The following is a 112,767-nucleotide window of genomic DNA, read 5'->3' on the forward strand; positions in this document are numbered from 1 at the left end:
TGGCGACGACCGACTATCCGGCGTTCGACGTCACGGTGGTGGACAACGGCGGCGAGACCGAGGAGAACGAGGCCTGGTACGCGTCGTTCGACGCCGGCGTACCGATCCGTCATGTGTGGTGGACCGAGGAGCCGTTCAACTACTCCCGCGTCAATACGGTGACGGCGCGCTCCACCTCCGGCGAGGTGCTGGTCTTCCTCAACGACGACACCGAGATCGTCGACGCCGGCTGGCTGCGTGAGCTGGTCGGGATGCTGCACCGCGAGGGCGTCGGGACGGTCGGCTTCCAGCTCCGCACCGGTGACGGCCTGGTTCAGCACGGCGGCGTCATGCTCGGCCCGGGCGGCTTCGCGGCCAACCTGTTCGCCGGGATGCGGCCAGAGGAGGACTCGCTGATCGGCCCGGTGCGCTGGTACCGCGACACGCTCGCGGTCACGGCGGCGTGCGTCGGCATCCGCCGGGAGCTGTTCGAGGAGGTCGGCGGATTCGACGAGCGCTTCCAGCTCACCGGAAGCGACGTGGTGCTCGGGCTCGACCAGATCATCCGCGGTCGCCGGAACGTCGTCATCCCCTTCGACGCCGTGCGGCACTTCGAGTCGCTGACGCGCGGGGCGCACGCCCCGCGCGCCGATTCCTTCGCCAGCTACTGGCGTTACCAGCCGTGGCTGGCGGCGGGCGACCCCTACATCTCCCCGAACGTCTGCCGGCTGGTCGAGGTGCCGCGTTTCGCGTCAGTGGACGATCCGCCGCCGCTGAAGCTCACCATGGCCGGACTCGGCCGTCCCTGGAAGTCGGACGCCCAGCAGTCCACCATCTCGGAGGACGCGACGGCGCTGCTGCCGCTCGCGACCATCACCGCCGAGGAGGTGGAGCGCGTCGTCGAGACGCACGCCGCGACCGTCGGGCGCCGCGAGGTCCGCACCATCAACTGGCTGCTGCCCGGTTTCGACCTGCCGTTCTTCGGCGGAGTGAACACGACCCTGCGCATCGCCGACAAGCTCGCGCGCGAGCACGGCGTGCTGAACCGGTTCCTGATCAACGGCCACCCGGCGAACGAGTTCTACGAGTCGGCGATCGTCGCCGCGTTCCCGGGGCTCGCCGGCTCCGAGGTGGGCAACTACTACGGCACCGACGAAGGCCTCGCCGCCGTGCCCCCGGCGGACGCCGCCATCGCGACGTTCTGGCTCACGGCCCGGGATGTGGCCAAGCTGTCGAGCACGCCGCGCAAGTTCTACCTCATCCAGGACTACGAGCCCTCGTTCTATCCGGCGAGCACCATGTTCGCGATGACGGAGCAGACGTACCGGCTCGGCCTGTACGGCATCTGCAACACGCGCAGCATGCACGACATCTACGCCGGCGGCTACGGCGGGACGGCCACCTATTTCGAACCGGCCGTCGACCGTGGGATCTTCCACGCCGAGGGCCGCACCGAACCCGCCCCCGGCGACCCGGTGACGATCTTCGCCTACGCCCGCGACCACTTCCGCAACTGCTGGGAGCTCGTCTACGCGGCGCTCAGCGAGATCAAGCGCCGCCACGGCGACCGCGTGCGGATCGTCGCGGCGGGAGCCAAGTACCTCCCGCCCAGCGCCGACTTCATCGACCTCGGGCTGCTCGACTACCGGGCGACCGGACGCCTCTACCGCGAGACGGACATCGGCATCACCCTGCAGATCTCACGCCACCCGTCGTACCTGCCGCTCGAGCTGATGGCCAGCGGCGCGGCGATGGTGGTGCCGGACTCGCCGTGGTTCCGCTGGTTGTTCGAGCCGGGCGTCAACGCGCGCACGTCGATGATGACCTACGAGGAGGTCGTGGCCGCGCTCGACGAGCTCGTCCGGGACGCGGAGACCCGCAAGCGCATCGCCGCGGCGGGCGTGGCGACCATCGACGAGCGGCACTCCGACTGGGATGCGGCCCTCGACGGGCTCTACGAGTTCCTGTCCGACCCCGAGGCGAACGCCGTGCCGACGGCGGCTCCGCCGTGGGTCGCGCCCTGATCGGGCAGGGGCAGGGCGAGCCGCGGTAGCGCGCGCCAGGCGGCGACCACGGCGTACACGAGGGCGGCGATGACGACCAGCGTGAGCACGATCGTGCCCGCGGGCGGCTGCCACTGCGGATCGAGGAGGAACTGCGGCCACGAGCCGTTCGTCACGGCGTAGCGGCGCAGGGCGAACGCGAACGCGGCGAACTGACCGACGGCGACCAGCACCAGGAGCGTTCGCAGCACCGCGAGCGAGCCGCGGCCGGGGCGGAGTCCTGCCGCGTCGAGGGCGAGGCCGCCCGCGATGGCGGCGAGGAGCAGCAGGGCCAGCACGTAGCGGCCCTGCCAGACGTCGCCGACCTGTCGCCACAGTGCGACCTGCGTGATGACGGGCACGATGAGCAGCGCGGCGGTGAAGCCGGCGGCCACCCACCGCTCGCGGCCGCGGCCCAGCACGAGGGGCAGGACGAGGATCGTGAGGAAGAGCGCGGTCCACAGCGTCTGGACGCCCTCCGGCGCGGGCACGTCGACGGTCCCGAACAGGCCGGTGAGCTGGCGCCAGTAGACGAAGGTGTTCTCGAACATGTTCTGCGCGACGGTGAACAGGCTCCCGGGGACCGGCTCCGCCAGCGCCTGCACGGCGTTGCCCGGCCGGGTGAACCAGATCAGCTGGCCCAGGCACACCAGCACGATGGCGCCGAGCACGATCCACGTCGAGACGCGCCGCGTGAGCGCACGCCAGTCGTCCCGGCGCAGGAGCGCGATGACGCCGAGGCCGGCGAAGACGACCCAGAGCAGCCCGAGGCTCCGGCCGCCGGTCACGAGAGCGGTGGAGGCGACGGCGGTCGCGGCGGCGAACCCGAAGGCCCAGCCGGTCGGACGGACCCGGGCCAGGACGAGCAGCGAGGCGAACAAGCCGCCCGCGGCCGCCATCTCGATCGCGTTCGGATTGATCGCGCCGCCCAGGAAGACGACCTCCGGGGTGATGGCCGCGATCGGGAGCAGGAGGCCCCAGCGCACGCCCGGAATCCGTCTCAGCAGGACGGCCGTGGCGGCGAATACGGCGGCGACGAGCGCGGCCGACAGCATGCGCATCCCGAAGATGGCGGCCGTTCCGGACAGCACCAGCGAGGGGAGTCCGACGATCGCGTAGTAGACCGGCGAGTTGGTCTGCGCGGTCGAGATCGTGTCGCGCAGCTCGGCGCCGTAGGGCGACGTGCCGACGCACGCGGGAGTCTTGTCCGGCCGCCCGGCGAAGCACGCGCCCGCTCCGGGGATGTACAGGTACCCGGGCGCCTGGAAGTGCCTCCCGTCCCCGACGAGCTGACCCCGCGCCGCCGCCGTTGCGCGCACGGTGTGGGAGGCCTCGTCCGGCACCGCGTAGATCGGGGTCGCGAGGGACCAGGCGGCCATCAGCGCGAAGAGCACCGCGAACACCGAGACGAAGAGGCGCCCCGGGAATCGCGGATCGGTCGTCGCCGCGTCCATCGTCATCCCTGAGGGAGGAAGAGGCTGGCCAGGAACGTCACGGCGCCGACACCGAGCAGGATCCAGCGCGGCACGGGACGCCGCCCCGGCACGAGCAGCGCGGCGCAGGCGAGGAACAGCGGGACGAGCGAGATGCCGTACCGGGCGGGCGGCGGGTCGGGATACGTGCCGAGGGTCACATAGGTCACCGCCGAGAGCAACGGCGCCGAGACGACGGCAGCGGCGAAGGTGGCGAGTGCGATCGCGTTGCGCTTGCGACCCCACCGGGCCACGATCAGCAGGCCGATCACGCCCGCGACGGCGATCCAGGAGACCGCGTAGTTGACGATCAGACCCGGTCCCTTGAGGAAGGTCGTGATGTCGCCGACGCCCTTCGTCGCGCCGTCGATGAAGAGACCCGACTGCAGGATGATCGACGTGATCCCGAGCGGACGGACCTTGCCCATGTCGGGGGCGGGGCCCACCGCCGTGGCGGTCGAGTAGGCGAGCCAGGCGACCTGCGCGATGACCGCGACCAGCACGGCGACGATGGAGGTGATGGTCCGGCTGTCACGGAACAGGGCGCCCACCCACCCCCAGCGGGACCCGCGCTCGCGGTAGGCGGCGATGCCGGCGCGCAGCACGATGTAGAGCACGGCCGCGGCGACCGCGGCGAGGTTCTGCACCTTGAGCAGTGTGACGAAGGCGGCCCCCACGACGAACAGCACGCGGGCCCGGCGCTCGACGACGAATGTGGCCAGGTAGAGCATCAGACCGCCGGCGAAGAGCGCGGTGGCATCCGTGCTGATGTACGTATTGGACCAGTACGCGGGCAGCGAGCCGATCATCAGCAGGCCGACGGCGGTGGCGGTGACCGGATGCACGCGCAGCCGGCGCAGCGCGAGGTAGAGCAGCAGGGCCGCGGCGGCGAGCCAGATGGCGCCGACGAAGCGACCCGCATCCACGAGACCGACGCCGGCCCACACCAGCGGCTCGGCGAGCACGCGGGTGATCGCGAAGTAGAGCGGCGTGTAGATGTAGGCCGAGGTGGCGCCGTGGAACGGGAAGAGCTCCTTGTTCTCGGCGTTCTTCAGCTCGCAGCGCGCGTCCGGAGCCGGCTGGAGCAGGCGCAGGCCGCGGCAGCCGAGTTCCTGGCGGGCGAAGGTGCCGGTCTGCTCGCCGCGATGGACGGTGCCCTGCGTCGCGACCTTGGCGAAGTAGTCGATGTAGACGTACTCGTCGACCGGGGAGACGCCCTTGTGTCCGGGAACCTGGACGATCCCGACGAGGAGGGCGGCGAGCACGAGGAGGATGGGCCCGATCGACGCCCGCGAGAACACCCGCTCACGGAAGCCCCGGCGTCGGGGCGTCATGGCGGTGTCGGTGCTCATGCGGTGGCGGCCTCATATCCGTTCGCGGTCCGGGCGGGTCGCCAGAGAGCTTAGCAAGTCCCTGTCGCCGCGCCCCGGTGCGCCCCAGGGTGCCTTGGTAGGCTGGCGGGCGCATCCGCCAGCGAAAGGACCGCATGCCCACCACGCGCCCGGGAGTCGTCTCCGTCGTCCTCGTGAACTTCCGGGGAACCGACGACACGCTCACCGCCATCGAGCACCTCGGCCGTCTCGACTGGCCCGCCGACCGGCTCGAGATCGTCGTGGTCGAGAACGCCTCCGGCGACGACAGCGCGGAGCGCATCCGCCGCGAGGCGCCGCACGTCGTCCTCATCGAGTCCAAGGCCAACCTCGGCTTCGCCGGCGGCTGCAATCTCGGTGTGCGAGGGGCCTCCGGCGAGTACGTCGCGTTCCTCAACAACGACGCCAAGCCCGACACCGCGTGGGTGCGTGCCGCCGTCGAGCGCTTCGAGTCCAGCTCCCGCGTCGGCGCGGTCGCCAGCCGGGTGCTCGACTGGGACGGCGAGAAGGTCGACTACATCGGCTCGGCGATGACCTGGTTCGGCCAGGGCTACAAGCCGCTGACGGCGCAGCCCGTCCCGTCCACACCGGAGGTGCCGAAGGACGTGCTGTTCGGCACCGGCTCGGCGATGTTCGTGCGCCGCTCGGTCTACGAGGAGCTGGGCGGTTTCGACGAGCGCTTCTTCATGTTCTTCGAGGACGTCGACCTCGGCTGGCGGCTCAACCTCGCCGGCCACCGGTTCGTCTACGAGCCGGCATCGCTCGCCTTCCACAAGCACCACGCCTCCATGTCGTCGTTCGGCGCGTTCAAGGAGAGTTACCTCCTCGAGCGCAACGCACTCTTCACCCAGTACAAGAACCTGGGGGAGGAGGCGCTGGCGACGGCGCTCCCCGCGACGCTGGCGCTCACGGTCCGCCGCGGCGTGGCCAAGGGCGGCCTCGACTCCACGGAGTTCGACCTGCGGAAGGGCGGCTCGAACGACCCGACGATGGAGATCGACAAGGAGACGGTCGCGGCCGTCTACGCGATCGACCAGTTCGTGGAGCACCTGCCCGGCCTCACCGCCGACCGCGAGCGCATCCAGAGCAGCCGCGTCGTCGCCGACAGCCGCATCTGGGCGCTGTTCGGCGAGACCGACGCGCCGTCGTACACCGACGAGCACTACCTCGAGGGCTACGACAAGCTGGCCACGGCGTTCCCGGTCACCGAGAGCCCGGCGGTCACCCGCGTGCTCATCATCACCGGCGACCCCATCGGCGCGAAGATGGCCGGGCCCGCGATCCGCGCGTGGAGCATGGCCGAGGCGCTGGCGAAGGACAACCTGGTGACACTGGTGTCGCTCGCCGGCCTCGAGCCGGTGTCGGCGCCGTTCGACGTGGTCCACGTCCGCCCGGGCGACGACCGCTCGATGAAGGCGCTCGAACGCGAGAGCGACGTCATCGTCTTCCAGGGCCTCGCGATGGCGCTGTTCGAGAGCCTTCGCAAGACCGACAAGATCATCGTCGCCGACGTCTACGACCCGATGCACCTGGAGCAGCTGGAGCAGGGCAAGGAGCTCGGCCGGGCGCAGTGGGACAAGCAGGTCCTGGATGCGACCGACGTGCTCAATGAGCAGCTGGAGCGCGGCGACTTCTTCCTGTGCGCCTCCGAGCGGCAGCGGCACTTCTACCTCGGCCAGCTCGCGGCGCTCGGCCGTATCAACCCCGCCAACTACGACGACGACCCCGACCTCGACCACCTCATCGACGTCGTCCCCTTCGGGCTGTCGGAGACCCCGCCGGCGCACGAGCGCGATGTGCTGAAGGGCGTGCTGCCCGGCATCGGCCGCGACGACAAGCTCCTGCTCTGGAGCGGCGGCCTCTACAACTGGTTCGACCCGAAGTCGCTCATCGAGGCGGTCGCCCGCCTCTCGGAGACCCACGACGACGTGCGGCTGTTCTTCCAGGGCACGAAGCACCCGCATCCCGGCGTCCCGGAGATGGGCATCGTCGCGGAGTCCCGCCAACTCGCCCGCGACCTGGGCGTGCTCGACAGCGCGGTGTTCTTCAACAGCTCCTGGGTGGACTACGCCGACCGGCAGAACTATCTGACCGAGTCGGACGCGGGCGTGAGCACGCATTTCTCGCACGTGGAGACGACCTTCTCGTTCCGCACGCGCATCCTCGACTACCTCTGGGCGGGCCTGCCCATGGTGGTCACCGAGGGCGACCACTTCGCCCAGCTGGTCGAGGAGGAGAAGCTGGGCGTGGTCGTGCCGTCCGGCGATGTGGCGGCGCTCGCCGCGGCGCTCGAGAAGGTGCTGTACGACGAGAAGTTCATCGCGGCCGCGAAGCGCAACGTCGCCCGCGTGCGGCAGCGCTACTTCTGGAGCGTGGTCCTGGCACCGCTGGTGGACTTCGTCGCCGACCCGCGGCACGCGGCCGATCTGGTCGCTCGCGGTGTCGTCGGCTCCGGCGCTCCGGTCAAGCGGGCGACGACCCGCCGCAAGAAGCACGGCGTCCGCCACGACGTGGGTCTGTTCTTCCACTACATGCGCAACGGCGGCCCCGCCGTCGTGGCGAAGAAGATCCGGAGCCGGCTGGGGCGGCGATGACCGACGCGGCCGCGGCCCCGGCGATCTCGGTCGCCCTGTGCACCTACAACGGCGCGCGGTTCGTCCGGAGGCAGCTCGCGGGCATCCTGGCCCAGACGCTGCCGCCGGCGCAGCTGGTGGTCTCCGACGACGCGTCCGCGGATGACACGGTCGCGATCGTCGAGCAGGAGATCGCCGCGCATCGCGCCTCCGGCGCGCCGACGCCCGAGCTGCTGTTGCTGCGCAACGAGACCCCGCTCGGCGTCACGGCGAACTTCGAGCAGGCGCTGCGGGCGTGCACGGGCGGACTGATCGCCCTGAGCGACCAGGACGACGAGTGGGAGCCCGACAAGCTGGAGCGGATGGCGGCGTACTTCGCGCAGCGCCTCGGCTTGGGCTTCCTGCACACCGACGCGACGCTCATCGACGACGACGGCCTCCCGGCCGGCGGCACACTGTTCGGTGTGCTGGAGGTGACGGACGAGGAGCGCGCGGCGGTGCACTCCGGCCACGCGTTCGACGTGTTCGTGCGCCGCAACCTGGCCACCGGCGCGACCGCGATGGTGACCGCCGACCTGCTGCGGATCGCCCTGCCGTTCCCGGCCGAGTGGGTGCACGACGAGTGGCTGGCCGTCCAGGCGGCGGCGCGCGACCGGCTCGATCTGAGCGAGCGTCCGCTCACCCGCTACCGGCGACACGATGAGAACCAGATCGGGGCGGGCGACCCCACTCTCCGCCACAAGGTCGGTCGCGTCCTCGGTCGCCGCGGTGATCGCAACCGGATGCTGGCGGTGCGCTCGCGCATCCTGTCCGAGCGCCTGGCGGCAGCAGCGGACGTGTCGTGGGAGAACCGTACCCTCGCCGAGGAGAAGGCCGTGTTCGAGGCGGAACGAGCCGCCCTGCCGGTCAGCCGGCCGGCGCGCGTGGCCCGCGTGATCCGCCTGGCCCGCGGAGGCCGCTACGCCCGCCTGGCGAGCCGAGGGCGGCTGGACGTGCTGCGGGACCTGCTGCAACCGGCGTGAACCGGCGGCCGCCGCTGTCGCCGGAGGCGCGGAACAGCAGCACCGCCGCGACGCCGAAGGCTGCAGCGGCGACGATCAGCACCGCGGGCGCTCCGCCGAGGGGCGCCCAGTCCGGCGAGCCGAACAGCAGCGTCTTGACCGATCCGTTCGAGCCGACCGCGTAGCGGCGCAGCGCCGCCTCGAACGCCCACAGCTGCCCGACCGCCGCGGCCGTCACGACGAGGATGCGCAGCCGCCGGCGACTGTGCCGTGCCCGGAAGACGGAGTCGCCGAGCAGAGCCGCCAGCCCGACCACGAGGCACAGGAACAGGGGCAGGTTGTACCGGCCCTGCCAGATCAGGCCCCCGCCGTGGATGTAGACCGCCTGTACGAGGGCGGGCAGCAGCAGGAAGGCGCCGACGAGCACCGACGCGACGAGCAGACGCCGGCCGCGGAGCACGAGCAGCGCGCCGACGCAGAGGGCTCCGATGGCGAGGCCCCAGGCGTACAGCACCGGATCCGGCGCCGGGGTGTCCATCCAGCCGAACAGGCCGACCAGGCCCTGGGAGTATCCGATGGTGCCGAGGAACACCTTCTGGAACCCGGTCACCGGCGATGCGCCGACGCCCGGGAACTGCAGCGCGTCCTCGGGGTGGGCGATCGCGTTGGCCAGGGAGTTCGTGCCGAGCGTCCAGCCGACCGCGGCGAGCGTGCCGACGGCGACCACCCCGATGGTGACCAGCACAGCCGGGCGTCGCAGCAGCTGCGCCAGTCCGCGACCGCTGGTCAGCAGCAGCGGGACGGCCAGGGCGGCGAGCACCCAGAGCGGTGAGAGGCCGCGCGCGTTCACGGCGATCACGGCCGACACCGCGACGATGACGGCACGCCCGCGCAGACGGTCCGCATCGGGGGAGAGCGTCACACCCAGCATCCCGCAGAACACTGCGAGGGTCGCGGTCGCCTCGATGGCGCTCGGGTTCACCGTGCCGCTCAGGAAGAGCAGCATCGGAGTGACCGCCACGGCGAACGCGAGCACGGGCATCCGGCGCTCGCGGAACGTCATCACCACGGCGAAGGCGAGTGCGGCGAAAAGGGCGGAGAGCACGGCGCTCGCCACGCGCATGGCCGTCAGTCCGTCAGCGTCGCCGAACAGCAGCGACGGCCAGCCGACGAGGGCGTAGTACAGCGGGTTGTAGAGACCCGCCGAGGTCGGCGCCTCCACGAGCGCGGCCGGATCGGCCTCGGTCGGAAGCGGGCAGTTCGCCGGGACCGTCGGCTGGAACGCGTAGCAGGTCTCCCGGTGCGCATCCGCGACGTACTGCGGCACGTGGACGATGTTGCCCCACGCGGACGGCTCGCCGAACAGTTCGCCGCGCACCACGCTGGCGGCGCGGATGATGTGCGCGGGCTCGTCCGGGGAGGCGGAGGGCGGTGTCGCCCAGGCCCAGATCGAACCGAGGACGGCCAGCACGGCCCACGCCGCGAAGAAGGCAGCGATGGGGCGGCGGGCAGGCGTGCGGGTGACGGCGACGAGCCGGGAAAACTGCTCCGGGCGCGTGCGCGGCACCGTCGTCACCGCGTCGGTGCGGGCGTCTTCGCCCGCCGGGCGGCATCGGTCTGAGGAGGCACGGTTGCACCCTAGCGGACCGATGCGGCTCGCGGGGCTCGGTTCTTCCGGCGCGCCTAGACCGTCGAGTGCACCGCGTGGTCGGCCGGCAGCCCGGCCGCAAGGGGGAGCCTGCGCGAGGCGCGATCGCCCAGCCAGACGCCCGCCGCCAGCAGCGCGGCGGTCAGCAGGAGCCAGAGCAGCACGCCGCCCGGCGGGCTCCACGGCGGTGAGCCGATCAGCATCACCTTGAGCGAGCCGGTCGGCCCCACGGTGTAGCGGCGCAGCGTGCTCTCGAAGGCGTAGAAGTGGGCCGCTGCCAGCGTCACCAGGCTGATCAGGGTGAGCCGTCGCAGCCATCGGGTCGCGGGAGCGATGTCGAGCGTCCGGTCGAGGGCCACGGCGAGTCCCACGCAGAGACAGACCAGGAGCGGCAGCGCATAGCGGCCCTGCCAGATGATGCCTCCGCCGGTGATGTACGCGGCCTGCACGATCGGAGGCAGCAGCACGTAGGCGCCGAGCAGGGCGACGGCGAACACCAGGAACCGGCCGCGAAGCAGACAGACGGCCGCGAGGAGCAGCGCGCCGATCAGCGCCGCCCAGACGAAGAACACCTCCGGCGGGGCCGGCGTGTCGAGCCAGCCGAACAGCCCGATCGCGCCGTGGGCGTACTCGATTGTGCATACGAGGGTGATCCAGAAGCCGCTGAGCGGGTTCGTCCCCTGGCCGGGGAAATGCTGCGGGGTGGAGTCCGGGTTCTCGACCGCGTTGTAGAGCGAGTTGCTGCCGAGCGTCCATCCCACGGCGAAGAGCGCTCCCGCGGCGACGACGCCGGCCGCGATCCACACCGCACGGCGGCGGAGCAGGTCACGGATCAGCGGAAGCGGCGCCAGGATCAGCGGCGCGGCGATCGCCAGCAGCACCCAGAGCGGGGAGAGACCGCGGGCGTTGACCGCGAACGCTCCCGATACGGCGACCACCGCGGCGCGCCCGGCGAGCCGATCGGACCGGGGATCGAGGACCACCGCCAGCATCGCGGCGAACAGCGACAGCGTCGCGGTCGCCTCGACGGCCGTCGGGTTCACCGAGCCGCCGAGGAAGAGCAGGGCGGGTGTCGTCGCGAGGGCGAAGCCGAGCAGCGTGAGCGCGCGGCGTGGCAGCGTCCACAGCACGGCGAAGGCGAGGGCGGCGAACAGCGAGGCGAGGATGCCGCTGACCACGCGCATGGCGTAGATCCCGCCGTCGTCGTGGAAGATCTGCGACGGCCAGCCGACCACGAGGTAGTAGAGCGGGTTGTACAGGCCCGCCGTCGTCGGGGCGGTGGTGGGCGCAGCCGGGTCGGAAGGCGCCGGAGCGGCGTCCGGACCATCGGTGACGCAGTCGGCGGTCCGCTCGTAATGGAACGCGAAGCAGGTCAGCTGCTGCGTGCGGGCGATGTAGCCCGGAACCGTCACCAGGTGGCCGTCCGGCGACGGCGTGCCCACCCACTCGCCGCGGGCGACGCTGGCGGCCCGGACGAGGTGGGCCGGCTCATCCGGCGACGCCGAGATCGGGGTCGCCAGGGCCCAGCAGGCGCACAGCGCCGACAGGAGGGACCACACCACGAGGAGCGGTCGCCACATTCCGCGCAACCCGCTACTCCTGCTCGCGGCTGAGCTGGGCGACGCGCTCTTCGAGCTGCGTGATCCGCAGCTCCTGGAGGGCGCTCCGCTCAGCCAGGGTGCGCGACTTGCTCTCGAGCGTGGTCAGTTCCGAGCTGTGCTGGATGCAGACCAGGAACAGCACCGCGATGCTGACGAAGAAGACGAGGTTGACCGGCTGGCCGACCCCGATCAGTCCGGCGGCCCAATCCAGGATGGCCGGGAAGACGCCGATCAGCAGCGCGAGGCTGCCGGCGACGATCCACCAGATGGCGTGACGCTCGCGCATCCGGCCGCGCCGGAGCATTTCGATGACCACCGCGAGCGTGAGCAGCGCGGCGAGGATTCCGAAGATATAGCTGGTGATCGACATCAGGCCGTCGCCGTCTCCTTCAGGGCTGTGCGCGGGCGCATGAGGGCCACCAGCAGGGCGACGAACGCACGCCCGAGATAGACCGCGGACTTGACGAAGTTGTGGGAGGGCTGGCCGCCGGCGCGCGGACGCATCGCGACGGGGACCTGGCGGACGCGGAGCCCGGCGCGCCCGGCGATGACCAGCGCTTCGATGGTGTCGCCCAGGTACTCGGCGGGGAAGGAGTGGGCGAAGAGCGCGATCGCCCGCGGCCCGTTCGCCTTGAAGCCGCTGGTCGTGTCCTTGAGCGGGGTGCGCACGACGCGGCTGAGCACCGTCGAGAGCACGCTCATGGCCCACTTGCGCGGCCCGCGGACGGTGTAGTCGCCCTCTCCGGAGAACCGGGCGCCGATCACGAGGTCGGCGTCGTCCAGGCCGGCGAGCAGCGCAGGGACCAGGCCCGGATCGTGCTGGCCGTCGGCGTCGATCTGAACTGCGACCTGGTATCCGTTCTCCACCGCGTACTGGAACCCGAGTCGCAGCGCGCCGCCGACGCCCATGTTGAACGGCATGGAGGCGACCTGCGCGCCCGCCTCCCGGGCGACCTCCGCCGTGGCGTCCAGAGATCCGTCGTCGACGACCAGCACGGCCGCGCCCGGAAGCTTGGCGTGCACCTCGGCGATCACCGCCGCGACCGACTCCTCTTCATTGAAGGCGGGCATGACGATGAGCGTTTCGGAGAGGGCGTAGGGCATGGCAGTCACGGTACTAGATGGGTGGCGGAGGGAGACGGCACGGAGAGGGGCGTCGCAGTCATTCTCGCACGGAGACCCGGGTGGTCACCGTGCGGATGGTCAGCCAGGCTCCGGCCGCGGCGGCGAGGGTCAGCACCAGGACGAGGAGGATCCAGCCGCCCGGCGGCTGCCACACGGGGTGCCGCAGGAGGTCGAGCCAGGTGCCCGTGCTGGTGAGACCCGTCACGTAGCGCCGCACCATCCACAGGAACGCCGCGGCCTGGCCGATCGCCAGCAGCACGATCGACACGCGGACCAGGGGCCGCAGCCGCCCGGCCGGGTCGAGCGCAGGGAGGGCGCGGTCGAGCCCCATCCCGGCGAGCACGAGCAGCATGACGGCGGGAGCCAGCGTGTAGCGGCCCTGCCAGATGTAGCCGGCGACGCCGATCACGGCGGCCTGGGAGAGCGGAGGGACGAGCACCAGAGCGAGTCCGAGGAGAAGCGCCGCGAGCTGCGTTCGGCGTCCGCCGAACACGATCCCGCTGATCAGGATGCCGCCCCCGACGACAGCCCAGATCACGAGCGCGATCGCGGGAGCCGGGATCTCGAGCCAGCCGAACTGCGCGATCCACCCGGTCATGAAGGAGAACGTCTGGTCGATGGTCCAGGAGAAGCCCTGTCCCCAGCTGCTGCCCGCACCGACCGGCTGGTAGGCGGGGGTGAGGGGGCGCGGGCGCAGGTAGAACACGGCGACGGTGAGCGTGACCGCGGCGACGACGCCGACGGCGACCCAGGTCGCCCACCAGCGCAGCACCGTGCGGAGGACAGACCGGTCCGAGAGGATGAGCGCCGCGACCAGCGCGAGGAGCAGCCAGAGCAGTGCGATGCTGCGCGTGTTCACCAGGAGGAGCGACACGACCGTCACCCCGGCGAGCCGCCAGGCGAGCGTCCGCCGGGACGCCGGTGCGCCGAACGTCGCGATCAGCAGGGCGAACACGGCCGCCGTCGCTGCGACCTCCAGGCCGTTCGGATTGACCGTCCCCGAGAGGAAGAGCGTCATGGGGGTCGCACCCGCTGCGAGGGCCAGCGTCGCCCAGCGGGAGCGGGGGAGCGACCGCACCGCGACGAAGGCGAGCGCCAGCAGGGCGGCGCACAGCGCGGCACTCACGAGCCGCATGGCGTAGAGCCCCTTCGCGCCGTCGAGCACCGCGGTCGGCCAGCCGACGGCCACGTAGAACACCGGCGTGCTCACCCCGGTCGACGAGTGACCGGTGGCGGACGCGTCCGGATTCGCGATCGGCGTGACGCACGCCGGAGTCTGGGTGACGTCCCGCTTGAAGCACGGCATGTGCTTCTCGAGCTGGGCGAAGTACTCGGAGACCCTGAGGTCGAGGGTCCCTGTGACGGTCTTCGACTCCGGCCCGGACAGCTGGCCGTGCGCGGCCGCGTAGGCGCGCATGGCGTGGGCCGGCTCGTCGGGGCTGGCGCCCTGCGGCACAGCCAGCGAGTAGGAGCCCATCATCAGGAACAGCACGCCGAAGGCCAGCCAGAACGTGGTCCACCCTCCGCGGACGCCTCTCCGGGGTGGCGCAGAGGTCATCGCGGCATCCTGTCGGTCTCGGAGCACCTGCTCGAACACCGTGAGGTAGGTTCGGATGCTGGGCGGAGGCCGCCCAGGCAGGCTGACGAAAAGGGGACAGGTGGACGATACCATCCGAGCTTCGCGCGCCCGGTGGTGGTCCGCCGCGGTCCTCTTTCTCGTCGCGGCGGCCGGTGTCGTCCTCGCGGCCGCAGGCGTGACGATCTGGGTCCTCGGTGCCGCGGCCGCGCTGTCCGTCGCCGCGGCCTTCCGCTCGAGGGCGGTCGGGATCGCCGCCGGAGTCGTCGTCCCGCTCGTGGTGGCGGCGTTCGCCGTCCGCGTGTTCCACAAGGTCGGACTGAGTCTGGCGGCCGGCAACATCCTCGTGCTGAGTGCGATCGTGCTCCTCGCTCTCGCGGCCGTCGTCTTCGGTTCCGGGTTCCGCCTGCCGTCCGCCCGCACGTGGTGGCTGGCGCTCGCCGCGGGAGCGCTGCCCGCCCTCGTCGCCGCGCTGTTCTGCGGCCTGCCCCTGCTGCGCGACGGTCACGCGCTCTCCTGGGCGATGCAGAACGACGCCGTGTGGAACCTCGTCCTTTCGCGCTTCCTCATCACCGACGCGGGCCTCATCCCGTCGCTGCACCCGAACGTGTCGCCCCTTGTCTCGGTGCTGCTGGCGGCCGCCATGGCCACCGGGCGACCGGGGACCGCAGCCCCGGGGCTCCTGCAGCACGACATCGCCGCGTTGGCCGGCGTCTTCGCCGCGACCACCGTCGTGACCGCGTTCCTCGCCGGGCTCGTCGCCGGGCAGCTTGTGCGCGGTCGGCACCCCGTGGTCCGTTCGATCGCCGCGGTGCTGGGCTCCGCGCTGATCCTCTCCTGGTTCGTCGCCGGGTTCTCGATCCAGTTCGGCTTCTACAACGTGATGCCGACGCTCGCCTGCCTGTTCGCCGCCTGGCTCGCGTGGCGGGGAGCCGGGCGCACACCGGTCGCCGCACTCTGCATCCTGCTGCTGGCCGCGACCGCGCTGCTCGCGCTGTGGGCGTTCCTCGCGATCATCCCGCTGGCGCTCGCCGCGGTGGTCGCCGTCCCCTGGCTTCTGACGCGTCCGTGGCGCGCGGGACTCCACTGGGCGGCGTGGGCGGCGGTCGGCGTATCCGCGCTGCAGCTCGTCGTGTACGCCCTGCTGTTCTCGGTGCCGGATCTCCGCCGCGAGCAGGGCGCGCTGGCGCAGGGCGGTTCCATGGCGCCGGTCACGCCCGCGCTGCTGTTCGTGCTCGCGGGGATCGCCGTCGCCATCTCGGCGATGACAGTGACGACTCCCGCGCGCCGCACCGACCTGTACGGCGTGCTCGCGATCGTGGTCCCGTCGATCGGCGTCTACGTCTTCCTGGCGAGCAGCGTCGGCGCGGACCAGTACGCCTGGGGCTACTACCCGGCGAAGCTCGTCTGGTTCATCGGGATCCTGTTGCTCGTGCTGCTGCTCGGGATGGCGCTCGACCCGCTCACGACGGCCCCGCTCCGGGCGTGGCGGCGCGCGACCGCGGTCGTGGGCGTCCTGCTGGCCGTCGTCTCGACGGCCGCGGGCGTCCTTCCGAAGCCGCCGACCTTCGGCGCACTGGTGCCGTACGCGGACATCCTGCACGGCCAGGGGGTCGCCAGCGGCGACGCGGTGCTCCCGACCCTCTTCGCGCTCAAGGACCCGTCGCAAGCGCACACGATGCTCGCCGGCTACTTCGACTGGCGCGCGGACGGCTTCGCGAATCTCTGGCTGCTCGGTGCATCGGCCACCAGCACCTCGGACCCGATCCGGCCGTTCGGCTACTCGCTCCGCGTGGACGACCCGGAGCAGGTCTGCTCCGCGCTCGACGCCTGGGGACCGGGTGCCGAGATCCGCACGCACGACGCCGGGCTCGAGGCGCGGCTGCGGGAGCTGTGCCCGGACGCCGACCCGCGGGTGGTCGTCGGCACCGTCCGCTAGCGGCCGCTCACCAGCCGCGGAGAATGTGGCGACTCAGAGCGCGCAGTCCGGCGCCGTCGCGCTTCGCGATCGCGCCGGGCAGCTTGGTCGCCGCGTTGAGCCGGGACGACCAGTGCCGTCCGGCGACGCGGGCCGCGCGCCGCCACCCGCGTGCACGGAGGCGGGCCTTCGCGTCCAGGAAGAAGGCCCGCTCCTCGTCGAAGCGGGTGCCGTCCTGCGCCCTCCACGACGAGACGCTGCCCGCGTGGCGGCGGTAGCGGAAGGTGTGGTCGGGAAGCAGCACGAGGCTCCCGCCGTCCAGGACGATGTCGAGCTGCAGCGCGAGGTCGAGCACGACGTCGAAGGCGGCGTCGAAGCCGTGACGCCGCACGGCCGCGGTGTTCCAGCAGATGGAGGGGAAATACGTCCAGTTGCCGCGCAGCAGGCTCACGGCGAGCTCCTGACCGGACAGGACGGCCGTCTCGGTCTTCTTCGGCCGGTACCAGGACTTCACACGGTCGGCGAGCGGGAGCGAGGGTCGCCCGTCGTCGCCGATCACGGTCACGGCGGGCTGGAAGTACGAGCCGTCCGGGTGGTGGGCGATGGCGTCGCGCATCGTCGCGATGTAGCCGGGCTCCATCAGGTCGTCGCAGCCCATGAGCACGAAATGCTCCGCCTCGACCAGCTCGACGGACTTGGTGAAGTTGCCGCTGACGCCGAGGTTCACCTCGTTGCGCACGTAGTGGATGCGGGCGTCTCCGAGCGAGGACACCCACTCGCCGGGGGCGCGGTCCGGGTACACGTCGTCGATCACGACCAGGCGCCAGTCGCCGTCCTCCTGCGCCCGCACGCTCTCCACGGCGTCGCGGAACAGGCCGGGGTCGCCGTAGAACGGCATCATGATGTCGATCGTCACTGCGTCCAGACTTTCGTCGTAGGGTTGGCGTGCCGCGATCGCGGCCGCCGACCATCCTTTCACGCGCTTCCGGGGAGAGACCCATCACCGCCTTCGAACCGCTCAACGAGCCCATCCCGGACTACGAGGAGGCATCGGCACCGCGGTCGGCCCGGTCGTCGGTCGTGCTGATCCTCGCGGCGACGGCCGTCTCGGGGATCGCCGGCTATGTGGTGACCTGGCGGGTGTACACCGAGGTCGGTGCCGCCGGGTACGGGGTCTTCTCGGTGTTCTGGTCCGCACTGTTCCTCGTGGTGGGCGTCCTGTTCGGATTGCAGCAGGAGTCGACGCGCGGGACGGCCCAGACCGTGCGGGAGAGGCAGCAGGCGGCCGAGCAGGACGCGCAGCCCGCCGGACGCCGCACCTCGCTCTGGGCGTTCGCCGCGGTCGCCGCGGTGGTCGTCGCGCTCGCGGTGCTGCTGACGAGCCTGCTGTGGGCGGTGCCCAGCCTCGGCGCGGCGAACGCTGGCCTCGCCTGGTTCGTCGCCGTCGGCGCGGGCCTCAACTGCCTGGTCGCCGCGGCGTCCGGCGTCATGGCCGGAGCTGGGATGTGGCGGCAGCTGGCGACGATCGTCGCTCTGGACGGCATCCTCCGCGTCATCGGCGTGGTGGCGGTCCTCAGCGTGACGCACGACATCGTGCCCCTCGCGATCGCGGTGATCCTCCCGTTCCCGCTCTCCTTGGCGATCGTCTTCCTCACCGCCCCGCGGGCCCTCGTCCAGAATGCGCGCGTCGCGCTCGGCGTGCGGGCCCTGGTGGCGAACACCGGCCGGACGATGCTGGCCGCGTCGGCGACCGCTGTGCTGATCAACGGCTTCCCGCTCGTGCTCTCGTTCTTCGCGGGCCCCGAGAACCACTCCGACCTCGGGTCGCTCGTGCTCGCGGTCACGCTGACGCGCGCGCCGATCCTGGTGCCTCTGACCGCGCTCTCGAGTTTCCTGGTCAGCCGGTTCTCCCACCATCCGGATCGGACCGCGCGGACGATCGCCCTGCTGTTCGCGGGAATCGCCGTCGTCATCCTGGTGCTCTGCGGCGCGGCCTGGCTGTGGGGCGAGCCGGTCATGCACCTCGTCTTCGGGTCGCAGTTCGACCTCTCCGCCGGCGTCCTGGTCGCGCTGATCGCCTCGTCCGGGCTCATCGGCGCGCTGTTCGTGAGCGGGTCCGCCGTGCTCGCGCGCAACCTGCACGGTCTGTACGCCGCCGGCTGGGTGGCCGCCTCGATCGTCACCCTGGCCCTGCTCTTCGTGCCGCTGCCGCTCGCCGGTCGCGCGGCCCTCGCGCTGGCGGCAGGGCCGGCGGTCGGCCTCGCCGTGCATCTGGTGGGGATGAAACTCTCAGGCGGCTCGTTCAGCTCGCGTCGCGATGCGGCAGCCGCAGGCGCCAGCTCATCCCCTGCGAGGCCTTGACGGTGCAGATGACGAGCAGCATCCATCCCGACTCCACCAGGATGGAGCTCTCGAAGACGCTCGTCACGAGCAGCGCGACCAGCACCAGCGGCGCCCACGCGTAGACCGTGCTGCGGCGGTTGGAGGCGAGCAGCCACGACCGGCCGAAGGCGAGCGCGATGAGGGCGACGAACAGCAGGAGGCCGATGATGCCGACCTGCAGGTAGACGTCCAGATACGCATTCAGACCGTTCGCGTGGTAGACGCCGGTGTTCGCCTGGATGGCGGTGAACGGGTAGAGGTCTGTCGGCCAGGAACCGACCCAGCCCCAGCCGACGATCTGCTGCACCGGGATGAGCTGCCAGATCTGGATCCACAGCTGGTAGCGCACCTGGAAGTCGGCGCGGGCGTTGAGGAGGTCGATCACGCGGGTCCGGTAGATGTACGCCACGACCAGGACGGCCACCGTGAGGAGCGCGAGCCCCCACTGGAAGTAGACCCGCTGCGAGGCCGGCGCCTTACGGATGAGGAACAGCGCGAGCGTCGCCAGTCCCACCACGACCGACACGGCGGCGATGACGGGGGAGTGGGCGAGCAGGATGCAGAGCGCCGCGAGCGTGATCGAGTACGCGGCGATCGGGGGCCGGACGGACCGGGTCCGGAGCTCGACGAGGAAGGTCACGAACGCGATCAGCGCGACGATGCTCAGCTGGTTGCGCGTGCCGAACAGGCCCTGGATCGGTCCGCCCGCCGCGATGTTGCCCTGGATCGCGAGGAACTTCAGCGGCGCGTCGATCAGCAGTCCGCTCAGCACCTCGAGGGCGAGGGACAGGGTCAGCAGGAACCGCAGCGCGTCGCCGACCACGCGCACGATCTGGATGGCGTCCCGGACCAGTGCGATGTACACGGCGAGGAACGCGAAGATCAGCTGGTAGATCACGGCGCCGAACGTCGCCCACTGGTACTGGCTCCACAGGACCGACAGCGCGCACCAGCCGACGAACAGCAGCGCCGAGATCGGCAGCAGCCCGTGCCATTCGATCAGCTTCCACTGCGCGGCGAACGACACCGCGGCCAGCACGACCAGGACCGCCAGCGCCCCGATCAGACCCGGCCAGCCGATCAGCGCCCGGATGGCGTGCGTCGAGAACCCGGTGATCACCGCGAGCAGGGCGAGCGTCGAGGTGAAGCGGGCGGAGCCCAGGAACTCGGTCACCGCGGGCGGCACCAGGGTCCGTCGGGGCGTTGCCATGCTCACAGACTACGGGTCGCCGGGTCAGCGGGCGTCGGGGACTGACCGCTTCGTGGACACCGCGATCGCGACGAGGAGGGCCCAGCCGCCCTCGATGAGCATCCGGCTCTCGGCGAAGCTCTGCGCGATCAGTGCGGCCATGAGCAGCAGCGGGAGCAGCGTCGTCGCGGTGTAGGGCTGGTCGTCGGCGACGGTCCAGCGCGGGCGGTCGACGGCGAGGAACCAGCTTCGCCCGAAGGTGGTGAGTACCAGGAGGATGAAGACGACGAGTCCGACGATCCCGAGCTGCAGCCAGACGTCGAGCCACGCGTTGTGCGCCTGCAGGTACTCGACGCCGTTGCGGGTCGCCAGCCCGTCGAAGGGCTTCACCCACGGCGCCCAGTAGCTCACCCAGCCCCAGCCGAAGACAGGACGCTGCTGCGCCAGCCGGATCACCGCGTCCCAGATGTCGATCCGGCCGGTGAGGTCTTCGCTCTTGCCGAACAGCGCCGGGAGGCGGGATCCGAACACCGACACCACCACGATGGTCGCCGCCACGAGCGCTGCGGCGACGACGTACACGGGCGTCCGCCGCTCGGGGCCGACGCGACGCGCCCACAGTGCGAAGCCGAGGACGACGGCCGTCGCGAGGGCCGCCGCGATGACGGTCGCGGAGCGGGTCAGCGCGAGCATCAGCACGGCGACGACGAGCCAGCTCGTCGCCGAGCCGCGGCGGAGCGTCCGGTCGGCCCGCTGGATGGCGAACACGACGATCGCGAGCAGTGCGATCATCGCCAGCAGGTTGCTGTTCCCGACGATCCCCTGGATGGGGCCGCCGTGGAACAGCAGGTCGCGGCTCCAGTAGAAGGCAGAGGGCAGCTTGCCCGCCGGTACGGCCTGCACCGGAGTGAGCGGGAGGACCGGCTGCCGGACGAACACCGCCACGACGAACTCGAACAGCAGTGAGAGGCCGAGGATCCAGCGGAACGCGTTGCCCAGCGCGTTCAGCAGGCCGGCGGTCGACAGCCGCAGGCCGAGGAACAGCCCGCCGATCGTCGTGAGCAGCTGTGCCAGCACCCCGAGCGCACTCGCGCCGGGATACGCCGACCAGGCGATCGACAGCACGGCCAGCGCCAGGAACACCAGCAGCGTCTTCGGGAACGTACGCCAGCGGAACACCGGGCGGGAGCGCACCACGAGGATCGCGCTGCCGACCGCGAGCGCCGCGGCGAGCACGAAGTACCCCGGCCAGCTGATCAGATTGCGCCAGAACTCGCCGGCGAACAGCGTGAACAGGAGGACGGCCGCGAAGACCGACTCGCCCGTCCCCGTGACCGCCCGGGCGGCGCGGATGCGGGCGCCTAGCGCGGGGGTCGGGCTCGTCACCCCCGAAGGATAGCTCACCGGTTCGGGGTGGCGACGAACACGGTGCCCGGGCCGTCCGCGACCGAGACGGCGCCCTCGTCCGCGGTGACGACGGTCGCCTCACCGCGGCGGAGCGTCGTGCTCCCGGAGGCGCCGGTGAGCGTGACCGTCCCATCCGTGCAGAGCGCGATCGCCGTGCCAGGGAGCTCCAGCCGCGCCTGGGCGACATCGGCGTCGAGCACCACGCGCGCGAGCTGGAAGTCGGGGACGTCCGGACGGAACATCTCGACGCCGCGCGCGGGGTGCTCCGGCGCCAGCGGGGTGGCCCGGATGGGCGAGAAGTCGAGCACCGAGACGAGCTCGGGAACGTCGATCCGCTTGCGTGTGAGCCCGCCACGCAGCACGTTGTCGGAGGCCGCCATCAGTTCGATGCCGAGTCCCTTCAGGTACGCGTGGATGTTGCCCGCCGGGAGGTAGAGCACCTCGCCGGGCCGCAAGGTCGCCCGGTTGAGGAGGAGGGCGAGCACGATCCCGGGATCGCCCGGGAACGCCGCGTCGAGCATCCGGACGGTGTCCGCGTCCCGGTCGTCGGGCAACGCCCGGGCGGCCGCGACGACCTCGGCGACGAGCAGATCGACGTCGGTGTCGCCGCCGAGCAGCCACTCGGTCGACCTACGCAGCACCGCGCCCGGCTCGCCGTCGAGGGTGCGGGCGAAGCCCGAGATCACCGCGCCGCCCGTGCTCGCGGCCGCAAGGCGCTCGAGCGCGGCCCGGCTCTCGGCGGGGTCGCGGAAGCCGCACAGCGCTTCGAACGGATCGCTCAGCGCGAAGATCAGCTCCGGCTTGTGGAACGGGTCCTTGTAGTTGCGGTCGGCGGAGTCCGGCGCCAGCCCTGCGGCGTTCTCGCGCTCGAAGCCGGCGCGCGCCTGCTCGGGCGAGGGATGCGCCTGCAGCGACAGCGGCCCGTCGGCCGCGAGCACCTTGAGCAGGTACGGGAGGTCGCTGGTCCGCTCCCACTCGGCCAGGTCGGCCGCGCCGTCGGCGGTGGCCGGGTCGAGCACGCGGGCCGGGGAGCCGGGATGCGCGCCCAGCCACAGCTCCGCCTCCGGGCCGCCGCTCGGCTCGGTTCCGAGCAGGCCGGCGATCGCCGTGGTGGAGCCCCACGCGTAGTCGCGTGGAGTGTTGCCGATGCGCACAAACATGCGTCCTCATCCCTTTCGTCGCGTTGGACCAAACTACCAATCGCTTTGTCCGCCCGGCGTCCCGTCCGTAGGCTGACGACCGCCCGACCATCCCTGTGGACGCAATGGAGCAGACATGCCCTTCGAGACCATCGCCGGCGACTTCTACGGCTTCGAGAACCAGCTGACCGACCGCGAGAAGGAGTTCATCGCGACCCTCCGCGCGCAGCTGGAGTCCGAGGTCAAGCCGATCGTCAACGAGTTCTGGGAGAAGGCGGAGTTCCCGCACCAGATCATCGACGTCCTGCACCGCAACGGCGCGATCGGCCTGGGCTTCCCCGAGACCGCGCCGTTCGAGAACTCCGCGGTGTTCCGCGGCTGGGTCGCGCTGGAGCTCGCCCGCATCGACGCGTCGGTGAGCACCTACGTCGGCGTGCAGAACGGCCTGGCGCTCGGCGCCATCGGCGTCTGCGGGTCGGATGAGCAGAAGGCCGAGTGGTTGCCGAAGCTGGCGAGCGGCGAGGTGCTGGGCGCCTTCGGCCTGACCGAGCCGACCTCAGGCTCCGACTCGGCCCAGGGCCTCAAGACGGTGGCGACGCGCGACGGCGACGACTGGATCCTGAACGGCTCCAAGCGCTGGATCGGCAACGCGACCTTCAGCGACATCACCGTGATCTGGGCGAAGAGCGCCGAGGACGGTCAGGTGAAGGGCTTCATCGTCCCGAACTCGACCCCCGGCTTCACCGCCACCAAGATCGAGGGCAAGCAGTCGCTGCGCATCGTGCAGAACGCCGACATCACGCTCGAGGACGTCCGCGTCCCCGAATCGCTGCGGCTGCAGAACGCCAACAGCTTCAAGGACACCGCCGCCGTGCTGCGCCTCACCCGCGCCGAGGTCGCCTGGGCGGCCGTCGGCGTCGCGGTGGGCGCGTACGAGGCGGCGCTCCGCTACACCAAGGAGCGGGTCCAGTTCGGGAAGCCGATCGCGTCGCACCAGCTCATCCAAGACCTCCTGGTGAAGTCCGTCGGCAACATCACCGCCTCCATCGGCCTGTGCACCCGCGTCTCCGAGATGCTGGACGCCGGCGAACAGCGCGACGAGCACTCGGCCCTCGCCAAGGCGTTCGCCACGTCCAAGATGCGGGAGACGGTGGCGTGGTGCCGCGAAGCCCTGGGCGGCAACGGCATCGTGCTCGACTACGACGTCGCGCGGTTCTTCGCCGACGCGGAGGCGCTGTACTCCTACGAGGGGACGCGCGAGATGAACACGCTCATCGTCGGGCGCGCGGTGACGGGGCAGGCCGCGTTCGTCTGAGTTGAGCGGCTGTCGCCGGCATCCCGCGTCTGCCCGAGGCTCACCTCACCAGTTCTCCGGTCGCCGAGGATCGTCCGGGTCGATGGGCGCGCATCGGCTGTTGCCGTCGAAGTCGGAGTAATTCTCCCCGATGGTGAACAGGAGGCCGAAACCGTCTTTCCGGACCCCGGTGAGGTAGGGCGGGTAGGAGACGACCTTCCGCGGCGGGAACATCCTGTTGTCTTCGACGACTTCGGTGGGGAATCCGTGCTCGGTCCAGAGGTCGGCGACGCGTTGTGCGGTCTCCTCGGGGCTGGATTTGGTTGGCCCCTTGTATTGGCTGGATCTCTTTCGCGGTCTTGGGTTGGGGTGCGCACCCGGTGAGCGCGCCCGCTGCGAGCACCGCTAGCAGCGCCACGATACGAAGTGCGGGGTGGTGGCGGCGCGTGGGTGTCGTGCTCATCGTCCCGATCCCGAAGGTGTCACCAGTTCTGCGGCAGGACCGGGTCGTCGGGGTCGATGGGGGCGCATCGACTGCTTCCGTCGAAGTCGGCGTAGTTCTCACCGATACTGAACTGGATTCCAAAGCCGTCCTCACGCACGCCGGTGAGGTAGGGCGGGTAGGAGACAACCTTGCGCGCCGGGTAGATGTTGTCGTCTTGGACGACCGTGGTCGGGAACCCGTGCTCGGTCCAGAGATCGGCGACCCGCTGCGCTGTCGCTTCCGGGCTGGACTTGGTTGGGCCCTTGTACTGGTTGAACAGGTTCCAGCTTTCCGATTCGGTGCCGTCGGCGTAGTTACCGCATCCCGGCTGCCAGGTCATGGTGTCTGGTTTGGGCCAGGTGTCGGCGACGAGTGCCGTGGCCTCGTCGTACAGGTGCTGGATTTCTTGCTGGACGGCGGCGCGGTCGGCTTTGTCTTGGTCTTTCACGTGCTGAATCTCTTTCGCGGTCTTGGGCTGGGGTGCGCACCCGGTGAGGACGCCGGTGGAGAGGAGCGCCAGGAGCGCCACGGCGCGCAGGATGGCGCGATGGCGTGTGCGTGCGATGGTCATCGTCCTGCCGTGAATACCTCACCAGTTCTCTGGCCGTCGAGGGTCGTCTGGGTCGATGGGCGCGCATCGGCTGTTCCCAACGAAGTCGGAGTAGTTTTCGCCGATCGTGAACTGGATTCCGAAGCCGTCTTGCCGGACGCCAGTGAGGTAGGGCGGGTAGGAGACGACCTTGCGTGGGGGGTTGATCTTGGTGTCTTCGACGACTTTGGTGGGGTATCCGTGTTCGGTCCAGAGGTCGGCGACCCGTTGTGCGGTCTCTTCCGGGCTCGATTTTGTTGGGCCGAAGTATTGGTTGGCGATGTTCCAGCTCTCGGACTCGGTACCGTCGGCATAGTTGCCGCACCCGGTCCCCCAACTCTTGTCGGGCACGGTCGGCCAGGAGTCGGCGACGAGGGCGGTGGCTTCGTCGTAGAGGTTTTGGATTTCTTGTTGGACTTCGGCGCGGTCGGCTTTGTCTTGGTCTTTCACGTGCTGGATCTCTTTCGCGGTCTTGGGTTGGGGTGCGCACCCGGTGAGGACGCTGGTGGTGAGCACCGCCAGGAGGGCTACGGTCCGCAGGATGGTGCGTCGGCGATGTGCAGGTGCGGTGGTCATCGTCCCGGTTTCGAGGGGGGCGGGGCAGGGAGGGGAGGGGTGGGGAAGGCGCGCGCCCGGTCTTGAGGTGTACCGCCGACAGGAATCTCTTGTCCGCGTCCCATGGTGGCCATGGCGGTGGCGTATTGGGCGGTGGTGCGGTTGTCGAGGTAGCTGTACGAGTCTGGTCTCTCTTTGCTGTTCGCCAAGGGCCCATGTTGGGTGATCCCCTTCAGATCTGTGCCGTCGAGTGTGGTGGCGTCGGCGGTGAAGGTGTGTGCGCCGAAGCCGGGACGGGTGGGATCTTGGCGGCCGGACCAGCCTTGTCCGATCACGGCCCATCCGTCCCAGATTCCCTGGGCGGCGTAGACCTCTCCGGAGGGGACGTGCAAGGCGGCGGCGGTGGGCACGCTGGAGGCGATGCCCGCCGATCCGAGGAGGACGACATGTCCTGCCGTCACACCTTTCCGCGCCAAAGCGAGTGTTGCGACGTTGGTTCCGTAGGAGTGGGCCACCACCGAGAGCCCGGCCGCGTTCGCCGGCCACTCCTTGACCGCGGTCAAACCGCGCAGCGCGTTCCCCAGCCGCTCGGCGCCGGCCTTGGCCAGATCGTCGTGCTTGACACCCAACGCATTCATCCCACCGGGTGGGTCGTAGTCCAGCCATGCCAACACCGCGATCTTGTCACGGGGAACGCCGGACGCCAGCCATTGTTGCTGCTGCATGTCTTTTGCCGCGTTGGTGTATTGGCCGATGTCGTTGGCGGTGGTTCCCATGCCGGGGATGAGGAGGCTGATGTGTTCGGCGGTTTCCAGCAGTCCGGTGCTGATGGCCACTTTGATGCGTTCGCCGGGCTTGAAGACATACAACTCGTGCGGCGGGTTGCCGCTCGGTCCGCCGCCGTAGGCGATGTCGATCCGTGACAGCGTGTCGGCCAGTTTCTGTGCCACGGCGAGCCGGTTCAGCGCTTGTTGGCGGATCCCGTCGACCGGAGACACGAGCCCGGGGTCCGCCTTGGCGTCCTTCAGGCGTTTCTTCGCGTCGGCGAGGTCGGCGAGCAAGCACACCCGGTTCGCGTCCGAGCGCACGCGCGGCGGAACGCCGTCGAGGTTGCCGACGAGCCTCGGAATGGCTTTCGCCCACTCCTTCCGCTGTGCCGCGTCGAGCGTCTTCCACCAGGCGGCGGTGTTCTCTGGCGCCGGTGGATGATCCCAGAACCGCTGCAGCAGCTCAGGATGCGCCGCCAACATCGTCTTCATCTGCGCGGGAGAGAGGGACGTGAGGAGAGACGACAGCTCGGCCGGTGTCGCGGTCGACCAGTCCGTCTCGGATCCGAGGCCGGCGAGGAACGTCACAAGCTGTTTCCTCGCCGCCGAACCGCCGCCGCCAGCGCCGGCGAGACGATTCAGCAGCGCGACGGTGTCAGCGATCGCATGCTCCAGTTTCGCCAGGCCGTCATGGAACAGCCCGCGCGTTGCAGACGAGAAGGCCTGCAGCACGGTGAGCCGTTCTTCCAGGCTGCGGACGTCCGCCTGGAGCTGGCCGAGCACCATCTCCAGCTGGCGGTTCTTCGCCTCCAGCGTTTCGCCGATGCCCGGTACCGTGGCCAACGAATTCGCGGCAGCCGTGTTGGTCTCGATGAGGCGCTCGGTCGCGTCCCGGTGCCTGATGGTCGCCGCAAGCTGGGCGGTCAGCTCGTCTTCGCTCAGCACCCTGTACCGGCTGATCTTCGAATCCTCGAAGCTGTACCGTTCGAGCGTGGCCCGGAGACCGTGGATCTCCTGTTTCGCCCGTGCGACGCACGGAGCGACAAGGTGAGCGAACAGCGCCTGGACCGCCGAATACCCCTTCCCGGACAGCTCACCCCGACCCAAGGCGTCGATGAGGCGGTTCGAGGCGCGCCCCACGTCGTCCAATCTCGACGAGGCGACCGTCAGGTTGTGCGTCATCGCGGTCATCAGGTTCTGCGAGTCACCCGAGTCGTACCTCAAGCCCACGGTGCACCGCCCCGCTCTCGCCGCAGCCGTTCCAGCTCTGCCTCCGACTCCGAACGGACTCCGCGGGCGAACTCCTCCAGCACCTCGGACTGCTCACCGGCGAGTCGGGCGATGTGGTTGTCCACTTCGCGTCGCGCCGACAGGTCTCTCTGAACGAAGTAGTTCTTCGTCCCCATCGCGACACCGGCCTGCTCGAACACGGCTGCGCTTTCTTGCGCCACCTGGCGGTACTCCGCCCACTGCTCTTCCAGAAGGCGGATTCCATCAAGCGCCTCAACAGCCTCGGTTTCTAAGGCGTCGATCTTCCGAGCGAGCTCCCCGGGCTGATCTGACACTGAACCGCTCATCGTTTCTCACCCAAGCCCCGGGAGTCGCGCTTGTCGCGCTCCTCGATCTCCACCGCAAGGGCGGTGACGCGATCGGCCTGACCCTTCGCCGCCGAAAGCAGTCTGGCGACGCAGTTCACGATCCCGTTCGCGACCCTCGCCCCGTCGTGCATGCCCGAGACGTTGCTTGCAGTGAGCGTCGCCTGCTGACCCCGCTCGCCGCGGCCGAGTGCGGCAAATCCCGCGACCGCCTCCTTCGCGGCAGCGATATTCGAAGAAACCTTCATGCCTTACCTCTCGTACTCCTCATAGAGAAATACCGTAGCAATACATGCAAACTTGTGGCCGGCACTTGGTTCTCACCGGCCATCCAGCGGTCAGTGCGGCGACAGGGCCTCTCGGTCGAAGATGCATCGACGGGGTCCGATCGGCGGGTTTTGGCCAGGCTCCGTGGGAAGGAGGTGACGGGTGAGGCCGCGTTCGTCTGACCGCCCGCCCCTCCCGATAGGGTTGAAGCTCCGTCGAACACAGGAGGTTCGCCCGTGGCGTGGTTGGTGACCGGAGGAGCAGGCTACATCGGGGCGCACGTGGTGCGTGCGTTCCGCCAGGAGGGCATCGACGTCGTCGTGGTCGACGACCTGTCGAGCGGGCACGAGGAGTTCGTGCCGGCGGGCGTCCCCTTCTACCGGGGCACCATCCTGGACGGCGAGCTGCTGTCGCGGATCTTCGCCGAGAACCCCATCACCGGCGTCGTGCACGTCGCGGGCTTCAAGTACGCGGGGGTCTCGGTCCAGCGGCCGCTGCACACCTACGAGCAGAACGTCACCGCCACCGCCGTCCTGCTGGCCGCGATGGAGGATGCCGGGGTCGACGCGATCGTGTTCTCCTCGTCGGCCGCGGTGTACGGCACGCCGGACGTCGACGTCGTCACCGAGTCCACCCCGAAGAGCCCGGAGTCGCCCTATGGCGAGTCCAAGCTGATCGGGGAGTGGCTGCTCCGTGACCAGGGTGTGGCGGCCGGGCTGCGCCACACCTCCCTCCGCTACTTCAACGTCGTCGGCTCCGGCGACGTGAGCCTGCGCGACACCAGCCCGCACAACCTCTTCCCGCTCGTGTTCGACGCGCTCGCCGAGGGGCGCACCCCTCGTATCAACGGCACCGACTACCCGACGCCGGACGGCACGTGCGTGCGCGACTACATCCACGTCACCGATCTGGCCGTGTCGCACGTCGCGGCGGCCAAGCGTCTGGACGCGCACCAGCCGATCGAGCCCGTGTACAACCTGGGCAGCGGTGACGGGGTCAGCGTCCGCCAGATCATGGACACGGTCGCCGAGGTGACCGGAATCCCCTTCACCCCAGAAGTGGGGCCTCGACGGCCGGGGGACCCGGCGAGGATCGTGGCCTCAGGAGAGCTCGCCGCGCGCGATCTCGACTGGAAGATGCGTCACACCCTCGACGAGATGGTGCGCAGCGCCTGGGAAGCGCGCCAGGCGGCGTCCTGACACCCCTCCGGCCGAGCGGTTCCGGTTCGGGCGTGTCGCGATTGTTGTCGTTCTCCGGCGCGTCGCGAACTCTCGACCAGCGGTCAAGGCTTTACGATTCGCGACTTGACGTGAGCGAATGACAACGGTGTAATTAGGGCACACGGGAATCTCGTGTTTCAGCAGTTCATGGGTGGGGAGACCGATATGCCAGTTCCCGAATATCGTGCGGGTGTTCCCGACGACTGGTTCGTCGACCCGATCACGCTCGGAGTCCCCGGAGTCCGGTCAGCCGACGTCGATGACGACAACCCGCTGTCCTGGCAGTCCGACGCGCTGTGCGCGCAGACCGACCCGGAGGCCTTCTTCCCGGAGAAGGGCGGATCGACGCGCGACGCCAAACGCATCTGCACCTCGTGCGAGGTGCGCGCCCAGTGCCTGGAGTACGCGCTCGCCAACGACGAGCGCTTCGGGATCTGGGGCGGCCTCTCCGAGCGCGAGCGCCGCAAGCTCCGCAAGCGCGCCGGCTGACCGCGACCGATCGACCGCAATGGCGCGCCGCGCCCGGTGCAAAGACGCGATCGGCGCGACCCCGACCTAGGCTGACTCCCGATGTATCCGAGAGTCACCGCCATCGTCGTCGCCCAGAGCGGCGGCGCCCACCTGCAGCGCACTCTCGACGCCCTCGCGGAGCAGACCCGACGACCGGACGCCGTGATCGCCGTCGACTGCGCCTCCACCGACGACGCCGCCCGGCTGCTGGCCGAAGCCCAGCCCACGCAGCTGATCTCCCTCCCCGAGAAGCTGCCGTTCGGCGCCTCCGTCGCCGCGGCCGTCCGCGTCCTCCCACCCGTCGACGGCTCCGAGCAGCTGCTGTGGCTTCTGGCGCAGGACACCGCGCCCGAACCGCAGGCGCTCGAGTCGCTGCTCGCCGCGCTGGAGGTGTCGCCGTCCGTCGCCATCGTCGGGCCGAAGCTCGTCGACTGGGACGACCCCGCATTCATCCGCGAATTCGGCGAGGCGATGACGCCGTTCGGCGCCTCCGTGCCACTGGTCGAGAACGAGCTCGATCAGGCGCAGCACGACGGTCTGAGCGACGTGCTCGCGGTCTCCAGCGCGGGGATGCTCGTGCGCCAGGCGCTCTGGGAACGGCTGGACGGCTTCGACCCAGCCCTCCCGACCGTCGACGACGGCCTGGACTTCTGCACCCGTGCGCGCCTCGCCGGCTTCCGCGTCACCCTCGTCGCGGCGGCCCGGGTCGCACTCGCCGGCGACGGGCTCGCCGGACCGAACCTCAGCCCGAAGTGGACCGTGCGCCGCCGGATCTCCGGGGAGCGGCGCCGCGCCCAGCTGCATCGCCGCATGGTCTACGCGCCGGGATGGGCGGTGCCGCTGCACTGGCTCACGCTCGTGCCGCTCGGCATCCTCCGCGGCCTGCTGCGGCTGCTGCGCAAGGAGCCGGGCTCCATCGGCGGCGAGCTGGGGGCGGCGTTCCGGGTCGCGTTCTCCGGGATGGCGGTGGGCAATGCCCGGCGCAGGCTGGCGTCCGCGCGCGAAGTCGGCTGGGCCGCCGTGGCGCCGCTGCGCATCCCCTTCGCCGAGGTGCGCCGCGCTCGTGCGCTGAAGCGCGAGGCGGCGACAGTCCAGCTGCAGGGCGAACGGCAGGACCTCGACTTCTTCGGCACCGGCGGGGGATGGGCGGTGCTCGCCGCCCTGGTGGTCGGCGTCGCCCTGTTCTTCCCGCTCATCGGCTCCGGCGCGCTGAGCGGCGGGGGGCTGCTGCCGCTCGACGCCTCGGTCGGCCAGCTCTGGGCGAACCTCGGCTACGGCTGGCGCGACGTGAGCCTCGGGTTCACGGGCGCCGCCGATCCGTTCTCTGCCGTGCTCGCGGTACTCGGCACGCTCACGTTCTGGCAGCCGTCGCTGTCGCTCGTGCTGCTCTGGCTGCTGGCGCTGCCGCTCGCGGCGCTGGGCGCCTGGCTGGCGGCCGCGCGCCTGACCAACCGCGGTGTGCTCCGGACCGTCGGCGCGCTCGCATACGCCCTCGCGCCGATGCTGCTCGTCGCCCTGCAGGGCGGCCGCCCGGCGGCGGTGCTCGCGCACATCCTGCTGCCGTGGCTGTTCTTCGCAGGGCTCGCCGCGCGACGGTCGTGGGCCGCCAGTGCGACCACCGCCCTGCTCGCCGCCGCCACGGTGGCCTGTGCGCCCATCCTCATCCCGGCCCTCGTGGTCGCGTGGATCGCCGCCATCGCGTTCGCCGGTCGACGGGTCGCCCGCATCGCCCTGATCCCGCTGCCCGCGGTGGTCCTGTTCGCTCCGCTGGCCTGGCAGCAGATCTCGCGCGGCGCGTGGCTGTCCATCCTCGCCGATCCCGGCGTCCCCCTGGACGCGCGGCAGACGCCCGCCTGGCAGCTCGCGCTGGGCTTCCCGGACGGGATGCTCGGCGGCTGGCACGCGGTCGCCCAGTCCCTCCACCTGTCGACGGCGTCGGCGAACATCCTGGTGCCGATCCTGCTCGCGCCGCTCGGCATCCTGGCGATCCTCGCCCTGTTCCTGCGTGGGACGGTGCGCGCCATCATCGCCCTGCTCGTAGCCCTCGCCGGCTTCCTGACCGCTGTGGCGGCGCTGCACCTCCAGCTGGCCGTCGCCGGCGGCACGGCGGTGGCGATCTGGCCGGGCAGCGCGCTCAGCCTGTACTGGCTCGGACTCGTGGGCGCCGCCGTGCTCGCCCTCTCGGCGCTCGGTCGCGCGGCCGTATACCCGGCCTGGGTGGCGATCGTGACGCTCGTCGTCGCCTCGGTGCCGATCGGCATCGCGACGCTGACCGGCCACGCTCAGGTCGCCGAAAGCGACGGGCGCACGCTGCCGGCCGTGGTCACGGCCAAGGCGGCCACCGCACCGCGCACCGGGACGCTGCGGATCGTCCCGCAGCCCGACGGCGGCATCCGCGCCGACGTCGTCCGCGGGAGCGGTCAGACGCTCGACGACCAGTCCACCCTCGCGGACACCGAGCGCGGCCTCTCGACGGCGCAGCAGAACCTGGCGACCCTGGCCGGCAACCTCTCCTCGCGCAGCGGCTACGACGCCTCCGGCGAGCTGAAGCGGCTCGGCATCGACTTCGTCCTGCTGGCGCCGTCGGCGACGGCCATCGACGCGAAGGACACGACGGCCGCCGACGCGACACGAAGCCGCGCATCGGTGGCGATGGACGCCAACCCGCTGCTCGCGCCCGTCGGCTCGACCGGCACCGGGCGGCTGTGGGCGTTCGACCGCGGCACCGGTGACGTGCCCGCGGCCGCGCAGGTCCCCGCGGATGCCGGCGGATGGTGGCGCGTCCTCATCCTCATCGTGCAGGGTCTGGTCATCGGCGTGACGCTGCTGCTCGCCATCCCGACCACGCGGTCGGCCGACCGGGTGTCGGAGCTGTCGGCACGCCGTCCGCGCCGGACGGTGAGGGAGCGCGCGGTCGAGCCCGACGACGAGCCCGACCGACCGGACACCGGAGCCGACGGCGTCGCGGCGGAAACGCTCGACGAGTACGAGGCGGAGCCGGAAGGCGAGGCCGTCGTCGAGTCGGCGGAAGAGGAGGACGTGCCCGCCGCGGAGCCGTCCCCGGATCCCGCCGCTGAGCCGAAACCGGAGGCGCCGGCGCCGGACCACGACGCGCCGCCCGCGTCCACACAGCGGTACGCCTACGAAGCCGACCCGGACCTCGACCGCCCCCACGACCGCCAGGAGGAGCGCGTGACCACCCCGCCCGGCCCGACCACGCTCGAGGAGGGCCTGGAGGAGACCATCATCCGCCCCCGCGCTCGTTTCGAGGGAGGCGACCGTGGCTGACCGCACCGGACTCGCGCGCATCGGCATGCGCGCCGTCGGCGGCCTCGTCGGCGTCGCCGTCGCCGTGGTGGTCATTGCCGGGACCACGCTCCTCCCGCTGCAGGACGTCGCCGTCGGTGTGCCGTCGAAGACCGTCACCCCCGTCGCCGCCGACCAGCAGCGCGTCTGCCCGGGGCCGCTGCTCGCACTGGCCGCCGACGCCGGCGCGGCCACCCGGCCCAGCGCCGTGGGGACGCCCGTGTACGCCGCCAGCAGCCAGGACGCCGAGGTGCGGGGTCTCAAGCCCGACGCCGACAGCGACTCCGCCGATCAGGCGCCGCAGCTCGTCTCGATGCGCACTCCGCAGGGGGCTACCGCGCCTCCGCTGTTCGCCGCCGCCCAGACCCAGACGGCGTCGACCGAAGACCTCGCCGGACTCGCCGCCGCGGCGTGCGCCGAGCCGAGCGCCGACACCTGGCTGGTCGCCGGCTCCACCTCCCTCGGCCAGACCAGTCTCGTGCTCCTGTCCAACGCGAGCGAGGTGGACGCCACCGTCGATCTGACGATCTACACCGAGTCCGGTGTCGTCAGCGCCCCGGGCGCGACGGGCATCGTCGTTCCCGCCGGGTCGCAGAAGGTGGTCCCGCTCGCCGGGCTCGCGCCGTCCGCGTCCGCCCCGGTCGTCCGCGTCACGACGAGCGGCGGCGAGGTCGTCGCGTCGATGCAGCAGAGCTACGAGCAGGGCATCCAGCCGCGCGGCGCCGAGCTGGCCGGAGCGACCGGTCTGCCCGGCCGCCAGCAGATCATCCCCGGCGTCACCATCGCGTCCATGAACGCCGTCCAGAGCGCGCAATCGGCGGAGGGCGTGAGCGTCGACTTCCCCGTCGTCCGGCTCCTCGTGCCCGGTGCTGCCGACGCGAAGGTCACCGTCGGCGCCGTCGGAGAGGCGGGCACGGCCGCGGGGAACTCGTACGCGACCACCCTCAAGGCAGGGACGGTCGCCGAGCTGCCGCTCGAGAATCTCAAGGACGGTGATTACACCGTCACCGTGAACTCCGACGTTCCCGTGGTCGCCGCCGTGCGTACGACGGTGATCGGCTCGAAGACCCGCGACTTCAGCTGGTTCTCCTCAGCGCGTCCGCTGCAGAAGGAGCTGGCCGCCGCGGTGCCCTCCGGAGCCTCCGCGACCCTGCACTTCGCCAACCCGGGCGACGGCGACCAGACCGTCACCATCCAGGGGGCGCGGGGAGGCGGTTCGCCGACCAAGCTCACGATCCCCGCCGAGGGAGGCGCCCAGGTGAAGGTCGCCCCCGGCACCTATACGGTGACCGGCGCGGCGGGCCTCACCGGCAGCGTCAGCCTCTCGGCCGACGGGCGCGCGAGCAGCTTCGTGCTGGCGCCGCCCGGCCCGCTCGCGGCGCCCATCACGGTCTACCCGAACTGACGCCGGGGCGACGCCGGCGTCAGAAGTGGCGGTAGCGGTCCGGCGCCAGGTCCCACGGGTCCTTGCCGAGCAGTTCGGCGACCGCGCGGAAGACGCATCCCTCGATGTACATCCGCCGGTGCAGCTCGTCGTCGCGGTGCAGCTTGGTCAGGCGCTGGATCGGGACGCGGTACAGCACGATGCGGCGACGGGACGCGTCCACCCGCCAGCGGTCGACGCCGTCGGCGCCCGAGTTGCCGATCGGCGTCGCCGCGACCTCGAAGTGCACGTTCGACAGCTCCTCCGGCCAGATCCCCTTGAGGTAGTCGGCGGTGGAGGCGACGGTCATGTCGAAGAAATCGATCCGGTTCTGCAGCATGGGCAGGTGCGGCCCGGTCACGGGACCGCGAGCGCCGCGGCCGTGTCTGCTCCGCCAGCGGCTGGTCGCCGGGGTCTGACTGCTGGTGCGGCGGTTGCGGGGCATGTCGCCATCCTACGTCCGCCGCGAACCGCTATTCTGTCCCCGATGTTGAGCCGTCCGTGTTCCCGTGTCGCCTGCCCGCGCGACGCCGTGCAGACCCTCACGTACGTCTACGCCGACTCCATGGCCGTCATCGGGCCGCTGAGCCTGTCGCACGAGCCCCACTCGTACGACCTGTGCGCCATCCACGCGGAACGGCTGTCGGCGCCGCAGGGCTGGCAGATCGTCCGCCACGTCGGCGTGACCGACTGAAGCCCGCACGTCGCGATAGGTTAGGGCCATGAGCACGCCCAGCGATCCGCGCCTGCAGTCCGTCGTCAAGACCTACGACATCCGCGGATTGGTCGGCAAGGACCTGACTGAGGACGTGGTCGAGGCCATCGCCGCCGCCTTCGTGGACGAGGTGGAGGCCGCCGGAAGCGACGTCATCGTCGGCCACGACATGCGCGACTCGTCCCCGTCCTTCGCGGCGGCGTTCGCGCGAGGTGCGCAGGCACGCGGCGCCGACGTCGTCTCCATCGGCCTGTGCTCGACCGATGAGTCGTACTTCGCCTCCGGCTACCTGGAGGCGCCCGCGGCGATGTTCACCGCGAGCCACAACCCCCCGACCTACAACGGCATCAAGCTCTCCCGCGCCGGCGCACAGGGCCTCAGCATGGACACCGGGCTGCGTGCCGTCCGCGATCGCGCCGACGCGTACCTGCGCGACGGCATCCCGGCCGTGGAGAGTCCCGGCACGTTCCGCGAGGAGGACGTCCTCGACCGCTATGCGGCCTATTTGCGATCGCTGGTGGATCTGAGCGGGATCCGGCCGATCACGATCGTGGTGGACGCAGGCAACGGCATGGGCGGCCTGACGGTCCCGGCCGTGCTGGAGGAGGCGGCAGGGCTTCCCGCGCTGCCGATCACGGTCATCCCGCTCTACTTCGAGCTCGACGGCACCTTCCCGAACCACGAGGCCAACCCGCTGGAGCCCAAGAACCTCGTCGACCTCCAGCGCGCGGTCGTCGAGCACGGCGCCGACCTCGGGCTCGCCTTCGACGGCGACGCCGACCGCTGCTTCGTCGTCGACGAGCGCGGCTCGGCGGTCACCCCGTCGGCCGTCGCCGCGATCGTCGCCCTGCGCGAGATCGCGCGGGCGCGGGCAGAGGATCCGGACGCCGAGATCACGGTCATCCACAACCTGATCACGTCCAACATCGTCCCGGAGACCATCGAGGCCGCGGGCGCGGTGCCGCTGCGCACCCGCGTCGGCCACACCCTCATCAAGGACGCCATGCGCCGGTCCGGCGCGGTGTTCGGCGGCGAGCACTCCGCGCACTACTACTTCCGCGACTTCTGGAGCGCCGACAACGGGATGCTGGCGGCCATGCACCTGCTCGCCGAGTTCGGCTCGCAGGAGCGCCCGCTGTCCGAACTGGCCGCCCGGTACACGCCGTACGCGATGTCGGGGGAGATCAACTCGACCGTCGACGACGTGCCCGCGGCGTTCACCCGCGTGGTCGAGGCGTTCACGAACCGCGCCGACTTCGACGAGCTGGACGGCCTCACGGTCACCGGCCGGGTCGGGCAGGACGAGACGTTCTGGTGGTTCTCCGTGCGCCCGTCCAACACCGAGCCGCTGCTCCGGCTGAACGTCGAGGCGGGCGACCAGGCGACGATGGCGCGCATCCGGGACGAGGTGCTGGCGCTCATCCGCGCCTGACTGAGGTACGGGTGCCATGACACAATGGGACCCATGCCAGCTCCCACTTCGACCGCACTGCCCTTCAAGGTCGCCGACCTGTCCCTCGCCGAAGCGGGACGTCACCAGATCCGCCTCGCCGAGAACGAGATGCCCGGCCTGATGGCCCTGCGCGCCGAGTTCGGCGACGCGAAGCCGCTCGCCGGCGCCCGCATCGCCGGCTCCCTGCACATGACCGTGCAGACCGCCGTCCTGATCGAGACGCTGGTCGCGCTCGGCGCGCGCGTCCGCTGGGCCAGCTGCAACATCTTCTCCACGCAGGACGAGGCGGCCGCGGCGATCGCGGTCGGCCCGACCGGCACCCCCGACGCCCCCGCCGGCGTCCCGGTCTTCGCCTGGAAGGGCGAGACGCTCGAGGAGTACTGGTGGTGCACCCAGCAGATCTTCGACTGGTCGGCGGAGGCCGCGGCCGACGGCGCCGACTACCTCGGCCCGAACCTGATCCTCGACGACGGCGGCGACGCCACCCTCCTCGTCCACAAGGGCCGCGAGTTCGAGCTCGCCGGTGCCGTGCCGGACGACGCCCCCGGCGACAGCCACGAGTACCGCGTCATCCTCGCCGCGCTCCGCGCCTCCCTCGCCGAGTCGAAGGACCGGTGGACGCGCATCTCCGACGACATCCTCGGCGTCACGGAGGAGACCACCACGGGTGTCCACCGCCTGTACGAGCTGGCCAAGGCCGGACAGCTGCTGTTCCCGGCGATCAACGTCAACGACTCGGTCACCAAGAGCAAGTTCGACAACAAGTACGGCATCCGCCACTCGCTGCCGGACGGCCTCAACCGCGCGACGGACGTCCTCATGGGTGGCAAGGTCGCCTTCGTGGCCGGCTACGGCGACGTCGGCAAGGGCGCGGCGGAGGCGCTGCGCGGCCAGGGTGCTCGGGTCATCGTCAGCGAGGTCGACCCGATCAACGCGCTGCAGGCCGCGATGGACGGCTACCAGGTCACGCGCCTGGAGTCGGTCATCGACCAGATCGACATCCTCATCACGGGAACCGGCAATCTCAACGTCGTCACCCTCGACCACCTGCTCGGGCTCAAGCACCTCGCCATCGTCGCCAACGTCGGCCACTTCGACAACGAGATCGACATGGCGTCGCTCGAGGCGCTGGAGGGTGCGGAGAAGGTCGAGATCAAGCCGCAGGTCCACGAGTGGCGTCTGCCGACCGGCCGCAGCATCCTGGTGCTCTCCGAGGGCCGCCTCATGAACCTGGGCAACGCCACCGGCCACCCCAGCTTCGTCATGAGCAATTCGTTCACCAACCAGGTGCTCGCGCAGCTGGAGCTGTACGTCTCGACGGAGAACTACCCCGTCGGCGTCTACGTGCTGCCCAAGCACCTCGACGAGAAGGTCGCGCGGCTGCATCTCGACGCTCTCGGTGTCGAGCTGACCACGCTGACGGAGGAGCAGGCCGCCTACATCGGCGTGCCGGTCGACGGCCCCTACAAGGTCGACCACTACCGCTACTGATGGTGCTCGAGTTCGCCGACCGGGAGCTGCCCGGCGGCCTGATCTTCCGGGTCCGGAAGGAGCAGGACGCCGCGGCGCTCGCCGCCGCCTACCAGCGCAACCGCGGGCACCTCGCGCCGTGGGATCCGACCCGCACCGAGGACTTCTTCACCGAGGGCGGTCAGCTCGCGCAGACGCGCGAGCTGCTGGCGCTCCGCGAGATGGATGCCACGCTCCCGCTCGTGCTGGTCGACGGCGGCGAGATCGCTGGGGGCATGACGCTCAGCGGCATCGTCCGCGGCGCCTTCCAGTCGGCGACCGTCGGCTACTGGCTCGACCGCGACCACACCGGCCGCGGGCTGGCCTCGGCGGCGCTGGGCGCGGTGATCGAGGCCTCCCGCGACCAGTACGGGCTGCACCGCATCCAGGCGGCGACGCTGCTCGCGAACCACGCCTCGCAGTCGGTGCTGACCCGCGCCGGTTTCGAGCGCATCGGCGTCGCCCCGAAGTACCTGCAGATCGCGGGACGCTGGCAGGACCATGTCCTGTTCCAGCGCATCCTCCACGACTGAGTCAGTCGGGCAGCTCCGCGAACGCGCGCACCGGGAACGTGCCGAAGCCCTCGATCGCCGGGGGAGCGGCGGTGAAGCGCGCTCCGCGCTCCGGCAGCTGGTCGAGCCGGGTCAGGTGCTCGACGACGTGTATGCCGGCGGCGAGCAGGATGCTGTGCGCCGGGCGGCTGCCGCCGCCTTCGGTGTCGTCGATGTTGAGCGAGTCGATTCCGACCAGGGCGACGCCCGCGTCCACCAAGGCCTTCGCGCCCTCCTCGGTGAGGAACGGCGCACCGCCGGCGTACTCCGGGGTGCCGAAGTGCGCATCCCATCCCGTGCGCAGCAGGACCGCGCCGCCGGGGTCGCCGACACCGGCGACGGCTGAGGCGGGGACGCCGCGCGCATCCCGCACGCCGTCGCTCCAGTCGACCACGCGGACCGGCAAGCCGACCAGCGTCGCCAGGTCGAGCCCGGAGAGGTCGCGCCCGTCCGCGTAGCGGTGGAACGGGCTGTCGAGGTAGGTGCCCGTGTTGCCGATCATCGTGATGACGTCCATCGCGAACTCGGTGCCCGGCGCGTAGACGCCGCGCGACGCCTCCCGGGTCAGGTGCGGCGTGATCACCGGGGTGGGGAGCCCGGGATACGTCACCAGACCGGCCCGGATCGGGTGGCTGAGGTCGACGATGCGGCGTGCGGTCATGGTGCTCCTTCGTTCGGGCGGTCGGCGGGCGGCTCAGCGCTCGGGGAAGCCGTGCGGCAGCGCGCGGAGCACCGGCTCCAGTCGCTCCAGCCGTTGCTGCTCGAGCGCCAGCCCGCGGGCGTCCCGCTCGCGCCGCAGCACCGCGACGGCGACGAGGAACGTCTCGGCGTCGACCGGCGGCACGGGGGAGACGTAGGGCGCCGCCTCGCGGGCCAGCTCGCTGCTCAGTCCCAGGCGCGCGGCGGCCGTCAGGTCCGGCGCCTGCCGGATGAACTGGGCGATGCGGCGCGAGAGCCGGTCCGGGAGGCGGGCGACGTCCGCGGTCGCCGCCCACGTCGTCAGGTGCGGCGCGAGGTAGAGCGGCAGCGGTGTGGGTTTCGGGACGCGCACGAGTTGGCTGTACGTGCCCGCGAGCAGGTCGCCGAGCCGCTTGGACCGGGTGTTGAGCAGGCCGGTCAGCGCAGCGATCGCGCCGATCGTCATGAAGATCTCGAGCACGCCGACGAGGGCGCGGATGAACGAGTGGCGGAACCCGATGGCGCCGCCGTCGTCGCGCACGATGCGCGCACCCACGGCGAGCTTGCCGAGCGACCGCCCTCGGGAGGCGAGTTCGACCGTCGTCGGCAGCACCACCATCCCGAACACCAGGATCAGCACCACCAGCGCCCGTGCGAGCGCTTGATCCAGCCCGCCGCCCGTGGCAGCCAGCAGCAGGATGCAGCCGAACATGACGAGCATGTACACGACCCAGTCGATGATGCAGCCGGCCGCCCGGAGGATGTAGCTGGCGGGCTTCACGTCGAGCGCGACGGCCTCGCCGGTGACCAGCTCGCGGTCGTCCTGCGACGCGCTCCCCGGCCCCGCCTGCATCATAGATATCATCTAAGCAGATGGACCTCGACGCCTACACCGCCGCGCGCAGCGCCGACTGGGAGGAGCTCTCCCGGCTGGCCGCGAAGCGACGTCTCGACGGGGCCGAGGCGGACCGGCTGATCGACCTCTACCAGTCGGGAGCGGCCGATCTGTCGGCCATTCAGACCAGTGCGGGTGCGACGGCCGCCGGCGACCGGCTCTCCCTCGCGCTGTCGAACGCCCGGCTCCGCTTCACCGGTGCCGGAGCCAACCTGTTCGCACAGCTGCCGCGCTTCTTCGTGCTGCAGCTGCCCGCCGCGCTCTACCGCCTGCGTTGGATCGTGCTGGCGGTCGCCCTCGCCACGGCGGTGATCGCGACGCTGTACGCGCTGTGGATCACGGGCAACCCGGACGTCCTCCGCAACCTGGGCGACGACGCGAACCTGCGCCGGTACGTCGAGCACGACTTCATCGACTACTACTCGAACAACCCCGCCGCCTCCTTCGCCGGCCAGGTGTGGACGAACAACGCCTGGATCGCCGCGCAGTGCATCGCGTTCGGCATCACCGGCGTCTACGTGCCGTACGTGCTCATCCAGAACGCGGTCGGCGTCGGCACGGCGGCGGGCGTGATGTTCGCCTATGGCCGCGGCGACGTGCTGTTCTCGTACATCGTCCCGCACGGCCTGCTGGAGCTGACGAGCGTCTTCGTCGCCGCGGCCGCCGGCCTCCGGATCTTCTGGGCGTGGATCGCCCCCGGGGCGCGCACGCGCGGCCAGGCGCTCGCGGAAGACGGCCGCGCGCTCTTCACGGTCGCCGTCGGCTGCGCCATCTCCTTGTTCGTCTCCGGCCTCATCGAGGGCTTCGTGACGCCGTCCGGCCTGCCGGTCTGGGCGAAGATTGGGATCGGCGCACTCGCGTTGGCCGCTTTCCTGGCCTACATGCTGGTGCTCGGTCGCCGAGCGGTGCGTGCGGGCGAGACGGGCGACCTGACGGAGTACGAGGCGGGGACGCGGCGCATCGTCGCCGGGTGAGGCGGCGTCCTCCGCGCTGCTCTTCAGAGGCGCCCGGCGGCCTTGAGCGCGAGATACCGGTCCGCGAGCGCGGGTGGCAGGTCTGCGGGCGCGCCGGTCACCACATCGCCGCCGAGCCGGCGCACCGCCGCCGCGACGCGGCTGACGTCGAGCAGCGAACGCTCGGCTGCCGCCGCACGGTAGACCGCGTCCCGGTTCGGCCGCTCCTGGGCGGCCGCAAGCGTGTCCGGATCCGTCACGCTCGCCACCACGACGAGATGCTTGGCCGTGAGCTGCGGCAGCGCGGAGAGCAGCCCGCGCGAGGCGCCCGGCGACTCGATGGATGTGAGCAGCACGACCAGCGAACGCTGGGACGTGACCTGCGCCACCTGGGATGGGATCGCCGACCAGTCCATCTCGATGAGGGATGGCTCGATCCCGGCCATCGCGTCCACCATCCGCGACAGGAGCTCCGGACCGGAGGCGCCCTGCACCCGGCCGCGCACGACCCGGTCGTAGGCGATCAGATCGACCCGATCGCCTGCGCGCGTCGCGAGGGCCGCGAGCAGCAGGGACGACTCGAACGCCGTGTCGATCCGGGGTTCGTCGGCCACGCGCGCGGCGGAGGTGCGCGCCGTGTCGATCACGATCACGACACGCCGGTCGCGCTCGGGACGCCAGGTGCGGACCATCACGCGGGCACCGCGTCCGCCGGTCGGGTCGTGCCGTCGGGCGGTCGCCCGCCAGTCGATCGAGCGCACGTCGTCGCCGCGCACGTATTCGCGCAGCGAGTCGAACTCGGTGCCCTGTCCCCGGAGCAGCACGGTGGTGCTCCCCTCCAGCTCGCGGAGGCGCGCGAGCCGCGACGGCAGGTGCTTCCGCGAGGTGAACGGTGGCAGCACGCGGATGCGGCCGGGTGCCTCCAGCGTCGCCTGCCGCGCCCACAGGTGCAGCGGCCCCCAGGACCGCACGGTGACGGTCGCGACCCGGCGCTCGCCGCGGCGCCACGGGCGCAGCGACGCGACGACGCGACGCCGCTCACCGGCCGGGATCGACACCCGCGTGCGCGTCGGCGCGGCGCCCGCGGACGGCTCCCAGGCGTCGCGCACGGTGCCGCGCAGCATCCGCCGGCCGGTGTTCGTCACCAGCAGCTCGGACTCCGCCTCTGCGCCGAGACGCACGCGCGCCGGAAGCGTGCGCTCTAGCCGGACCGCGCGCGGCGAGGCGGCCGCCGCGAGGTCGATCGCCCCCAGCACCACGCACAGCACGAGCCACCCGCCCAGTGCGAGGTACGCCGTCGCGTCACCACCGCCGCCCAGACCGAGCAGCACGACGGGGACGACGCCCAGCGCGAGCAGGGCGACGAAGCGTCCGGATACGGTCACGTCGCGCGCCTAGATCGGGACCTGGACCTGCTGGACGATCGACTGCAGGATCGCATCGGCGCCCACGCCCTCCAGCTCGGCCTCCGGCCGCAACTGGATGCGGTGGCGCCAGACCGGCAGCAGCATCGCCTGCACGTGGTCGGGCGTGATCGAGTCGTAGCCGGACAGCCACGCCCAGGCCTTGGCCGCCGCGAGCAGGGCGGTCGTCCCGCGCGGGCTCACGCCGAGCTTGACGGACGGGCTGCGCCGGGTGGCCCGGGCGAGGTCCACGATGTAGGCCAGCACGTCCGCGTTCGCGCCGACCGCCGCCGCCGACGCCCGTGCGGCGGCGAGCTCCGCGGCGCCCAGGACCGGGGTCACGCCGGCGGCCGCCAGGTCGCGCGGGTTGAACCCGGCCGCGTGCCGGCGCAGCACCTCCACCTCGGTGTCGCGCTCCGGCACGTCGAGCGTGAGCTTGAGCAGGAAACGGTCCAGCTGGGCCTCGGGCAGCGCGTAGGTGCCCTCGTACTCGATGGGGTTCTGGGTCGCCGCGACGATGAACGGGTCCGGGAGGCGGCGGCTCACGCCGTCCACGCTCACCTGGCGCTCCTCCATCGCCTCGAGCAGCGCCGACTGCGTCTTGGGCGGGGTCCGGTTGATCTCATCCGCGAGCAGGATGTTCGTGAACACCGGTCCTTCACGGAACACGAAGCCGCCGGTCTGCGCGTCGTACACGAGGGATCCGGTCACGTCGCCCGGCATCAGGTCGGGCGTGAACTGCACGCGCTTGGTGTCGAGGCTGAGCGCGTGGCTGAGCGACCGCACGAGCAGCGTCTTCGCCACTCCCGGCACGCCCTCGAGCAGGACGTGACCCCGCGCGAGCAGCGCGATGATGAGCCCGGTGACCGCGCCGTCCTGGCCGACGACCGCCTTGCCGACCTCGGTGCGCACGCCGGCGAGGGCGGAGCGCAGCTGCGCGGCATCGGCGGAGGCGCCGGGGGAGGGAGCGGGGGACGCTGCCCCCGTAGTGACGTCGGTCATTCGCTCATTCTTCCGGTCGGGCCCGAGTCGGGCGGGGAGGTCGGCGGTGGGGTGCTCGGCGAGACGGCGTCCGCGGCGACGCGTTCGAGCTCCGCGAGGTCGTCGGAGAGCCGCAGCAGGTCGCGGTCGGTGGCGGGGACGCGGTCGACGAGGACGTCGCGAACGCGCATCCGGTCTGCGCGGAGCAGCGCCGCCACGGCGTCGGCGACCTCGAGGGCGGTCGCGGTGGCGGGCAGCCCGACCATGGTGGAGAGGCGTCCGACCGTCCCCACCCGCAGCGCGTCGGCCGCGCGCAGGCGGGCGGAGGAACGCTGGTACAGCCGCGCCCGTCCCTCACGGGTCTCTCCGGCGCGGACGACGACCGGAAGGTTCTCGACGACGAGGGGCCCGAACCGACGCCCCCGCCAGATCGCCGCGGCGATGAAGACGACCACCAGCAGCAGCATCACCGGCGTGACCCAGCCCGGGGTCAGCGCCGCGATGTCCGGTGGTCCGGTGACCGGCCGGTCGTCGATCGACGGCAGGTACCAGACCAGGGTGCGGTGATCACCGAGCAGATTCAGCGCCAGCGCCGCGTTCCCCTCGCGCTCGACGCCGTCGTTGGTGAGCACGGCGGCGGAGCCGAGCAGGTACAGGGTCGAGTCGTCGAACGTGGTGCGCACGAGCGTCGTCCGCCCGTCCGCATCCGCGAAACATGCGACGCCGTCGCCCTCGACCCGGAACGTGCCGGGGTGGATGTGCTCCTCGGTGTTGGGAGTGCTGCGCGGGTCGATGCGTTCCGCCCGCTCGGCAGCGCGGACGACGCAACCCGCGCTGACGGCGCCGCGCGGTGCCCCGGCCGCTGTGACATCGGGCGCGACCGTCCGCAGAGCGGCGAATCCGGGCTCGATGAGGACGATGGTGCGTCCATCGCCCGCGAGCGACCGATAGCCGTCGGCGGAGAGGTTGCCCTGCGGGTCGTAGACGAGCACCGTCGCGTCGTCCGCGGCCGCCCGCGTCGCGTCGGCGAGGGTGGTGACCGGGCGGACCGTCACGCCCTGATCCTTCAACACCTGGGCGACCGCCTCCGCTCCGGCCGGAGCGGCGTTCGCAGGATCGACCGGTGCGCCTTCGCCGGAACGACCGTCGGTCAGCAGGAGGCCGAACAGGGCGATGAGGACCGCCATGGCCGCCAGCACGATCCACGGTACGGCCCGCCGCGCCGTCTGGCGCACCGTGGGGGAGACGGCGGGGGCGGACGCGGCCACGTCCGGTTCGCGCACGGGTGCGGGCGCCGTCACGACGTCACCGCCGTGGCGGGGATGCGCACCCGCTGCAGACGCTGATCCAGGGCGACCAGCTGCTGGTACGCGGCTTCGGTACCCGGCCGGTCGAGGTAGCGCACATCGTCGAAGGCGCGCGCCGCGGCCCGCAGCGCTTCGCGCTCGTCCGGAGCGACCCCGGCGGCGCGCTGGGCGAACTCGGTCGCCGTCGTGCCGGGGGTGACCCGCACGAGCGTGCGCTCGTCGAGCGACACCGCGATCGCGCGGAACTGCTCCTCCACGGCGGCCACCCAGTCGCCCGAGCGGGCCGCGCGTTCGCCCGCCGCGCGTAGGTCCGCGGCGCTGCGGGAGTCGTCGTCGCCGAACAGCGACCGCCGTTCCAGCGCCGACCGGCGATTGACCCGAGGACGCCCGAACACGAAGAACGCGACCGCGATGAGTCCGGCGACGATCAGCACCACGACGAGCAGCAGCACCGGTCCCGCGTTCGCCCCTGGGCCCTGGAACAGCGAGGCGAGCCAGTCCTGGACGGCCTTCGACGCGAGGTCGAACCAGGTCGGCTTGGCCGCCTGGTACTGCGGGCGCGCGAGCTCGTCGCGCAGCCACTGCTGCGCCTCCGGCGAGCTCGGGTCCACCGGGATGTCGACGTGGAACACGGTCAGCCGGCCGGCCACCCGGGAGCCGCGGCCGGTGGCTGTGCGCGCTCGGCCGGCGGCAGGTACGGGTCGGGCAGCTCCTGCCCGGTCTGGCGGGCTTCGACGAACCGCACGAGGTCGAGGTCGAGACCTTCCTTGCGCATCCGCAGGTCGAGGTAGAGCAGGGCGACCGTGGCGTTCTGGATGACGCTGCCGATGGCTCCGACGATCGATGTCACGATGCTCGCCAGCACGTTGACGCTCAGCTGGGTGACCAGCAGCTGGGTCATCGGGTCGGCGGAACTCGCCTGGGTCGGCGCGAGCACTCCGCCGAGGAAGCCGCCGACGAGGCCGAACGGGATGCTGATGGTCTGGGTGATCGCATAGACGATCAGCCAGACCAGCGCGATGATGCCGAAGGTCCGCCAGAAGTAGCCGTTCGTGAGCCGCCACGACCGCGCCACCGCAGCCGTGAGCGACAGTCGCTCGAGCACGATGGCGGAGGGAACCATGGCGACCCTCGTGTTGACCCAGATGGCGAGGGCGGCCAGACCGAAGCCGCCGACGATCCCGGCCGCGACGGCGCCGATCACGCCGGCCGTGCCGCCGAGCATCGCCAGGACGACGACCACGGTCGTGACCAGTGCGACGGCGACGATCCAGGCCAGCCCGAGCAGAAGCGTCCAGCCGATCAGCGCGCCGACGCGGCCCCGCACCAGACGCCACAGGGAACCGAACGTCAGCTTCTCGCCCAGGGTCTCGCGCGCCACCTCCCCGACGATGACACCCTGCAGCAGAGCGCTGAAGACGGTCGTGATGAGCAGCGAGAGCACGCCGAGCACGATGATGCCGCCGACGGCCCCGGCCTGCAGTGTCGGCTGATCCGCGACGTCGCCGTTCGCGATGCGCCCGGCGAGCAGGGCGACGCCGCCGGCGATGAGGATGCTGACCACGATCGACGGGATGCCCTGCAGCAGGAGGGCGGCGCCCACGGTGATGCGCGGGTTCCGCCGCAGCGCCTGGAACGGCGCCGCGAGCAGCGGACCCAGCGTGAGCGGGCGTAACGGGATGAGCCCCGGCTTCGGCGGGGGCGTCCACCCCGGCTGCGGGCCGGGCTGGCCGTACCCGGGGTACGCCCCGTACTGCGGCTGCTGCCCGTACTGGGGCTGCTGCCCGTACTGGGGCTGCTGCCCGTACTGGGGCTGCTGCCCGTACGGCTGCTGCGGCTGCCCGGCACCCGGCGCCTGCCAGTTCTGTTCGTCGGTCACGCCGTGCCCTTCCGTCCCCGCGCGTCGTGCGTTGGTCCCATGCTGGCACATCGGCCTCGCGAGCGATGTCCCATCCACAGGGCACGTGATGCATTCATTCAAGCCGGTATCAGGACTGCTCCATTACGCTGGTCATGTTGTCCGCGGCTCCGGCCGCTCGAGGAGGGTTCGGGGAACGTCCCACATGACTAGTCGCATCCTGGTGGTCGACGACGACACCGCGCTTGCGGAGATGATCGGCATCGTTCTGCGCACCGAGGGCTTCGACCCCGTCTTCTGCGAAGACGGGTCGCTCGCAGTGGACACCTTCCGGTCGGCGAAGCCGGATCTCGTCCTGCTCGACCTGATGCTGCCCGGCATGGACGGCATCGAGGTGTGCGGCCGCATCCGCGCGGAGTCCGGCACCCCGATCATCATGCTGACCGCCAAGTCCGATACGGCCGACGTGGTGAAGGGCCTCGAGTCCGGCGCCGACGACTACATGGTCAAGCCGTTCAATCCCAAGGAGCTTGTGGCGCGCATCCGCACCCGCCTCCGTCCCGGCCCGGCCGCGCCTCCCGCCGACGAGCTGACCGTCGGCGACCTCGTCGTCGACGTCGCGGGCCACGAGGTCCGCCGCGGCGACACGCGCATCGCCCTCACCCCGCTGGAGTTCGACCTGCTGCTCGCGCTCGCGTCCAAGCCGCAGCAGGTGTTCACCCGCGAGATGCTGCTGGAGCAGGTCTGGGGCTACCACTACAAGGCCGACACCCGGCTCGTCAACGTCCACGTGCAGCGCCTGCGCGCCAAGGTGGAGCAGGATCCGGACAACCCGAAGATCGTCATGACCGTGCGCGGGGTCGGCTACCGCGCCGGCGCGGCCGCCTAGCGGTCGGAGGCCGGGATGCGCTGGTGGCCGACGCGGGAGATGTGGCGGCAGGCGCCGTCCCGTCTGGCGCGCCTGTGGCGCAGCTCGCTGCAGCTGCGGACCGTCGCCATCACCCTCCTCCTCACCGGCGTCGCCATCCTCGTCACCGGCGTCTATATGGCGCTCAGCATCAGCAACGACCTCTACCAGTCGCGGCTGGACCAGGCGCTGCGCGACTCGAGCCGCGCCACGACGACCGCGCAGTCGACCCTGAACGCCTCCGACGTCTCCACCGGCGACGCCGGCAAGAACCTGCTCAACACGGTGCTGCAGAGCGTCCAGGCGTCGACGTCCAGCCGCCTGGTCGCCGCGTACCGGGTCCCCGGCCAGGACACGGGCGTACTCGCCCCGCCCGACCGCGGCAGCCCCGCGATGAACTCGGTGATCTCGCCCGAGCTGCGCGAGAAGGTGCAGAACGGCGGGACCAAGCAGTTCTACCAGTCCGTCGCCCTTCCGGCCGTCGGCGGCGACACCGACCCGGGCATCGTCGTCGGCTCACAGCTGACGCTGCCCTCGTACGGCAAGTACGAGCTGTACATCGGCTACAACCTGCGCGACTCCGAGAACACGCTGCTCTTCGTGCAGAACACCCTGCTGCTCGCCGGGCTCGCGCTCATCCTCCTCATCGGCGCGATCACCTGGGTGATCGTGCGCTTCGTCGTGGAGCCGATCCGCGTCGCCGCCCGCACCAGTGAACGGCTCGCCGCGGGCGACCTCGCGGTGCGCATCCCGGAGAAGGGCGAGGATGTGTTCGCCTCCCTCGCCCGTTCCTTCAACGGCATGGCCGACAGCCTCCAGAGCCAGATCAACCAGCTGGCGACGCTGTCGCAGCTGCAGCAGCGGTTCGTGTCGGACGTGTCGCACGAGCTCCGGACGCCGCTCACCACCATCCGGCTGGCCGGCGACGTGATCTACGACCAGCGGGAGGGCTTCGCTCCGGCGACCGCCCGCACCGCCGAACTGCTGCACACGCAGATCGAGCGGTTCGACCGACTGCTCTCCGACCTGCTCGAGATCAGCCGGTACGACGCCGGATCCGTGGTCCTGGACGCCGAGCCCACCAACCTGGTGCGGCTCGCCGAGGACTGCGTCGACGAGCTGCGGACGCTGTCCGAGCAGAACGGCTCCGAGCTCACCCTCGACGCGCCCGGGGGCTACTTCGACGTGCCGATGGACCCGCGCCGCATCCGCCGCGTCGTCCGCAACCTCATCGGGAACGCGATCGAGCACGGCGAGGGGCGCCCGGTCGTCGTCACGGTGGACAGCAACGAGACCGCGGTGGCACTGACCGTGCGCGACTACGGGATTGGCATGAACCCGCAGGACATGGCGCACGTCTTCGACCGCTTCTGGCGCGCCGACCCGTCCCGCAAGCGCACGCTGGGCGGCACCGGTCTGGGCCTCGCGATCTCGCTCGAGGACGCGACCCTGCACTCCGGCTGGCTGCAGGTGTGGTCGGCTCCCGGGCAGGGCTCGTGCTTCCGGCTGACGCTGCCGCGGGTGACCGGACGGGAGATCACCGCGTCGCCCCTACCGCTGCCCCCGGTGGACGCCGGGTCGGCTCTGCCGGCCGAATCGGGTCCGGAGGCGCTGCCCGGCGCCGTCGGAACCGGGAGCGAGGCCCGCGCATGACCCGCCGTCGTCCCCCCGGCGTCCGCGCGGCGCTCGCCGCCGTCCTCGCGGTGACCATGCTGGCGCTCGCCGCCTGCGCGAGCATCCCGGACTCCGGCCCCGTACGTCAGGGAGCCCCGGTCGCCCAGGTGAACGACCCGCTCGACCTCGACTTCAACCCGTCGCCGCCCGAGAAGGGCGCGTCGCAGCAGCGGATCGTGCAGGGCTTCATCGACGCCGCATCCAGCCCCAAGAACAACTTCAAGATCGCCCGCGAGTACCTGACGACCGCGATGGCGGCCAGCTGGAACCCCGACGAGTCGGTGACCGTCGACGACGGCCGCAACCGCACCTACGACGACCAGGGCACGCTGTGGCGGCTCGACGTCACCCCGGTCGCCAACGTCGACAGCGTCGGCTCCTACCATCCCGTGGCCAGCACCGCCCCGGTCGGGCTGAACTACCAGCTGGTGCGGGAGAACGGGGAGTGGCGGATCTCCGTCGCGCCCAACGGCGTCGTCATCGACGACCCGACGTTCCGCGCGGTGTACGCGCAGCAGAACCTGTACTTCTACAGTCCCGGCTACACCTACCTGGTGCCGGACGCACGCTGGTTCCCGGCCCGCGTCGCCTCCGCCGCGACGCGGGTCGCCAGCTCGGTGCTCGCCGGCCCCGCGCCCTGGCTGAACGGTGCGGTCGTCACGTCGTTCCCGAAGGGGACGCAGCTGGCCGTGCCGTCCGTCACGACGGAGGGCGGGGTCGCCCGGGTCGACCTCAGCTCGGAGGCGGGGCAGGCGGACTCGGCGCAGTTGCAGCGGATGCAGTACCAGCTGGAGCAGTCCCTCGGCAGCCTCGCGCAGAGCGTGCAGCTGTCGATCGAGGGGAACGTGCAACAGGTGCCGTCGCTGAGCACGGATGCGGCGCCCGTCCGGAACCCGTCCGTCGACTCGCGCGCCTACGTCTACCGGGGCGACGTGTTCGGGCCGGTGAACGGCGACACGGTGACAGGGCTGAGCGGGCTGAGCGACAAGGTCGCGGCATTGCGCCCGACGGCCGTCACCCTCAGCGCGTCGCGCGATCAGGCAGCGGTGCTCTCGCAGGCGGGCGTCTACTCCGTGCGCAAGAACGGCGATCCGGTGCGCGTGGACGGGCGCCCCGGGCTCATCGGTCCGTCCTTGGACGCGGACGGCTGGGTCTGGTCGGTCCCCGGCGGGTCGCCCGGCGCCATCCAGGTGACGGCTGGCAATGGCGCCGATGCGCACGGCTTGGTCGCGAACTGGCCGGATGCGACCGGAATCCTCTCCCTCGCGGTGTCGCGGGACGGCACCCGCCTGGCGGCGCTGCTGCGTACTCCGACCGGCTATGCGCTGATGGCGTCCGGCATCGTCCGCGCGTCGAACGGAGCGCCGAACGGCCTCACCGAACCGGTCGAGCTCGCCGTGCCGTCGGCGGGTGCGCAATCGGCGGCGTGGACGAGCGACCTCACCATCGCGGTGCTCAGCACGACGAGCGGCGAGGCGACCAGCATCGCCCAGCAGACGGTCGGTGGCTCGCAGACGACGACCTCCGGGCCGACCGGCGGCCGGACCATCGTCGGCGCCGCCGGACTCGCCCCCTACGTGGTACTCAGCGCCGACGGCACGCTGCTGGCGCCGACGGGCACGGGGTGGCAGGCGCAGCTCGACAAGGTGGGCGCGGTGGCGGTGCAGCAGGGGCAGCCCTGAGTTCTCCACAGCGCCTGTCCTCGGCGGGTTCTGCACCGATCCGCGAGATCCTGCTCGCAGCCGTGCGCCGCCCGCGAGGCTGGACGCATGACAACCATCACCCTGGTCCGTGAATCCCTCCTCGACGCGGCGGCGATCGTGCTGCCCGTCCACTGCGCCGGCTGCGGCGCGTCCGACCGCACGCTGTGCGACGACTGCACCGCGGCCCTGCGTCCCGCGCTGCGGCTCGACAGGGTCGGCGACGTCCCGGTCTGGTCGGCGCTCCCATACGAAGGCGTGGCCCGTCGCGTGCTGCTCGCCTACAAGGACAAGGGGCGGGTCGACCTGGCTCGGGCGCTCGCCCGGGTGCTCCGCGACGCGATCGCCGAGGCGCAGCGGACGTCCGTCCGCAGCAACGACGGCACCGCCCTGCTTCCGGTCCTGATCCCGTCCACCCGGGCGGCGTGGCGCGGCCGCGGTTACCATCCGCCCCGGTCGGTGCTGGCGCGGGCGCACATGCTGGTGCCTCCGCTCTGGGGCGCGCTGCGCCTCGCACGGCAGACGGCCGACCAGGCCGGGCTGACCGCGGCGGACCGATCGGACAACCGCGCAGGGAGCATGCGGGCTTCTCCCCGGCTGGCCGGGCGGGACTGCCTGATCGTCGACGACATCGTCACGTCCGGCGCGACCATCGCCGAAGCGGCTCGTGCCATACGGGCGGCGGGCGGACGGGTGACCGGCGCGGTCGCGATCGCGCGGACGCCGCTCCGCGTCGGTGGCGATCCTCAGCGAGCGTCCAGCGCACGCACCGGAAATGCGTCAGGTTCGACGGTTTCGCTTCCGGAGCGGGCGCACTACGGTAGTCGAAAAGGCGCGAGCGATCCGCCCTTCGTGAACCGGGCGGACGTCACGCCGGATCAGGGAGGTCTCCATGGACATCAACATCATCGGACGCAACCTGGGCATCACTGATCGTTTCCGGGAGTACGCCACCGAGAAATCGGAGAAGGTCGCACACCTGGCCGAACGGGCCATCTCGTTCGAGATCAAAGTGAGTCGTCACAACGAGAAGCTGGGCAATCCGAGCGGCGACGACCGCGTCGAGCTCACTCTCGTCGGGCCCAGGGCGGTGGTGAGATCCGAGGCCACGGGCCAGGACAAATACGCGGCCTTCGACATCGCACTCGGCAAGCTCCTTGAGCGCGTGCGCCGGGCGAAGGATCGCCGCAAGGTCCACCGCGGCCAGCACCGCCCGACCTCGCTGCGCGAGGCCAGCACCGACGGCTTCAGCGCGGTCGGGCTGGCAGCGGCTCCGGTCGCGGTGCTCGACCAGGTCCGCACCGGCGCTGCGCCGGCCGCATCCGATGAGGTGGCGGAGACCGCGGAGACGGAGGAGGAGTACTGCCCCGTCGTCATCCGCAAGAAGGTCTTCGCGTCCATTCCCATGACCGTCGACGACGCGCTCTACTACATGGAGCTCGTCGGCCACGACTTCTACCTGTTCGTCGATCAGGAGACCCAGCGTCCGAGCGTCGTCTACCGCCGCAAGGGGTGGGACTACGGCGTGATCTCGCTCGACGAAGAGGCAGAGGAGCTGCAGGAGGTCGCCACCGCGGCGCGCAAGCTCGGCTGAGTGCCCGGCCCTGTGCCGATGGCGGCCGCCCGGGCGGCGGTCGCCATCGGCGCCATGGGGCGCCATCGGCGCCTATCCAGGCTGCTCCCAGGCATCGCCTGCCGAACGCGAGGGCTGAACAAGTAGCATGTCCCTAGCGTCGGCGGAGTCTGCCGTCCGGCGCGCGCCCGCCGGGGCGCCGGGCCATCGGCCCGAACCGAGCAAAAGTGGAGTGCATCAGTGGCCTCAGTTCTTGAAAAGGTCCTTCGTGTCGGCGAGGGCCGGACCCTCCGTCGGCTGGAGGCGTACGCGAAAGCGGTCAACGCCCTCGAAGACGACTTCAGCGAACTCACCGACGAAGAACTCGCGCACGAGACGGTCGAACTGCGCGAGCGCTACGGCAACGGCGAATCGCTCGACGACCTCCTGCCGGAGGCGTTCGCGGCGGTCCGCGAAGCGGCCAAGCGCACGCTCGGGATGCGGCACTTCGACGTGCAGATCATGGGCGGAGCCGCCCTTCACCTCGGCAACATCGCCGAGATGAAGACCGGTGAGGGCAAGACCCTGGTCGCGACGACCGCGGCCTACCTGAACGCGATCGCGAGCCGCGGCGTCCACGTCGTCACGGTCAACGACTACCTGGCCAGCTACCAGTCCGAGCTCATGGGACGCGTCTTCCGCGCCCTGGGCATGTCGACCGGTGTGATCCTCGCCGGCCAGACGCCGGAGGAGCGCCGCGAGATGTACGCGGCCGACATCACCTACGGTACGAACAACGAGTTCGGCTTCGACTACCTGCGCGACAACATGGCGTGGCAGGCGAGCGACATGGTGCAGCGCGGCCACTTCTTCGCGATCGTCGACGAGGTCGACTCGATCCTCATCGACGAGGCCCGCACGCCGCTCATCATCTCGGGCCCGTCCTCCGGCGAGGCGAACCGCTGGTTCAACGAGTTCGCGAACCTCGCGAAGCGCCTCACCCCCGAGGTCGACTACGAGGTGGACGAGAAGAAGCGCACCGTCGGCGTGCTCGAGCCCGGCATCGAGAAGGTCGAGGACTACCTCGGCATCGACAACCTCTACGAGTCGGCGAACACCCCGCTCATCTCGTTCCTCAACAACGCGATCAAGGCCAACGCCCTGTTCAAGCGCGACAAGGACTACGTCGTGATGAACGGCGAGGTCCTGATCGTCGACGAGCACACCGGCCGCATCCTGGTCGGCCGCCGCTACAACGAGGGCATCCACCAGGCGATCGAGGCGAAGGAGGGCGTCGAGGTCAAGGCCGAGAACCAGACCCTCGCCACCGTGACGCTGCAGAACTACTTCCGCCTCTACAAGAAGCTCTCCGGCATGACCGGTACCGCCGAGACCGAGGCGGCCGAGTTCATGAGCACCTACAAGCTCGGCGTCGTCCCGATCCCGACGAACAAGCCGATGCAGCGCATCGACCAGTCCGACCTCGTCTACAAGAACGAGAAGGCGAAGTTCGACCAGGTCGTCGAGGACATCGTCAAGCGGCACGAGAAGGGCCAGCCGGTCCTCGTCGGCACAACCTCGGTCGAGAAAAGCGAGTACCTGTCGCGCCTTCTCGCCAAGAAGGGCGTGCGCCACGAGGTGCTGAACGCGAAGAACCACGCGCGCGAAGCGGCGATCGTCGCCCAGGCGGGCCGCCTCGGCGCGGTCACCGTGGCCACCAACATGGCCGGCCGTGGAACGGACATCATGCTCGGCGGGAACTCCGAGTTCATCGCGGTCGCCGAGATGAACGCACGCGGTCTGTCGCCGGTCGAGACGCCCGACGAGTACGAGGCCGCGTGGGAAGAGGTCTTCGAGAACGTCAAGGCGCAGGTGGCCGAAGAGGCCGAGAAGGTCATCGAGGCGGGTGGCCTTTACGTGCTCGGCACCGAGCGCCACGAGTCCCGCCGCATCGACAACCAGCTGCGCGGACGTTCCGGCCGTCAGGGAGACCCGGGCGAGAGCCGCTTCTACCTGTCGCTGACCGACGACCTGATGCGTCTGTTCAACGCGGGCGCCGCGGAGAGCCTGATGGGCCGGAGCAGCGTCCCCGACGACATGGCCATCGAGTCCAAGGTCGTCAGCCGAGCCATCCGCAGCGCCCAGTCGCAGGTCGAGGCGCGCAACGCCGAGATCCGCAAGAACGTCCTCAAGTACGACGACGTCCTGAACCGGCAGCGCGAGGCGATCTACAGCGACCGCCGCCACATCCTCGAGGGCGACGACCTTCACGAGCGCGTGCAGCAGTTCCTCACCGACGTCATCGACGACATCCTCGACCAGCACACCGGCGAGGGCAGTGGAGACGACTGGGACTTCGACGCGCTGTGGGCCGAGCTCAAGACGCTCTACCCGGTCAGCGTCAGCATCGACGAGGTCATCGCGGAGGCGGGCAACAAGGGGCGGATCAACCGCGACTTCATGCGCCGCGAGATCCTTTCGGACGCGAAGATCGCCTACCAGCGCCGCGAGGAGTCGCTGGGATCACCGGCGATGCGCGAGCTGGAGCGTCGCGTGGTGCTGTCGGTGATCGACCGCCGCTGGCGCGATCACCTCTACGAGATGGACTACCTCAAGGACGGCATCGGCCTGCGCGCCATGGCGCAGCGCGACCCGCTGGTCGAGTACCAGCGCGAGGGCTTCGCGATGTTCCAGCAGATGATGGGCGCGATCCGCGAGGAGACCATCGGCTTCCTGTTCAACCTGGAGGTCGAGGTCAACCAGGCACCCGGCGAGGTGGAGCAGCCGGCGGTCGCCGCGAAGGGCCTCACCCGCGGCGAAGGCGACACGGCGCTCAGCTACTCCGCGCCGGCCGAGCAGGGCGGTGTCGAGGTGCGCAACCAGCGCGGCCAGGTCGAGCAGGCCGCGACGGCCCGAGCGCAGCGAGCCCAGCAGCAGCAGGCCGCGCCCGCGGCCCAGGCGCAGGGGGCGACGCAGCGCGGCGCCTTCGGGCAGCGGGTGGAGGAGTCGTCCGACGACGCGCCCTCCAACCGCGCCGAGCGGCGCGCCCAGGCCAAGAAGCGCTGAGCCCGCGCCTCACCGACGCACGAACGACGACGGCGGCCTCTCGGGGCCGCCGTTCGTCGTTCCGGCCGTTCTCCGGCTCACAGCACGTTGATCGTGGTCGCCCGCCACCGCGCACGGTGCCGTTCGAGGCGCATGGCGACGGCGCGTGAGCGGCCCTGCTGGTGCACCAGCACCACCGCCTCCACCACCCCGTCCGACGGCCGGCTCAGGCGCGGGTCGCCGATGCGCATGCGGGGTCGCAGCGCGTCCTCCGTAGACAGGGCGCGGGCTCTCGCCGCCAGCACGGTCCGGCGCAGCAGGTGGACGTACACGGCGTCGCTCACCCAGGGGCTGATCTGGTCGAGAGGCCTGGCCCCGGCGAGGATTTCGATCACGCAACGGGCGAGGTTGGAGCACAGCGTGCCGGGATCGGGGTCGCTGAGGTCCCAGGCCCGCATCGGCGGCACGGTCTGCCGCGTGGGGGTCTCCGGGCCCACCAGGGTCATCGTGGGGGCGAGGGCAGGGGCGAGTGCGAGGTGGTGCATGAGTCTTCCAATTACGAGTGTCGGTGGTCCATGTTCTACTGGACCTGTGATATGTCCGATGCCTCACTCAAGCAGGCGAGTGTGCTGCGGTCCAGGGCATATGTGCCCTGTGGAGAACCGCGAGGAGCGGTCAGCGGACGCCGCTTAGGATGGGGTGGTGTCGACGCTCAGTGATCTCGTCCATGCCCACGGCCGCTCCTCGGAGGCCGATGTCGAGTGGCTGCACGGGCTGGTGGGTGACTGGCAGCTGCTCGCCGACCTCGCCTTCGCCGACATCGTCCTCTGGGTCCCCACGGCCGACGACGACTTCGTGGCCGTCGCGCACGCGCGTCCGTCGTCCGCGGCGACGCTGTTCTACCGCGACTTCGTCGGCCAGCGCATCAAGCCCGAGTGGCGGCAGCAGGTCACCGACGCCTACTCGTCCAAGCAGATCATCGACACGTCGGCGCCGGACTGGTTCGAGGAGACGCCCACCCGCGTGCGCGCCGTCCCCGTCATCCGGCGGCTCTCCGTCCACTCGCCCGAGACCGCGGACGAGCCCGTGGCGGTCATCACGCGCCACACCAACCTGAGCGAGGCCCGCACGCCGAGCCGCCAGGAGCTCACCTTCAACGAGTGCGCCAACGACCTGTTCAACATGATCGCGACGGGTGACTTCCCCGACCTCGGTGCTCCGGCCGCCCCGCGCCGCGGCGCGCCGCGCGCGGCGGACGGCCTCATCCGCCTGGATGTCGACGGCATCACGACCTTCGCCAGCCCGAACGCGCTCAGCGCGTTCAACCGCATGGGCTTCACCGACGAGCTCGAGGGCGAGTCCCTGGCAGCGGTGACCACCGGCCTGCTGACCGGCACGATCACGACCGACGAGTCGCTGCCGCTCGTCGTCACCGGCCGGGCCCCGTGGCGCACCGACATCGAGGCGCGCGGCGTCACTGTGTCGCTGCGAGCCATCCCCATCCGCAACCGCGGGGAGCGCGTCGGCGCGATCGTCCTGTGCCGCGACGTCTCCGAGCAGCGCCACCAGGAGCGCGAGCTCATCACGAAGGACGCGACGATCCGCGAGATCCACCACCGCGTCAAGAACAACCTCCAGACCGTGGCGTCGCTGCTGCGCATCCAGGCGCGACGCACGCACTCGGAGGAGGCGCGCGAGGCCCTGAGTCAGGCGATGCGCCGCGTCGCCGCCATCGCGGTGGTGCACGACACTCTGTCAACTGGCCTCGCGCAGATCGTCGATTTCGACGACGTGTTCGACCGGGTGCTGCTGCTCGTGGCCGAGGTCGCGGCCAGCCACACCACGACCGTCCACCCCAAGAAGACGGGAAAGTTCGGGCAGCTGCCGTCGGAGTACGCCACCCCGCTCGCGCTGGCGCTCACCGAGCTCGTCACCAACGCGGTCGAGCACGGGCTCGCCGGCCGGGAGGGCCAGGTCGAGATCATCGCCAAGCGGTCGGACGACTCGCTCACGGTGAAGGTGGTCGACAACGGCTCCGGGCTCCCCGAGGGCAAGGTGGGCTCGGGACTGGGCACCCAGATCGTCCGGACGCTGATCCAGGGCGAGCTCGGAGGAGCGATCGACTGGCACACGCTGATGGGGCAGGGCACCGAGGTCACGATCGAGGTCCCGCTGCGCTACCTCACCAAGCTCTGACGCCGTCCGGGCGTCGCCGGGCACAGAAAAGCCGAGGGGCGCTCGGTGCTAGGTGTGTGAGCGCCGCCTCGGCGGTGTCGTACGCGCGGAATTCGGGTCCGCGCCGACGGTGTGGTGCTGTGGAGCCGGCCTCAGGAGGCGCGGCGGGCCCGGGCGGCGCGGCGCTTGAGGGCGCGGCGCTCGTCCTCGGAGAGACCGCCCCAGACGCCCGAGTCCTGACCGGTCTCGAGGGCGTACTGCAGGCAGATCTCGGTCACGGTGCAACGCGCGCAGACCGCCTTGGCCTTGTCGATCTGGTCCACCGCGGGCCCGGTGTTGCCCACCGGGAAGAAGAGTTCGGGGTCTGCGGTGAGGCAGGCGGCTTTGTCGCGCCAATCCATGAAGATGTGCTCCTTGTTTACTGGGGTCTCTGGCCCGACGGGACCATAGAATGCAGGTAAGCAGTCGAGCTTCAGGGTGCATAGATCCGTGGGGAATCAGACCTGCCCACGACCCTGTGAGCGTTAACTCGACCGCTGAATATGCTCCCATAGCGCTTATCCCGAATCAATAGTTTTGTATGGGATAACGCTGAGAACACGAGCCGGAAACGTCAGGATGCTATAGTGCCCGACCCTCAGAACGCCCCCGGGCCCGCCGCGCCGGCCCGCCCCGCGCTGCTCCTGGTGCTCGCCGTGATCGTCGGGCTGGAGGCCCTGCTGGTCACCGGCCTGGCCGTCTGGCTGCTGGTCGAACTGCTCACCCAGCGGCCGGAGTCGTACCCGTCCGCGGTCGCGATCACGGTCCTCGGCTTCCTGGCCGCGGCCTGGGCGATTCTCACGTTCGTCGGGCTGCTCCGTCGCCAGGGCTGGGCACGCGCGTCGGCGCTGACCATCCAGATCCTCCAGCTGGCGGTCGCGGTGGGATGCTTCCAGGGCCTGTTCGCGCGTCCCGACCTCGGCTGGGCGCTTCTCGTGCCGGCCGTCGTCGCCGGCGTCCTCGCGATCACCCCGGCGGTCGTGCGCGCCACCGCCCGCAACACGGAGCAACACGAATAGGCCGAATCGGGAAGAAGTCGCAGACTCGGATGGTTATGTCCGACATCGTGACCGATATCTCCACACAGACCTCCGCTTCCCCTGAGACCGTCGACAGCGCCCGCGCGGGCTGGGACGCCTGGCGCGAGAGCCGTCTCCGCGGCGTCACCGCACCCACCGGCAACCTTGCGCTGATCGAGACCCGCTGGCTCCCCGCCGGCGACGAGACCACCCTCGAGGAGGCGCGCGCCGGGCATCCGGACACCGTGACGGCGACCGAGCTCAGCCGAACCAGCCTGGAGACCGGCGAGGCCGAGCGCGGCATCCGCCTCTGGGATGCAGCTTCTCCGGCCGTGCGCGCCTTCCAGGGGATCGACGTCTTCCCGTTCGACCCGAGCTGGGTCATCGAGGCGACCTTCACGCCCGTCTCCGACGAGCGCACCATCCCCTTCGAGCACATCCGGGACAACGGCCTCACCCGCGACCTCGTCGTCCCGGGCGACATCCGCTTCGAGCACGACGGCGTCGAGTACACGCTGAGCGCCTTCGATGACGGCGGCATCCTGCTCCTCGTCTTCGGCGACCCGAGCAACGGGGCCGAGGGCGACGATGGCACCTACGCCTCCGGACGCTTCCTGTTCGTCGAGCTCGACGGCGACCGCGCCGTCCTCGACTTCAACCGGGCGTTCGTCCCGCCGTGCGGTTTCTCGGACCAGTACAACTGTCCGCTCCCGCCGCGCAACAACCGCTTCCCCGTCGCGGTCACCGCAGGGGAGAAGCGCGTCGCCTTCGACGCCGCCTTCCAGCACTGACCCGCCCCACGCACGACCCCTTCACCCCCCCACAGCACTGGAGAACCCGTGAGAAAGTCCACCCTGTTCGCGACGCTCGCCGTCGGTGTCACCGCCGCCCTGGCGCTGGCCGGCTGCGCGGGCGGCTCGTCGTCCTCCTCGGGCGGCGGCGACGCCTCCATCGCGATCGGCTCGCTCTACGAGCCGGTCAACCTCGACAACACCGCCGGCGGTGGCCAGGGCGTCACCGAGGCGCTCAACGGCAACGTCTACGAGGGCCTCTTCAAGCTCACCGACGACGGCAAGGTCGAGCCGCTGCTCGCGACCACGTACACGACCAGCGAGGACGGCCTGACCTACACGTTCACGCTGCGCGACCGCGTGAAGTTCCACTCCGGCAAGGCGCTCACCAGTGCTGACGTGAAGCGCAGCATCGAGCGCGTCACCGCCGAGGACTCGCAGTCGGCCCGCAAGTCGCAGCTCGCGGTCATCTCCGACATCGCGACGCCCGACGACAAGACGGTGAAGATCACGCTGAAGTCGCGCTCGATCTCGCTGCCCTACAACCTCAGCTACGTGTGGATCTACGGCCCCGGCACGAAGAACTACAAGACCGCAGAGGACGGCACCGGCCCCTACACGCTGGGCACCTGGAAGCGCGGCAGCTCGCTCAGCCTCGAGCGCTGGAGCGGCTATTGGGGCGACAAGGCCAAGAACAAGGAGGTGGAGTTCGACTACTTCACCGACGCGTCCGCCCTGTCCAACGCCCTGACGACCAAGCAGGTCGACATCGTGACGAGCATCCAGAGCCCGGACGCGCTGAGCACCTTCAAGGACAACAAGGACTACACGATCTCCGACGGCAAGTCGACGACCAAGGAGCTCTTGGCGTTCAACGACAAGGTCGCGCCGTTCAACAACACCGAGGTGCGCAAGGCGGTCTACTCCGCCATCGACACCAAGAAGCTGCTGAACTCCATCTGGGGCGACTACGGCACCCTGATCGGCTCGATGGTCCCGCCGAGCGACCCCTGGTACGAAGACCTCACGAAGGTGAACCCGTACGACGTCAACCTGGCCAAAAAGGAGCTGGCCGAGGCCGGTTTCGCGAACGGCTTCACCTTCACCCTGGACACCCCGACCTACGACCCGCACCCCGCGGTGGCGGAGTTCCTGAAGAGCGAGCTCGCCAAGGTCGGCATCACGGTGAACATCAACTCCATCTCGGCCGACGAGTGGTACACCAAGGTGTTCAAGAACCACGACTTCACGGCGACCCTGCAGGAGCACGTCAACGACCGCGACGTCGTCTGGTACGGCAACCCCGACTTCTACTGGGGCTACGACAACCCGCAGGTGACGAAGTGGGTGGACGAGGCCGAGCAGGCCACCACCACGGCGGAGCAGACGGCGAAGCTGAAGCAGGTCAACGAGCAGATCGCGAAGGATGCGGCCAGCGCCTGGCTGTACCTCTACCCGCAGATCGTCGTGGCCGACAGCAACGTCACCGGCTACCCGGTGAACGGACTGAACTCGCAGTTCTTCGCCTACGACATCGTCAAGAAGTAACCACTCCGCGTTATCCACAGATGCTCGGGGAGCCGGTCGGCCGGCTCCCCGAGCATCTACTCTACTGAGCCTCTAAAGTTAAAGGGCACCATGGCTCTCTACCTCGTCCGCCGCACCGCGTTCCTCGTGGTGTCGTTGCTGCTGGCCATGGTGGTGCTCTTCTTCCTGCTCCGGGTGCTGCCGGGCGACCCGTCCAACGCGCTGCTGTCGGTCGGCGCCACCAAGGAGCAGATCGCGGCCGCGCAGCGTCAGGTCGGCAGCGATCAGCCGCTGCTGCAGCAGTTCTTCTCGTGGTTCGGCAGCCTCCTGACGCTCAACCTGGGGGAGTCGTTCATCAGCTCGCTGCCGGTCGGGCCCGAGATCGCCGCACGGCTGTCGGTGACGGTGCCGCTCACGCTCCTCTCGTTCGCGCTCGCCCTCGTGCTCGCTCTGCCGATCGGCTTCGTCGCCGCGTGGAAGGCCGACCGCTGGTACGGGGTGGCGCTGTCCGCGTTCTCGCAGCTGGGCATCGCCGTGCCGGTGTTCTGGGTCGGCATCCTGCTGGTGGATGTGTTCGCCATCACCCTGGGGTGGTTCCCATCGGGCGGGTTCCCGCGGGACGACTGGGAGGATCCGTCGGCCGCGCTCACCTCGCTCGCCCTGCCGGTGGTCACGATCGCGATCGTGATGAGCGCGTCCATCTCCCGGTATGTGCGCAGTGCGACGCTGGATGTGATCGGCAGCGACTACCTGCGCAACGCCCGCGCCCTCGGGTCGGGCTTCTCCCGGGCGATGTGGCGTCATGGCGTGCGCAATGGCGCCGTGCCGGTCATCTCGGTGCTCGGCATCGAGCTGGCGACGACGTTCCTCGGCGCGGTGGTCGTCGAGAGCGTCTTCACCCTTCCCGGGCTCGGGAGCATGCTGCTCAAGGCGATCGAGCAGCACGACTACCCGAACATCCAGGGCATCCTGTTCGTGTCCACGCTGTTGGTCCTGATCGTCGGTTTCCTCGCCGACATCGCGCAGCGCCTGGTCGACCCGCGGCTGCGCCGCAGCATCTCGGGGAACGCATGAGCGCGATCGTGGAGCAGGCGACCGAGGCGGCCGCGCCGGAGCCGGCGGGCCGGCCACGGCGTCGCGTCCGGCGCTCGGTGAGCCTCGGCATCGGACTCACACTGGTCGGGCTGGTGGTCATCGTCGCCGTCGTCTCGTTCGCCTGGCTGCCGTACGCGCAGTCCGACACCTCCGGAACCCGGCTCGAGCAGCCGAGCGGTGCCCACTGGCTCGGAACGGACCGCTTCGGCCGAGACCTGCTGACCCAGCTCCTGATCGGCGCGCGCATCGCGCTCGCCGTCGGGCTCGGCTCGGTCGCGATCGGCGCCGTCGTCGGCATCACGCTCGGCCTGCTCGCGGCCTTCGCGACCAAGTGGGTGGACGACACGCTCTCGGCGGTCCTCGACATCCTGATCGCGTTCCCGACGCTGCTGCTCGCGATGCTCATCGTCGCGGCTCAGGGCGCCTCGCTCGGCACGGCGATCGTCGCGATCGGCCTGGCCATGTCGGCGGTGGTGGCGCGGCTGACGCGTGTGCTGGCCAAGCGCGTCCTCGCGCAGCAGTACGTCACGGCGGCGCGCACGTCCGGCACGTCGTGGTGGGGGATCATCGCCCGGCACATCCTGCCGAACATCTGGCCGACCCTCAGTGTCAGCCTCGCGCTGCAGTTCGGTGTCGCCGTCCTCGCCGAGGCGAGCCTGTCGTACCTGGGACTCGGCGCGCCGCCTCCGAACGCGTCGTGGGGACGCATGCTGCAAGAGGCGCAGGGCACCGTCTCGACGGCGCCGGTCGGCGCGATCGCGCCGGGCGTGGCGCTCGTGATCCTGGTGATCGGGGTCAACCTCGTGGCCGACGGGCTGCGGGATGTCGCCGACCCGACGCGGAGGAGGTCGCGATGAGCGGGCACGAGGCTCTGCTGGAGGTGCGCGGGCTGTCCGTCGCGACGCGTGACGGCGTACCGCTCGTGAGCGACGTGTCGTTCGGTCTGCGGGCCGGTGAACGGCTGAGCCTGATCGGCGAGTCGGGATCGGGCAAGTCCCTCACGTCGTTCGCGCTGACCGGGCTGCTCCCCGAAGGACTGACGGCGTCGGGCAGCGTGCTGCTCGACGGTGTGCAGGTCGTCGGCGCTCGCGAGCGCGACCTGGTGCCGCTGCGCGGCCGCGTCGCGTCCACCGTGTTCCAGGAACCGCTGACCGCGCTCGATCCGCTCATGCGCCTCGGGCGCCAGGTCGCCGAACCCCTGCGCCGGCACCTCGGACTGCGCGGCGAAGCCCTCGACCGGGCCGTGCTCGACGCGCTGGCCGAGGTGGGGCTGCCGGGACCCGAGCGCATCGCTCGGGCCTACTCGTGGGAGATCTCCGGCGGACAGCGGCAGCGCGTCGCGATCGCCGCCGCGCTCGCGTGCCGGCCGCAGCTGCTCATCGCCGATGAACCGACCACCGCTCTCGATGTGACGGTGCAGGCCGACGTCCTCTCCCTGCTCGAACGGCTCGTGGCCGAGCGCGGCATGGCGCTGCTCTTCGTCAGCCACGATCTCGCCGTCGTGTCCCGGATGGCGCAGCGCGCGATCGTCCTGCGCGGCGGCCGTATGGTCGAGGAGGGGCCGCTCGACCGACTTCTCTCCGCGCCGACGCACCCGTACACGGCCGAGCTCGTCCGCAGTGCCCGCGAGCTCGACGCCGCGCTGGAGGTGCGATGACGGCCATCCTCGAACTCCGCGATGCCGGGTTCCGGTACCGCCGCGCCGCCGCGCCCGCGCTGGACGGCGTCTCGTTCACGGTCGAGCCCGGTCGGAGCCTCGGTCTGGTGGGGGAGTCCGGCGCCGGGAAGACCACGGCGCTGTCGCTGCTGCTCGGGCTCACCCGGCCGACGAGCGGCGCCGTGCTCTTCGACGGGGAACCGCTCGATCCGCGTGACCGGCAGCAGCTCAGGCGCTTCCGACGCACGGTGCAGCCGGTGTTCCAGGATCCGTACTCCTCGCTCGATCCCCGGCAGAGCGTCGGGCGGATCGTCGGCGAGCCCCTGGCCTCGCTCGGCATCGCGAGCGGCGCCGACGCCCGCGATCGCGTGGCCCAGGCGCTCGAGGAGGTCGCGCTCCCCTCCGACGCCGCCCGGCGCTACCCGCACGAGTTCTCCGGCGGCCAGCGGCAGCGCATCGCGATCGCGCGGGCGATCGTGTCCCGCCCCCGCGTGCTGCTGGCCGATGAGCCCGTCAGCGCCCTCGACGTGACGACGCGCATCCAGATCATCGACCTGCTCGGCGAACTCGCCGCGCGCGAAGAGCTGACCGTCGTCATGGTGTCGCACGACCTCGGTGTCGTCGCGTCGCTCTGCGCCGAGACCGTGGTGCTGCAAGGCGGCCGCGTCGTGGAGCAGGGTGAGACGCGAACCGTTCTCGGAGCGCCGCGCGACCCGTACACACAGCGCCTGCTGGCGTCCGTGCCTCGGTTGCCTGTCTAGTCACTAGACAGCGCAGGGCCGATCACGCGTCGATCTTGAGCTTCTTGCGCAGCGACGCCACGTGGCCGGTCGCCTTCACGTTGTACAGCGGTAGACGGAGGGACCCGTCGGGGTCGACGACGAAGGTCGAGCGGATGACGCCCTCCACCGTCTTGCCGTACAGCTTCTTCTCGCCGTAGGCGCCGTACTCCTTGTGCACCGCGAGGTCCTGGTCCGACAGCAGCGGGAAGTTCAGGCCCTCCTGCTCCTGGAACTCCTTGTTGCGCGCAGGGGCATCCTTCGAGATGCCGATCACCTGGTACCCGGCCGACTTCAGCGAGTTGAGGTTGTCGCGGAAATCGCAGGCCTCCGTCGTGCAGCCCGGCGTCATCGCGGCCGGGTAGAAGTACACGATCACGTTCTTCCCGGCGAAGTCGCCGAGCGAGACCTCCGAACCGTCCTGGTCGGTCAGCGTGAATGCGGGAGCCTGCTCGCCCGCTTGGAGTCGCACATCCGTCATGCCTCCATTCTGTCAGCGAATCACCGCGCGGGAGGCAGTCGCGGTCAGCGCGCGAACGTCGCCAGCAGCCGCTGCAGCGAGTCGAGCCGTGCACGCCCCGCCTCACCGAGCCGGCCCTCCTGGACCGCCTCGATGATGGCGCAGTCGGGGGCGTCCGGAAGGTGCGTGCAGCCCCGCGGGCAGTCCTCGGCGATCGCGGCCAGGTCGGTGAACGCCTTCAGGATGCTGTCGGTGTTCACGTGCCCGAGGCCGAACGACCGCACGCCCGGGGTGTCGATGACCCAGCCGTGGTGCCCGGAGCCGTCCTCTACCCGCAGCGACACCGTGGACGAGGACGTGTGGCGCCCACGCCCGGTCACCTCGTTGACGTGCCCGGTCGCGCGCCGGGCGCCCGGCACGAGGGCGTTCACCAGGGTCGACTTGCCGACCCCCGAGTGCCCGACCACGACGGTGTCGTGACCGACCAGGGCGGCGGCGATGTCGTGCACGGGGATGCTGTCCTGCCGGCTGGTGAACACCGGCAGGTCGAGACCGGCGAAGTTCTGCAGGAAGGGTTCCGGGTCGGCGAGGTCGGTCTTCGTGACGCAGAGCATCGGCTCGATGCCCGCGTCGTAGGCGGCCACGAGGTAGCGGTCGACCAGGCGGGTGCGCGGCTCGGGATTCGCGGCGGCGACGACGATCAGCATCTGGTCGGCGTTGGCGACGATGACGCGCTCGACCTCGTCCGTGTCGTCGGCGCTCCGCCGCAGCAGGGTCGTGCGCGGCTCGATCCGGACGATACGCGCGAGCGTCCCCTCCTCGCCGGTGGTGTCGCCGACGACGGCCACGCGGTCGCCGGTCACGATCGGATTCCGGCGCAACTCGCTCGCGCGCGCAGCGGTCACCTGGCGTTCGTCGGGCGTGTCCTCATCCAGCAGCACCGTGTACCGGCCGCGGTCGACGCCCAGCACGCGGGCGATCTCGGCGTCGGCGTGCTCGGGCCGCGTCTTGGTGCGGGGGCGGTTGCCCTTGGGGTTCGGCCGGGTGCGGACGCTGGACTCGTCGTAGAGGTCGTCCTCGTCGTCCTCGTCGTCATCCGCCCACCACGACATCTAGAGGCCGCCGCCGAGCATCCGGGCCCACAGCTGGGTGAACTGCGGCAGGGTCTTGGCGGTGGTGGCGACGTTCTCGATCTCGACGCCCTCGACGACCAGGCCGACGATCGCGCCCGCGGTCGCCATGCGGTGGTCCTCGTAGCTGCGCCAGACGCCGCCGTGGAGCGGGCGCGGCTCGATGCGCAGGCCGTCCTCGAGCTCGGTCACCGCGCCGCCGAGGCCGTTGATCTCGGCGGCCAGGGCCGCGAGCCGGTCCGTCTCGTGGTGGCGGATGTGTCCAATCCCGGTGATCTCGCTCGGGCCGTCGGCCAGCGCGGCGATCGCCACGAGGGCCGGCGCGAGCTCGCCGCCGGTCGTCAGGTCGAGGGTGACGCCGTTCGGACGCTCGGGGCCTATCACGGTGAGCCGGTCGCCGTCGCGCGTCACGGTCGCGCCGAAAAGGGGCAGCAGGTCGGCGAGGTCGGCGCCCACCTGGGTGGTGGAGGAGGGCCAGCCGGTGATCGTGACGGTGCCGCCGGTCACCACCGCCGCTGCCAGGAACGGAGCGGCGTTGGACAGGTCCGGCTCGATGTCGACGTCGCGGGCCGCGATGGACCCCGGGGCGACGATCCAGCGCCCGGTCGACGGCGACTCGACCGTCACGCCGCGCTGCGCGAGGGCCGCGATGGTCATCTCGATGTGGGGGAGGCTCGGCAGGCGCTCGCCGGAGTGGGTCAGCTCGAGACCGTTCTCGAAGCGGCTCGCCGACAGCAGCAGGGCGCTGACGAACTGGCTGGAGCTGGACGCATCCACCTCCACGGCGCCGCCCGCCACGCGGCCGGTGCCGTGCACGGTGAAGGGGAGGGAGCCGCGGCCATCGTCGTTCACATCCACGCCGAGGGCACGGAGCGCGGCGATGATCGCGCCCATCGGACGGCCACGGGCGGAGTCGTCGGCGTCGAACATCGTCGGGCCGAGCGCGAGCCCGGCGATCGGGGGGACGAACCGCATGACCGTGCCCGCCTGGCCGCACTCGATGGTCGTGCTGCCGAGCAGTTCCTCGGCCGGCGTGACGAGCAGGTCCGCGCCGAACTCGCCGGCGCCCTCCTGCTCCTCGATGCCGACCCCGAGGGCACGCAGCGCCTCGACCATGTTGGCGCTGTCGCGCGAGTGCAGCGGGGAGCGGAGCAGCGACGGGCCGTCCGCCAGCGCCGCGAGCACCAGCTCCCGCGCCGTCAGCGACTTGGACCCGGGGAGGGACACGGTCGCGGACACCGGACCGCCCGCGACGGGGGCGGGCCACAGCGTGTTCGGCTCCTCCGTGCGGTTGTCGCCGTAGGGGTCGAAATCGGGAGCGGAATATTTCGAGATCAGCATTGTTGTCCAGATTATCCGGGATCGCCCAAGAAAGGATCAGTCCGTGACCGCCACCGCTCTCCTCGACGCTCCCCGCGTCGCTGTGCGGGCGACGGAACTAGACTGGCCGGTGATGAGCACCGAGACCACCGAGGACCAGGGCCACCTCTTCGAGGAGCAGGCCCTGCCCTTCATGGACCAGCTGTACGCGGCTGCGCTGCGGATGACCCGGAATCCGTCCGACGCGCAGGACCTCGTGCAGGAGACGTTCGTGAAGGCGTATGCGGCCTTCAACCAGTTCCAGCAGGGCACCAACTTGAAGGCCTGGCTGTACCGCATCCTCACCAACACGTTCATCAACACGTACCGCAAGAAGCAGCGCGAGCCCTACCAGGGGACGATCGACGAGCTCGAGGACTGGCAGCTGGGGGGCGCGGAATCCATGTCCTCGTCCTCGAGCCGTTCGGCCGAGGCCGAAGCGATCGACCACCTGCCGGACAGCGCCGTCAAGGACGCGCTGCAGGCCATCCCGGAGGACTTCCGGCTGGCCGTGTACCTCGCCGATGTCGAGGGGTTCTCCTACCAGGAGATCGCCGACATCATGAAGACCCCGATCGGCACCGTGATGAGCCGCCTGCACCGCGGCCGTCGCATGCTCCGGGAGCTTCTGACCGACTACGCGCACGAGCGCGGACTCTCCGCCGTCCAGGAGGGTCGCGCCGTGCAGACCACCAGGAGCAAGAAATGACCGACTGCGGCTGCGAGAAGGCGAAGGCCGAGCTCGAGGAGTACCTGCGCAACGAACTGTGCAGCGAGGATGCTGCCGACGTGCGCGAGCACCTGGCGAACTGCGCCGGATGCTCCGACGAGGCGCACCTGAACGTCGTGCTCACCGAGGTGGTGCAGCGGGCGTGCAAGGAGACGGCGCCCGAGACGCTGCGCACCGAGGTGCTGCTGCGCATCCGGTCCTTCCAGGCGACCGCGCACTGAGCGCGGCGGCCGGGCGCGCTACGCGGCGCTGCCCGAGCCGACCTCGTGGAGGAAGAACAGCCCGCCGAGCGGGTCGGTCGCCTGCGCGAAGCGACCGAACTCGCTGTCCCAGGGGTCGCGGATGACGGTCCCACCCAGCTCGACGACGCGCTGGGAGGCGGCAGCCGCGTCCGCCACGCCGAAGTAGACCACCCAGTGAGAGGGCACGCCCTCCGGGAGCATCCCGTTCGCGTCGAAGACGCCGCCGCTCGGTGACGCGGGGTCGCCGAAGGTCGAGTAGCGGAAGTCGGCCGTGTCGCTCAGCACCTGGGTCTTCCAGCCGAAGACGCGCGTGTAGAAGTCGACCTGGGCGGCGTACGAACGCGCGTACAGCTCGTGCCAGGAGAGGCCGCCGACCTCGGCGACGAGCTCGTAGCCGCGGTGCTGCTCCGGGTCCCACAGTCCGACGACCGCGCCGCCCGGGTCGGCGATCACGGCGAGGCGACCCTGGTCGCCGACGGTCATCGTCGGGGCGATCACCTGTGCCCCGGCCCGCAGCGCCGCCTTCTCGGCGGTCTCCGCATCCTCGACCAGGAGGTACGTGAGCCAGGTGTCGCCGCCGGCGTCGCCCATCACCGGGCCGAGTCCCGCCACCGCGCGGCCGTCCCGGCGGAAGGTGATGTAGCCGCCGTACTCCTCGCCGGCCTCGTCGACGGTCCAGCCAAACAGGCTGCTGTAGAAGTCGCGGGCGCGCGGGACGTCCGTGGCGGCGTAATCGACCCAGCAGGGCTCGCCGAGGCGGTGGTTGGTCACGACGGTCATGGTGCCAACCTAGCCGCCCCGGCGGGCGTGCGGCAGACCTACAGCGTCAGTGCGCGCTGGATCAGGATCTGCTGCTCCTGCGCGTGGCGCTTCGCCGAACCGGCGGCGGGCGACGCGGACGCCGCACGCGACACGACGCCGAGCGGGCGCGGTCCGAGCTTCGAGGTCTCCAGGATCATGAACGGCCAGGCGCCCTGGTTCTCCGGCTCGTCCTGCACCCAGACGAGCTCCGCGTTCGGGTACGAGTCCACCACGGCCTTGAGCTCGTCGCCGGGGAGCGGATAGAACTGCTCCACGCGCACCAGTGCGATCTCCGGGTTCGGGTTCTTCTCCAGCTCGTTCAGCAGGTCGTAGTAGAGCTTGCCTGCCATGAGCAGGACGCGCTTCACGGCGCCCTTGTCGGTGATCCGCTGGTCGTCGATCACCGGCTCGAAGCGGCCGTTCGTGAAGTCCTCGACGTTGCTCGACGCGCCGCGCAGGCGGAGCATCGCCTTCGGGGTGAAGACGACGAGCGGACGGCGCGGACGGGCGTAGGCCTGGCGACGCAGCAGGTGGAAGTACGACGCCGGGGTCGACGGGCGGGCGACGGTCATGTTGTTCTCGGCGCACAGCTGCAGGTACCGCTCGATGCGGGCGCTGGAGTGGTCCGGTCCCTGGCCCTCGTAGCCGTGGGGGAGGAGCAGCACCAGCGACGAGCGCTGGCCCCACTTCTGCTCGGCGGAGGAGATGAACTCGTCGATGATGATCTGGGCGCCGTTGGCGAAGTCGCCGAACTGCGCCTCCCACAGCACCAGCGCGTCCGCACGCTCGACCGAGTAGCCGTACTCGAAGCCCATCGCGGCGTACTCGCTGAGAAGCGAGTCGTAGATCCAGAACTTCGCCTGGTTGTCGCTGAGGTTCGCGAGCGGCAGCCACTCCTGGCCGTTCACGCGGTCGTGCAGCACGGCGTGGCGCTGCACGAAGGTGCCGCGGCGCGCGTCCTGGCCGGCGAGGCGCACCGGAGTGCCCTCCACCAGCAGGGAGCCGAGCGCGAGGAGTTCGCCGAAGCCCCAGTCGATGCCGCCGTTGCGGCTCATCTCGCTGCGCTTGTTGAGCAGCTGCTGGAGCTTGGGGTGCACGGTGAAGCCGGCGGGCGGGTTGTTGAACGCGTCGCCGATCATGTGGATGACCTGCTCGCTCACCGCGGTGGTCTCCGGCTCGCCGACGTTGCCGTCGTCGCCGTGGTTCGGCTGCTCGAGGTCGCCCTCGTCGCCCGGGGTGAGGACCGGAGTCGGCGTGGTCTGCGCGGCGTGCGTCTCCATGAACGCGCGCTCCAGGCGCTCCTGGAAGTCGCGGTGCGCCTGCTCGTACTCCTCCTCGGTGATGTCACCGCGTCCGACCAGCGCCTCGGTGTAGAGGCGGCGGACGGAGCGCTTCGCCTCGATGAGGCTGTACATCAGCGGCTGGGTCATCGACGGGTCGTCGCCCTCGTTGTGACCGCGGCGGCGGTAGCAGACGAGGTCGATCACGACGTCGCGCTTGAACTCCTGGCGGTACGCGAAGGCGATCTCCGCGACGCGGACCACGGCCTCCGGGTCGTCGCCGTTCACGTGGAAGATCGGCGCTTGGATGGTCTTGGCCACGTCCGTCGAGTACACCGACGACCGGCCCTCGCCGGGAGGCGTGGTGAAGCCGACCTGGTTGTTGATGTTGACGTGGATGGTGCCGCCGGTCTTGTAGGCGCGCAGCTGCGACATCTGCATCTGCTCGACCACGATGCCCTGGCCGGCCATGGCCGCGTCGCCGTGGATGAGGATCGGCAGCGTCAGGAATGTGCCCGCCGGGCGGCGGTCCTGCTTGGCGCGGACGATGCCCTCCAGGACGCCGTCGACGGCCTCGAGGTGCGACGGGTTCGCCGCGAGGTAGACCGGGATCTCCTCGCCGCCGGCGCCCTTGAAGGTGCCCTCGGTGCCGAGGTGGTACTTGACGTCTCCCGAGCCCTGGACGGTCTTCGGGTCCTGCGTGCCCTCGAACTCGCGGAAGATCTGGCCGTACGTCTTGCCGGCGATGTTCGTCAGCACGTTGAGGCGGCCGCGGTGGGCCATGCCGATCGCGACCTCGTCCATCCCCGCCTCTGCGGCGCCCTGGATGATCGCATCCAGCAGCGGGATGGTGGACTCGCCGCCCTCCAGGCTGAAGCGCTTCTGCCCGACGTACTTGGTCTGCAGGAACGTCTCGAACGCCTCGGCCTCGTTGAGCTTGCCCAGGATGCGCAGCTGCTCGTCGTGGTTCGGCTTCTCGTAGGGGCGCTCCAGCTTGTCCTGGAACCACTTGCGCTGGGCCGGGTCCTGGATGTGCATGTACTCGATGCCCACGGTGCGGCAGTAGGAGTCGCGCAGCACGCCGAGGATGTCGCGGAGCAGCATCTTGCGGCGGTCGCCGCCGAACTGGCCGGTGACGAACTCGCGGTCGAGGTCCCAGAACGTGAGGCCGTGGTTCTCGATCTCGAGGTCGGGGTGGGTGCGCTGCTTGTACTCGAGCGGGTCGATGTCGGCCATCAGGTGGCCGCGCACGCGGTACGAGTTGATGAGCTCCTGGACGCGGGCGGTCTTGTCGACGGCGCTGGCCAGGTCGACGGCGATGTCCGGGTTCCAGTGGATCGGCATGTACGGGATGCGCAGCTCGGCGAAGATGTCCTCGTAGAAGTTGCGCTTGCCGATCAGGAGCTCGTGCACGATCTTCAGGAACTCGCCCGAGCCGGCTCCCTGGATGACGCGGTGGTCGTACGTGCTGGTGAGCGTGATCGTCTTGCCGATCGCCAGGCCCGCGAGGGTCTTCTCGGCGGAGCCCTGGAACTCGGCCGGGTACTCGAGGGCGCCGGCGCCGATGATGGCGCCCTGGCCCTTCATCAGGCGGGGCACGGAGTGCACGGTGCCGATGCCGCCCGGGTTGGTGAGCGAGATCGTGGTGCCGGCGAAGTCGGACGCGGCCAGCTTGTTGTTGCGGGCCTTGCTGACGAGCTCTTCGTAGGCGGCGAGGTATTCGCCGAAGCGCATGGTGTCGGCGCGCTTGATGCTCGGGACGAGCAGGGCGCGGGTGCCGTCGGGCTTCGGGAGGTCGATCGCGATGCCGAGGTTGATGTGCGCGGGAGCGACGACCGACGGCTTGCCGTCGACCTCCTCGTAGTAGACGTTCTGGCTCGGGAACTCCTTGAGCGCCTGGACGAGCGCCCAGCCGATCAGGTGCGTGAAGGAGACCTTGCCGCCGCGGGCGCGCTTGAGGTGGTTATTGATGACGATGCGGTTGTCGATCATCAGCTTGGCCGGGATGGTGCGGACGCTCGTCGCCGTCGGGACGGTGAGCGACGCGTCCATGTTCGTGGCCAGGGTCTTGGACATGCCCCGGAGCGGGGTGACCTTGTCCTCCTCCGCCGCGTCGACCGTGGCGTTGGGCGCGGTCACGGGAGCGTCGGCCGGGACGGGGGTCGGCTTGGGTGCGACGGAGGTAGTGCGCGCGACGGGCTGCTGGCCGATCACCGGGATGGGGGTGGTGACGGGCTTCGGCTCGTTGGGGTGCGGAGCGGGGGCGCCGCCCGCCGGGGGAGCCGGTGTCGTCGGCTCGGACGGGGTCGGCGCGGTCGGCTCAGCCGGGGAGGGCGCCAGGGGCTCCGACGGGGTCGGGGCGGTGGGCTCGGCGGGCGTCGGTGCCGGGGTCTCGTCCGGCGACGGCGTGGAGTCGTCCTTCACCGCCGGGTGGTAGTTCTCGAGGATCGGCCACCACGACTTGTCGACCGAGTTCTTGTCCTGCACGAACTGCTCGTACAGCTCGTCGACGAGCCATTCGTTGGCTCCGAATTCGCCCGAGGACCCGTCTTCGGTTCCCACTCCGGTCAATTGGCTCGACACAGCCGATCGCCCACTCTCTCCGTTGATTTCTCATGACCGAGCGGCAAAGAACCGCCCGCTTCCATCCGAGCATCAAGCCTAATCCCATCGACGCCCGGGTGCGGCCGCTCAGGAGAGCGGGATAGCGTTATTCCCATGCAGTTCTATGGAACGTCGCCGCGCCACGACCTCACCTACTCCGACGTGTTCCTCGTGCCGTCGCGATCGAACGTCACCAGCCGCCTGGACGTGTCCCTCGCGCCCAACGACGGCACGGGTGCGACCATCCCGATCGTGTCCGCCAACATGAACTCGGTGACGGGGAAGCGCCTTGCCGCGACCCTCGCCCGGCGCGGCGGTCTCGGCGTGCTCCCGCAGGACATGCGCCTGCAGGACCTCGACGACGCGATCCGCTGGGTGAAGGCGCAGCCGGTCGGGTTCGACACCCCCTACGACGCACGCCCGGACGAGTCGGTCGCGGACGTGCTGCGCCGCATCCCGCCGGTGGAGGGGCACGGGATCGTGGTGAGCGACGCGTCCGGCGCCTACCTCGGCTGCCTGGCCGCGGTGCAGCTGGGCTCGGCTCTGCCGGATGCGCGGATCGGCGACCTCCTCCACGGTGCGCTCACCTCCCTCGACGCGGAGGACCTGACCGACGGTCGCGCCGCCTTCCGGGTCATGGATGCCGCCGGGCTCGACTTCGCGCCGGTGCTGGACCACGGCAAGGTCGTCGGCACGCTCTCGCGCCGCAGCGCCCTCCGCTCCACGATCTACACGCCCGCGCTGGACGCGCACGGCCGCCTGCGCGTCGCCGCCGCCGTGGGCATCAACGGCGACGTCGAGGGCAAGGCGAAGGCGCTCGCCGCGGCCGGCGTCGACGTGCTCGTGATCGACACGGCGCACGGCGACCAGGACGGCATGATCCGCGCCATCCGCACGGTCAAGGCGCTCGACCTCGGCCTGCCGATCGTCGCGGGCAACGTGGTGACCGAGCAGGCGGTCCGCGACCTCGTGGCCGCCGGTGCAGACATCCTCAAGGTCGGCGTGGGTCCGGGCGCCATGTGCACGACGCGCATGATGACCGCGGTCGGGCGTCCGCAGTTCTCCGCGGTGCTCGAGACCAGCGCCACCGCCCGCGAGCTCGGGGCCCACGTCTGGGCGGACGGCGGGGTGCGGTACCCGCGCGACGTGGCGCTCGCGCTCGCCGCGGGCGGCGCCTCGGTGATGATCGGATCCTGGTTCGCCGGGACGATCGAGGCGCCGGGCACCCTGGATCGGGACGCGAACGGGCAGCTCTACAAGGAGAGCTGGGGCATGGCCTCCACCAAGGCGGTCAAGGGACGCTTCGAGCGTCTGGACGCGTACGAGCTTGCCCGCAAGGAGCTCTTCGCCGAGGGCATCTCGAGCTCCCGCATCTACCTCGACCCGCTGCGCCCGTCGGTGGAGGACCTGCTCGACATGATCACGACGGGCGTCCGCAGCTCGTTCACGTACGCCGGAGCGCGCACGCTCGCGGAGTTCCACGAGCGTGCGCTGGTCGGCATCCAATCGGCCGCGGGCTACGAGGAGGGCAAGGCGCTCCCCGTCAGCTGGTAGCGACCCGCTCAGTTGCGCCGGGTCGCGTCCTGCACTTCGCCGACCAGCTCCTCGATGATGTCCTCCAGGAACAGCACGCCCGCAGTCGCTCCCTCGCCGTCGACAACGCGCGCGAGGTGGCTGCCCGAGCGGCGCATGGTGGCCAGGGCGTCCTCCAGGTCGCTGCCCGAGAACACGGTCACCAGACGGCGGATCCGCTTGGCGGGGACGGGGAGCTCGAAGCCGGTCTCCTCGAGGTCGAGGACGTCCTTGAGGTGGAGGTAGCCGGTCGGCTCGCCGTCCGCATCCGGGACCACGTAGCGGGAGAAGCCGTGCTTGGCGACGGCCTTCTCCACGTCGGCCGGGGTCGGGGATGCCGGGAGCGTGACGAGCGCGTCGAGCGCGACCGCCACATCCCGCACCTTCTTCTCGGTGAACTCGAACGCCGCCGTCAGCGCGCCGGTGCGGTCCATCAGCACGCCCTCCCGGGTGGACTGGGACACGATCGTCGCCACCTCGTCGAGGGTGAAGGTGCTCGCCGCCTCGTCTTTCGGCTCCACGCGGAACAGTCGCAGCACGCTGTTCGCCGTCGCATTGAGCGCGACGATGATCGGCCGGACGGCGCGGCCGATGCCGACGAGCGGCGGCGCGAGCAGCAGGGCGGCCTTGTCGGGCATCGAGAAGGAGATGTTCTTCGGCACCATCTCGCCGAAGACGACGTGGAGGAACGAAACCACCACCAGCGCCACGATGAACGCGATGGTGCCGATGACCTCCTCCGACCAGCCGGTCAGGTGCAGAGGGGCCTCGAGCAGGTGGTGGATCGCCGGTTCGGAGACGTTCAGGATGAGCAGCGAGCACACCGTGATGCCCAGCTGGGTGGTCGCCAGCATGAGCGTCGCGTGCTCCATGGCGAACAGCGCGGTGCGGGCGCTGCGCTTGCCGCGCTCCGCGAGCGGTTCGATCTGGGAGCGGCGGGCGGAGATCACGGCGAATTCGGCGCCGACGAAGAAGGCGTTGACCGCGAGCAGCACGACCAGCCAGGCGATTCCGGCCCAGTCACTCATGCCGCACCCCCTCTCCGTTCGCGCCCTCGGTCACGACGACGGGATCGGGCGTGTAGCGGATGCGGTCGACGCGGCGGCCGTCGAGGCGTTCGACGCGGAGCGTGCCGCCGTCGATGGTCACCTCGTCACCGACCTTCGGCAGCCTCCCGAGCTCGTTCATGACGAAGCCGGCGACGGTCTCGTACGGGCCCTCCTCGGGCACCGTGACGCCGGCGCGTTCCTCGAGCTCGTCGGGGCGCAGGATGCCGGGGAAGGTGATGGAGTCGCGCCCGCGGATGACGCCGGCGCGGGTGCGGTCGTGCTCGTCCGCGACCTCGCCGACGATCTCCTCCACCAGATCCTCCAGCGTGGCGATGCCGGACGTTCCGCCGTACTCGTCGACGACGATCGCGAGCTGGTAGCCGCGGGCCCGGAGCTCGCCGAGCAGCGTGTCCAGGTTCATCGTCTCGGGCACGCGCAGCGCCTCGGTCATGAGGGCGGACACGGGGACGCGGCCGCGGCGCTGGCGCGGGACGCCGACCGCCTGCTTGACGTGCACCACACCGACGACGTCGTCGATGTCGTCGCCGATCACGGGGAAGCGGGAGTAGCCCGTCTTGCGGGCCAGGTCGCTGACCGCCTGCGCGGGGTCCGTGCGCTGCACCGCTTCGATCCGCGGCCGCGGCGTCATCACGTCGGAGGCGTTGCGGCTGGAGAAGGCGAGCGTCCGGCTGAGGAGCGTGGCCGTGTCCTCCTCCAGCACGCCCGCGCTCGCGGAGCGGCGCACCAGCGACGAGAGCTCGTCGGCCGTGCGGGCGCCCGACAGCTCCTCCTTGGGCTCGATGCCGAGCAGTCGCAGGATGCCGTTCGCCGTGCCGTTGAGCAGCCCGACGAAGGGGCGGAACACCGCGGTGAACACGGTCTGGAACGGGATGACGACCTTGGCCGTCGCGAGCGGCAGCGCGAGCGCGAAGTTCTTCGGCACCAGCTCGCCGAGGATCATCGAGAGCAGGGTGGCGATCGTGATGGCGACGATCGTCGCGACCGGCATCACGGCGCCCTCGGGCAGCCCGGTCGCGGTCAGCGGTCCGCGCAGCAGCGAGCTGATCGCCGGCTCCATCGTGTAACCGGTGAGCAGCGTCGTCAGGGTGATGCCGAGCTGCGCGCTCGACAGGTGAGTGGACGTGATCTTCAGCGCCGCGATGGTCATCGTCAGGCGCGACTCGCCGCGCTCCCTCCGGGCCTCGAGGTCGCCGCGGTCGAGGTTGACCAGCGCGAACTCGCTGGCGACAAACAGTCCGGTGCCGACGGTCAGCAGGAGGCCGACCGCGAGCATGATCCATTCATAGGCCACCCCGCTCACCTCGCCGAGTCCGGGGCGGGCGGGCCGTCATGAATGGGCTGGGAGAGGGAGGGTCGTCCATTTGCCCGCCAGTATATCGAGGCGGGATGTGCACCCTGCGGGAGTTCTCAGGCGGATTCACAGGGTGTAGACCGCCGATTCCAGGTAGCCCGCACAAGCGCCCCCGGGCGTAGCGTTCCGCCTGGATCAAGGAGGATCACCATGTTGGAGTCATCTGTCACGTACTCCGTCCTTCCTGCCTCCGACCTGCAGCGGGCCATCGCGTGGTACCGCGACAAGCTGGAGCTCGAACCGGAGCGGACCACGGACGGCGGTGTGCTGTACGGCACCGGCGGCGAGGGCAAGATCTACGTCTACGAGACCGGCAATGCGGGCACCGCGCAGAACACGGCGATGTGCTGGCTGGTCGACGACATCGAGGCGACGATGTCCCACCTGCGGAAGCGCGGCGTGGTCTTCGCCGACTACGACTTCCCCGGGCTCAAGACCGAGAACGGCATCGCGACCGACGAGATGGGGCGGTCGTCGTGGTTCCAGGACAGCGAGGGCAACTACCTCTGCCTGACCCAGCCCACCTGACCCGACCGCCCGGCGTGAGACGCGGCGCTCAGCGGCGCCACTTCGCGCGGACGTACTGCGGCGGCCAGTAGCCGATCTCGACGCCCAGCTCGTGCGCGGCCCGCAGCGGGAAGTGCGGGTCGCGGAGGAGTTCGCGCGCCAGCATGACCGCGTCCGCCTGACCGCTCTCGACGATCTCGGCCGCCTGCTCCGGCGTGGTGATGAGCCCGACCGCGCTCACATCCACCTCGGACGTGCTGCGCACGTGGTGCGCGAACGGCACCTGATAGCCGGGCTCGACGGGGATGCGGATGCCCGCCTGGATGCCACCGCTGGAGATGTCGAAGAAGTCGGCTCCCGCGTCCTGGGCCCATGCGGCGACGGTCGCGGTCTGGTGCTCGTCCCAGCCGCCCTCGGTCCAGTCGCTCGCCGAGAACCGGACGAACAGCGGAGCGTCCGGCGCCTCCTCGCGGACGGCCGCGACCACGCGCAGCAGCAGCCGGGCGCGGTTCTCGAGCGACCCGCCGTACTCGTCCGTGCGCTGGTTCGAGATGGGCGAGAGGAACTGGTGGATGAGGTAGCCGTGTGCCGCGTGGATCTCGAGCACCTGGAAACCGGCCTCGAGCGAGCGCCGCGTCGCGCTGCGGAAGTCGTCGACGACCTTGTCGATGCCGGCGGCGTCCAACTCCTGCGGCACGGCGTAACCGTCGAACGGGATGGCGGACGGCGCGACCGTCTTCCAGCCGCCCTCGCTCTCCGGGACGGTGCCGGTGCGCCCGTCAGAGGCCAGTCCCGAGAAGGTGGACGCCTTGCGTCCGGCATGCGCGAGCTGGATGCCCGGAACGGCGCCCTGCTCCGCGATGAACGCGGCGATCGGCTTCCACGCGTCGCGCTGCTCGTCCGTCCAGATCCCGGTGTCCTCCGGGCTGATGCGTCCCTCCGGGCTGACAGCGGTCGCTTCGCTGAAGACGAGGCCGCTCCCGCCGGTGGCGAAGGCGCCGAGGTGGACCAGGTGCCAGGTGTTCGGGATGCCGGACTGGTCGAAGACCGAGTACTGGCACATCGGCGAGGTCCAGATGCGGTTGCGGGCGGTGACGCCGCGCAGGGTCAGGGGGTCGAAAAGAGAGGGCATGTCTCCATCTAAGACCCGAGCGCGTCGAGATATGCCCGCAGACCCTGAGGACTCGTGAAGACGTGGCCGGCGATGCCGAGCGCTTCGGCCCCGCGCACGTTCTCCTCCTTGTTGTCGATGAACACGGTCTCCTCGGGGGTGACGCCGAGCGAGGACATGACGTGCTCGAAGATCTCGGGGCTCGGTTTGATGGTGCCGAGCTCGCCGCTGACGAACACCTGCTCGAACAGGTCGCCCAGCGTCCCGTGGCGGAAGTACGACCCGAAGTCGCGTCCCGCGTTGGAGAGCAGGGCCATCCGGGTGCCGCCCTCCTTGAGGTCGAGCAGCACGTCGAGCGTGTCGTGGTCGATCGTGAGCCAGCTGCGGAAGTCCGCCAGCCACAGCCGGTGCACGGTCGCGTCGCCCCAGCTCTCGCCGAGCTCGCGCTCGATCCCGCGCCAGTACGACTGGATGCTCAGCGTGCCCTGATCGAGCGCGTTGCGGTGGCGCCAGTAGGCGGGCCAGAACCGCTCCGCGTCGCCGCCGGCCAACTCCGTGAGCGCCGCGCGATCCTCCGGGGTCGGGGTCACCGAGATGACCTCGCCGTAGTCGAACACGACCACCTTTCCGGGGATGCTGATCGCCATGCTCTCAACCTATCGTGGGCGGCGCGGGGTTCGATGGGGGACGATGGACACACGAGCGAGCGGAGGCGGCCGGTGACCCAGTGGCAGCAGTGGGACGGGAAGGACGCGGCGGCGTGGATCGCGGTGCCCCAGGAGTCGAGCGACAAGTACTCGCGCGGCGTGCTCGGGGTGGTCACCGGCTCCGACCGGTACCCCGGCGCCGCGGTGCTCGGCGTGGAGGGGGCGTCGCGCACGGGCGTCGGCATGATCCGGTACCTCGGCGCGGATCGGCCGACCGACCTGGTCATCCGCCGGCGGCCCGAGATCGTCACGGCGCCGGGCGGCGTCCAGGGCTGGCTGATCGGGTCGGGCATGGATTCGTCCAGCCGCCCCGACGACGACGCCCAGCGGCTGCGCACCGCACTCCGCGACGGCCGCCCGCTGGTGATCGACGCCGGTGCGCTCGACCTCGTCGGCCGGGCCTCCGCGCCGGTGATCGTCACGCCGCACTTCCGCGAGCTCGCGACGATGCTCGCCGCCCGGGCCGACGACGATTCGGATGCCGTGACCGCCGACGACATCACGGCCGATCCGGCCGAGTGGGCGGTGCGGGCCGCCGACAGCCTCGGGGTGACCGTGCTGCTCAAGGGCCACACGACCTACGTCGCCGCCCCCGGCGGCCCGCACTACGCGGTGACGGCCGGTCCCGCGTGGCTCGCCACCGCGGGCAGCGGCGACGTGCTCGGCGGCGTCCTGGGCGCGCTCGTGGCGACGCACGCCCGCGAGATCGACGAGGACGGCCACGCGGCGCTCGCCGCGCTCGGCGCGACGGCCGCGTGGGTCCACGGCCGCGCGGGGGAGCGCATCTCGGACGGGGGCCCGATCGTCGCGCTGGACATCGTCGACGGCCTGCCCGATGTCGTCCGCGAGCTGGTCCGCGGGCGCGGCTGACCGCAATCGCATCGCGTTCAGGACCGCGTTCGACGCATCCCCTAGGATGTGGCGCTATGGGGATGGAAGCGGCACCGATCCGCGCGTCGGCGATCCCGGAGGCGGATCCGGGCACCGTCCGCCGGATCATCCGCAGCCCCCTCACGCTCTGGATCGCGTTCCTCGTCGTGCACCTCATCATCAGCGGTCTGGCGCTCGACCAGGGCAAGGGCCTCGGCGACGTCTTCCTGGTCTACAAGCCGTGGGCGCAGCTCGCCGCGCAGGGCACGCAGATCGTCGGCGTCGACTCCGACTGGGTGTACCCGTTCGGTGCGCTCGTGCCGATCATGCTGCCGCTGCTGTTCGGCGACCACGGCTACGTCTGGGCGTGGCTCAACATGGTGATGCTGCTCAACGCGGCGGCCTTCGCGGTGCTCATCGTGGGCCGCGAGCCGCGCCGGCTCGTCGCCGCGTGGTGGTGGCTCGGTTTCCTGCTGCTGCTCGGGCCGATCGCGGTCGGGCGGCTGGATGCGGTGTCCGCGTCCCTCGCCATCGTCGGCCTGCTCTGGCTCACCCTGCATGAACGGGCCGCGGTCGTGGTGCTCACCGCCGCGACGTGGATCAAGGTCTGGCCGGCCGCCATCCTCCTCGCCGCCGTGGTGGCGCTCAAGTCGCGCTGGCACATCGTGCGCGTCGCGGTGGTCACGTCGGCCGTGATCGTCGCGGTGCCGCTGATCTTCGGCGCGGGGTGGCACATCCTCAGCTTCATCACGATGCAGACCGACCGCGGCCTGCAGATCGAGGCGCCGGTGAGCACGATCTGGATGTGGCAGGCCGCGTTCCACGTGCCGGGCGCGGCCGTCTACTACGACCGGCAGCTGCTGACGTTCCAGGTGAGCGGAAGCGGGACCGGGATCGCGGGCAGCCTGATGAACCCGCTGTTCGCGCTGACCGCGGTCGTCGTGACGCTGATCGGCGTGCGGGCGCTCCGACGCGGGACGCCGTACACGCGCATTCTGCCGGAGCTGTCGCTCGCGCTGGTGACCGCGTTCATCGCGTTCAACAAGGTGGGGTCGCCGCAGTACGTGGTCTGGCTCGCGGCGCCGGTAGTGATCGGGCTGACGTACCAGGGCCGCGGATTCCGGACGCCGGCCATCCTGGTGCTGGTGACGGCGGGGCTGACGCAGGTGTTCTACCCGTTCCTGTACGACTTCCTGCTGGTGCCGGATCCGGTCATGGTCGCGGTGCTGACCCTGCGGAACCTCATGTACTTCGTCATCCTGGGCTGGACGATCGGCGCGCTCTGGCGGCGGCGCCACCGCCAGGAGGCGGCCGGCGACCTGGTGCCGGCGCACGCGTGGCCCTTCAGGTCGGAGCCCGGGGCGCACGCGGAGCCGGTGGGCGGCGACCCGCGCTAGTCCGGATACCCGGTTCGCTGGCCGCGCCCCCGCAGAAGGTGACATCATCGAGGGACCCGTCCATCCCGTCGAAGGGGGAATCATGCTGGTGGCGTTCTCGGTGGCCCCGAGCGGTGGCGAGGGGGCCGACGCGTCGGTGCACGACGCGGTCGCCGCGGCCGTCCGCGTGGTGCGCGAGTCGGGGCTCCCGAACCACACCGACGCGATGTTCACGACCATCGAGGGGGAGTGGGACGAGGTCTTCGACGTCGTCCGCCGCGCCACGGAGGCGGTGGGCCGGTTCGGCACGCGGGTCTCGCTCGTGCTGAAGGCCGACATCCGCCCCGGCTACACCGGCGAGCTCGAGGGCAAGGTGCAGCGGCTCGAGGCCGCGCTGGAGCAGGGGGACTGACGTGGACCTGAACACGATCGTGCTCGCCGTGATGGGCGTGCTCATCTACCTGGCACCGCTGCTTGCGCTCATCGCCGTGCTCGTGGGAGGCGTGGTGCTCGGCTGCGTCATCGTCGCGATCGTCGGCGCCGTGCGCACGGGCGTCGCGCGCCCGGAGGAGACCCGGGATGTGGATGTCGCCGACTTCTTCGAGCAGGAATCCGCCGCGGCGATGGCCGCGGGTCGAAACGATTCGATATAGACTCGGCGGGTGACCCCGATTCTCGACGGGCCGACGACGATGTCGTCGGCCCGTATTCGTCTTGCTCTCCTGGCGCTCGCCCTCGGCGGCTTCGGCATCGGCTCCACCGAGTTCGTCGCGATGGGCCTGCTGCCCAACATCGCGCACGACCTGCTGCCGCAGCTGTACGCGACCTCGTCCGACGACGCGAACGCCCAGGCCGGCTGGATCATCTCCGCCTACGCGCTCGGAGTGGTGGTCGGCGCGCCGACCATCGCGGCGGTCGCGGCGCGCTGGCCCCGCAAGAAGCTGTTGCTGTGGCTGCTGGTCGCCTTCACCGTCGGCACGATCGCATCGGCCGTCGCGCCGACGTTCCAGCTCGTGATGCTCGCCCGGTTCGTCTCGGCGCTGCCGCACGGCGCGTACTTCGGCATCGCGTCGCTGGTCGCCGCCTCCCTCATGGGTCCGGGGAAGCGCGGCCGCGGGGTGGCCTTCGTCCTCTCCGGGCTGACGATCGCGAACGTCATCGGCGTGCCCGCGATCACCTGGATCGGGCAGCACAACGGCTGGCGCATCGCCTACCTGGTGGTGGCCGCGATCTTCGCGCTGACGTTCGTCGCCGTGGCGTTCCTCGTCCCCTGGCAGGCCGGCGACGCGAAGGCGACCATGCGCAACGAGCTGCGCGCCTTCACCCGCCTCCAGGTCTGGCTGGCACTGCTGATCGGCGCGATCGGCTTCGGCGGGTTCTTCGCCGTCTACACGTACATCGCGCCGATCGTCACGACGGTGACCGGGCTCCCGGAGGCGTCGGTGCCGCTCATCCTGATCGTCGCCGGTCTCGGCATGACCGTCGGCAACATCCTCGGCGGGCGCGCGGCCGACCACAGCGTCCGGAACAGCATGCTGCTGTTCTTCGCGATCCTGCTGGTGGCCCTCGCGGCCCTGTGGCTGACGGCGTCCACGGTCGTCGGGCTCGTCGTGTCGGTGTTCGTGGTGGCCGGCGCCTGCTCGGCGCTCTCGCCGACCATCCAGACCCGGCTGATGGATGTGGCGCACGACAGCCAGTCGATCGCCGCAGCCCTCAACCACTCGGCGCTGAACATCGCGAACGCGTCGGGCGCGGCCCTCGGCGGTCTCACGATCGCGGCCGGTCTCGGCTACCTGTCGCCGATCGTGGTCGGCGCCATCCTCGCCGTCGCGGGCATCCTGCTCGCTCTGCTGTCGTTCGGCATCGACCGCTCGCGCGAGCGCCGCGGTGTCGACACCGGCGTGGTCCACGCCCAGCGCCCCGACCCCATCCCGGTCGACTAGCCCCCACCTTCGAGTACACGAAGAGTGCACGGTTCCCACGCGGAAACCGTGCACTCTTCGTGTACTCGACAGCGAGGTGTGGCCGTCAGTCGTTCTGGAGCAGGATGCCGTCCTGGATGGCGCGCTTGCGGAGGGCGACCTTGGTGCCGACGTCGTAGCCGGCCACGCGGTACTTCTCGCGGATGCGCTTGAGGTAGCTCTTGGCCGTCTCGTCAGAGATGCCGAGCTGGAACGCGACCGCCTTGACCGGCTCGCCGGCGCCGTACAGCGCCATGACCCGGCGCTCCTGCGCGCTGAGCTTGGGAGCGCCGCCGAGCTCGCCGGCGTTGAGCGCGAGGTCGAGCTCTGCCGAGATGAACGACTCGCCCTTGCGGGCCGCGCGGATCGCCTCGACGATCATCTCCGCGTCCTCGCTCTTCACCAGGTAGCCCATCGCGCCGGCCGCCAGCGCCTCGCGGACGACAGCGGGCTCGGAGTACGTGCTCATCAGCACGGTCGCCACCCCGGTCGTCTTGAGCGTCGACAGCTTCAGCGAGATCGGGATGTTGTCCTTGAGGTCCAGGTCGAGGAGGACCACGTCCACCGGGAACTCGGGATGCGTCAGCAGCTCGGGCCAGCTGGCCACCGCCGCCACCATGCGGATGTCGTCCGCGGCGCTGCGGATCCACTCGGTGAGCGCTCCGAGGAGCATCTTGTGGTCATCGACGATCGCGATCCGAATCGGCGGCTGCTCGCCCATGTCGTGCCTTTCTCTGTCCCGGTGCTACCGCTGGGTCAGCCCAGTTCGGCGGAAGTGTCGCGGATCGAGGTGATCTCGATCCGCAGGGCCGATCCGGAGAACGACTCCGCATAGCGCCCCACTTTACGGATAGCTTGCCATGCCGCGGGGTCTACCCCGTTTCGCGGCACACCGCTGGTCGTGATCACGATGAGCGTCGTCGCGCCGGGATTCGCGGACTTCGGGTAGGTGCCGACCGGGCGCGAGAGGTCGAGCGTGAGGGTGCGGGGCGCTCCGGCGCCCGTTCGCACGGGGTCGCTGATGAGCAGCCAGACCGCGGTGAGCAGCCCGTCGCGCTGGTCGCGGCTCAGCCAGGCGGCCAGGCCGTCGGGGTCGGTCAGCGTCACCGACGGGCCGAGCAGGGCCGACTCCGTGACCGCGTGGTAGAGCCAGGTCTCCTTGCGGCCCTGGATGAGGTGGAGGCGGAGCTCCGTCGCGATGCTGGCGGCCGCGTCCGCCGTGTCCTCGTCGAGCGGCAGGCGGGTGCGGCCGGTGGCGACGCCGTCGAGGAGCCGTTCGGCGGCGAGGTCGAGGCGGGCGAGCTCTTCCGAGGCCAGCATCCCGACCGCGTAGCCGGGGGAGACGACGGTGCTCTGCACCTGCACGAGGTCGAGTTCCAGCTGCACCAGGGTGCGCAGGCTTCGGACGATCTGCACGCCGACGAGCGGAGGGGCGACCGCGATCGCCACGGTGACCGCGCCAGGGCCGAGCAGCTGGAGGTCGGGCAGAGCGCGCCACACGACCACGACCGCGAGGGTCGCACCGAGCACGGCGGTGGCCAGGACGATGTCGCGGGCGGGGCGGACCGGCGCGCAGAGCAGGAGCGCCGGCCCGACCGCGGCGGCCGCCGTCAACGGCACGACCGCCCCGTCGAGCGGCCAGGTGCCCACGATGTCGAGGGCGACGGCGCCCGCCCACAGCGCGAGCGCGCCGAGGTAGAGGGGGAGCGGAAGCTGATCCGGCAGGCGGAACCGCAGCACGAGGGCTCCGGCCAGTGACACCCCGAGGAGCACCCACGCCGAGACGGTGAACCCCAGCAGGGCGTACTCGCCCGCGTTGATCGCGAACAGGATGAGCAGGAACGCGATCAGCGCGACCGTCGCCACGTTGAAGCCGAGGTCGAGGCGGGCGCGGCCGAGCGCATCCTGCTCGTCCCCGGCGGCGCCGCGGGCGATCGGGCTGCGCGGGACGGTGCGCTCGTCGAGACGGGTCACTTCGGAACCTCCAGCACCACGGTCGTCCCGCTCCCGGGGGACGAGAACAGGCGGGCGTTGCCGCCCACGTCGCGCAGGCGGGCGACGATCGACTCGGTGAAGCCGAGGCGTTCGGTGTCGATGGTCGCGACGTCGAAGCCCTTCCCCGCGTCGGTGACCATCGCGCGCACGTTCGTCTCGTCGTCCGTGATCGTGACATGCGCCTCATTGACCCCGGAGTGACGGCGGACGTTCTCCAGGCACTCGCCGAGCGCCAGCAGGAACGCGTCGAGCACGTCGGAGGGGAGCAGCACCTGCCCGGCGCCGTGCCAGTTGACCTCGAGCCCCATCCGGCGGAAGCGCTGCTTGACCGACTCCAGCGTCTTGCCGAGCGCGGACTCCTCCACCGGCTTCAGCTTGTAGTCGCCGGACCGAGCCGGGTCGGGCGTGAAGCCGAGCCGGAGCTGACGGAGCAGGGCCGCGTCCTCCGCCGCCTGCTCGCGCAGCGCGCCATGGCTGACGCCGACCCCGGAGTGGGCGAGCAGGGTGAGGGTGGCCAGCACGGTGTCGTGCAGCAGGCGGGCGCTCTGCCGGCGGCGCGCCTCCGTCTCGCTGGCCTGCCGTTCGACGCGGTAGGCGCGGCTCATCGTCGAGATGCGCTTCAGCGTGCGCGGGACGGTGCGCGAGAGCCAGATGCCGGTCGCGGTCAGCGCGATCCAGCCGGTGACGGTGAAGACCAGCGGTTCGATCAGGCGAGACTGCGTCATCCCGAGCGTGACCCCGAGGGCGGCCAGCGTCGCCAGCGCCGAGACGACCAGCAGCAGGATGCGCGCCCGGGACGTCACCGCCAGCACGCACACGCACGCCACGGCGGCGGCGCCGATCACGCCGACCGCGCTGATCGCCGACGGTCCGAGCGGCGAGCCCGGGAGGAGGTGGATGAGGATCAGCGCGACGCCCGCGACCACGATCACCGGCATCCAGACCATGAGGCGGAGCAGCGTGGCGAGCTGCCACTGCGCGTACGCCAGGCAGACGACGAGGACCAGGGACGCGAGGTACAGCGGCAGGGGGAGGGAGCCGGGCACGCTCAGGCAGATCAGCGCCGTCGCCGTCGCGGTCAGACCGACGGTGCGAGCAGTGGAGGCGAGGAGACGATCACGCTCCTTCTGGATGCGCGACATGCCCCTCCAACCTCGGTCACACGGCGAACAGTCGCCGCAGCTGCGTGCTGACGGCGTCGTCCTCGATCAGGAACCCGTCGTGACCGAAGTCCGAGCGGATCACCACTGGAACTCTACCGTCCAGCGTGTCCGGCACGTGGTAGGCGATGAGGTCCTGTCCTTCGACGGGGAACAGCCGGTCGCTGTCGATGCCGACGACGAGCGTCGTCGCCGTCACCCGGGAGAGGGCGGCGGCCAGCCCGCCGCGTCCGCGTCCGACATCGTGGGAGTTCATCGCCTCCACGAGGGTGATGTAGCTGTTGGCGTCGAAGCGGCGGACGAACTTGTTGCCGTGGAAGTCGAGGTAGGACTCGACCGCGAACCGGCCGCCGCCGCCGAGCGGGCTGATGCCGCTCTGCCAGGCGCGCTCGAATCGCTCGTTGAGCTCCGAGGGGCTGCGGTAGTTGAGCAGAGCCATCCGGCGGGCGAGGGCGAGGCCGCGGTGCGGGCCGTCGCCGTCTTCGGCGTCGTAGTACTGGCCGCCGCGGAACAGCGGGTCGGTGCGGACCGCCTCGATCTGCACCGAGTTGAGCGCGATCTGGTCGGCGGTCGAGAACGGGGGAGCGGCGATCACGGCCAGCCGCTCGACGCGGTCCGGGAACGACACCGCCCACTCCAGCGCCTGCATCCCGCCCATGGAACCGCCGACGACCGCGGCCCACCGATCGAGGCCGAGTTCGTCCGCGAGCCGTGCCTGGGCAGCGACCTGGTCGCGGATGGTCGTGAACGGGAAGCGCGAACCCCACTCCGCTCCGTCGGGAGCGAGGGATGCGGGACCGGTCGTGCCCTGGCAGCCGCCCAGCATGTTGGGGACGACGACGAACCAGCGGTCGGTGTCGATCGCCTTGCCCGGCCCGATGATGCCCTGCCACCATCCCGCCGTGCGCTGGCCCGGTCCCGCAGGACCGACCGCGTGCGCGTCGCCGGTGAGGGCGTGGAGGACGAGGACGGCGTTGTCACGCGCCTCGGACAGCTCGCCCCAGGTCTCGTAGGCGATGCGGACGTACGGAAGGCTCTCGCCGCTCTCGAACGAGAACGCGCCGATCCCCGCGAACCGGCGGCCGGCGGCCGGGTCGGACTCCTTCCAGGCGCCGCTCGCCGGCGGCTTGCCGAGCAGCGTCCGCGCCTGAGCCTCCGTGATGAAGCTCGACGGGGCCGTGTCCGCGGAGGTCTGCCAGTCCATGCGTCCATTCTTCCCGAGCGCGCGGAATCGCGGTCACGTGTTACGAACCGCTCCGCCGCGACAGAGCCCCGTCACCCGCGATCGCGGTCGCTGCCGTCGGGAGGATCGGCCTGGTCGCCCGGACGCCGGCGCAGGTGCTGCGTCCGCTCGTTGAGGTAGTTGACGATGGTCGCGCTCGCGGTTCCGACGATCGCGACGCCGCCCATCATCAGGATCACGGCGAGAATGCGGCCCTCGGCCGTCACCGGGTAGTAGTCGCCGTATCCGACCGTGGCCATCGTGACGCAGGCCCACCACACGGCGTCCCCGAACGTCTTGATGTTCGACCCGGGGGCGTACCGCTCGACGTGGAGCTCGGCGAGCGAGATCACGTAGATGAACGTGACGATGAAAGCCGCTGCGAAGACCACCACCCGCCGCCGCAGATGTGACGGCGTGTTGCCGCGGAAGGCGCGGATCCGGGCGAGTCCGGTGAGCAGGAGGAACGGCCGGGCGAGGGGGAGGAACACGGACAGGAGGGCGATCGGATGGTGCCGGACGAAGCGGCCCTTGTGTGCCGAGAGCGCGAGCCGAACGGTGAAGTCGATGACGTAGAAGGCCCACACCGTGATGAGGACGACCGCGACCGTCACTGTGACCTCCGGTGGCTGACCCACCCACAGGATGCCGACCGAGTACGCGATCAGGAACAGGAACGACGCCGCCAGGGCGGGGTAGCCGGTGACCCGCTCCCAGGCGTGACGCCTGCGGTCCTCGTCCTGATCGGGCATGGCCACAGTCTCAGCCCTTCGCGCCCTTCACGGCGAGAGGGCCCTTGTGCAGCCGGTACGGCGCGGCCTGCGCGACCGGTTTGACCACGATCAGGTCGAGGTCGACATGCCTGGGCAGCGTGAGCGCGTGGACGATCGTCTCCGCCACGTCCTCGGCCGACAGCGGTTCCGGAACGTCTTCGTAGACCGCGTCGCGCTTCGCCTGGTCGCCGCCGAAGCGGACCAGCGAGAACTCCTCGGTGGCGACCATCCCCGGCGCGATCTCGACCACGCGGATCGGCTCGCCGTTGAGCTCCAGCCGCAGCACCTCGGTGAGCGCGTGCTCGGCGAACTTGGCGGCGTTGTACCCGCCGCCGCCGACGTACGCGGTGAGCCCGGCGATGGAGGTGACCACGGCGATGTCGGCGTGCCCCGTCTCCGCGGCGCCCTGGCGCAGCAGCGGAAGCAGAGCCGAGAGGACCCGCTTGGTGCCGATGACGTTGATCTCGTACATCCACACCCAGTCGTCGACGCTCGACGACTCGACCGAGTCGAGCCCGTGCGCGCCGCCGGCGTTGTTCACGAGGGCATGGACCCCGCCGGTCGCGGCGAGGTGGTCGCGGAGCCCATCCACGTCGTCCTGCTTGGTGAGGTCGGCGACCACGTACTCGGCGCCGGTCTCATCGGCGAGGTCGCGCAGGCGGTCCTCGCGGCGCGCGACGGCGACCACATCCCAGCCTTCCCCGCGGAAGGCGCGGACGGTCGCCGCCCCGATCCCCGAACTCGCTCCGGTCACGACAACGCGTCTGCTGCTCATGCCGCCATTCTCCCGGGTTACGGCGTGTTTCGAGGGCGTTGCCCGCGCGCGGCGGCGCGTCTAGCCTTCTGAGGACCGCGCACCCGAAGCACCCGAAGGAGAAACGCCATGACCGACGCCGCCGACTGGCAGTTCGAAACCAAGCAGATCCACGCCGGAGCTGCACCGGACCCCGTGACCAACGCCCGGGCGACGCCGATCTACCAGACCACGTCCTACGTGTTCAACAATGCCGAGCACGCCAAGAACCTCTTCGCTCTGGCCGAGTTCGGCAACATCTACACGCGCATCCAGAATCCGACGCAGGCCGTCGTGGAGGAGCGCGTCGCGGCTCTCGAAGGCGGCACCGGCGCCCTGCTGGTCGCCTCGGGCCAGGCGGCCGAGACCTTCGCGGTGCTGAACATCGCCCAGGCCGGCGACCACATCGTCTCCTCCAGCTCGATCTACGGCGGCACGTACAACCTCTTCAAGTACACGCTGGCGAAGCTCGGCATCGAGACCACGTTCGTCGAGAACCAGGACGACGCCGAGGAGTGGCGCCGCGCGGTCCGCCCGAACACCAAGCTGTTCTTCGCGGAGACCATCGGCAACCCGAAGATCAACATCCTCGACATCGCGCTCGTCGCCGACGTCGCGCACGAGGCCGGTGTGCCGCTCATCGTGGACAACACGATCGCGACCCCGTACCTCATCCGCCCGTTCGAGTCCGGCGCCGACATCGTCATCCACTCGGCCACCAAGTTCCTCGGCGGCCACGGCACCGTGATCGGCGGCGTGATCGTCGACGGCGGGAAGTTCGAGTGGTCGAAGAACGTCGAGAAGTTCCCGGGCCTCACCGAGCCGGACCCGTCGTACCACGGCGCCAGCTACACGGCCGCGGTCGGCGACGGCCTCGCCTACATCATCAAGGCTCGCGTGCAGCTGCTCCGCGACCTCGGCTCGGCCATCGCGCCGGCGAGCGCCTGGCAGCTCATCCAGGGCATCGAGACCCTGTCGCTGCGGGTCGAGCGCCACACGCAGAACGCGCAGGAGATCGCCGAGTTCCTGGAGGCGCACCCCGACGTGGCCTCGGTGAACTACTCGGGTCTGCCCACCAGCCCCTGGTACGCGGCCGCCAACAAGTACGCCCCGAAGGGCGTCGGCGCGGTGCTGTCGTTCGAGCTCAAGGGCGGCGTGGATGCGGGAGCGGCACTGGTCGACAGCCTCAAGCTGTTCAGCCACCTGGCCAACATCGGCGATGTGCGCAGCCTCGTCATCCACCCGGCGTCGACCACGCACTCGCAGCTCACCCCCGAGCAGCAGCTGACCGCGGGCGTCACCCCGGGTCTCGTCCGCCTCTCCGTGGGCCTCGAGAACATCGACGACCTCAAGGCGGACCTGTCGGCCGGCCTGGCCGCCGCCCGCTCCGTCGCGGAGGCGGCGCGCGCCTGAGCGATGCCACGAAGGGCCCGGTGGGATGCTCCTGCCGGGCCCTTCGGCATTCCGACCTCGGTCAGCTCTCCGCCACCGCCACGCATTTCCGCAGCAGCTCCACCGCCTCCCGTCCGTCCGCCGCCGTGAACTCCTGGCGCTCGCCCGCGCGGTCGCGGACGACGCGCTCCAGCAGCTCCGCGTGCTCCGGCCAGCGCTCCGCGGCGTACGAAGCCGCCGCGGTCTTGGACACGACCTCGCCGGTGTCGATGGTCGCCACGAGCCGGATCGGTCCGAGCGCCACCCAGCGCACGGTCTCCGCGCGGATCGGCCCGTCGTCCGGGCGGTCGGCGATCTCGCGTTCGAGGCCGTCGCCGATGCCCTGCCAGTAGTCCTGCAGGTTCTGCCGCGAGAAGGCGACCACGCCCTCCGCCGCCTTCGGGTGCCGGTCGGCGACGGGCGACCAGATGACGTCGCCGCCGTCGACGATGCCCTGCACCCCGGACTCCAGCTCCCGCCAGGTGATCCAGCTGAGCTGCGCGCCGGGCAGCTGGGAGACGAGCACGCCCTCCACCACCTGCGGCGCGGTCTCGATGACGTCCGGTCCCCGCGCGATCTCGGACTCGGTGAGGTACACGCCGTCGATGTGCGGGTCGGAGGCGGCGTGGAGCTCGGCGAGAGCCGGCAGGTCGTCCACCGGGTCGCGCGTTACGACGAAGACGACGTCGATGTCGCTGACGCCGGGATGCCAGTCCCCGGCCACCGCCGATCCGGTGACCACCGCGCGGCTCACCAGGCCGGGGGCGATGCGTCTCTGCTCCAGCAGGAACTGCGTGAGCGCGTCGGCGACGGGGGCGGGGAGCTGCTCGGACATGGTCACTCCAAGGCGGGTTCGGTGTCCGCGAACGCGAGTCGCGGCACGAAGAAGAGGAGCACCGCGGCGACGAGCGCGCCGAGGCCGCAGATGGTCCAGACGATCATGTAGCCGAAGAGGCTGGCGGCCGTGGCGGTCACCGTGGCCGCGCCGGTGAGCAGCACCACGCCGAACACCGCCGAGGCGAAGGATCCGCCGACCGTCTTGGTGGTGTTCGTCATCGCGGTGGCGACACCGGTCTGCCCGCGCGGGGCGGCGGCCGCGGCGGCGGCGGGGAGCGCTCCGACGAGCGCGCCCGAGCCGATCCCGGCGACGGCCATGTTGAGGAAGACCTCCCACGTCTGCAGGTGGAAGGGCAGGAACATCAGGTATCCGATCGCGACCAGGAACGATGCCCCGATCAGGGTCACGCGGGGCGTCAGCCACGAAGACACCAGGGGGAACAGTAGGGCGCCGACGATCATCGAGATCAGGTACGCGCCGATCAGGATGCTGCGCTGCCCGGCCGACAGCCCGAGCCCGTAGCCGTTCGCCGGGTCGGTGCCCGCGTAGGTGCTCAGCGGCGCCTGCGCGCCGAGCAGGCTGATCCCGATCAGGCCCGCCGTGAGCTGGACCGGCCACATCGCCGGGCGCCGCAGCACGCGCAGGTCGATGGCCGGGTCGGCCTGCTTCAGCTCCCAGCGCCCGAACGGGATGAACGCGAGGATGCCGAGCAGGATGAGACCCCAGACCCACCAGGTGCCGACGCCGTTGAGCCGCAGGAAGGTCAGCCCGGACGTGATCAGGAGCAGGCCGAGCGCGAGCAGCGAGAACCCGATCCCGTCAAGCGTGCGGCCGGGCACCGGCTCCGACTCGGGCACACCGAACAGGATCGCGAAGAAGACCAGGCTGACCGCGACGGCCGGCACGATCAGAGTCAGGGTGACGTCGCCGCCCAGCGCCTCGAACAGGAGGCCGGCGCCGATCGCGCCCACGATCGCCCCCGCCTCCAGGGCCACGACCAGCAGACCGGCGGCCCGTCGCGTCCGGGACGCGGCCGTGCCCGTCCGCCGGCCGCGGTCGAAGATCAGGGCGACCTCGAGCGGCAGCCAGACCACGTAGAACCCCTGCAGCGCGAACGCGACCAGGTATGTGACGAAATCGCCCGAGAACGCGAGCGCCCAGCTGGCGAGCGCCGTGAGCAGCGTCGCGACGAGGAGGATGCGCTTGTGTCCGAACATGTCGCCGAGCTTCGCGAGCACCGGCACGACCAGAGCGGAGAGCAGCAGCTGGGCCGCCTCGAACCAGTTGTAGTCGGCGTCGTGGATGCCCAGATGCTTCACGATGTCGGAGATCAGCGGCACGTAGTAGCCCTGCAGGATGCCGCTCGTCAGCTCCACGAGGGCCAGCCAGCCGATGAGCGCGGCGGTGGCGCCGATCGCGACCGTCGCGCGGCCCTGGGTCGACGTCTTCTCCGAGGTCATGCGCGGATGCTAACACCCGCGCCGCCCCGGTACGGTAGATGGATGGCCAGCGAACTCGACGATTCCGGAGCAGACGTCCTTCAGGAGACGGAACGGGAGGTCCTGGGCTGGCTCGAATTCGGTGAGGCGTCCCGCCATCTCGCCGGCGAGGTGGTCGAGTCGGGCTACGAGCCGGACATGGTCGTCGCCATCGCGCGCGGCGGTCTGCTGCTCGCCGGCGCCATCTCGTACGCCCTCGGCATCAAGGCCTGCGGCGCTCTGAACGTCGAGTTCTATACGGGCGTCGACTCGCGCCTCCCCGAGCCGGTCGTCCTGCCGCCGATGCTCGACTCGGCGGCACTGGAGGCCAAGAAGGTGCTCCTGGTGGATGACGTGTCCGACTCAGGGCGGACGCTCGCCATGGTCGTCGACCTGATCTCCGCCTCCGGCGCCGACGTGCGCACGGTGTGCCTCTACTCGAAGCCCCGAACCGTGCTCGAGCCCGACTTCGTGTGGCGCCGCACCGACCGCTGGATCACCTTCCCGTGGTCGGCGCTGCCGCCGGTGACCGCCGCGACGCACTGACGCCGCCGTGGCAAAGACGCTGGCGGAGCTCGCCGCCGACGGCTCGATGGATGCGGGCTGGGCGCGGGCGCTCGAGCCCGTCGCCGATCGGATCGCCGCGATGGGGGAGTTCCTGCGCGCCGAGGTCGCGGCCGGGCGGCCGTACCTCCCGGCCGGCGAGAACGTGTTGCGCGCCTTCCGGACGCCGCTCGCGGACGTGCGGGTGCTCATCGTCGGGCAGGACCCGTATCCGACTCCCGGGCATCCCATCGGCCTCTCGTTCGCGGTCGAGCGGCACGTGCGTCCGCTTCCCGGCAGCCTCCGCAACATCTACAAGGAGCTGCGCGACGACCTCGGCGTCACGCCTCCGCCGGACGGCGACCTGAGCGGCTGGTCGTCGAGCGGGGTGATGCTGCTCAACCGCGTCCTCACCGTCCGCCCCGGCGAGCCGGCCTCGCACCGCGGGAAGGGGTGGGAGGAGGTCACCGAGCACGCCATCCGCTCGCTGGTCGCCCGCGGCCGGCCCTTCGTGTCCATCCTGTGGGGCCGCGACGCCGCGACGTTGAAGCCGCTTCTCGACGGCAACCCGGTCATCGAGTCGGCCCACCCCAGCCCGCTGTCGGCCTCGCGCGGCTTCTTCGGGTCCCAGCCGTTCTCCCGTGCGAATGCGCTCCTCGAACGCGCGGGGGAGAAACCGGTCGACTGGACCCTGGATCCGTAACCCGTCGGCAACACGGGCGACGTACTCTTGAAGGCGTGCTGGAAGAGGAATACCAGGAGCGCCGCGTCCTGCCGCGCCACCTGCGCAAACAGGAGACGCCGGAGGCGCCGTTCGAGTACGCCATCCGCGACGCCGAGCCGGCCGACCTCCCGCACGTCCGCGAGATCTACAACCACTACGTCGCCAACAGCACGGTCACGTTCGACGAGGACGCGATGACGCTGCGCGAGTGGAAGAGCAAGTACGCCTACCTCAAGAAGCTCGGGATGCCGTTCATCGTCGCGGTGTCGCCGACCGGCCAGCTCCTCGGCTACGCGCTGGTGTCGCCGTGGAAGCAGAAGCGCGCGTACCGCTTCACGGTCGAGAACTCGATCTACCTGGGTGCCGCGTCCACCGGCAAGGGACTCGGGACGGTGCTGATGCAGGCGCTGATCGACAAGTCCAAGGAGGCGGGCCTCAAGGAGATGATCGCGGTCATCGCCGACAAGGGCGCCGAGGCGTCGATCAAGATGCACGAGAACTTCGGCTTCACCGAGATCGGCCGCATGGGCCGCGTCGGCTACAAGTTCGATCGATGGCTCGGCACGGTGCTGATGCAGAAGTCGCTCAAGTAACGCTTCCGCAACGGCGGCTTCGCGCGGTCTCGCCGTGCGCTAGGTTCCTCCTGAGCGTCCTTCCAGAGACGCATTCCGAGGGGGGAATATGAAGCGTTTCCGTGTCTCCGGCGTTGTAGGGTTGGTCGCCCTGGTGGCGCTGCTCGCGGGCTGCGCCGCGCCGTCGCCGGCGTCCACGACGGCTCCACCGCGTACGCCGTCGGCCACGCCGACGCCGACCGCGACCGCGGCTGACGCGCCGACGGTCCGCGTGCCGCTGACCTGCGACCAGCTCGTCCCGCCCGGCGTCGTGTCGGCCGCCTTCCGCGCTCCGGTGCACTCCGTCCCCGTCGACCCTGCGCGTAATCCGGCCTCGTACGCGGACAAGCGGGTCGGCTCGCTGAAGTGCATATGGGCGGAGGGCGACCCCGCCGAGAGCGCCGCGAAGCAGCAGGTCTACGGATGGGTGTCGGTCGTCCCGGGGGTCACACGGCAGGGGTTCGAGAACTTCCGATCGGGGATCGACGTCGGCGGCATGGATCGCCCGCTGGGGAGCGAACCGGACACCTACTCGACGTGCGAGCCGGCCTCCTTCCAGTTCTGCGGCTTCTTCGCCCTGACCGGCGACTACGCCCTGAGCGCCGGGACCTGGGACTACGGCACGGGCACCTACGACACGCAGTCCGCGTGGGTCGCGGCGGTATCGGGTGCGGCGCTGCCCGCCGTGCGCGCCCTTCCCTCGCCCGCGCCGCTCTGGCAGCCTGCGGGCCGGACGCTGTCGGGGGCCGACAACTGCGACGACCTCATCCCGGAGGGCGATCTCGCTGCCATCCTCGGAGTGGAGGCGCAGCCGATCAAGTCCGACGACGGCGAGAACGCGCTGTCGACCCTGGAGATCAACCACGTCGTCCACTCGTACTGGTGCGCGTGGTCGACCGGGGACGCGGGCGCGCATGCCGCGGTCCTCCCGGGTGGCGCGGTCTACGCCGAGAAGACGCGCCCGGCGGACGCGGTCGACGTGACGGGTCTCGGCGACTCCGCCTACCGCACCGGCTCCGAACTCGACATGATCGCGCAGGGCGGCTGGGTCCAGGTCCGCGTCGACCCCGCCTTCAGCGACGACCAGTTGTTCGCCATCGCGAAACGGGTTCTCGCCGACGTGCAGGCCGGCTGACCGGCGCTAGGCTCACCGACGTGACCACCGTGACACCCGGAACCGGCCAGGTCGCCTCCGCCGCCCCGGCGACGCCCGCGAACCTGCCCTTGCGCAAGCGTCCGTTCGACATCTTCTTCATCGTGATGTTCTCGCTGTTCATCGTGACGTGCATCATCAGCGACGCCATCCCGACGCTGGGGATCCCGCAGACGGCGACGACGACGAACATCCTCGCCCAGTGGAACTACACGTATTCGTCGCAGTACGACCCGCTGTACATGCAGGAGCCGCTGTGGCTGCGGTTCATCACCGGCACCAGCGCGTTCATCTATCTGCCGTTCTACGTGCTGCTGATCGTCTGCCTGGTGAAGGGCTTCAACTGGATCCAGCTGTTCGCCGTCATCTACGCCACCATGATCATCAGCCTGACGGCCATCCCGATCTTCGGGGTGGAGTTCTTCGGGCCGGTCGGGCAGCGCACCCCCAACCCGGTCGTCTTCCTGCTGTACAACGGGCCGTACGTGCTCGTCCCGCTGCTGCTGCTCATCCGGATGCGGAAGCCGCTGCCGTTCACGAGGAGGTTCTGATGCCGCTGCTGGAAGACCTGACCGTCTACGAGGACGGCGACCGCTACGACGTGTACGACCACTCGTTCCCCGACGAGGACGCCGAGCTCGGCCGCGGCCGGCTGCTCGGGTCGGTCGTGATCACGCCGGAGGGAGAGTACGTGCCCAGCGGGGACGGCGCCCGTTTCGACTGGGTCGCCCCGGCGCACACGCTCGACGACGCGCTGGCCGCGTTCGTCGGTTCGGCCTAGCGGGCGATCACGCCGCCGGGTGCTTCGCGCCGAGCTCGAGCAGCCCGACGCCGCCGATCACCAGCACCAGGCCCGCGATCTGCAGCCAGGTGAGCGACTCCTTGAAGAACACCCACGAGATGATCGCGATCGCCGCGACTCCGACCGCCGACCAGATCGCGTACGCGATCCCCAGCGGCACCCCGCGGCCGAGCGCGAGCGACAGCGCGAAGAACGACGCGACGTAGCCGACCACGACGATGACGAACGCCCACCACTTGGCGTTCTCGCCCGCGGTGAACTTGAGGAACGTGGTCGCGACGACCTCGGTCGCGATGGCGACCGCGAGGTAGAGATAGCCCAGCACAGGATCACGTTAGCGGTCCGCTATGAGTTCACCGCACGTTCCGTCATGCGTCGTCGCCGACACCTAGCCTGAGGGCGACGACATCGTCGGACGGAGCGGATGCCGCTCCGGTCGAGTGAGGCCGATGGCATGAAACCGTGGCCGGGAGCGTGAAGCTCCCGGCCACGTCCATGTCCGGCGGATGCCGTCCCGCCTCAACTGCGCGGCGTCGCCCGGGACAGCGCCAGGTAGGCGCCGCCGGCCGCGACCGCCGTCGGAACGAGCAGCCACGCCGTCACCCCGACCGGGCCGCTCGCGGCGAACCACTCGCCGACCGCCGGCCAGCTCTGCGTGAACGTGATGAGCGCGATCGCTCCGACCAGGATGAGGGCGAGCGCCGCTCCCGCGGCCAGGATGCCGTACATCCGCCACCGCATGAACAGCGCCGCGGAGAACGCGCCGACCGCGAAGAAGAACAACATCGATCCGAAGACCACGAACAGCCGCTCGCCGAGGTTCGCGCCGCCGAAGTACACCGACGTGAACAGGTGGCCGCCGAGTCCCCAGCCGTTCGTCCACTCCTCGAGCTCCGACAGGATCGTGAACCCGAGCGCGTAGCCGGCCGCGAGGATCAGGAAGGTGAGCCCGGAGCCGAGCGCGAAGTCCCGGCGGGTCACGCTGTAGCCCAACGCGAACGGGAACGTCGCCGCGATCACCTGGATGGCGACCACCAGCATGTAGACGAAGATGTAGAACGCTCCGCCGCTCCACTGCGTGCCGTCCATCGCGCCGGCGCGGTCGGCCGGCGGGGTGGCCGCCCAGATGATCCACCAGATCAGCCAGTTCACCAGCCCGATGAAGCCCATGATCATGACGGGCAGGTAGATCGTCGTCCACTTGTTGACGAGGTTCAGCCGGACCACGCGCCAGATGCGTTCGCCGGCGGCCGGGGTCGCTACGAGGGCGGGTGCGGGATGTGCTGCGGTCATGCGCTCTGCTCGATTCCTGTCTCACGGAGGTCGGTCTTGCGGACGATGAGCTGCTGCAGCGACACCGGCGCGAGTTCGAGGCCCGCGGCGGCGGCCTCCGCCCGGTCGGCCGGCCCGAGCCCGGCGACCGTGACGGACGCGAGTCCGCCGAGGCCGTCCCGGTGCAGCACGTCGCGTCCGCGGACGAAGGCGTCGACGGTCCTGCGCTGCCCGACCACGGTGGTGGCGGAGGTGCGCAGCGTCTCGGCGTCCTCGTCCATGAGGATGCGGCCCTGGTCGATGACGACCACCTGCTCGAGCAGGTTGGCCACCTCGTCGATCAGGTGGGTGGACAGCACCACCGTCCGGGGATGCTCCGCGAAGTCCTCCAGCAGGCGGTCGTAGAACAGCTGCCGGGCGACGGCGTCGAGCCCGAGGTACGGCTCGTCGAAGAATGTCAGCGGGGCGCGGGACGCGAGGCCGACGATCACGCCGACCGCCGACAGCTGCCCGCGCGACAGCTTTTTGATGCGCCGGTCGAGCGGCACGCGGAACTCCTCGATCAGCTGGTCGGCGAACTCCGCGTCCCAGTTCTCGAAGAACCACGGCGCGCTGCGGAACACGTGCTTGGGCTGGAAGTCCTCCGGGTAGCGCTGACTCTCCTTGATGAAGCACAGATTCTGGAGCACGCGCGCGTTCTCGGTGGGGTGCTCGCCGAAGACGCGGATGTCGCCTCCGGTCGGGAAGTCCTGCCCGGTGATGAGCTGCATCAGGGTCGTCTTGCCCGCACCGTTGCGACCGAGCAGACCGTGGATGCGGTTCGGCGCGATGGTGAGGGAGACGTCGTCGATCGCGGTGAACGACCCGAATCGTTTGGTGAGCCCGGCGACCTGCACGGCCGGGCCGGGGAAGGCCAGGGTGGCGCTCATGCGCTCAGTCCTTTCGTGGGCGACGCCGCTGCGGCGGCCGTCTCGATCATGCGGGTGAGCTGGTCGGGGGCGATGCCGAGCTTGGCGGCCTCCGCCAGCAGCGGGCGGAGGAACTCCTCCGGGAAGGCGTCGCGGCGCTTGGCGATCAAGCGCTCGCGTGCTCCGTCGGTGACGAACATTCCGATCCCCCGCTTCTTGTAGAGGATCCCCTCGTCGACCAGGAGACCCATGCCCTTGCCCGCCGTCGCGGGGTTGATCCGGTGAAACGCCGCGAACTCGTTCGTCGACGGCACCTGCGTCTCGGCGGGGTAGACCCCGTCGATGATGTCGTCTTCGAGCTGTTCGGCGATCTGGACGAAGATCGGCTTGCCTTCGTCGATCATCCGAGCTTCACCGGTTCATTACTCATGTAACTAACCAACCAGGTTCGCTGTATCCATGTCAAGAGGGAATTCGCGTCACGAAACGGCAGACAGGTCGTCCTACTGGGTATGGGGTGGATCATCATCGCCGTCATCGTCGCCGCCTGCGCGGTCTCCGTCTGGGTCGCGCACCGCGCCGGCCTGCGCCTGGCGCATCGGGTCGTGCATCCCCGTTACCGCCCAGCGACCCGCATCCGGGCGTGCACCGCTTCCTCGGTGACGCTGGACGCGGACCGGCGCACGCTCCATCGGGGGCAGTTCGGACTCTGGTTCGGCGCGGAGGGGCACGCCGTCGTCGGGCCGATCCGTGGCCGGGATCACGCCGCGGGCACCGTCACGCGCGAACTGCTCCACGTGTCGGGCGACTTGGCGGATGCCGAACTGGGGTACTGGACGGGCCAGCTGCACGCGGGTCCCGAGGCGTTGCGACGACCGTTCCGAGAGGTCGAGGTCGCGGTCGCCGGCGGCACCGCGCCCGCCTGGCTGATCCCGCCGGAGCGGGCACGCCGTCCCGCGACGTGGGCGATCCACATCCACGGCTGGGGGACGACGCGCATCACCGCTCTGAGGTCGGTGCCGGCGACCGAGGCCCTGGGGATGACCTCGCTCGTCGTGTCCTTCCGCGGCGATGGCGAGGCGCGGGAGGTGGCCGGCGGCGTGTCGACGCTGGGCATGACCGAGTGGGAGGACGTGGATGCGGCGATCGGCTATGCGCGCGACCACGGCGCCGAGCGGGTCGTGCTCGTCGGCTGGTCGCTGGGCGGCACGATCGCCCTCCGGCTGTGCGAGCGGAGCGCGCACCGCAACCTGATCGAGCGCCTGATCCTCATCGGCCCGGTCACGGATTGGCGTACGGCGATCCGTTCCACCGCTGCGGACCGCGGTGTGCCCTGGTGGACGGCGGCTCTCGCGATCCGGACGCTCGCCGACCGCCGTGCCAGCGCGCGGATGGGCCTGCCTGGACCCATCGACTTCGACCGGCTCAGCTGGGGGCGCCCGGGGCGGCTGACGGTGCCGACGCTCGTCATCCACTCCGACGGAGATCGGCAGGTCCCGCTGGCATCGTCGGTGCTCTTCGCGATGGCGAACCCGGACCTCGTGCGGCTGGTCGAGCTCTCACCCGCGGAGCACGGCTGGGAGTACAACGTCGATCCGGCGGCCTTCAACCGCGCGATCATCGAGTTCGTCGAACCGGGCTAGCCTGGGCGCATGGCCGACCTCCACGAGCTGACCGCGCTGGAACTCTGGCAGGAGCTGCAGACGGGGCGCGTGTCGCCGCGCGAGCTCGCCTCCCACTACCTCGACCGCATCGAACGGCTGAACCCGCAGCTGGGCGCCTTCGTCACGGTGACGCGCGATGCGGCCCTGCGCCGGGCCGACGAGGTCGCCGAGAGCGTGCCGAAGACCGCACCGCTCTGGGGGCTTCCCTCCGGTGACAAGGACCTCTGGCAGCGCGCCGGCGTCCCGACCGGGTTCGGTTCTCGGGCGATGGCCGGGTTCGTGCCGGAGCAGAGCGACGAGATCGTGGAGCAGCTGGATGCGGCGGGCGCCGTCAGCCTCGGCAAGACGAACGCTCCCGAGTTCGGCCTGCCCGCCTACACCGAGTCGCTGGCCGCGCCGCCCGCGCGCAACCCGTGGAACCCCGACCTCGGGGCAGGCGGCTCGAGCGGGGGAGCGGCCGTCGCGGTCGCGAGCGGGATGCTCCCCTTCGCGCCGGGGTCGGACGGCGGCGGGTCGGTCCGCATCCCCGCGGCGGCGTGCGGCCTCGTCGGTCTGAAGCCCTCCCGCGGCCTCGTGCCCGCGGGCAGCGGCATCCCCTCGCTGGCCGGTCTCGTCGTGGACGGCCCGCTGGCCCGCACGGTGGCCGACGCGGCCCTCCTGCTCGACGGGATGATCGCGAAACGGCCGGACGGGGCGATCGACCACCACTACACACTGCGCGCGCCCTACGACGACGACGGACCGTTCCTCGGCACCGCAGTCCGCGGCGAGGGTCGGTTCCAGCTCGGCGTGATGACCACGTCGGCGTGGGACGGCGCCTACGACATCGCGATCGCGCCGGAGGCGCTGGACGCCGTCGCGAAGGCGGCCGAGCTCCTGGACACTATGGGGCACGGCCTCGAGGACACCGCCCTCGAACCGGACGACACGTACGCGCCCGCGTTCCGGACCATCTGGCAGGCGGGTGCTGCGCGGATCCCGGCCGAGGGCGAAGTCCTCGACCTGCTCGAACCGCTGACCGCCTGGCTGGTCGAGCGGGGCCGCGCCCTGAGCGCCCGCGAGCTCGGTGAGGCGCTGGCGACGCTGACCGCCTACGAGAGGTCGTTCATCCAGCAGCTCTCGTCGTTCGACGCGGTGCTGACACCGGCGATGGCGCTCACCCCGCGTCCGATCGGCTGGTACGACCAGGAGGACGGGGAGCGCAACTTCGAGCAGCAGGTGCAGTACACGCCGTTCACCTCGATGCTCAATGTCACGGGCCTGCCGGCGATCGTGCTGCCGGTGTCGGTCACCGACGAGGGCGTGCCGATGGGCGTGCAGCTGATCGGGCGGCCCGGCGGCGAGCGGACGCTGCTGTCGCTGGCGACCCAGCTGGAGCGCCGCATCCGCTGGCAGGAGCGGCGGCCGCCGATCTGGTGATCGGCGCCGCGATCACGCTCTGGTGCGCACCCGGGGGGTGAGGGCTAGCCTTCGCGTGTGAGCGATCGAGACGAGTTCGGTCCGGTGCTCGACGAAGCGGTCCTGCTCGCCGGGCGGTGGCTGGAGGGCGTGCGCGACGGGCCGATCCCGCCGACCGCCGACGTGGACGAGGTGAAGGACGCGCTCGGCCGTGAGCTGCCGGATCGCGGACCCGACCCCGTCACGGTGCTGCGGTCGCTCGCGCGCGGGGCCGAGCCCGGACTGATGCGCATCCACTCGCCGCGGTTCCACGGCTGGGTGATGGGCGGCGCGCAGCCGGTCGCGCTAGGTGCGGACTGGCTGACGTCCGCGTGGGACCAGAACAACGGGCTGCGGTCGGTGACCCCCGGCGTCGCCGGGGCGGAGGAGCTGGCGGCGGCGTGGCTGGTCGACCTTCTCGGGCTGCCGTCCGGGTCCGAGGTCGGCTTCGTGACGGGCGCCACGCTCGCCAACGTCACGGGCATGCTGGCCGGGCGGGACGAGGTGCTGCGCCGCGCCGGATGGGACGCCGCAGCCGACGGGCTCGCCGGAGGCCCGCGGGTGCGGGTGCTCGTTGGGGCGGAACGCCACGGCTCCGTGGACAGCGCGTCGGCGATCGCCGGACTCGGGCACGGGCGGGCAGTGGAGGTCGATGACCAGGGACGGATGCGTGTGGACGCGCTGCGCGCCGCGCTCGACGACGGCGAAGGTCCGGCCCTCGTCGTGCTGCAGGCGGGGAACATCCACTCGGGCGCCTTCGACCCGTTCGCGGAGGCCGTCGAGGTGGCGCACGCGGCGGGCGCGTGGGTGCACGTCGACGGCGCGTTCGGCCTGTGGGCCGCCGCGGCTCCGGGCCTGCGGTCGCTGATGGCCGGGGCCGAGCAGGCCGATTCCTGGGCGACGGACGCGCACAAGACGCTCAACGTCCCGTACGACTGCGGGATCGTCGCGGTCGCCGATCCCGCCGCCCTGCACCGCACGATGGCGCAGCACGCCGCGTACCTGGCGTCGTCCGACACGGTCGCGGATCCGTCGGACCGGGTGCCGGAGCTGTCCCGCCGCGCCCGCGGCGTGCCGGTCTACGCGACGCTCGCCCAGCTCGGGCGAGCGGGAGTGGCGGATCTGGTGCAGCAGCTCGCCGACGCGGCGACCGTGATCGCGGACGGTATCCGCGGGATCCCGGGCGGCGAGATCCTGAACGAGGTCGTCTACACGCAGGTCTGCGCGGCGTTCGGCGACGACGAGCGGACCCGCGCGATCGGAGCCGCGCTGCTGGCCGACGGCACCGCATTGGCGTCGCCGTCGACCTGGCACGGGCGTGCGGTGCTGCGCTTCTCGGTCAGCAACTGGCTCACGGATGCGGCGGAGGCGGCACGGACTGTCGCCGCCGTGGAGCGCGCCGTCGCCGCCGTCACCGTCTCCTGAGTGTGACGGCGGCGTCTCGTCGCCTTTGCGGCAGTGCTCGGGCGCCGACGCCAGGCGATTCCGCGGTCGCGGAGGCCGCCTCAGCGCCCGGCCGCGTACCCCTGCATCCCGCGCGGGTTCGCCGCCGCGCTCAGGAGTCCCGTCGAAGCATCCCGCCCGACGGACGACAGCCGGCCCAGCGTCCAGTCGCCCGCCCGCGTCACACGGTGGCCGCGCGCCTCGAGCCCGGCGATGACCTCGTCACCCAGTCGCGACTCGACCACCGCACCCGCGGGCACCCAGGTGCGCGGCCAGAACGACTCCGCGATGGAGGTCGTGTGCAGTGCCGGCGCGTCGATCGCCTGCTGCGGCGTGTACCCGCCGACGATCGTGCGGAGCAGGTAGAGCAGCTGCCACTGGTCCTGCTGATCGCCGCCCGGCGATCCGAGGGCGGTCACCGGGACGCCGTCGCGGAGCACGAGCGTCGGCGTCAGCGTCGTGCGCGGCCGCTTGCCGGGCGTGAGCGTGGAGGCGGAACCCTCCTCCAGCCAGGTCATCTGCAGGCGCGTGCCGAGGCAGAAGCCGAGCTCCGGGATGGTCGGCGACGACTGCAGCCAGCCGCCGGAGGGAGTGGCCGAGACGATGTTGCCCCAGCGGTCGACGACGTCGATGTGGCAGGTGTCGCCGCGGGTCTCGCCGGTGCGGGAGACCGTCGGCTCGCCGACACCCTCCGCAGCGACGCCCGACGGCGGCGTGTACTCGGTGCGCAGCGGCGGGAGGAACGGCTCGGCGCCGGGGACGCGTCCCGGGAGGAACTCCGCCGACGCGCGGTCGCCGATCAGCTCTCGTCGCGACGCCGCGTACTCGGGCGAGAGCAGCGCCTCCACCGGCACGCGGGCGTCGCCGAAGTAGGCGTCGCGGTCGGCGTAGGCGAGCTTCTGCGCCTCCAGCACCGTGTGGGCGCCCAGCTCGGTCGACGGATCGAGCCGTTCGTCGTCGGCGAAGCCGTCGAGGATGGCCAGGGTCTCGAGCAGGGCGGGCCCCTGGCTCCAGGCGTTCGTCTTCGCGATGGTGTGGCCGCGGAACTCCAGGGTCACCGCGTTCTCGTAGTGCGCGCGGTAGCCGGCGAAGTCCTGCTCGGCGATCACGCCCGCGTGGTCGCCGCCGTCGGAGTGCCGGTGCGGCGTCCGCACGAAGGCCGCGGCGGCCTGCGCGACGAAGCCCGTCGACCACTCGGTCCTCGCCGCCTCGATGCGGTCCTCCCGCGACTCGGCGTCGGACCCGGCCGCGATCAGCCCGCGCAGCACCCGCGCGTACGCCGGGTCGACGATCACCTCGCCGGGCTCCGGGATGCGGCCGCCGGGCATCCACCGCTCCGCCGACGTGGGCCAGTGCTCCGTGAACAGCGGCGCGACCGTGCGGATGGTCGCGCACACGCGCTCGAGCACGGGGTGCCCGTTCTCGGCGTAGTCGAGGGCGAACGCCAGCACGTCGGCGAGCTCCCACGTGCCGTGGTCCTTCAGGAGCAGCAGCCATGCGTCCACCGCGCCGGGGACCGCCGCCGCCAGCGCACCCGCGCCGGGCACGAGCTCCAGGCCCTCGGCGAGGTAGCGCTCGCGCGTCGCCCCGGCGGGCGCCGGTCCCTGACCGGAGAGGACGACCGGCGTCGGGTCCTCCGCCGTCGCGAACAGCGCGACCAGGTCGCCGCCCGGACCGTTCAGGTGCGGCTCCACGACGTGCAGCACGAACGCGCCCGCGACAGCGGCGTCGAACGCGTTGCCCCCGCGCTCCAGCACCGCCTGCGCCGAGGCTGTCGCCAGCCAGTGGGTGGACGCGCTCATCCCGAAACGCCCCTGCAGGGTCGGCCGGGTGGTGAAGGCCGGGGGAGGAGTGAAGGCCATGTCAGCTGACGGGGCCGGTGTACTTCTCGCCGGGGCCCTTGCCGATCTCGTCGGGGATCGCCGACGCCTCGCGGAACGCCAGCTGCAGCGAGCGGAGGCCGTCGCGCAGACTGCGCGCGTGCTGGTCGCCGACGTGCTGCGCGCTCGCCGTGACGAGGCCCGCGAGGGCGTCGATCAGCTTGCGTGCCTCGTCCAGGTCGGTCTGGTGCTCCGGGTCGTCGGCCAGGCCGCACTTCACGGCGGCCGCGCTCATCAGGTGCACCGCGGTGGTGGTGATCACCTCGACAGCGGGCACCTCCGCGATGTCGCGCGTGGCATCCGCGACGCCGTCATCGAAGGCGCCCGAGTCGTCGAAGGTGAAGGATGTGTCGCTCACTGCTTTCCTCTGCTAGAATTCTTCAGGCTCCGGGGCATCTGTCCCGGTACGAAAGTGGAGATTCCTCCCACCCGCGCTTGACCGCTATACAGGTTACCGGGTCGTTGCACTCCGCCACCGCGTGCGAACGCGGGGGTAGTCAGGGTGTTGTACCAGGCCTGCGAGATTTCTTTCGCAGGCCGTGCTGGTGCGTGGGACCTCCTCTTTCGCCGGATCGTCACCGATGATCCGTGGCCGAGAAGCATCGCTTGATCAGAGGAGAAAGACATCAGCGATCCCCGTACGAATGACCGTATCCGCGTCCCCGAAGTTCGACTCGTAGGCCCCAGCGGAGAGCAGGTCGGCGTCGTCAAGATCGAGGTCGCACTGCGACTCGCGCAGGAGGCCGACCTCGACCTGGTCGAAGTCGCGCCCAACTCCAAGCCGCCGGTCGCCAAGATCATGGACTACGGCAAGTTCAAGTACGAGGCTGCGCAGAAGGCCAAGGAGGCCCGGCGCAACCAGGCGAACACCATCCTCAAAGAGGTGCGGTTCCGCCTCAAGATCGACAAGCACGACTACGAGACCAAGCGCAAGCGCGCCGAGGGCTTCCTGAAGTCCGGCGACAAGGTGAAGGCCATGATCCTCTTCCGAGGCCGCGAGCAGTCGCGTCCGGAGCAGGGTGTGCGCCTCCTGCAGCGCTTCGCGGAGGACGTCGCCGAGCTCGGCACGGTGGAGTCCAACCCCACGATCGACGGGCGCAACATGGTGATGATCATCAGCCCGCTCAAGAACAAGTCCGAGGCCAAGCAAGAGGCCAACGCACAACGTGCCGCCTCCAAGGCGCGCGCCCAGGGGCGCGACCAGGAGCCGGTTGCTGACGCAGCGGATGCTGCTCAGTCCGACGAGAGTTCGCCCGCCCAGGCGACGAACGAGGAGAAGTAATGCCCAAGCAGAAGACCCACTCCGGCGCCAAGAAGCGCTTCAAGATCACCGGCAGCGGCAAGGTCATGAAGCAGCAGTCCGGCATGCGCCACAACCTCGAGGTCAAGTCCAGCGGCCGCAAGCGCCGCCTGAACGCCGAGCAGGTCGTGCCCGAGGTGGATGCCAAGGTCATCCGCCGGATGCTCGGCAAGTAATCCCGACACGTACTTCAAGAAGGAAATCGACTAATGGCAAGAGTGAAGAGGGCTGTCAACGCCCACAAGAAGCGTCGGGTCATCCTCGAGCGCGCCGAGGGCTACCGCGGTCAGCGGTCGCGCCTCTACCGCAAGGCGAAGGAGCAGGTCACCCACTCCCTCGTCTACGCGTACCGTGACCGCCGCCAGAAGAAGGGCGACTTCCGCCGCCTCTGGATCCAGCGGATCAACGCCGCGTCCCGTGCCAACGGCCTCACCTACAACCGCTTCATCCAGGGCCTGGGCCTGGCGGGCGTCGAGGTCGACCGTCGCATCCTCGCCGACCTCGCGATCACCGAGCCCGCGACCTTCGCGGCCCTCGTCGAGACCGCCAAGAAGGCGCTGCCGGCCGACACGTCGGCCCCGAAGGCGGACGCTGCGGCGTAACGCATCGCACACGGAACGGCCCGGTCGACTCACGTCGGCCCGGGCCGTTCTGCGTCTCCGGGCACGCGGGGCAGTTCGCGATCGCCTACCGGTGCGAAAAGGAGGAAATCCGCGCTCCCTCGAGCGATGTCTCCTCTCGGAGTGGACGGCCCGCGGCGTGTCGGATGGGAAATCCTCCGTTTCTCACCGGCACCCACTCGGCCCACGAGACAGAGGGTCAGTCGTCCGCGCCGTGGCCGCCCGAGCCGTGGTCGTCGCCGACGTCGTGGGTGGCCGGGTCGTCGGCGCCGTGGTCGTCGCCGACGTCGTGGGTGGCCGGGTCGTCGGTGCCGTGGTCGTCGCCGACGTCGTGGGTGGCCGGGTCGCCGGTGCCGTGGTCGTCGACGACGTCGTGGGTGGCCGGGTCGTCGGTGCCGTGGTCGTCGACGACGTCGTGCGTGGCCGGGTCGTCGGCGCCGTGGTCGTCGGGCGCCGGCACCGGCACCGCCGTCGGCAGGTCGCTCGGGGTGGGCCGCGGGATGCGGTCCTCGAGCGCCGGGGACGGCGTACCGCTCGGCTGGACGATGCGCGGCGTGTCGTCCCGCCCGCCGTCTCCGGTCGCGGCCACCGCCGCCGCCGTGCCGAGCCCGAGCGCGACCGCCGCGCCGCCCGCGATCAGTGTCGCCTTGACGAGTGTTCTCATCGTTCAGCCTCCATCCGCTTTCCTGTAACACGAGACGCAGGGCGATCGGGTTCAGCGCACCCATATGCTGGTGCCATGCTGGACAACCCGCGCTCGCCGCGCGTCAGGGCCGTCGCCAAACTCGCCAAGCGGCACGCCCGTTCCGAGACCGGCCTCTTCCTCCTCGAAGGGCCCCAGGCCGTCGCCGAAGCCCTTTCCTTCCGGCCCGAGCTCGTGGTCGACCTGTTCGCGACGCCGACGGCGCTCGAGAAGCACGGCGACATCGCGCGGGCTGCGGCGGAGGCGGACGTCGAGGTCGAGTTCGTCACCGGGCACGTCCTCGACGCGATGGCCGACACGGTCACCCCGCAGGGATTCGTCGCCGTCGCGCGGCAGTTCCCGACCTCCATCCGCGACATCTTCACCGGCCAGCCGCGCCTCGTCGCGATCCTGGAGGAGGTGCGGGACCCCGGAAACGCGGGCACGATCATCCGCGCCGCGGACTCCGCCGGCGCCGACGCCGTCGTGCTCACCGGGCGCACCGTCGACCTCTACAACCCGAAGGTGGTCCGCTCCACGACCGGGTCGCTGTTCCACGTGCCCGTCGCCGTCGGAGCCGATCTGGAGGACGTCGTCGGACGCGCGCACACCGCCGGGCTGCAGGTGCTGGCCGCCGACATCAAGGGGGAGGACCTGCTGGCCGCGCGCCGCGACGGCGAGCTGGCGCGTCCCACCGCCTGGGTATTCGGCAACGAAGCGCACGGCCTGGCCGACGAGCTGCTGGGGCTGGTGGACCGTGTGGTCACCGTCCCCATCTACGGTCGTGCGGAGTCGATGAACCTCGCCACGGCCGCCTCCGTCTGTCTCTACGAGTCGGCGTTCGCCCAGCGCACCTGAGTCGTTCTTCTCCACAAGCGGGACTTATCCACCGAATCGACGACGGCCGGGACGAACCGCATGCCCCGACTAGACTGGGTGACCGTGTCAGATACCACCCAGATCACCGAATCGGAGGTCGAGGCCGCGGTCGGAGCGGCCCTCGCCGCGATCGACGCCGCGACCGACTCGGCCGCGCTGAAGACGGTGCGCCACGACCACACGGCCGAGGGTTCGCCGCTCGCGCGCTTCAACGCGAGCATCCGCGCCCTTCCGGGCGACCAGAAGGCCGCGGCGGGCAAGCTCGTCGGCGGTGCGCGTGCCCGCGTGAACCAGGCGTTCGCCGCCAAGGAGTCCGAGATCGCGGCGGCGGAGGAGGCGGCCCAGCTGGCCGCCGAGGCCGTCGACGTCACGGCGCTGCCCTCGCGCTGGACGCCCGGTGCGCGCCACCCGCTGAGCCTGCTCCAGGAGCGCATCGCCGACATCTTCGTCGGCATGGGCTGGGAGGTCGCGGAGGGCCCCGAGCTCGAGAGCGAGTGGTACAACTTCGACGCCCTCAACTTCGACGCCGACCACCCGGCGCGGGCGATGCAGGACACCTTCTTCGTCGAGCCGACCGACGCCCACCTCGTGATGCGCACCCACACCTCGCCGGTGCAGCTGCGCGCGCTGCTGGGCGAGCAGGTCCCGGTCTACCGCATCGCTCCGGGCCGGGTGTTCCGCACCGACGAGTTCGACGCCACGCACCTCCCGGTCTTCACCCAGACCGAGGGCATCGCGGTCGACAAGGGCCTGACCATGGCGCATCTGCGCGGCACGCTCGACCACTTCGTGAAGACGCTCTTCGGCGACGAGGCACGCGTCCGCCTGCGCCCGAACTACTTCCCGTTCACCGAGCCGAGCGCCGAGCTCGACCTGTGGCACCCGACCTTCAAGGGCGGCGCGCGCTGGATCGAGTGGGGCGGCTGCGGCCTGGTCAACCCCAATGTCCTGCGGTCGGCGGGCATCGACCCCGATGTCTACTCCGGCTTCGCGTTCGGGATGGGCGTGGAGCGGGCCCTGATGTTCCGCAACGACGTCAAGGACATGCGCGACATGGCCGAGGGCGATGTCCGGTTCTCCCAGCAGTTCGGAATGGTGGTCTGATGCGCGTCCCCCTGAGTTGGCTCGGCGAGTTCGTCGACCTCGAGCCCGGCACCACGCCGGAGGAGGTTCACGCCGCCCTCGTGTCCGTCGGGCTCGAAGAGGAGGACATCCACACCTTCGAGCTGTCCGGCCCGATCGTCGTGGGCCAGGTGCTGGAGTTCGTCGAGGAGCCGCAGAGCAACGGCAAGACCATCCGCTGGTGCCAGGTGCGCGTCGCGCCCGAGGGCGAGTCGGCGGCCGACGGCGGCGCCGACGTGCGCGGCATCGTCTGCGGCGCCCGCAACTTCTTCGAGGGCGACAAGGTCGTCGTGACGCTTCCCGGCGCCGTGCTGCCCGGTCCCTTCCCGATCGCCGCGCGCAAGACCTACGGTCACGTCTCCGACGGCATGATCGCGTCGGCGCGCGAGCTCGGGCTCGGCGAGGACCACGACGGCATCCTGCGTCTCAGCACGCTCGGCCTCGACCCGGAGGTCGGTACCGACGCGGTGTCGCTGCTCGGCCTGGACGACGCTGCCGTCGAGGTCAACGTCACGCCCGACCGCGGCTACGCATTCTCGATCCGCGGCATCGCCCGCGAGTACTCGCACGCGACCGGGTCGGCGTTCCGCGACCCGGCGGATGCGGTTCCCGTGTCCGCCGAGCACGCCAGCGGCTTCTCGGTGACGATCGACGACAGCGCGCCCATCCGCGGCCGGGTCGGCGCGAGCGTGTTCGTCACGCGCGTCGTGCGCGACGTCGACGGCAGTCGCCCGACGCCGGCGTGGATGATCGCGCGGCTCAAGCTCGCGGGCATCCGCTCGATCTCGCTGATCGTCGACATCACGAACTACGTGATGCTCGAGCTGGGCCAGCCCATCCACGGCTACGACCTCGACAAGCTGTCCGGCGGCATCGTGGTGCGGCGCGCGGCGCCGGGGGAGAAGCTGGTCACCTTGGACGACCAGACCCGCACCCTCGATCCGGAAGACCTCGTCATCGCCGACGACTCCGGCGCGATCGGCCTCGCCGGCGTCATGGGCGGAGCGTCGACCGAGATCGGCCCCGATACCCGCAATGTGCTCGTCGAGGCCGCGAACTTCGACCCGGTGTCGATCGCGCGCACCGCCCGCCGGCACAAGCTGCCGAGCGAGGCGTCCAAGCGCTTCGAGCGCGGCGTCGACCCGCAGGTGGCCGTGGCGGCCGCCGGGCGCGTGGTGCAACTGCTCGAGCAGCTGGCCGGTGGCCACGCCGACGGCCTCGGCTCGCTGCTCGACGCGTCGGAGACCGCCGAGGCCATCCGCCTCCCGGACGGCTACATCTCCTCGCTCATCGGCGTCGACTACACGGAGGACGAGGTGCGCAGCGCGCTCGCCGAGATCGGCGGCGCCGTGACCGAGGCCGACGGCGCCCTGCTCGTCGCTCCTCCCACCTGGCGCCCCGACCTGCGCGACAAGTCCGACCTCGCCGAGGAGGTCGCCCGCATCGTCGGCTACGACCGCATCCCCTCGGTACTGCCGGTCGCCCCTCCCGGACGCGGCCTGACCCGTGAGCAGCGCCTCCGCCGCGCAGCCGCACAGATCCTGGCGGACAACGGCGCGACCGAAGTACTGGCGTTCCCGTTCGTGAGCGAGGCGCAGAACGACCTCTTCGGTCAGGCCGAGGCGGGCGGGCACGTCCCGGCCGTCCGGCTGGCCAACGCCCTGGACGCGACCGCGCCCTACCTGCGCGCCTCCCTGTTGCCCGGGCTGGTGGAGGCGGCCAAGCGCAACCTCGCCCGCGGGCTCGTCGACCTGCGGGTGTACGAGATCGGCACGGTGTTCCGTCCGTCCGAAGGCTCGATCGGCAGCGAGACGCTTCCGCCCGGGGCGGCGCTGCCGTCGTCGGACATCCTCGCCGGCCTGAACGCCGGCATCCCGGCCCAGCCGCGTCACCTCGCGGGCCTCGTGGTCGGCGACGTGCACGGCAAGCAGCCGGGCGCGGCCGCCGTGCCGGCCGGTCTGGTAGACGCTCTCGACATGGTGCGTCAGACCGCCGCGGCGGTCGGCGTGACGGTCGATGTCGCCCAGTCGTCGCACCAGGCCCTCCACCCCGGGCGCACCGCGCAGCTCCTCGCGCTCGGCGCGGACGGCGAGGCGGTGCCGGTCGGCTACGCGGGCGAACTGCTGCCGGCTCTCGCGCAGGAGCTCGACCTCCCGCGCGTGGTCGCCGTCTTCGAGCTCGACCTGGACGCCCTGATCGCGATCGCGCCGC

General features: G+C 70.8%; 105 protein-coding genes (2 of these 105 cut by a window edge). 54 read left to right on the top strand and 51 right to left on the bottom strand.

Annotated elements, in window-relative coordinates:
- Positions 1-2,003, top strand: partial view of a glycosyltransferase gene (locus AB0P25_RS12295; RefSeq protein ID WP_363807663.1) — the 3' portion only. The gene continues 931 nt to the left of window position 1, outside the view; only the last 2,003 of its 2,934 coding nucleotides appear in the window; its start codon lies off the left edge, out of view; its stop codon occupies positions 2,001-2,003.
- On the opposite strand, the gene AB0P25_RS12300 is transcribed toward AB0P25_RS12295, so the two are convergent.
- Entirely contained in the window at positions 1,934-3,475 is a 1,542-nt protein-coding gene (locus tag AB0P25_RS12300; protein WP_363807665.1) for a DUF2142 domain-containing protein, read from the bottom strand. The genes AB0P25_RS12295 and AB0P25_RS12300 overlap by 70 nt on opposite strands.
- A gap of 2 nt (positions 3,476-3,477) precedes the next feature.
- A complete protein-coding gene (locus AB0P25_RS12305; protein WP_363807666.1) occupies positions 3,478-4,845 on the bottom strand; it encodes a hypothetical protein in 1,368 nt (455 codons plus the stop codon).
- 134 nt (positions 4,846-4,979) lie between these two features.
- Here AB0P25_RS12305 and AB0P25_RS12310 point away from each other — a divergent pair, with 134 nt between their 5' ends.
- Positions 4,980-7,457 (top strand): glycosyltransferase, encoded by a 2,478-nt coding sequence (locus tag AB0P25_RS12310; protein WP_363807668.1) that lies wholly within the window; start codon positions 4,980-4,982, stop codon positions 7,455-7,457.
- Positions 7,454-8,458, top strand: coding sequence for a glycosyltransferase family 2 protein (locus AB0P25_RS12315; protein WP_363807670.1), 1,005 nt, complete (start codon positions 7,454-7,456; stop codon positions 8,456-8,458). The genes AB0P25_RS12310 and AB0P25_RS12315 overlap by 4 nt, the downstream gene beginning before the upstream one ends.
- Here the strand turns inward: AB0P25_RS12315 and AB0P25_RS12320 are convergent.
- The 5 genes from AB0P25_RS12320 to AB0P25_RS12340 all read right to left on the bottom strand — a co-directional run bounded on the left by AB0P25_RS12320 (position 8,343) and on the right by AB0P25_RS12340 (position 14,369).
- Positions 8,343-10,004 carry a DUF2142 domain-containing protein gene (locus tag AB0P25_RS12320; RefSeq protein WP_363807672.1) on the bottom strand — a complete coding sequence of 554 codons (1,662 nt, stop codon included), beginning with the start codon at positions 10,002-10,004 and terminating at the stop codon, positions 8,343-8,345. The genes AB0P25_RS12315 and AB0P25_RS12320 overlap by 116 nt on opposite strands.
- Before the next feature lie 116 nt (positions 10,005-10,120).
- Positions 10,121-11,665 carry a DUF2142 domain-containing protein gene (locus AB0P25_RS12325; protein ID WP_363807674.1) on the bottom strand — a complete coding sequence of 515 codons (1,545 nt, stop codon included), beginning with the start codon at positions 11,663-11,665 and terminating at the stop codon, positions 10,121-10,123.
- Positions 11,666-11,678: 13 nt separating this feature from the next.
- The gene (locus tag AB0P25_RS12330; protein ID WP_363807675.1) at positions 11,679-12,056 is read right to left on the bottom strand and encodes a DUF2304 domain-containing protein; all 378 of its coding nucleotides are present in this window, start codon (positions 12,054-12,056) and stop codon (positions 11,679-11,681) included.
- Entirely contained in the window at positions 12,056-12,790 is a 735-nt protein-coding gene (locus tag AB0P25_RS12335; protein WP_363807677.1) for a glycosyltransferase family 2 protein, read from the bottom strand. The genes AB0P25_RS12330 and AB0P25_RS12335 overlap by 1 nt, the downstream gene beginning before the upstream one ends.
- Before the next feature lie 58 nt (positions 12,791-12,848).
- Entirely contained in the window at positions 12,849-14,369 is a 1,521-nt protein-coding gene (locus tag AB0P25_RS12340) for a DUF2142 domain-containing protein (RefSeq protein WP_363807678.1), read from the bottom strand.
- A 100-nt stretch (positions 14,370-14,469) separates the two neighbouring features.
- Here AB0P25_RS12340 and AB0P25_RS12345 point away from each other — a divergent pair, with 100 nt between their 5' ends.
- Positions 14,470-16,326, top strand: coding sequence for a hypothetical protein (locus tag AB0P25_RS12345; protein ID WP_363807679.1), 1,857 nt, complete (start codon positions 14,470-14,472; stop codon positions 16,324-16,326).
- 7 nt (positions 16,327-16,333) lie between these two features.
- On the opposite strand, the gene AB0P25_RS12350 is transcribed toward AB0P25_RS12345, so the two are convergent.
- Complete coding sequence (locus AB0P25_RS12350) at positions 16,334-17,221, bottom strand: glycosyltransferase family 2 protein (protein WP_363807680.1); 888 nt, start codon at positions 17,219-17,221, stop codon at positions 16,334-16,336.
- Positions 17,222-17,250: 29 nt separating this feature from the next.
- Between AB0P25_RS12350 and AB0P25_RS12355 the strand changes: the two genes are divergently transcribed.
- Positions 17,251-18,666, top strand: a complete 1,416-nt coding sequence (locus AB0P25_RS12355; RefSeq protein ID WP_363807682.1) for a hypothetical protein — start codon at positions 17,251-17,253, stop codon at positions 18,664-18,666.
- On the opposite strand, the gene AB0P25_RS12360 is transcribed toward AB0P25_RS12355, so the two are convergent.
- The 3 genes from AB0P25_RS12360 to manA are packed head-to-tail and all read right to left on the bottom strand — an operon-like array spanning position 18,608 to position 22,443.
- Positions 18,608-19,897: an exopolysaccharide production protein gene (locus AB0P25_RS12360; RefSeq protein WP_363807683.1), complete on the bottom strand. Its 1,290-nt coding sequence runs from the start codon at positions 19,895-19,897 to the stop codon at positions 18,608-18,610. The genes AB0P25_RS12355 and AB0P25_RS12360 overlap by 59 nt on opposite strands.
- Positions 19,898-19,921: 24 nt before the next feature.
- Positions 19,922-21,262, bottom strand: coding sequence for an O-antigen ligase family protein (locus tag AB0P25_RS12365; RefSeq protein ID WP_363807684.1), 1,341 nt, complete (start codon positions 21,260-21,262; stop codon positions 19,922-19,924).
- A gap of 14 nt (positions 21,263-21,276) precedes the next feature.
- On the bottom strand, positions 21,277-22,443 hold the full coding sequence (gene manA, locus AB0P25_RS12370) for a mannose-6-phosphate isomerase, class I (RefSeq protein ID WP_363807686.1): 1,167 nt from the start codon (positions 22,441-22,443) through the stop codon (positions 21,277-21,279).
- A 115-nt stretch (positions 22,444-22,558) separates the two neighbouring features.
- Between manA and AB0P25_RS12375 the strand changes: the two genes are divergently transcribed.
- Positions 22,559-23,737, top strand: coding sequence for an acyl-CoA dehydrogenase family protein (locus tag AB0P25_RS12375; RefSeq protein ID WP_363807688.1), 1,179 nt, complete (start codon positions 22,559-22,561; stop codon positions 23,735-23,737).
- A 45-nt stretch (positions 23,738-23,782) separates the two neighbouring features.
- Here AB0P25_RS12375 and AB0P25_RS12380 read toward each other — a convergent pair whose 3' ends face one another.
- The 6 genes from AB0P25_RS12380 to AB0P25_RS12405 form a co-directional block, all read right to left on the bottom strand.
- Entirely contained in the window at positions 23,783-23,950 is a 168-nt protein-coding gene (locus AB0P25_RS12380; RefSeq protein ID WP_363807690.1) for a hypothetical protein, read from the bottom strand.
- A 248-nt stretch (positions 23,951-24,198) separates the two neighbouring features.
- The gene (locus AB0P25_RS12385; RefSeq protein WP_363807692.1) at positions 24,199-24,771 is read right to left on the bottom strand and encodes a hypothetical protein; all 573 of its coding nucleotides are present in this window, start codon (positions 24,769-24,771) and stop codon (positions 24,199-24,201) included.
- A gap of 18 nt (positions 24,772-24,789) precedes the next feature.
- A complete protein-coding gene (locus tag AB0P25_RS12390) occupies positions 24,790-25,365 on the bottom strand; it encodes a hypothetical protein (protein ID WP_363807693.1) in 576 nt (191 codons plus the stop codon).
- Positions 25,362-27,302, bottom strand: a complete 1,941-nt coding sequence (locus AB0P25_RS12395; RefSeq protein ID WP_363807694.1) for an alpha/beta hydrolase — start codon at positions 27,300-27,302, stop codon at positions 25,362-25,364. The genes AB0P25_RS12390 and AB0P25_RS12395 overlap by 4 nt, the downstream gene beginning before the upstream one ends.
- A gap of 29 nt (positions 27,303-27,331) precedes the next feature.
- Complete coding sequence (locus tag AB0P25_RS12400) at positions 27,332-27,676, bottom strand: hypothetical protein (RefSeq protein ID WP_363807695.1); 345 nt, start codon at positions 27,674-27,676, stop codon at positions 27,332-27,334.
- Between the two features lie 8 nt (positions 27,677-27,684).
- Positions 27,685-27,954 carry a hypothetical protein gene (locus AB0P25_RS12405; protein WP_363807697.1) on the bottom strand — a complete coding sequence of 90 codons (270 nt, stop codon included), beginning with the start codon at positions 27,952-27,954 and terminating at the stop codon, positions 27,685-27,687.
- A 255-nt stretch (positions 27,955-28,209) separates the two neighbouring features.
- Here AB0P25_RS12405 and galE point away from each other — a divergent pair, with 255 nt between their 5' ends.
- The 4 genes from galE to AB0P25_RS12425 all read left to right on the top strand — a co-directional run bounded on the left by galE (position 28,210) and on the right by AB0P25_RS12425 (position 34,414).
- Positions 28,210-29,172, top strand: coding sequence for a UDP-glucose 4-epimerase GalE (gene galE, locus AB0P25_RS12410; RefSeq protein ID WP_363807698.1), 963 nt, complete (start codon positions 28,210-28,212; stop codon positions 29,170-29,172).
- Positions 29,173-29,358: 186 nt separating this feature from the next.
- A complete protein-coding gene (locus AB0P25_RS12415; protein ID WP_082889078.1) occupies positions 29,359-29,682 on the top strand; it encodes a WhiB family transcriptional regulator in 324 nt (107 codons plus the stop codon).
- 81 nt (positions 29,683-29,763) lie between these two features.
- Positions 29,764-32,991: a glycosyltransferase gene (locus AB0P25_RS12420; RefSeq protein ID WP_363807699.1), complete on the top strand. Its 3,228-nt coding sequence runs from the start codon at positions 29,764-29,766 to the stop codon at positions 32,989-32,991.
- The gene (locus AB0P25_RS12425) at positions 32,984-34,414 is read left to right on the top strand and encodes a DUF5719 family protein (RefSeq protein ID WP_363807701.1); all 1,431 of its coding nucleotides are present in this window, start codon (positions 32,984-32,986) and stop codon (positions 34,412-34,414) included. Before AB0P25_RS12420 ends, AB0P25_RS12425 begins: the two co-directional genes overlap by 8 nt.
- A 19-nt stretch (positions 34,415-34,433) precedes the next feature.
- On the opposite strand, the gene AB0P25_RS12430 is transcribed toward AB0P25_RS12425, so the two are convergent.
- Entirely contained in the window at positions 34,434-34,877 is a 444-nt protein-coding gene (locus AB0P25_RS12430) for a metallopeptidase family protein (RefSeq protein WP_363807702.1), read from the bottom strand.
- Positions 34,878-34,919: 42 nt separating this feature from the next.
- Between AB0P25_RS12430 and AB0P25_RS12435 the strand changes: the two genes are divergently transcribed.
- The 4 genes from AB0P25_RS12435 to AB0P25_RS12450 are packed head-to-tail and all read left to right on the top strand — an operon-like array spanning position 34,920 to position 38,642.
- The gene (locus tag AB0P25_RS12435; RefSeq protein WP_064111176.1) at positions 34,920-35,126 is read left to right on the top strand and encodes a DUF3499 family protein; all 207 of its coding nucleotides are present in this window, start codon (positions 34,920-34,922) and stop codon (positions 35,124-35,126) included.
- Positions 35,127-35,154: 28 nt separating this feature from the next.
- Positions 35,155-36,579 (top strand): phosphomannomutase/phosphoglucomutase, encoded by a 1,425-nt coding sequence (locus AB0P25_RS12440; protein ID WP_363807703.1) that lies wholly within the window; start codon positions 35,155-35,157, stop codon positions 36,577-36,579.
- A gap of 33 nt (positions 36,580-36,612) precedes the next feature.
- Positions 36,613-38,091, top strand: a complete 1,479-nt coding sequence (gene ahcY / locus AB0P25_RS12445) for an adenosylhomocysteinase (RefSeq protein ID WP_363807705.1) — start codon at positions 36,613-36,615, stop codon at positions 38,089-38,091.
- A complete protein-coding gene (locus AB0P25_RS12450) occupies positions 38,091-38,642 on the top strand; it encodes a GNAT family N-acetyltransferase (protein WP_363807706.1) in 552 nt (183 codons plus the stop codon). The genes ahcY and AB0P25_RS12450 overlap by 1 nt, the downstream gene beginning before the upstream one ends.
- Position 38,643: 1 nt before the next feature.
- Here the strand turns inward: AB0P25_RS12450 and AB0P25_RS12455 are convergent, their stop codons facing one another.
- Both AB0P25_RS12455 and AB0P25_RS12460 read right to left on the bottom strand, forming a co-directional pair.
- A complete protein-coding gene (locus tag AB0P25_RS12455; RefSeq protein WP_363807708.1) occupies positions 38,644-39,321 on the bottom strand; it encodes a cyclase family protein in 678 nt (225 codons plus the stop codon).
- Between the two features lie 33 nt (positions 39,322-39,354).
- A complete protein-coding gene (locus AB0P25_RS12460; protein ID WP_363807710.1) occupies positions 39,355-40,194 on the bottom strand; it encodes an RDD family protein in 840 nt (279 codons plus the stop codon).
- 17 nt (positions 40,195-40,211) lie between these two features.
- On the opposite strand from AB0P25_RS12460, the gene AB0P25_RS12465 reads away from it, so the two are divergent.
- On the top strand, positions 40,212-41,207 hold the full coding sequence (locus AB0P25_RS12465; RefSeq protein WP_363807711.1) for a stage II sporulation protein M: 996 nt from the start codon (positions 40,212-40,214) through the stop codon (positions 41,205-41,207).
- Positions 41,208-41,230: 23 nt separating this feature from the next.
- Here AB0P25_RS12465 and AB0P25_RS12470 read toward each other — a convergent pair whose 3' ends face one another.
- The 5 genes from AB0P25_RS12470 to AB0P25_RS12490 are packed head-to-tail and all read right to left on the bottom strand — an operon-like array spanning position 41,231 to position 46,756.
- A complete protein-coding gene (locus AB0P25_RS12470) occupies positions 41,231-42,571 on the bottom strand; it encodes a DUF58 domain-containing protein (protein WP_363807713.1) in 1,341 nt (446 codons plus the stop codon).
- Between the two features lie 9 nt (positions 42,572-42,580).
- Positions 42,581-43,591 (bottom strand): MoxR family ATPase, encoded by a 1,011-nt coding sequence (locus AB0P25_RS12475; RefSeq protein WP_363807715.1) that lies wholly within the window; start codon positions 43,589-43,591, stop codon positions 42,581-42,583.
- On the bottom strand, positions 43,588-44,871 hold the full coding sequence (locus AB0P25_RS12480) for a DUF4350 domain-containing protein (RefSeq protein ID WP_363807716.1): 1,284 nt from the start codon (positions 44,869-44,871) through the stop codon (positions 43,588-43,590). Before AB0P25_RS12480 ends, AB0P25_RS12475 begins: the two co-directional genes overlap by 4 nt.
- Positions 44,868-45,527, bottom strand: a complete 660-nt coding sequence (locus AB0P25_RS12485) for a DUF4129 domain-containing protein (protein ID WP_363807717.1) — start codon at positions 45,525-45,527, stop codon at positions 44,868-44,870. The genes AB0P25_RS12480 and AB0P25_RS12485 overlap by 4 nt, the downstream gene beginning before the upstream one ends.
- Positions 45,512-46,756 carry a hypothetical protein gene (locus tag AB0P25_RS12490; protein ID WP_363807718.1) on the bottom strand — a complete coding sequence of 415 codons (1,245 nt, stop codon included), beginning with the start codon at positions 46,754-46,756 and terminating at the stop codon, positions 45,512-45,514. Before AB0P25_RS12490 ends, AB0P25_RS12485 begins: the two co-directional genes overlap by 16 nt.
- Positions 46,757-46,940: 184 nt before the next feature.
- Here AB0P25_RS12490 and mtrA point away from each other — a divergent pair, with 184 nt between their 5' ends.
- The 6 genes from mtrA (at position 46,941) to secA (ending at position 55,634) form a co-directional block, all read left to right on the top strand.
- The gene (mtrA, locus tag AB0P25_RS12495) at positions 46,941-47,624 is read left to right on the top strand and encodes an MtrAB system response regulator MtrA (RefSeq protein WP_363807719.1); all 684 of its coding nucleotides are present in this window, start codon (positions 46,941-46,943) and stop codon (positions 47,622-47,624) included.
- Between the two features lie 15 nt (positions 47,625-47,639).
- Positions 47,640-49,295, top strand: a complete 1,656-nt coding sequence (gene mtrB / locus AB0P25_RS12500) for an MtrAB system histidine kinase MtrB (RefSeq protein WP_363807720.1) — start codon at positions 47,640-47,642, stop codon at positions 49,293-49,295.
- Positions 49,292-50,998, top strand: coding sequence for an LpqB family beta-propeller domain-containing protein (locus AB0P25_RS12505; protein ID WP_363807722.1), 1,707 nt, complete (start codon positions 49,292-49,294; stop codon positions 50,996-50,998). The genes mtrB and AB0P25_RS12505 overlap by 4 nt, the downstream gene beginning before the upstream one ends.
- Positions 50,999-51,085: 87 nt before the next feature.
- The gene (locus AB0P25_RS12510) at positions 51,086-51,949 is read left to right on the top strand and encodes a phosphoribosyltransferase family protein (RefSeq protein ID WP_363807723.1); all 864 of its coding nucleotides are present in this window, start codon (positions 51,086-51,088) and stop codon (positions 51,947-51,949) included.
- Positions 51,909-52,610: a ribosome-associated translation inhibitor RaiA gene (gene raiA, locus AB0P25_RS12515; RefSeq protein WP_363807724.1), complete on the top strand. Its 702-nt coding sequence runs from the start codon at positions 51,909-51,911 to the stop codon at positions 52,608-52,610. The genes AB0P25_RS12510 and raiA overlap by 41 nt, the downstream gene beginning before the upstream one ends.
- A gap of 219 nt (positions 52,611-52,829) precedes the next feature.
- Positions 52,830-55,634: a preprotein translocase subunit SecA gene (secA, locus tag AB0P25_RS12520; protein ID WP_363807727.1), complete on the top strand. Its 2,805-nt coding sequence runs from the start codon at positions 52,830-52,832 to the stop codon at positions 55,632-55,634.
- Between the two features lie 77 nt (positions 55,635-55,711).
- On the opposite strand, the gene AB0P25_RS12525 is transcribed toward secA, so the two are convergent.
- Positions 55,712-56,158 (bottom strand): Rv3235 family protein, encoded by a 447-nt coding sequence (locus AB0P25_RS12525; RefSeq protein WP_363807728.1) that lies wholly within the window; start codon positions 56,156-56,158, stop codon positions 55,712-55,714.
- 157 nt (positions 56,159-56,315) lie between these two features.
- Between AB0P25_RS12525 and AB0P25_RS12530 the strand changes: the two genes are divergently transcribed.
- Positions 56,316-57,809 (top strand): histidine kinase N-terminal domain-containing protein, encoded by a 1,494-nt coding sequence (locus AB0P25_RS12530; RefSeq protein ID WP_363807730.1) that lies wholly within the window; start codon positions 56,316-56,318, stop codon positions 57,807-57,809.
- Between the two features lie 131 nt (positions 57,810-57,940).
- On the opposite strand, the gene AB0P25_RS12535 is transcribed toward AB0P25_RS12530, so the two are convergent.
- Positions 57,941-58,189, bottom strand: coding sequence for a WhiB family transcriptional regulator (locus AB0P25_RS12535; RefSeq protein WP_018190103.1), 249 nt, complete (start codon positions 58,187-58,189; stop codon positions 57,941-57,943).
- A 225-nt stretch (positions 58,190-58,414) separates the two neighbouring features.
- On the opposite strand from AB0P25_RS12535, the gene AB0P25_RS12540 reads away from it, so the two are divergent.
- From AB0P25_RS12540 to AB0P25_RS12570, 7 genes are all read left to right on the top strand, one after another.
- Positions 58,415-58,846, top strand: coding sequence for a hypothetical protein (locus tag AB0P25_RS12540; protein WP_363807732.1), 432 nt, complete (start codon positions 58,415-58,417; stop codon positions 58,844-58,846).
- A gap of 35 nt (positions 58,847-58,881) precedes the next feature.
- Positions 58,882-59,637, top strand: a complete 756-nt coding sequence (locus AB0P25_RS12545; RefSeq protein ID WP_363807733.1) for a DUF1684 domain-containing protein — start codon at positions 58,882-58,884, stop codon at positions 59,635-59,637.
- A 48-nt stretch (positions 59,638-59,685) separates the two neighbouring features.
- Positions 59,686-61,185: an ABC transporter substrate-binding protein gene (locus AB0P25_RS12550; RefSeq protein ID WP_363807735.1), complete on the top strand. Its 1,500-nt coding sequence runs from the start codon at positions 59,686-59,688 to the stop codon at positions 61,183-61,185.
- A gap of 90 nt (positions 61,186-61,275) precedes the next feature.
- A complete protein-coding gene (locus tag AB0P25_RS12555) occupies positions 61,276-62,238 on the top strand; it encodes an ABC transporter permease (protein WP_363807736.1) in 963 nt (320 codons plus the stop codon).
- The gene (locus AB0P25_RS12560) at positions 62,235-63,116 is read left to right on the top strand and encodes an ABC transporter permease (RefSeq protein ID WP_363807737.1); all 882 of its coding nucleotides are present in this window, start codon (positions 62,235-62,237) and stop codon (positions 63,114-63,116) included. The genes AB0P25_RS12555 and AB0P25_RS12560 overlap by 4 nt, the downstream gene beginning before the upstream one ends.
- Complete coding sequence (locus AB0P25_RS12565) at positions 63,113-63,916, top strand: ABC transporter ATP-binding protein (RefSeq protein WP_363807738.1); 804 nt, start codon at positions 63,113-63,115, stop codon at positions 63,914-63,916. The genes AB0P25_RS12560 and AB0P25_RS12565 overlap by 4 nt, the downstream gene beginning before the upstream one ends.
- Positions 63,913-64,677, top strand: coding sequence for an ATP-binding cassette domain-containing protein (locus AB0P25_RS12570; protein ID WP_363807739.1), 765 nt, complete (start codon positions 63,913-63,915; stop codon positions 64,675-64,677). The genes AB0P25_RS12565 and AB0P25_RS12570 overlap by 4 nt, the downstream gene beginning before the upstream one ends.
- Before the next feature lie 22 nt (positions 64,678-64,699).
- Here AB0P25_RS12570 and bcp read toward each other — a convergent pair whose 3' ends face one another.
- From bcp to aroA, 3 genes are read right to left on the bottom strand one after another with little or no spacing between them, the layout of a single operon-like run.
- Positions 64,700-65,176 carry a thioredoxin-dependent thiol peroxidase gene (gene bcp, locus AB0P25_RS12575; protein ID WP_363807740.1) on the bottom strand — a complete coding sequence of 159 codons (477 nt, stop codon included), beginning with the start codon at positions 65,174-65,176 and terminating at the stop codon, positions 64,700-64,702.
- A gap of 44 nt (positions 65,177-65,220) precedes the next feature.
- Positions 65,221-66,267, bottom strand: coding sequence for a ribosome small subunit-dependent GTPase A (gene rsgA / locus AB0P25_RS12580; RefSeq protein ID WP_363807742.1), 1,047 nt, complete (start codon positions 66,265-66,267; stop codon positions 65,221-65,223).
- Positions 66,268-67,626 carry a 3-phosphoshikimate 1-carboxyvinyltransferase gene (gene aroA / locus AB0P25_RS12585; RefSeq protein WP_363807744.1) on the bottom strand — a complete coding sequence of 453 codons (1,359 nt, stop codon included), beginning with the start codon at positions 67,624-67,626 and terminating at the stop codon, positions 66,268-66,270. It lies immediately after the preceding gene.
- Positions 67,627-67,738: 112 nt separating this feature from the next.
- On the opposite strand from aroA, the gene AB0P25_RS12590 reads away from it, so the two are divergent.
- Complete coding sequence (locus tag AB0P25_RS12590) at positions 67,739-68,353, top strand: sigma-70 family RNA polymerase sigma factor (RefSeq protein ID WP_363808056.1); 615 nt, start codon at positions 67,739-67,741, stop codon at positions 68,351-68,353.
- Positions 68,350-68,595 (top strand): zf-HC2 domain-containing protein, encoded by a 246-nt coding sequence (locus AB0P25_RS12595; RefSeq protein WP_363807745.1) that lies wholly within the window; start codon positions 68,350-68,352, stop codon positions 68,593-68,595. The genes AB0P25_RS12590 and AB0P25_RS12595 overlap by 4 nt, the downstream gene beginning before the upstream one ends.
- Before the next feature lie 18 nt (positions 68,596-68,613).
- Here the strand turns inward: AB0P25_RS12595 and AB0P25_RS12600 are convergent, their stop codons facing one another.
- Both AB0P25_RS12600 and AB0P25_RS12605 read right to left on the bottom strand, forming a co-directional pair.
- Positions 68,614-69,396, bottom strand: a complete 783-nt coding sequence (locus tag AB0P25_RS12600) for a VOC family protein (RefSeq protein WP_363807747.1) — start codon at positions 69,394-69,396, stop codon at positions 68,614-68,616.
- A 38-nt stretch (positions 69,397-69,434) separates the two neighbouring features.
- Positions 69,435-73,280 carry a multifunctional oxoglutarate decarboxylase/oxoglutarate dehydrogenase thiamine pyrophosphate-binding subunit/dihydrolipoyllysine-residue succinyltransferase subunit gene (locus AB0P25_RS12605; protein WP_363807749.1) on the bottom strand — a complete coding sequence of 1,282 codons (3,846 nt, stop codon included), beginning with the start codon at positions 73,278-73,280 and terminating at the stop codon, positions 69,435-69,437.
- 135 nt (positions 73,281-73,415) lie between these two features.
- On the opposite strand from AB0P25_RS12605, the gene AB0P25_RS12610 reads away from it, so the two are divergent.
- On the top strand, positions 73,416-74,855 hold the full coding sequence (locus tag AB0P25_RS12610; protein WP_363807750.1) for a GuaB1 family IMP dehydrogenase-related protein: 1,440 nt from the start codon (positions 73,416-73,418) through the stop codon (positions 74,853-74,855).
- An 8-nt stretch (positions 74,856-74,863) separates the two neighbouring features.
- Here AB0P25_RS12610 and AB0P25_RS12615 read toward each other — a convergent pair whose 3' ends face one another.
- Both AB0P25_RS12615 and AB0P25_RS12620 read right to left on the bottom strand, forming a co-directional pair.
- Positions 74,864-75,901 carry a hemolysin family protein gene (locus tag AB0P25_RS12615; protein WP_363807751.1) on the bottom strand — a complete coding sequence of 346 codons (1,038 nt, stop codon included), beginning with the start codon at positions 75,899-75,901 and terminating at the stop codon, positions 74,864-74,866.
- Positions 75,894-77,243, bottom strand: coding sequence for a hemolysin family protein (locus tag AB0P25_RS12620; protein WP_363807752.1), 1,350 nt, complete (start codon positions 77,241-77,243; stop codon positions 75,894-75,896). Before AB0P25_RS12620 ends, AB0P25_RS12615 begins: the two co-directional genes overlap by 8 nt.
- A 201-nt stretch (positions 77,244-77,444) precedes the next feature.
- On the opposite strand from AB0P25_RS12620, the gene AB0P25_RS12625 reads away from it, so the two are divergent.
- Complete coding sequence (locus tag AB0P25_RS12625) at positions 77,445-77,822, top strand: VOC family protein (RefSeq protein WP_363807754.1); 378 nt, start codon at positions 77,445-77,447, stop codon at positions 77,820-77,822.
- A gap of 28 nt (positions 77,823-77,850) precedes the next feature.
- On the opposite strand, the gene AB0P25_RS12630 is transcribed toward AB0P25_RS12625, so the two are convergent.
- A complete protein-coding gene (locus tag AB0P25_RS12630) occupies positions 77,851-78,933 on the bottom strand; it encodes an NADH:flavin oxidoreductase/NADH oxidase (RefSeq protein ID WP_363807755.1) in 1,083 nt (360 codons plus the stop codon).
- An 8-nt stretch (positions 78,934-78,941) separates the two neighbouring features.
- Positions 78,942-79,559, bottom strand: a complete 618-nt coding sequence (locus AB0P25_RS12635) for an HAD family phosphatase (protein ID WP_363807756.1) — start codon at positions 79,557-79,559, stop codon at positions 78,942-78,944.
- 72 nt (positions 79,560-79,631) lie between these two features.
- Here AB0P25_RS12635 and AB0P25_RS12640 point away from each other — a divergent pair, with 72 nt between their 5' ends.
- The 5 genes from AB0P25_RS12640 to AB0P25_RS12660 all read left to right on the top strand — a co-directional run bounded on the left by AB0P25_RS12640 (position 79,632) and on the right by AB0P25_RS12660 (position 83,808).
- Positions 79,632-80,489, top strand: coding sequence for an ADP/ATP-dependent (S)-NAD(P)H-hydrate dehydratase (locus tag AB0P25_RS12640; protein ID WP_363807757.1), 858 nt, complete (start codon positions 79,632-79,634; stop codon positions 80,487-80,489).
- A 56-nt stretch (positions 80,490-80,545) separates the two neighbouring features.
- Positions 80,546-81,886 (top strand): hypothetical protein, encoded by a 1,341-nt coding sequence (locus AB0P25_RS12645; protein ID WP_363807759.1) that lies wholly within the window; start codon positions 80,546-80,548, stop codon positions 81,884-81,886.
- A gap of 82 nt (positions 81,887-81,968) precedes the next feature.
- A complete protein-coding gene (locus AB0P25_RS12650; RefSeq protein ID WP_363807760.1) occupies positions 81,969-82,277 on the top strand; it encodes a thiamine-binding protein in 309 nt (102 codons plus the stop codon).
- A gap of 1 nt (position 82,278) precedes the next feature.
- Complete coding sequence (locus tag AB0P25_RS12655; protein ID WP_363807762.1) at positions 82,279-82,518, top strand: hypothetical protein; 240 nt, start codon at positions 82,279-82,281, stop codon at positions 82,516-82,518.
- A 9-nt stretch (positions 82,519-82,527) separates the two neighbouring features.
- Complete coding sequence (locus AB0P25_RS12660; protein WP_363807764.1) at positions 82,528-83,808, top strand: MFS transporter; 1,281 nt, start codon at positions 82,528-82,530, stop codon at positions 83,806-83,808.
- Between the two features lie 85 nt (positions 83,809-83,893).
- On the opposite strand, the gene AB0P25_RS12665 is transcribed toward AB0P25_RS12660, so the two are convergent.
- The 6 genes from AB0P25_RS12665 to AB0P25_RS12690 form a co-directional block, all read right to left on the bottom strand.
- Complete coding sequence (locus AB0P25_RS12665) at positions 83,894-84,547, bottom strand: response regulator transcription factor (RefSeq protein WP_064111214.1); 654 nt, start codon at positions 84,545-84,547, stop codon at positions 83,894-83,896.
- Between the two features lie 35 nt (positions 84,548-84,582).
- Positions 84,583-85,800 carry a hypothetical protein gene (locus AB0P25_RS12670; RefSeq protein ID WP_363807765.1) on the bottom strand — a complete coding sequence of 406 codons (1,218 nt, stop codon included), beginning with the start codon at positions 85,798-85,800 and terminating at the stop codon, positions 84,583-84,585.
- The gene (locus AB0P25_RS12675) at positions 85,797-86,963 is read right to left on the bottom strand and encodes an ATP-binding protein (protein ID WP_363807767.1); all 1,167 of its coding nucleotides are present in this window, start codon (positions 86,961-86,963) and stop codon (positions 85,797-85,799) included. The genes AB0P25_RS12670 and AB0P25_RS12675 overlap by 4 nt, the downstream gene beginning before the upstream one ends.
- A 16-nt stretch (positions 86,964-86,979) precedes the next feature.
- Entirely contained in the window at positions 86,980-88,185 is a 1,206-nt protein-coding gene (locus tag AB0P25_RS12680) for a homoserine O-acetyltransferase (RefSeq protein WP_363807768.1), read from the bottom strand.
- 71 nt (positions 88,186-88,256) lie between these two features.
- A complete protein-coding gene (locus AB0P25_RS12685; RefSeq protein ID WP_363807769.1) occupies positions 88,257-88,955 on the bottom strand; it encodes an ion channel in 699 nt (232 codons plus the stop codon).
- A gap of 10 nt (positions 88,956-88,965) precedes the next feature.
- The gene (locus tag AB0P25_RS12690) at positions 88,966-89,751 is read right to left on the bottom strand and encodes an SDR family oxidoreductase (RefSeq protein WP_363807771.1); all 786 of its coding nucleotides are present in this window, start codon (positions 89,749-89,751) and stop codon (positions 88,966-88,968) included.
- A gap of 108 nt (positions 89,752-89,859) precedes the next feature.
- Here AB0P25_RS12690 and AB0P25_RS12695 point away from each other — a divergent pair, with 108 nt between their 5' ends.
- Positions 89,860-91,182 carry a bifunctional o-acetylhomoserine/o-acetylserine sulfhydrylase gene (locus AB0P25_RS12695; RefSeq protein WP_064111219.1) on the top strand — a complete coding sequence of 441 codons (1,323 nt, stop codon included), beginning with the start codon at positions 89,860-89,862 and terminating at the stop codon, positions 91,180-91,182.
- A gap of 61 nt (positions 91,183-91,243) precedes the next feature.
- Here the strand turns inward: AB0P25_RS12695 and AB0P25_RS12700 are convergent, their stop codons facing one another.
- Both AB0P25_RS12700 and AB0P25_RS12705 read right to left on the bottom strand, forming a co-directional pair.
- Positions 91,244-92,035: a nucleotidyltransferase domain-containing protein gene (locus AB0P25_RS12700; RefSeq protein ID WP_363807773.1), complete on the bottom strand. Its 792-nt coding sequence runs from the start codon at positions 92,033-92,035 to the stop codon at positions 91,244-91,246.
- A 2-nt stretch (positions 92,036-92,037) separates the two neighbouring features.
- Positions 92,038-93,498 carry an MFS transporter gene (locus AB0P25_RS12705; RefSeq protein WP_363807774.1) on the bottom strand — a complete coding sequence of 487 codons (1,461 nt, stop codon included), beginning with the start codon at positions 93,496-93,498 and terminating at the stop codon, positions 92,038-92,040.
- Between the two features lie 42 nt (positions 93,499-93,540).
- On the opposite strand from AB0P25_RS12705, the gene AB0P25_RS12710 reads away from it, so the two are divergent.
- From AB0P25_RS12710 to AB0P25_RS12735, 6 genes are all read left to right on the top strand, one after another.
- Entirely contained in the window at positions 93,541-94,062 is a 522-nt protein-coding gene (locus AB0P25_RS12710) for a phosphoribosyltransferase (protein WP_363807776.1), read from the top strand.
- A 7-nt stretch (positions 94,063-94,069) separates the two neighbouring features.
- On the top strand, positions 94,070-94,762 hold the full coding sequence (locus AB0P25_RS12715) for a uracil-DNA glycosylase (RefSeq protein WP_363807777.1): 693 nt from the start codon (positions 94,070-94,072) through the stop codon (positions 94,760-94,762).
- Between the two features lie 35 nt (positions 94,763-94,797).
- The gene (locus AB0P25_RS12720) at positions 94,798-95,376 is read left to right on the top strand and encodes an N-acetyltransferase family protein (protein ID WP_363807778.1); all 579 of its coding nucleotides are present in this window, start codon (positions 94,798-94,800) and stop codon (positions 95,374-95,376) included.
- Between the two features lie 88 nt (positions 95,377-95,464).
- On the top strand, positions 95,465-96,529 hold the full coding sequence (locus AB0P25_RS12725) for a hypothetical protein (protein WP_363807779.1): 1,065 nt from the start codon (positions 95,465-95,467) through the stop codon (positions 96,527-96,529).
- A 20-nt stretch (positions 96,530-96,549) separates the two neighbouring features.
- Complete coding sequence (locus AB0P25_RS12730; protein WP_363807780.1) at positions 96,550-97,098, top strand: DUF2781 domain-containing protein; 549 nt, start codon at positions 96,550-96,552, stop codon at positions 97,096-97,098.
- Positions 97,098-97,328: a hypothetical protein gene (locus AB0P25_RS12735; RefSeq protein ID WP_363807781.1), complete on the top strand. Its 231-nt coding sequence runs from the start codon at positions 97,098-97,100 to the stop codon at positions 97,326-97,328. The genes AB0P25_RS12730 and AB0P25_RS12735 overlap by 1 nt, the downstream gene beginning before the upstream one ends.
- A gap of 7 nt (positions 97,329-97,335) precedes the next feature.
- Here AB0P25_RS12735 and AB0P25_RS12740 read toward each other — a convergent pair whose 3' ends face one another.
- From AB0P25_RS12740 to AB0P25_RS12755, 4 genes are all read right to left on the bottom strand, one after another.
- Positions 97,336-97,674, bottom strand: a complete 339-nt coding sequence (locus AB0P25_RS12740) for a multidrug efflux SMR transporter (protein ID WP_363807782.1) — start codon at positions 97,672-97,674, stop codon at positions 97,336-97,338.
- 194 nt (positions 97,675-97,868) lie between these two features.
- Positions 97,869-98,642, bottom strand: a complete 774-nt coding sequence (locus AB0P25_RS12745; RefSeq protein WP_363807784.1) for a hypothetical protein — start codon at positions 98,640-98,642, stop codon at positions 97,869-97,871.
- Positions 98,639-99,550 carry an ABC transporter ATP-binding protein gene (locus AB0P25_RS12750; RefSeq protein ID WP_363807786.1) on the bottom strand — a complete coding sequence of 304 codons (912 nt, stop codon included), beginning with the start codon at positions 99,548-99,550 and terminating at the stop codon, positions 98,639-98,641. Before AB0P25_RS12750 ends, AB0P25_RS12745 begins: the two co-directional genes overlap by 4 nt.
- The gene (locus AB0P25_RS12755) at positions 99,547-99,933 is read right to left on the bottom strand and encodes a GntR family transcriptional regulator (protein WP_363807788.1); all 387 of its coding nucleotides are present in this window, start codon (positions 99,931-99,933) and stop codon (positions 99,547-99,549) included. The genes AB0P25_RS12750 and AB0P25_RS12755 overlap by 4 nt, the downstream gene beginning before the upstream one ends.
- A gap of 108 nt (positions 99,934-100,041) precedes the next feature.
- On the opposite strand from AB0P25_RS12755, the gene AB0P25_RS12760 reads away from it, so the two are divergent.
- The 3 genes from AB0P25_RS12760 to AB0P25_RS12770 are packed head-to-tail and all read left to right on the top strand — an operon-like array spanning position 100,042 to position 104,055.
- Positions 100,042-101,172, top strand: a complete 1,131-nt coding sequence (locus tag AB0P25_RS12760; protein ID WP_363807790.1) for an alpha/beta fold hydrolase — start codon at positions 100,042-100,044, stop codon at positions 101,170-101,172.
- Between the two features lie 9 nt (positions 101,173-101,181).
- Positions 101,182-102,612, top strand: a complete 1,431-nt coding sequence (locus tag AB0P25_RS12765) for an amidase (RefSeq protein WP_363807791.1) — start codon at positions 101,182-101,184, stop codon at positions 102,610-102,612.
- A gap of 57 nt (positions 102,613-102,669) precedes the next feature.
- Positions 102,670-104,055, top strand: coding sequence for an aminotransferase class V-fold PLP-dependent enzyme (locus AB0P25_RS12770; RefSeq protein ID WP_363807792.1), 1,386 nt, complete (start codon positions 102,670-102,672; stop codon positions 104,053-104,055).
- Between the two features lie 80 nt (positions 104,056-104,135).
- On the opposite strand, the gene AB0P25_RS12775 is transcribed toward AB0P25_RS12770, so the two are convergent.
- Entirely contained in the window at positions 104,136-105,935 is a 1,800-nt protein-coding gene (locus AB0P25_RS12775; RefSeq protein ID WP_363807794.1) for a gamma-glutamyltransferase, read from the bottom strand.
- A 1-nt stretch (position 105,936) separates the two neighbouring features.
- On the bottom strand, positions 105,937-106,311 hold the full coding sequence (locus tag AB0P25_RS12780) for a DUF1844 domain-containing protein (protein WP_064111234.1): 375 nt from the start codon (positions 106,309-106,311) through the stop codon (positions 105,937-105,939).
- A 267-nt stretch (positions 106,312-106,578) separates the two neighbouring features.
- Between AB0P25_RS12780 and infC the strand changes: the two genes are divergently transcribed.
- The 3 genes from infC to rplT are packed head-to-tail and all read left to right on the top strand — an operon-like array spanning position 106,579 to position 107,855.
- A complete protein-coding gene (infC, locus tag AB0P25_RS12785; RefSeq protein ID WP_082889085.1) occupies positions 106,579-107,235 on the top strand; it encodes a translation initiation factor IF-3 in 657 nt (218 codons plus the stop codon).
- A complete protein-coding gene (gene rpmI, locus AB0P25_RS12790) occupies positions 107,235-107,429 on the top strand; it encodes a 50S ribosomal protein L35 (RefSeq protein ID WP_363807795.1) in 195 nt (64 codons plus the stop codon). The genes infC and rpmI overlap by 1 nt, the downstream gene beginning before the upstream one ends.
- A 33-nt stretch (positions 107,430-107,462) precedes the next feature.
- Positions 107,463-107,855, top strand: a complete 393-nt coding sequence (gene rplT / locus AB0P25_RS12795) for a 50S ribosomal protein L20 (protein WP_285113798.1) — start codon at positions 107,463-107,465, stop codon at positions 107,853-107,855.
- 217 nt (positions 107,856-108,072) lie between these two features.
- Here rplT and AB0P25_RS12800 read toward each other — a convergent pair whose 3' ends face one another.
- Positions 108,073-108,537 carry a hypothetical protein gene (locus AB0P25_RS12800; RefSeq protein ID WP_363807798.1) on the bottom strand — a complete coding sequence of 155 codons (465 nt, stop codon included), beginning with the start codon at positions 108,535-108,537 and terminating at the stop codon, positions 108,073-108,075.
- A 75-nt stretch (positions 108,538-108,612) separates the two neighbouring features.
- Here AB0P25_RS12800 and AB0P25_RS12805 point away from each other — a divergent pair, with 75 nt between their 5' ends.
- The 3 genes from AB0P25_RS12805 to pheT all read left to right on the top strand — a co-directional run.
- The gene (locus AB0P25_RS12805; RefSeq protein WP_363807799.1) at positions 108,613-109,413 is read left to right on the top strand and encodes an RNA methyltransferase; all 801 of its coding nucleotides are present in this window, start codon (positions 108,613-108,615) and stop codon (positions 109,411-109,413) included.
- Between the two features lie 84 nt (positions 109,414-109,497).
- Complete coding sequence (gene pheS / locus AB0P25_RS12810; RefSeq protein ID WP_363807801.1) at positions 109,498-110,538, top strand: phenylalanine--tRNA ligase subunit alpha; 1,041 nt, start codon at positions 109,498-109,500, stop codon at positions 110,536-110,538.
- A protein-coding gene (gene pheT / locus AB0P25_RS12815; RefSeq protein ID WP_363807802.1) for a phenylalanine--tRNA ligase subunit beta crosses the window boundary here: on the top strand, positions 110,538-112,767 show its 5' portion. It continues 311 nt past the right edge of the window; 2,230 of the gene's 2,541 nt are visible here — the first part of the coding sequence; it begins with the start codon at positions 110,538-110,540; its stop codon lies off the right edge, out of view. The genes pheS and pheT overlap by 1 nt, the downstream gene beginning before the upstream one ends.

This window comes from Leifsonia sp. NPDC077715, assembly GCF_040686855.1.
Lineage (GTDB): Bacteria > Actinomycetota > Actinomycetes > Actinomycetales > Microbacteriaceae > Leifsonia.

Coding starts and splice junctions, on each gene's coding strand:
- AB0P25_RS12300 (WP_363807665.1), bottom strand. CDS start 3,475: ATGGACGCGGCGACGACCGATCCGCGATTCCCGGGGCGCCTCTTCGTC.
- AB0P25_RS12305 (WP_363807666.1), bottom strand. CDS start 4,845: ATGAGCACCGACACCGCCATGACGCCCCGACGCCGGGGCTTCCGTGAG.
- AB0P25_RS12310 (WP_363807668.1), top strand. CDS start 4,980: ATGCCCACCACGCGCCCGGGAGTCGTCTCCGTCGTCCTCGTGAACTTC.
- AB0P25_RS12315 (WP_363807670.1), top strand. CDS start 7,454: ATGACCGACGCGGCCGCGGCCCCGGCGATCTCGGTCGCCCTGTGCACC.
- AB0P25_RS12325 (WP_363807674.1), bottom strand. CDS start 11,665: ATGTGGCGACCGCTCCTCGTGGTGTGGTCCCTCCTGTCGGCGCTGTGC.
- AB0P25_RS12330 (WP_363807675.1), bottom strand. CDS start 12,056: ATGTCGATCACCAGCTATATCTTCGGAATCCTCGCCGCGCTGCTCACG.
- AB0P25_RS12335 (WP_363807677.1), bottom strand. CDS start 12,790: ATGCCCTACGCCCTCTCCGAAACGCTCATCGTCATGCCCGCCTTCAAT.
- AB0P25_RS12340 (WP_363807678.1), bottom strand. CDS start 14,369: ATGACCTCTGCGCCACCCCGGAGAGGCGTCCGCGGAGGGTGGACCACG.
- AB0P25_RS12360 (WP_363807683.1), bottom strand. CDS start 19,897: ATGGCAACGCCCCGACGGACCCTGGTGCCGCCCGCGGTGACCGAGTTC.
- manA (WP_363807686.1), bottom strand. CDS start 22,443: ATGTTTGTGCGCATCGGCAACACTCCACGCGACTACGCGTGGGGCTCC.
- AB0P25_RS12375 (WP_363807688.1), top strand. CDS start 22,559: ATGCCCTTCGAGACCATCGCCGGCGACTTCTACGGCTTCGAGAACCAG.
- AB0P25_RS12380 (WP_363807690.1), bottom strand. CDS start 23,950: ATGTTCCCGCCGCGGAAGGTCGTCTCCTACCCGCCCTACCTCACCGGG.
- AB0P25_RS12385 (WP_363807692.1), bottom strand. CDS start 24,771: ATGACCATCGCACGCACACGCCATCGCGCCATCCTGCGCGCCGTGGCG.
- AB0P25_RS12390 (WP_363807693.1), bottom strand. CDS start 25,365: ATGACCACCGCACCTGCACATCGCCGACGCACCATCCTGCGGACCGTA.
- AB0P25_RS12395 (WP_363807694.1), bottom strand. CDS start 27,302: ATGACCGCGATGACGCACAACCTGACGGTCGCCTCGTCGAGATTGGAC.
- AB0P25_RS12405 (WP_363807697.1), bottom strand. CDS start 27,954: ATGAAGGTTTCTTCGAATATCGCTGCCGCGAAGGAGGCGGTCGCGGGA.
- AB0P25_RS12415 (WP_082889078.1), top strand. CDS start 29,359: ATGCCAGTTCCCGAATATCGTGCGGGTGTTCCCGACGACTGGTTCGTC.
- AB0P25_RS12420 (WP_363807699.1), top strand. CDS start 29,764: ATGTATCCGAGAGTCACCGCCATCGTCGTCGCCCAGAGCGGCGGCGCC.
- AB0P25_RS12430 (WP_363807702.1), bottom strand. CDS start 34,877: ATGCCCCGCAACCGCCGCACCAGCAGTCAGACCCCGGCGACCAGCCGC.
- AB0P25_RS12435 (WP_064111176.1), top strand. CDS start 34,920: ATGTTGAGCCGTCCGTGTTCCCGTGTCGCCTGCCCGCGCGACGCCGTG.
- AB0P25_RS12440 (WP_363807703.1), top strand. CDS start 35,155: ATGAGCACGCCCAGCGATCCGCGCCTGCAGTCCGTCGTCAAGACCTAC.
- ahcY (WP_363807705.1), top strand. CDS start 36,613: ATGCCAGCTCCCACTTCGACCGCACTGCCCTTCAAGGTCGCCGACCTG.
- AB0P25_RS12450 (WP_363807706.1), top strand. CDS start 38,091: ATGGTGCTCGAGTTCGCCGACCGGGAGCTGCCCGGCGGCCTGATCTTC.
- AB0P25_RS12455 (WP_363807708.1), bottom strand. CDS start 39,321: ATGACCGCACGCCGCATCGTCGACCTCAGCCACCCGATCCGGGCCGGT.
- AB0P25_RS12460 (WP_363807710.1), bottom strand. CDS start 40,194: ATGATGCAGGCGGGGCCGGGGAGCGCGTCGCAGGACGACCGCGAGCTG.
- AB0P25_RS12465 (WP_363807711.1), top strand. CDS start 40,212: ATGGACCTCGACGCCTACACCGCCGCGCGCAGCGCCGACTGGGAGGAG.
- AB0P25_RS12475 (WP_363807715.1), bottom strand. CDS start 43,591: ATGACCGACGTCACTACGGGGGCAGCGTCCCCCGCTCCCTCCCCCGGC.
- mtrA (WP_363807719.1), top strand. CDS start 46,941: ATGACTAGTCGCATCCTGGTGGTCGACGACGACACCGCGCTTGCGGAG.
- mtrB (WP_363807720.1), top strand. CDS start 47,640: ATGCGCTGGTGGCCGACGCGGGAGATGTGGCGGCAGGCGCCGTCCCGT.
- AB0P25_RS12505 (WP_363807722.1), top strand. CDS start 49,292: ATGACCCGCCGTCGTCCCCCCGGCGTCCGCGCGGCGCTCGCCGCCGTC.
- AB0P25_RS12510 (WP_363807723.1), top strand. CDS start 51,086: ATGACAACCATCACCCTGGTCCGTGAATCCCTCCTCGACGCGGCGGCG.
- raiA (WP_363807724.1), top strand. CDS start 51,909: ATGGACATCAACATCATCGGACGCAACCTGGGCATCACTGATCGTTTC.
- AB0P25_RS12525 (WP_363807728.1), bottom strand. CDS start 56,158: ATGCACCACCTCGCACTCGCCCCTGCCCTCGCCCCCACGATGACCCTG.
- AB0P25_RS12535 (WP_018190103.1), bottom strand. CDS start 58,189: ATGGATTGGCGCGACAAAGCCGCCTGCCTCACCGCAGACCCCGAACTC.
- AB0P25_RS12545 (WP_363807733.1), top strand. CDS start 58,882: ATGTCCGACATCGTGACCGATATCTCCACACAGACCTCCGCTTCCCCT.
- AB0P25_RS12555 (WP_363807736.1), top strand. CDS start 61,276: ATGGCTCTCTACCTCGTCCGCCGCACCGCGTTCCTCGTGGTGTCGTTG.
- AB0P25_RS12560 (WP_363807737.1), top strand. CDS start 62,235: ATGAGCGCGATCGTGGAGCAGGCGACCGAGGCGGCCGCGCCGGAGCCG.
- AB0P25_RS12565 (WP_363807738.1), top strand. CDS start 63,113: ATGAGCGGGCACGAGGCTCTGCTGGAGGTGCGCGGGCTGTCCGTCGCG.
- AB0P25_RS12570 (WP_363807739.1), top strand. CDS start 63,913: ATGACGGCCATCCTCGAACTCCGCGATGCCGGGTTCCGGTACCGCCGC.
- bcp (WP_363807740.1), bottom strand. CDS start 65,176: ATGACGGATGTGCGACTCCAAGCGGGCGAGCAGGCTCCCGCATTCACG.
- rsgA (WP_363807742.1), bottom strand. CDS start 66,267: ATGTCGTGGTGGGCGGATGACGACGAGGACGACGAGGACGACCTCTAC.
- aroA (WP_363807744.1), bottom strand. CDS start 67,626: ATGCTGATCTCGAAATATTCCGCTCCCGATTTCGACCCCTACGGCGAC.
- AB0P25_RS12590 (WP_363808056.1), top strand. CDS start 67,739: ATGAGCACCGAGACCACCGAGGACCAGGGCCACCTCTTCGAGGAGCAG.
- AB0P25_RS12595 (WP_363807745.1), top strand. CDS start 68,350: ATGACCGACTGCGGCTGCGAGAAGGCGAAGGCCGAGCTCGAGGAGTAC.
- AB0P25_RS12600 (WP_363807747.1), bottom strand. CDS start 69,396: ATGACCGTCGTGACCAACCACCGCCTCGGCGAGCCCTGCTGGGTCGAT.
- AB0P25_RS12610 (WP_363807750.1), top strand. CDS start 73,416: ATGCAGTTCTATGGAACGTCGCCGCGCCACGACCTCACCTACTCCGAC.
- AB0P25_RS12615 (WP_363807751.1), bottom strand. CDS start 75,901: ATGAGTGACTGGGCCGGAATCGCCTGGCTGGTCGTGCTGCTCGCGGTC.
- AB0P25_RS12625 (WP_363807754.1), top strand. CDS start 77,445: ATGTTGGAGTCATCTGTCACGTACTCCGTCCTTCCTGCCTCCGACCTG.
- AB0P25_RS12630 (WP_363807755.1), bottom strand. CDS start 78,933: ATGCCCTCTCTTTTCGACCCCCTGACCCTGCGCGGCGTCACCGCCCGC.
- AB0P25_RS12635 (WP_363807756.1), bottom strand. CDS start 79,559: ATGGCGATCAGCATCCCCGGAAAGGTGGTCGTGTTCGACTACGGCGAG.
- AB0P25_RS12645 (WP_363807759.1), top strand. CDS start 80,546: ATGGGGATGGAAGCGGCACCGATCCGCGCGTCGGCGATCCCGGAGGCG.
- AB0P25_RS12650 (WP_363807760.1), top strand. CDS start 81,969: ATGCTGGTGGCGTTCTCGGTGGCCCCGAGCGGTGGCGAGGGGGCCGAC.
- AB0P25_RS12665 (WP_064111214.1), bottom strand. CDS start 84,547: ATGGGCGAGCAGCCGCCGATTCGGATCGCGATCGTCGATGACCACAAG.
- AB0P25_RS12675 (WP_363807767.1), bottom strand. CDS start 86,963: ATGTCGCGCATCCAGAAGGAGCGTGATCGTCTCCTCGCCTCCACTGCT.
- AB0P25_RS12680 (WP_363807768.1), bottom strand. CDS start 88,185: ATGGACTGGCAGACCTCCGCGGACACGGCCCCGTCGAGCTTCATCACG.
- AB0P25_RS12685 (WP_363807769.1), bottom strand. CDS start 88,955: ATGCCCGATCAGGACGAGGACCGCAGGCGTCACGCCTGGGAGCGGGTC.
- AB0P25_RS12690 (WP_363807771.1), bottom strand. CDS start 89,751: ATGAGCAGCAGACGCGTTGTCGTGACCGGAGCGAGTTCGGGGATCGGG.
- AB0P25_RS12695 (WP_064111219.1), top strand. CDS start 89,860: ATGACCGACGCCGCCGACTGGCAGTTCGAAACCAAGCAGATCCACGCC.
- AB0P25_RS12700 (WP_363807773.1), bottom strand. CDS start 92,035: ATGTCCGAGCAGCTCCCCGCCCCCGTCGCCGACGCGCTCACGCAGTTC.
- AB0P25_RS12705 (WP_363807774.1), bottom strand. CDS start 93,498: ATGACCTCGGAGAAGACGTCGACCCAGGGCCGCGCGACGGTCGCGATC.
- AB0P25_RS12710 (WP_363807776.1), top strand. CDS start 93,541: ATGGCCAGCGAACTCGACGATTCCGGAGCAGACGTCCTTCAGGAGACG.
- AB0P25_RS12725 (WP_363807779.1), top strand. CDS start 95,465: ATGAAGCGTTTCCGTGTCTCCGGCGTTGTAGGGTTGGTCGCCCTGGTG.
- AB0P25_RS12735 (WP_363807781.1), top strand. CDS start 97,098: ATGCCGCTGCTGGAAGACCTGACCGTCTACGAGGACGGCGACCGCTAC.
- AB0P25_RS12745 (WP_363807784.1), bottom strand. CDS start 98,642: ATGACCGCAGCACATCCCGCACCCGCCCTCGTAGCGACCCCGGCCGCC.
- AB0P25_RS12750 (WP_363807786.1), bottom strand. CDS start 99,550: ATGAGCGCCACCCTGGCCTTCCCCGGCCCGGCCGTGCAGGTCGCCGGG.
- AB0P25_RS12755 (WP_363807788.1), bottom strand. CDS start 99,933: ATGATCGACGAAGGCAAGCCGATCTTCGTCCAGATCGCCGAACAGCTC.
- AB0P25_RS12760 (WP_363807790.1), top strand. CDS start 100,042: ATGGGGTGGATCATCATCGCCGTCATCGTCGCCGCCTGCGCGGTCTCC.
- AB0P25_RS12765 (WP_363807791.1), top strand. CDS start 101,182: ATGGCCGACCTCCACGAGCTGACCGCGCTGGAACTCTGGCAGGAGCTG.
- AB0P25_RS12775 (WP_363807794.1), bottom strand. CDS start 105,935: ATGGCCTTCACTCCTCCCCCGGCCTTCACCACCCGGCCGACCCTGCAG.
- rpmI (WP_363807795.1), top strand. CDS start 107,235: ATGCCCAAGCAGAAGACCCACTCCGGCGCCAAGAAGCGCTTCAAGATC.
- rplT (WP_285113798.1), top strand. CDS start 107,463: ATGGCAAGAGTGAAGAGGGCTGTCAACGCCCACAAGAAGCGTCGGGTC.
- AB0P25_RS12800 (WP_363807798.1), bottom strand. CDS start 108,537: ATGAGAACACTCGTCAAGGCGACACTGATCGCGGGCGGCGCGGCGGTC.
- AB0P25_RS12805 (WP_363807799.1), top strand. CDS start 108,613: ATGCTGGACAACCCGCGCTCGCCGCGCGTCAGGGCCGTCGCCAAACTC.